Below are 115,343 nucleotides of genomic sequence, written 5' to 3'. Positions count from 1 at the left end.
GCAATCCGGCCGTCGCTGCGCAATACGCGGTGCCAGGGCAGCTGCGGGTCGTCGTTGCCGCTGAGCACGCGTGCCACCAGTCGCGCACGGCCCGGCAGGCCCGCGCGCCGGGCAACTTCCCCATAACCGGCGACCTCGCCCACGGGAATTGCGCCGATCGCCTGAAGAATCCGCAGCCGCGCCTGCTCGCCGGACAGTGACGCGCTCTTGGAGCCTGCGCGCGCAGGCGGGCTGGCGGTGCCGCGCGGTGTTGGATGGCGAGATGTGGGCATCGCACAAGCATGCCAGCTGATGAGCGTGCGTGTGCGGATCGCCCTGCACGCGAGGGGAAGGTTGCAAGCCCTCTGCTCCCGGGAGAGGGCTTGAGGTGCGGGCGCAGCAGAGCAAACCGCCGGGGACACGCAATCAGTCGTCGTTTGTTCGTGGATAAAGGTACAACCAACCTTGAACATCAGGTCGCGTTGGATCGATGCGTCGCTTGTACCAGACCCTCACCCCAACCCTCTCCCACAGGGACAGAAGCTCGGTCCATTCTTCCATCGAGACACTGGGGGACCAGGTGGCGCGCAGCGCCGGATGAGGCTACGGCTGCCACTGGCTATCCCAGTCTGGCATTGATCAAGGCATCGCCTCATGCGCCGCCACGCGGCAACCCACCGTCGATGGCGACAGCGCCCCCCTCAATGCATCAACACAATCTCTTCAGACGAAGTGGGATGAATCGCCACGGTCTCCTCGAAGTCCCGCTTGGTCGCGCCCATCTTCACCGCCACCGCAAAGCCTTGCAGCATTTCGTCGGCGCTCTCACCCAGCAGATGGACACCGACCACACGTTCCTCCTCGCCCACGCACACCAGCTTGAACAGACTGCGCTGCGGCGCGTCGGCCAGCGCGTGCAGCATCGGGCGGAAATTGCTGCGGTACACGCGCACCGCACCGTTGTACCGTGCACGCGCCTGTTCTTCGGTGAGCCCGACATTGCCAAGCGGCGGGTGCGAAAACACCACGCTGGGCACGTTTTCGTAGTCCATGCGCGCATCCGGTTGGTGACCGAACAGGCGATCCATCAGCTTGCGCCCTGCCGCAATCGCCACCGGCGTCAGTCCGACCTTGCCGCCCACATCGCCGATGGCGTGAATATTCGGCACGTTGGTGGTCTGCCCGTCGTCCACCACCACTTCGCCCTTGTCACCAAGCGCAACGCCCACTGTGTCCAGACCCAGCCCGGCGGTATTGGCGCGGCGACCCACCGCAAAAAACACCTTGTCGAAGACGTCGTTGCCCTGCTCGCGCGGATGCACGCAATGACCATGCACGCGCAACGCACCGTGCAGATCGCGCTCCAATGCGGTGGTGGTGAAACCGAAGTGCAGCCGCACACCCAGATGGCGCAGGTTGTCGGCCAACTGCAAGGTGAGCTCCGCATCGAAGCGCTCCAGCAAGCGCTCGTCCTGCACGAACAGATGCACGCGACTTCCCAGGGCCTGCAGCAGCCCGGCGATTTCCACCGCGATATAGCCACCGCCGACAATCGCGACCTGCTCGGGCGCATGGCAGAGATTGAAGAAATCGTCGGAGACTTCGCCATGTTCTGCGCCCTCCACGTCCGGGCGTAGCGGGTGTGCGCCGGTGGCGATCACGATGTGCTCGGCGGTCACCGGTACGCCGTCGCTGCCCATGACGGTATGGCGGTCCTGCAATACGCCGCGTTGCGGGATCAGGACCACGCCATCTTCGTTGAGGCGGCGTCGATAGCTGGCGTGGATGTTGGAAATGTACCCCTGCCGATGCGTGACCAGCTCCTGCCAGGCCAGCGTCGGGCGCGGCACATCGAATCCCAGCACGCTGGCCAACTCGATCTTGCCGGCCAGATCGGCTGCCAGCCACATCGCCTTCTTCGGCACGCAACCGAGATTGACGCAGGTGCCGCCCAGTTCGTCGGGCTCCATGATCGCCACGCGCGCGCCATGTTTTGCTGCGCGAAATCCAGCCGCGAGGCCGCCGGAGCCGCCCCCCAGAATCACCACGTCGTAGTCGTAACGCGCACTCATGCGAAACGCTCCGCCCGGTAAGGATGCGGGTCCAGCGCGGGTGCGCGGCCCGTGATCAGGTCGGCCATCAATTGTCCGCTTGCAGTGCTCATGCTGATGCCGAGCATGCCATGCCCGGCTGCGAGCCAGACGTGAGGATGGCCCGGCACCGCGCCCAGGACCGGCACGTCGTCCCAGGTCATCGGCCGCCATCCGTACCAGCGCTCGATCACCGCAGGCCCGCATGGCGCCTGCAGATATTCGGCCGCTGCACGCTCCAACGCAGCCAGGCGTGTGGCATTGAGCTGCGTATCGCGCCCGGAAAATTCCATCGTACTGCCGATGCGCAGGCGGTCGCGCCACGGCACCACGAACACCCAACGGTCCTTCAACACCACCGGGCGGCGCGGCATCAGATGCGGCGCACTGTAGGTAATCGAATAGCCCTTGCCGGCCTGCACCGGCAGGCGCAAACCGAGTTGCGCCGCCAGCACCGGCGACCATGGCCCGGTTGCGATCACCACTTCGCGCGCAGGGCGCTTGCCGTGCTCGGTCTGCACGCAGCTGCCAGCTCCGTCGGGCACGATCGCCTGCACGCGGCAGTGCGCATCAATCACCACGCCACGTGCGCGCAGCACCCTCGCAAGCTCTGCGGTGTACTGCTCCGGACGCAGATGGGCATCGCCCGGGAAGTGGATCGCACCGGCGATCCCATCGCGAAATGCGGGATCCTGGCGTATGTAGTCCGCACCATCGATGACCTCTGCCCGGATCCCCCACTGCGCCAGCAGCGCGCATTCGTCGCGGTATTGCGCAAAGCGGCGCGCATCGCCGAACACGTAATCCAGCCCGTCGTTACGAAACTCGCACTCCAACCCGTACCGCGCCACCCACGCGTCGAAGCGCTGCCGCGCGTCGTGCAACAACGCCGCGCGCGCCTGTGCACTGGCCTGCCAATCGCGTGGATTGCAGCGCCGCGCAAAGCGCAGCAGCCAGCGCCACAAGCCCGGATCCAGACGTGGCGGGATATACAGCGGCGCGTCCGGGGTGAACATCCATTTCAGTGCCTGCGCAATCATGCCGGGCGCCGCCAGCGGCGGTGCATGGCTTGGCGTGATGGTGCCGCAATTGCCGTAGGAGGTCGCCGCGCCGGGCGCACCGGCATCGAGCACGCGCACCTGCCTGCCCGCTTCGACCAGTGCCAGCGCTGTGGCCAGGCCAATCGCGCCCGCACCGATCACCACCACATCATCGCGGCTGCCGTGCATGCAGGCGCTACCCGGCGCGCCCAGCGCCACGCCACATCGGCGGCACCTGCAGATAGGTCGCGCTGCGCCATAGCCATTCCATCGGCCCGAAGCGGAACCAGTGCAGCCAGCACCGGCTCAGCTGCACCTGCAGCGCGAACAGTGCCAGCGCGAACGGCAGTTGCCACACCCGCGGCAGCTGTTCGAAATAGCCCAGCCCGTAGCCGTAGAAGATGCCGGTGCAAACCAGCGATTGCAGCAAGTAATTGCTCAATGCCATCCGCCCCGCCGGCGCAAGCCATGCCAGACGCGGTGCCAGGCGCACCACCCATGCGGAGTAGCCCAGGCACATCAACGGCCCTGCAATCAGCGACAGCGCGAAGGCGCCGGACAGGCGCAGGTCCAGCCGCGCCGGATCGATCCACGGCTCCAATGCATAACTTGCCAGCATCACGCCCAGCCCGAGCGGCAACACGCCATGGCGCAGCGTCGCAAACAAACGGGGGAAGCGCTCGGGCGCGGCGATCGCACCGCTGCGCACGAACCAGCTACCGAGCAGGAACATGCCGAGCATGGCCGGGCCATTGATGCTGAGCCCGGTCATCGCCTGCTGAAAGTCATGCCAGCGCTGCACCGTCGCCTGCAGGTAAGTGCCGCTGCCGAATGCGGCGCGCTGCGCCTGCACATTCGCCAGCGCCTGCTGCGCGGCGTCGGCCATCGCCGCTTTCCACTGCACCGTCGCGGCAGGATCGGCCTGCGCCAACTCGCCTGCCACCCCGTACAGCAGGGTCAGCCCGGGTGCGCACAGGTACACCAACGCAGCGAACCACGGCAGCGTCACGGTCGGCACGTTGCGCGCACTGAGCAGCAGCAACGCCAGCAGGGCATAGGTCACCAGGACATCGCCGGACCACACCAGCAGCGCGTGGGCAAGCCCGATCGCCAACAGCCCGAGGGTGCGGCGCAGATACAGGCCGAAGAACGCGCGCCCGGCCTGCGCGGCGCGCTGCGCCATCACCGCAAAGCCCATGCCGAACAACAGCGAAAACAGCGTGTAGAACTTGCCTTGCACGAACACGTAAACCAGCGCATCGGCAACCCGGTCGGCGCCATGCCAATGCGGCTCCACGCCGGTCATGGCCAGATCGAGCGGCCCGACAAAGGCTTCGATGTTCATCAGCAGGATGCCCAGCAGCGCCACGCCGCGCAGGACATCCAGCACGACGATGCGCTCGGTCGCAGCAATGGGAAGCAGCACGTCGCGGGATGTCATCACGGCTCAGGCAACCAGATACGGCGGCGCGCGCCGCAGAATGCAAACGGCCCGCCGATGGGGCGGGCCGTCAGGAACAGCAATCATGCACGCGCCGCGGCAAACCGCAGGGATGGGCCGACATGCGCGTGGAGTGCATGCGCCAGCGCAGCGCCGGATGACCGGCCTACGTCAGTGGCGCGCAGGCGTCGCACCCGTCCAACCGCCATGCGAGCGCGTGCCCCACCCTTAGTGGTGATGACCGCCGTCGCCGTGCACATGGCCGTGGTCGCGTTCTTCTGCGGTGGCTTCACGCACTTCGACGATCTCCACGTCGAAATGCAGATCCTTGCCGGCCATGGGGTGATTGAGGTCCACATCGACCACGCTCATGCCGACTTTCTGCACCGTCACTGCGCGCGGGCCGAAGTTGGTCTGCAGCACGACCTGGGTGCCGGGCACCAGCTTGGTGGCGCCGAAATGCTTCTTGGGCACGCGCTGGCTCAGGCCTTCGCGGTATTCGCCGTAGGCGTCGGCGGCCTTGACGTCCACGCCGAAGCTCTCGCCGGCCGCCTTCCCCATCATGGCCGCTTCCAGGCCCGGGATGATGTTGCCGTGGCCGATCATGATCGCCAACGGGTCACGCTCCTTGGAGCTCTCGATCGGCTCCTGGCCGATCTCCGAAACGGTGTAATGGAAGCGGACGACGCTGTCTTTTTCGATCTTCATGCCTGGCTCTGAATGGGCTGCCCGGTGGCAGACGGTTGAGGACGGCTTGTCGGCCGCCGGGTGCGCCGCCATCATGGCGACCTTTCGAACCGCCCATTATCCCGGCTCCATGCATATCACGCCAGTTTTCGCCGCCCGCGCCCGTTGCGCCGCGGCCAGCCTGTTGCTGGGCCTGCTGCTCCTGGGGGGCTGTTCGTCGCACACGCCGGTTCAGCGCCCGGCCGCGCCACCGCCGACAACGCGCGTGTGGCCGCAGGTAACGCCGGCCGACCCGGCCGCCGCCAACAACATCCTGATGCGCGCGCTGGGGTTGGTGGGCACCCCGTACCGGTTCGGCGGCAACACGCCAGAGACCGGGTTCGACTGCAGCGGGCTGGTCACCTATGTCTACAGGGATGTATTGGCCCTGGCGCTACCACGCACCTCCCGCGAACTGGCCGCAATTCAGGGCCCGCGCATCCCGCCCGAGCGACTTGCCACCGGCGATCTGGTGTTTTTCGGCTCCGGCGGCAACGTGACCCACGTCGGCATTTATGTCGGTGAAGGCCGCTTCGTGCATGCCCCTACCACGGGCGGTACGGTCCGCCTGGATTTCCTTGATGGAGCTTACTGGCGTGACCATTATTCAGGTTCGAAACGGGTTTTGCACTGAAATGTGACGCAGATCACAAGTCATAAAACGGAAAGTTAACTTTTTTTGAACGTAACGATTATTTCACCAGGGCATCATCTCGCATCGACAGCAGAACTGTGATTCCCGCGTGACGAACGACGAACAGATCAAAACTGGCGCCGCACCGCTTCCGCCCCGGAAACCGCTCCGCCTGCTATGCGCCACCGCTCTCTTGATTGCAGCACTTCCCGCATTCGCGCAGACCGCCAGCAGCACGCCATCCGCTTCGCAGACGACCACGCCTGACAGCGCCGTCGCCGCCGAGAAAGCCGCAACCCGCAGCCGCGCCGACGCCGCTGCCACTGCAACACTGGCCGCCCTGCTTCCGCATCTGGCTGCCAACGATGCCATTCCGCTGATGGACCGCTCGGCAATGTTCGCTGGCGATCTCAGCCGCCTGCTTGCCAACTACGACGTGTCGCAGAGCGCAGCCAATGCGGCCCAGAACGCCGTGGCCGACAGCCGCGTGCAGGTGATCCTGCAGCGCGCCATGGCCCTGCTCGGCACCCCGTATGTCTGGGGCGGCGAGTCCACCGAAGGGTTCGATTGCAGCGGCCTGGTCGGCTACGTGTTCAAGACTGCACTCGGCATCGACCTGCCGCGCGTCTCGCGCGACATCGCCCGCGACGAATCGGCCGAACTGATCAAGGACCCGAGCGCGCTGAAGGCTGGCGACCTGGTGTTCTTCGGCAAGCGCGGTCGTATCGACCATGTCGGCCTGGTGGTCGGCGACGGCAAGTTCCTGCACGCGCCCAGCCGCGGCAAGGACGTGCGCGTGGATTCGCTGGCGAGCGGCTACTGGAGCGAAAAGTTCATCCAGGCGCGTCGCGTGCTGTAACGCTCGGTTGCCCGGACTCAGTCAAGCAAGGCCGCGACGATCTCGCGGCCTTTTTGTTGTGGGGAACCCGGCCGCGACGTCCGTGTGCGACTGCGCAGGCTCTCGGCGCCTACCGGCCCGCGTGCCAGGCGCACCAGGAGCCACGCTGCCCGCACCGCAGCGCTGCATCGGGCCAGACGACCTACCCCGTACGCGGCTTACTGCGACGTGTCGGCCTTGTACCGTGCCATGGTGTCCTCGATGCCCTTGCTCAACTCCATCACCTTGAGCGCATATTCGGCCAGGCGTTGATCTTCCGGGGTGTCGGGCCGCCAGGACGGCACTTCGACCGGGGTGACCCCGTCCGGGTCCATCGCCACGAACACGATGATGCAATGCGTGCACAGGCGCGAGTCGCCTCCCATCGGACTGCGCGCGCGTACGTCGATGGCCAAATGCATGCTGCTGCGGCCGGTGTAGACCAGCTTGGCCGACACCGCCACCAGATCGCCGATGCGCACCGGCGCCACGAACCGGATGCCGCCCACCGCCACGGTGACGCAGTAATGCCCCCTCCAACCGCTGGCGGCGGCAAAGCCAACCTGGTCGATCCACTTCATCACCACGCCGCCATGCACCTTGCCGCCGAAGTTGACGTCGCTGGGCTCGGCCAGAAAACGAAATGTCAGATCACGCTGTTGGCCAATCACCGCCCGCCCTCGTCAATGGATGAGCTGGAAGTGTGCCATGTGGTTGAAGCTCGTCGTACCCGCGACGCGATGGCCGTACCGGTCGACGTGAGCGCCTACGAACATCGGCCGGCACACCCCTCGTTGCCATTGCTGTCCATCAGCGAGTGCCGGATGCCTTGAAATTCACATGCGAGCGTGAGCAGCGTCATCGCCAGATCGCCCGACGCACACTGCCCGGCGTCATCAGACAACACCCACAAGCACACTCAACCGCCAAGCACCCCAGGGTTGTCCCGCTTGCGCAGACACAGCCATGGGAAATGTGGCTGCGACACGCTGAGCGCCTTTCGCGCACAGGCACTCCAACAACGCGGGTCGAACAACCACTGCACCGCAAAGCGCTCGAACGTCGCGTAGGTATGCTGGTGGTAATGCGCGGCCAGCTCCGGGACGCCCAGCTCGGTGAAGTAGCGCAGGCTGCGTGCGGCACTCTCCTGGCCGCGTTGCGGCGTGGCGTAGAGCGGGCTATCGAGAATATGCAGCTCGCCATCCTCGCGCAGATGCGCGAGCAAACGCTCGATCAACGCGCCAGGATCAGCAAAATATTGCACGCAGGCGGGTAGCACGATGATGTCGAATACGTCGCGCGGTAGTGCCACGGTCTGGATGTCGCCAGCGATGAAACTCAGGCGCGCCGCATGGCCGAATACGCGTGCGGCCTGGGTGAGCTCGGTGCGATTGACGTCGATGCCGCAGACCTCGCGTTGCAGCGACTGCGCCAGCAAGTGCGATAGCCAGCCATTGCCGCAACCGAGTTCGAGGATGGCGCCCTCGCCGGCATGCGTGTCCAGGTGCTGCACCAGCAAACTGCTCGACAGCGCGCGCACGCGCCATTCCAGCGTTGCCGCCAGTTTTCCGCCCGGACGCGGCAGGCTGCGCACCTGCGCATCGGTGTACAGCCGGCCTTCCTTGCGCCGGATCTCCAGATAGCGCGTCTCGAAGGGGTCGTCGGCCAAGCCGCGCTGCACGAACACGCCATCCATGCGCTGCAGCTCGGGCAGCTGCTGCAGCCGTTCGCGCAGGAGTGGAGATCCGGCACGCATCAAGCCGCCTCAGCGCAGTGGTCTGGCGCTGTCGGCCGGCGGTTCTTCCAGCCCCACATTGGTGGAGGCGGAGTCGTAGATGCGCTTGTCGAGCAGTCCGGTCTCCTTGGCCACCAGCACCGGCACCAGCATCTGCCCGGTGACATTGGTCATGGTGCGCATCATGTCCAGGATGCGGTCGATCGCATACAGGTAGCCGATCACTTCCAGCGGCAGATTGGCCGCACTCAGCACCACCGTCGCCATGATGACGGCCGTGCCCGGTACGCCGGCCGTGCCGAAGCTGCCGAGCACCGAGGCGATCAGCACCACGAAATACTGGTTGGCGGTCAGCGGCACGCCGGTGTATTGCGCGATGAACACCGCGCATAACGCCGGAAAGATCGCGCCGCAGCCATCCATCTTGATGCTGGCGCCCAGCGGTACCGCGAATGCGGCGTAATCCTTGCTGACCCCCAGGTTATGCGTGATCGAACGCATTGCCACCGGCATTGCCGCAAAGCTCGACGAACTGACGAACGCCACCTGCATGCCAGGCGCGGCACCGCGGAAAAACTTCCACGGGTTCAGCCCATGTGCGAGCAACAGGCTGCTGTAGACCACCACAATGTGGATCGCGCAGGCCACATACAGCGCCAGGACGAAATTGCCGAACGGCAGCAGTTTCGAAAAGCCGTAGCTGCCGACCAGGCCAGCGATCAGGCCAAAGGTGCCGAGCGGAGTCATTTCCAGCACGAAGCGCGTCACCTGAATCATGATGTCGCTCATCTGCCCGGTGAGCTTGCGCGCCTCGGCCACCCGCTCGCCGAGCTTGACCATTGCAAAGCCCAGCAACGCGGCGAAGAAGATCACCGGCAGGATCGAGCCACGCCCCGCCGCCAGCACCGTTTCGCCGGCCGCGTTGGTCTTGGTGCCGATGCCGGTCAGTGCGTAGAACGGATTGGACGGCACCACATCCAGCAGCACCTGGACCGGGCTTGGCACATCGCGCGGCTTCCAGGCCGAATCCACGCTCAGACTGAAATGGCCGGCGCCCGGCTGCATGATCGTGCCGACCGCCAGGCCCACGCCCACCGCCAATGCTGCGGTGATGACAAACCATAAAAACGTGCGTCCACCGAGTGCGGCAACCGACTTTTGCCCGTGCAAGGACGAGATCGCATTGATCACCGCGAAGAACACCAGCGGGATGGCGATCATCTTGATCAACGTGACGTACAGGTCACCCAACGGACCGAACCACACATCGGCCGCCGGACCCATGGCCCAGCCGACCAGCGCGCCGAGGACGAAGCCGGCCACCACGCGTTGCCAGAACGGAATGCGCAACCACGCCGCAACCAGTTTCATGTCGTCGAATCTTCCGGGGGGAAAGTGCATGCACCATAGCCCAGGGCTGCCCTGCCCGCGAGACCACCGCTGGAACAGCGCTGTGTCATCGGTGTGACACCACCCAGCGCGGCATAATGGGGATTGATTCAGCCACGAGTTCGATGCCGATGCGTTACCGCCTGCCTACCCTCGCCGCCCTGACCACGCTGTGCGTCGCCGCCTGCGCCTCCACGACCGGCAGCAGCACCTCCGCACCCGCATCGGTCCGCGTGGAAGTACCGCCGGTGGCGCACCCGGCCGGCGAAACCCCGCAGTGGTGGTACCGCTCGGGCGCCGCCCGTGCCGCCGGCAACGGCGCCATGGCCGGCAAGGCGCGTAACGTGATCCTGTTCCTGGGCGATGGCATGAGCCTGACCACGGTCGCCGCCGCCCGCATCCTGGACGGCCAGCGCAAGGGCGGGCCGGGCGAAGAAAACCTGTTGTCGTGGGAACAATTCCCCGCCACCGCCTTCAGCAAGACCTACAACACCGACTCGCAGACGCCGGATTCGGCCGGCACCATGACCGCGATCACCACCGGGGTGAAGTCGCACATGGGCGCGATCGGGGTCAGCAGCGGCAACCGCAGCGACTGTGCCGACAGCTTGAACAAGGGCCTGCTGAGCTGGCTGCAGCTGGCCGACAGCGCCGGCATGGCCACCGGCATCGTCACCACCACGCGCCTGACCCACGCCACGCCGGCGGCAACCTATGCGCATTCGCCGGACCGCAACTGGGAAAACGACACCGACCTTCCCGAATCGGCGCGTGCTGCCGGCTGCCAGGACATCGCCCAGCAATTGCTCTCCACCGCCCGCTACGGCCGAGGCCCGCAAGTGGTGCTGGGCGGAGGACGCAGCCAGTTCCAGAGCGTGCAGGAGCGCGACCCGGAATACGACGACAAGGTGGGCCTGCGCCTGGACGGCCGCGATCTGGTGGCCGAATGGAAACAGGCGCACCCGCAGGGCGCCTATGTCTGGAACGAGCAGCAGTTGCAGGCAGCGTCCGGTGCACCGGCGCTGCTGGGCTTGTTCGAGCCGGACCACATGCAGTTCGACCACGACCGCAACCGCACCCCGCAGGGCGAGCCCAGCCTGACCGAGATGACCCGCACCGCGATCCAGTCGCTGTCGCGCGACCCGAATGGCTTCGTCCTGATGGTCGAAGGCGGCCGTATCGATCACGCCAACCACGCCGGCAACGCCTACCGCGCACTCGACGAAACCGTGTCGCTGTCCGATGCCGTGCGCGCTGCCGTGCAGACTGCGCCAGCGGACACGCTGATCATCGTGACTGCCGACCATTCGCACACGCTCAACTTCGTCGGCTACCCGGTGCGCGGCAACTTGATCTTGGGCAAGGTGCGCGGCACCGGCGGCGAAGAAGGCGACCGCAGCCAGCTGGCCACCGACCTGGCCGGCCAGCCATACACCACGCTCAGCTACGCCAACGGCCCCGGCTACACCGGTGCCAGCAATGCGCAGCCGGCCGGCCCCAAGAAATATCCGCACGAACCCAGCAGTAGTGAGCCGGCTGCCGGCCGCCCGGACCTGACCCACGTCGACACCGAGGCCCCCAGCTACATGCAGGAAGCGCTGGTGCCGACCAAATCCGAAAGCCACGGCGGCGAAGATGTCGGCATCTGGGCCACCGGCCCCGGCAGCGCGGCATTCCGCGGCACGCTGGAAGAGAACGTGATCTACCACGTCATCGTCCAGGCCACCCCGCGCCTGCGCGAGCGCCTGTGCAAGGCAGGCACCTGCGATGCCGCCGGCGTGCCGGTGGAATTGCCCAGGCCGGCCACCTTCGAGGCTGCGGTCAAGCGCTGATGCGCAGGCGGCGCTGCGGCGATGGCGGGCGAGCTGGCGCGTGATGCGGTTGACGCGTCGCCGCTCGACCTGCCCGCCTGGCGTCGCCACCGCCATGTGCAATCACGCCTGCGAACAGCCGCAGTCCCCAGCCGTTGGTGTGGTGCTCGGATGGGCCGTAGCGGGACGTTACGGTGACCGCGCACGGCAGCACGATGCAGCCCAGGCTGCAGCTGCGCACGGTTGTTCGCGCTGCGGGGCGCCGGGAACGATGGAATCGTCGATGGGTCCCAAGCAGAGAACACGCCGGGCAGGCGGCCAACACGCAATCACGCAGCAGGGATGGCATCTGCTCGCCGAGCGCGCAGGAGCCGTTGCGAGATTGCGCCTGTGCTGACCGGCACCCCGCTCCTGTTGCCAGCCACCCCGCCCGGCCCGGTGCTGCTGACCTATAGCGGCGGGATGGATTCCAGCGTGCTGCTGCATCTGCTGGCGGCGACGCCACGCTATCGGCACGCAGGATTGCGCGCGCTGCATGTGCATCATGGGCTGCATGCCGATGCCGATGCCTGGGCCGCGCATTGCCAACGCACCTGCGACACGCTGCAGGTGCCGTTGCAGATCGTCCGGGTGCAGGTGGCACGCGACAGCGGTCTTGGGCTGGAAGCGGCAGCACGCCACGCGCGACACGCGGCGTTCGCGCAGGCGCTCACTGCTGGCGAATGGCTGGCGCTGGCACACCATCGCGACGACCAGGCGGAAACCTTCCTGCTGCGTGCGCTGCGTGCGTCCGGCCCCGAAGGCCTGGCGGCGATGCGCCCGCAGCGCCCATTCGCCAGCGGCACGCTGTGGCGCCCGATGCTGGCGCACGCCCGCGCCGATCTGCACGCCTACGCGCATGCGCAAGGCGTGCGCTGGATCGAAGACCCCAGCAATGCCGACCCGCGCCATGACCGCAATTTCCTGCGCAGCCAGGTCGTGCCGTTGCTGCAGCAACGCTGGCCGCAAGCACCCGACGCGTTGGCGCGCAGTGCGCAACTGAGCGCCGATGCAAGCGCATTACTGCTGCAGCAGGACATGGCGTTGCTGCCGAGCGTGCAGACCGCAAGCGGCGCGCTGGATCTGCAGGCATTGCGCGCGCAACCCGTGGAACGAAGGGCACGGCTGTTGCGCGCCTGGGTGAGTGCTGCGCACGCCCCGCCGCTGCCTGCGCAAGGCGTGGCCGCACTGGAACGGGAAATCGACAATCACGCCGCAGATCGGCAGGCCTGCTTTGCGTGGCAAGGGGTAGAAGTACGCCGCTGGCGCCAGTGCCTGTTTCTGAACCGCCCCGCTGCGGCCTGGCCGTCGGACTGGCACGCGCAGTGGGACGGCGCAGCGCCCCTGCACCTGCCCGACGGTGCGCAGTTGCGGTTACTCGGCGCACCCGGGCTGCGCTTTGCGCAACCGCTGCTGGTGCGCGCACGCCGGGGCGGCGAGCGCATCGTGCTGCCGCAGCGCACGCATTCGCACCAACTCAAACACCTGCTGCAGGCGCTGGACCTACCGCCGTGGGAGCGCGGGCGCCTGCCGATCCTGTGGGACGGCACGCAGGTACTCGCCGCCGGCGACTGCATCATTTCCGCCACCTTGGACGCATGGTTGCAGACCAATGCCGCCGCGCTGCAATGGCGCGCGGCTGCCGACGCGAATTGACCCGCCTGCGCGCGCGCCGCACACTTTAGAGATGGCCAAGAAGTCTTTGAACGAAACGTCCCCGGTTGCCCGCTTCGAACAGTCGCTGGAAGAACTCGAGCAACTGGTGCAGAAGATGGAAGTCGGCGATCTGAGCCTGGAGCAATCGCTCACGGCCTACGAGCGCGGCATCGGGTTGTACCGTGATTGCCAGCAGACGCTGGAACAGGCCGAACTGCGCGTGCGCTTGTTGACCGACCCCGCCCGCCCCGAGCTTGCCGAAGCCTTCGAACCGCCGTCGCTGGACGGCTGAGGTGAGCTCGGCGCTGTTCGACCACTGGATCGCCCGCACCGAACGCAGCCTGGAGGCGGGCCTGCCGCGCGCCACGCATGCGCCGCAGCGCCTGCATGCAGCGATGCGCCATGCCGTGCTGGGCGGGGGCAAGCGCATGCGTCCGCTGCTGGTCTACGCAAGCGGCGCTTTGTTCGGCGCTGCTGAGGATCAGCTCGACACGCCCGCGGTGGCGGTAGAGCTGATTCACGCCTATTCGCTGGTGCACGACGACTTGCCGGCGATGGACGACGACGCGCTGCGGCGCGGCCAGCCCACCGTGCATATCGCCTTCGATGAGGCCACCGCGATTCTGGCCGGCGACGCCTTGCAGACGCGCGCGTTCGAATTACTCGCCACTGCCTCTGCCAGCGCCGAACTGCGCGTCAGCTGGATACAGAGCCTGGCCACTGCTGCGGGCGCGGCCGGCATGTGCGGCGGCCAGGCGCTGGATATCGATGCGACCGGGCAACTGCAGTCGCTGCAGGATCTGCAACGCATGCATGCGCTCAAGACCGGCGCGTTGATCCGTGCGGCGGTCCGGATGGGCGCACTCACCGGAGGCGCCGCGGCAGCCGACCAGCAGCGTCTGGACGAATTTGCCGACGCCTTGGGCCTGGCCTTCCAGGTACGCGACGACATCCTGGATGTGGAATCGAGCTCGGCGCAGCTGGGCAAGACCGCCGGCAAGGACGCGGCGCAAGCCAAATCCACCTACCCCGCCCTGCTGGGGATGGATGGCGCCAAGGCGAAGCTGGCCGAGCTGGCCGCGCGCATGCACGACGTCCTGCAGCCCTATGGGCAACCAGGCGAGACGTTGGCCACCTTGGGCCGGTTTGCGGTGAACCGCGCGCACTAGGCGCAGTTGCCAACGCCGCTACACCGCAGCGAGCGGGAGCGGCCGATGCCCGAATCGATCTGAAGTTTCCCGCGTGCCGCAATGGCGCGCTGGTGGCTCGCGCAGCCACATCTGGACGATTTGCGACATAGAGCGGACGCGCCGGACACGATTTGCGCACTCCGTGCGCCAGCGCACGGTCAACGTCTGCATCGGGGGCGTGCAAGCGGCGAACTGGGTCACACATTGCAACTTTTCTTGGCTGCGTTTGTGTCATGCGTTGACACATTCGGAGTTGCAGCACATGACCGATCGCACATTTTAAAGCTGAATTGTCGACATTCGTGCTATTTCAGCGGCGTTCATAAGTTCGCTACGAACAAAATATTCGCAATTGAATAACTTGTCGCGTCCGCTCGTCCTGCCTAGGTTTGGCTTGCCCGCATCCGCGGACATCCCCCGATCACACGGAGAGTCACTGGTGAAGAACGTTTTTCTCGCATCGTTTGCAGCAGGCACGCTGGCCGTTGTTGGCGTCCTCGGATCGGCCCAGGCGCAGTCCGTGCGCGGCCCGGTTCCGTTGACCATCGAACTGTCGCCAGTGGCCGACCAGGCTGGGCGTCATCAGGGCAAGATCGCCGTCACCGTCACCAATAACGGCAGCCAGACCGCACGCGTGCCGACGTACCAGCTGCCGCTGAAATCGCTGGATAACGGCATTCTGGAAGTGAGCCGCGACGGCAAGCCGGTGGACTACACCGGGCGCCTGGTCAAGCGCGGCCTGCCCAAGGCCGCCGACTTCACCATCCTGCAGCCAGGCCAGAGCGTGAAGGGCGAGGTCGATCTGGCCGGCGCCTACGATCTGTCCACCAGCGGCAACTACACCATCCAGGTGCGCTCGGCGCTGCAGTACGCTTCCTTTTCCGACGGCAGCCTGATGAAAGCCGCCAGCGGCGAGCCGGCCGTGGCTACCAGCACCCCGCTCACCGTGTGGCTGGACGGCGTCAACCGTGGCGTACAGCGCCAGCTCGCAGTCGGCCCGACCGCCGTGGTCAACGGCATCAATTACCTCAACTGCAGCACCACCCGCACCAGCCAGATCGCCAGTGCCGTCACTGCCGCGCGCAACTACTCGCAGAACGCGCGCAACTACCTCAATGCCGGCAGCACCGGCGCGCGCTACACCACCTGGTTTGGTGCCTATAACGCCTCGCGCTACAGCCGGGTCAGCTCGAACTTCGTCAACATCGACAATGCGCTGGACCAGAACAACGGCCAGATCACTATCAATTGCGGTTGCACCGACAGTGCCTTCGCGTACGTCTATGCCAACGCGCCTTACGAAATCTATGTCTGCAATGCGTTCTGGAGCGCATCGACCACCGGCACCGACTCCAAGGCCGGCACGCTGGTACACGAGATGAGTCACTTCACGGTCGTCGCCGGCACCCAGGACCGCGTCTATGGCCAGTCCGGCGCGCGCAGCCTGGCGATCAGCAACCCGGCGCAGGCCATCACCAACGCCGACAGCCATGAGTACTTCGCCGAAAACACCCCGGCGCAGAACTGATCGCTCCATCGCCTGATACGACAAAGGCCCGGCATCGCTGCCGGGCCTTTGTCGCTTCCACCGCGCCGGTTACTTGATCAGGCGCCGCGCGAACGGGTAACGGTAATGCTCGCCGTTGTTGGCCTTGACAGCGGCCAGGATGCACAGCACCAGGTTGGCAATCCACACCAGCGTCGGCAAGAAGAACAGGATGCCGAACGAGACAATGGTCAGAATGATCGCTGCCACGGTGGCAATGAGCACGGTGATCTGGAAATTCAGCGCTTCCTTGGCTTGATCGGTCGCGAACGGCTTGGACGGGCTGGCGTCCTTGCTGATCAACCAGATCACCAACGCACCGACGAACGAGGTCACGATGCCGAGCAGATGCGCGGCCAGCGCGAGCGTACGCTCCTCCGACGGACTGGTGCTGACCGGTGGCGGTGGCGGTGCGGCGTGCGATTCGAATTCGCTCATCATGTCTCCCCGTGCATGGTTGTGGTGCGGCGGACTATAGCAACGATTCAGCCAGCCACCAGTGCGGAAAGACATGGGTGCGCGGCCCGGCCATGGCTGCAATCGGCCGCGCCATGGCGAAAAAGACCACCCTGCCTTAGTGCGAGCGGGTGCCGCCCACAAGACGCAGAGGGCTTATTAACGCGCGTCGCAAGGTGCGTAGGTAGCGCTCGCACGTCGCGCGCGCCGCCGCAAGATCCATACCCCATTGCGCATATCGCATCGGAGACAGCGGCGGTGACCGTGACCTGCCCGCTTCGGCGTTACGCAGATGCATCGTCAGGTGCGAGCGGCGGCTCGTGAGGCGTGCGCCTACACGACAAGCCGCCCGGAAACCGGCGAAGCCGACACAGCGGTGCCGCTCAGCTGTCGCCTGCCACCGTCATGCGGTTGATCAGCACCGAGCCGATCTTGACGTGCGAGCGCGGGTCGACATCGCTGCCCACCGCTTCGATGCCGGCGAACATGTCGCGCAGATTGCCGGCGATGGTCAGGCCATCGACCGGGTAGGCAATCACGCCGTTTTCGATCCAGAAGCCGCCGGCCCCGCGCGAATAGTTGCCGGTGACGGGATTGACGCCGTTGCCCATCAGTTCGGTGACCAGCAGGCCGCGCGACATGCCGGCAATCATCGACGCCAGATCGCCCGCATTGGCGGTGACCTGCAGGTTGTGGACGCCACCGGCGTTGGCGGTGGTCTGCAGGCCCAGCTTGCGCGCCGAATAGCTGCCCAGCACATAGCGCTGCAGCACACCGTCGCTGATCAGCGCCGAACGCCGCGTCGCCACGCCTTCGCCGTCGAAGGCGGCCGAGCGCAAACCGCGGCGCAGGTGCGGCAGCTCTTCGATGTTGAACCAGTCCGGGAACAACGTGCTGCCGACGCTGTCGAGCAGGAAGCTGGCACGGCGATACAGCGCGCCGCCGGACACCGCGCCGAGCAGGTGGCCGACCAGCGAGCGCGCCACTTCCGGAGCGAACAGCACCGGCAACTGACCGGTGGGCAGCGAACGCGGCTGCAAGCGCGCCACGGTACGCGCGGCGGCATGGCGGCCGATGGCGTCGGGCGCTTCCAGGTCCTCGCGTGCCAGTGCACTGCTGTACCAGCCATCGCGCTGCATGCCGTCGCCCTGCCCGGCGATCAGCGCGCAGCTGATCGAATGATGGGTACCGCGCTCGCGGCCGATGAAGCCATGCGAATTGGCGTACACCGACAGGCTGAGCCCGGTGCTGGCCGAGGCGCCGTCGGAGTTGCTGATGCGCGCGTCGGCGTCGCGGCCGGCGGTTTCGCAGGCCAGCGCCAGATCCACGGCGGTATCGGCGTCCAGCGCCCACGGATGCCAGCTGTCCAGCTCGGGGAACTCGCGCGCCATCAACTCCGGGTCGGCCAGGCCGGCAGCCACGTCGTCTTCGGTGAAGCGGGCGATCGCGCAGGCCTGCGCCACGGTGGATTCCAGGCTGGAATCCTGCAGGTCGGCAGTGCTGGCACTGCCCTTGCGCTTGCCGAAGTAGACCGTGACCGCAATGCCACGATCGCGCGTGGATTCGACCGTCTCCACATCGCCCAGCCGCACATTGACGTCCAGGCCGCGCTCTTCGCTGCAGCTGACTTCGGCCTGCGTGGCGCCGGCGGCGCGCGCGCGCTCGAGCAGGCGCTGGGAGATGTCGGTGAGCGCATCCAGGCGCTGCAGGCTGTCGTCGGTGACGCGGATTTCGGAGGAGAGTGCGTTCAATGCTTTATCCTTGGAAACGCGGATCCGTCCGCGAAAGCCCGGCCATCCATGACCGGAATGTTTGAATTCGGTGCGGAGTTATTCCGCCGACGCCCGGCCGTTCGAGGCCGCAGATGTTTATCAACCAAGTTTCGGGATGTGGTGGCAATGCGCGGACGCGATGAAGAGACCGGTGAATTTCGTGGCGCCAGCCGCAGCCAGCAGCGGCGCGAGGCGCTGGAGATTTTCGACCTGGGCGAAAAGCTGGTGGCGCTGACCCCGGCGCAGCTGGCCAAGTTGCCGGTGCCCGAATCGCTGATCCCGCATATCGAAGAGAGCAAGCGCATCACCTCGCATATCGCGCACAAGCGGCAGCTGGCGTTTCTGGCCAAGCACATGCGCCGCGAGGACGAGCAGACCCTGGCCGCGATCCGCGATGCGCTGGACGCCAACAGCGATACCGCGCGCCGCGAAGTGGCGGCGATCCACCGGGTCGAACGCTGGCGCGAACGCCTGCTGGCCGAAGGCGACGTGGCGCTGGCCGAACTGCTGGAAGCCTACCCGGCCGCCGATCGCCAGCAACTGCGTCAACTGGTGCGCAACGCGATCCACGAACGTGCCAAGAACAAGCCCCCGCGCGCCTACCGCGAACTGTTCCAGGTGCTGCGGGAGCTGTCTCAAGAGCAGGGATTGGAGCGTGGGGATTCGGGATTGGAAGACGACGAGTCGGCGGCGGAAGGCGACGAGTAAGGATTCACGGAAGCGGCGGCGCAGTCGCCCGGCAGTGATCGCAGACCGGCCCGACTTCCACCGCCAATTCCTGCTGCGACGCATCGAGGTCGACGCGCCGTAAGCGCCAGACACACGGCAACGGACTGCCGCTGCGACGACCTCCAAATCCCGATGCCGCAAGCGCATCGGGACCAGTGCATCGCAAAGGCCTGACGCACTGCTTTGCGCTCCTGCCGCTACGATTCCCAAATCCCGATTCCCGATTCCCCGCATCTCAGGCCTGCGTTCCGCCAACCGTGATGCCGTCGATCAGCAGCGACGGCTGGCCGACGCCGACCGGCACGCTCTGCCCGTCCTTGCCGCACACGCCCACGCCTTCGTCCAGCGCCAGGTCGTTGCCGATCATGCGCACCTTCTGCATGGTTTCCGGGCCGTTGCCGATCAGGGTGGCGCCCTTGACCGGTGCGGTGACCTTGCCGTCTTCGATCAGGTAGGCCTCGGTGGCCGAAAATACGTATTTGCCGCTGGTGATGTCGACCTGGCCGCCACCGAAGTTCACCGCGTAGATGCCCTTCTTGACCGAGCGGATCATCTCTTCCGGGTCGTGCTGGCCGGCGCGCATGTAGGTGTTGGTCATGCGCGGCATGGTCAGGTGCGCGAACGATTCGCGGCGGCCGTTGCCGGTGGGCGCCACGCCCATCAGGCGCGCGTTGTGGCTGTCCTGCATGTAGCCCACCAGCACGCCGTCTTCGATCAGCGTGGTGCACTGGCTGGGCGTGCCTTCGTCGTCGATATTGAGCGAGCCGCGGCGCCCGTCCAGGGTGCCGTCATCGACAATGGTCACGCCCGGCGAGGCCACGCGCTCGCCGATGCGGCCGGCGTAGACGCTGGTGCCCTTGCGGTTGAAGTCGCCTTCCAGGCCATGCCCCACCGCCTCGTGCAACAGCACGCCGGGCCAGCCCGGACCGAGCACCACCGGCATCACCCCAGCCGGCGCCGGGATCGCGTCCAGATTCACCAGCGCCTGGCGCAGCGCTTCGCGCGCAAACCCTTCCGGGCGGCCGTCGGCGAACAGTTCGGCATAGCCATAGCGGCCGCCGCCGCCGGAATAACCGGATTCGCGCCGGCCGCCCTGTTCGACGATCACCTGCACGTTCAAGCGCACCAGCGGCCGCACGTCTGCTGCCAGCACGCCGTCGCTGCGGGCGATCAGCACCGTGTCCACGCCGCCGGACAGGCTCACCATCACCTGCTTGACGCGCGGGTCGGCAGCGCGCAGGAACTGGTCGATTCGGCGCAGCAGGTCCACCTTGGTGGCGCTGTCCATGTCGTCGATGGGATCGGTGGCCGGGTACAGCGCACGGCCATTGCCGCGTACCAGCGCGCGGGTGGATTGCGCCCCGCCCTCGCGCGAGATCGCGCGCGCGGACTGTGCCGCTTCCAGCAGCGCATCGCGGTGGATGTCGTCGGAATAGGCGAAGCCGGTTTTTTCGCCGGCGATTGCGCGCACGCCCACGCCTTGTTCGATGGAATGCGCGCCGTCCTTGACGATGCCGTCTTCCACGCTCCAGCTCTCGCGCCGCGAATGCTGGAAATACAGATCGCCGAAGTCGATGCCCGGGCCCAGCAGGGCGCCGAAGGTGCGGTCGAGATGGCCGGCGTCCAGGCCGGAAGGAAGCAGCAGCCGGGTTTCGGCCAGAGTGAGAGCGTTATCGGTCATGTGGTCAGGATGGGGCCCGCGCGCCGGGGAGACAAGTCGTTCGGCTGAACATGCGCACGGCTATCATCGCTGGCCAGTTCTTCACCGATCGCCCGCGCATGAAGCTCATCGCCTACGTCCTGGATGGCCATACGCTGGACATCCGCCCTGCCCCGCACGAGCGCGCGTGGATGGATGCCACCGACCAGCGCTACGCCTACCGCTGCCTGCCGCTGGCGATCGCCAATGCGCATGGCTGGGAGCTGCTGTGCCAGTCCGGTTTCGAGGCCAGTTGGGACGGCAGCGACGCACTGGCGGCGATCAGCATCAGCGCCGATGCCAACACGCAGGCACCGGCGATCAGCCACTTCGGCTATGGCGTGCTGACCTTCCACGTACCGTGCCTGTTCCGCACCGACACCGGCATCGACCTGTTCGTCACCGGTCCATTGAACCGGCCCAAGGACGGCATCGGCGCGCTGAGCGGGATGGTGGAAACCGACTGGAGCCCGCACACCTTCACCATGAACTGGCGCTTCACCCGGCCCGGGCGGGTGCGCTTCGAGGCGGGCGAACCGTTCTGTCATCTGTTCCCGCTGCAGCGGCAGTTGATCGAGCAGGTGCAGCCGCAGTGGAAGCCGCTTTCCGAAGCGCCGCAGCTGGCGCAGCAACACGCCGACTGGACATCCAGCCGCACGCGCTTTCTCGAGGACCTGCCCGATGCGCAATCGGCGGCGGCACGCGAAAAATGGCAGCGTGGCTATTTTCTTGGTGGGGCCGCACCTGGGCAGCCGCCAGTGCCGGGACATCGGTCGCGACTGCGCCTGCCGATGTTTACCCGTGCCGGCAGCGAGGACGCGCCCGCAGAGTGAGGCCGACGGAGTCCGTCAGCGCTGCGCCGGGTCTGGCTTGCCGGACCTGCCGGAGGGGGCGGCCGGTTTGCTCGGCGCCCGCTCGCGCGCCTCGCGCTCCACCACGTCCACCTGCGGGTCTTTCCATGGCCCGGTGACGTGATAGGTCTTGGCACCGATCGCACCCAGCGGTTTGCCGAGCACCGCGTTGGCCGCTGCGCCGACAGCGGCCCCCACCGGGCCGCCGGCCACTGCGCCGACCACGGTCAGCAGGTTGCCGGCCTTGGGGTTCACGTCCACGGTCTGGTCGAAGGTCTGCGCGCGCAGGTCGGTCTGGCCTCGGATCGCGATGTCGGCAGCCGGGCCTTCGATGCGGATGGCATCGGTCCGCGCGAAGCCCTCGCCGAAGCGCACCTCGCCGGCCAGCTTGTTGAAGGCCAGCCCCTTGGAGAAGAAATCGCGGAAGTCGAACATCAACCGGCGTGGCAGCTGCGCCACGCTCAGCAGGCCGAGCACGCGGCCGGCGCCCGGGTCCACTTCCAGCAATTGGCCATTGCGCACATCGACCTTGAGGTTGCCGTCCAGCGAGCCGAGCGCGAAACCGGTTGGTGAGCCCTGCCAGCCGGCATTGAGCTCCAGTTGCCCTTCGCCGCCGCGCAATTGGCCGCCCAGGGTGAGGTTTTGCAGCAGATTGCCCAGGTTGCGGCTGTCCACGCGCGCCGACAACCGCGTGCTGGCCGCCTCGCCCTTGCCGCGCCAGGCTCCGGTGAGGCCGATGTTCTGATCGTCCGAGCGCAGTTGCAGCTGATCCACCTGCATGCCATCGGTGAGCCGGCTACTGCGCAGGGTGGCCGCACCGAAGGTCATCTTGCCGATCTGCAGATCGTCGATATCCAGCGCCAGCGGCGGGATCGACACCGGGTCGAATTCGGCCACGGCACGACGCGCGGGCTCCGGCAACGCGCCTGCCAATGGGTCGCCGGGCTCGGGCGCGGCCGGCTCGGCAGGCGCCTCCACCGGCTGCCAGTGCACGGTCTTCAACGTGCCCTGCACCGTTGCGCCGTCGGCATTGGGCACGGTGAGCTGGCCGGCCAGCGAGGGGCCGTCCAGCGTCACCGCCACCGTATCGCGGGTGGGGCGCAGACGCAGACGCGTCTGCGGGAACACCCCACCGATCATCAGCAACCGGTCTGCCTGCACATCCACCTGCTGCAACGGCATCGGGTCTTTGACGGGCACGGCCGGCTGGCCGGGCAACGGTGGCATGTCGGCGTCGCCGCTGCTACCGCGCGCCAGGCTGATCCAGTCGATCGCATCCAGCGAGGCGGCGCGGCCGGTCACCACCAGCCCGTTGGCGGGTGGCCGTTCGGTGACGGTATCGGTGCCCATCACCACACGCACGCCGGTCTGCGCGCCATGGCTGCTGGCCTTGAGGGCCACCAGCTTGCCGAACCCCACATCGATGTCGCCATCGCCCAGCGGCAGCGCGACCCTGACCCGGGTGTCCAATGGCTCGCTGGCTGCCTTGTCCAACGGCGCGGGCAGATCCAGCGTGGTGCCGACCAGATTGGAGCGCAGCGTCAGCACCGCGTTCGCATCGGTCTGCCCCGGCGGCGGCAGCGGCACATCCACGCCCACCTGCCAGGGCGCACTGCCATGCACGTACGGGCGCAGCCATTCCATCTGGGGTGCACGGTCGAACAGTTCCCTGGCATCCAGGGTGGCGCCCAGACGTGCTTCGAAAGCTTGCCTGGGGTCCTGCACCAACCCGCCGGCGCGCAACGACAATTCGCCGCTGCGGCCTTCGTGCTGCACGCTCAGCCGCTCGGCGGCAAAGCCGGTGTCGCGATACTCGGCCTGCCCGCTGACCTGGTCGAAGGCCAGGTCCCAACGCGCGTCGGCCAGCTTGGCGCCCTGCAGGGCCACCGTGCCCTGCAGATGGCCGCCGGCACCGTGCGTCCGCAAGGGGCGCAGCAGGTCGAAGGTCACCGCGGCCGGCCCGGACACGGTGAGATTGCGCAAGGTGTCGCCATAGCGCCGCTCCAGCGGACTCTTGCGCAACATGCCGAGCAGTTGCGCCGCATCGGCCTGCGTGGCGGCGCGCACGTACAGTTCGGAGGTGGCAAAGCTGGGAATACCCGCTTCCAGCTGCGCGACCGGGGTACCGGCCAGATCACCCTGCCCCTGCAGCGAGAAGCCGTTGCCGATGAAGCTCAGGTTGGCCTGGACCTGCTCCATCGCCGGCCAGTCCGGCTGGAAGCGGATCACGCCATCGCGGATCTGCCCGAACGCTTCGAAGCGCCCGTCGTTGTTGTCGAACGGCCAATCGTCCAGATCGCCGCTGACCAGGCCAGTGCCGCCGGTGACGGTGCCGCCGGCCACGGCCATGTCGAGCCAGTCGATGGCGGCCTCGCTCATCTTGGAGCGGATCCAGAACTTGCGCGCCACCGGCAGCGCCACATCGTCCAGTTGGGCCGCCAGCTGCATGCGCGGGCGGCTGCCATCGCCCTGGAACCACAGCCCGCCACGCACGTTGGCGCCGTAATCCTTGCCCTGCACGCGCAACGCCGGCGTGGCGACCTGCCAGCCCGCGCCTTCGCGCCAACCGACGATCTTGCCGGCCAGCTGGATCTCGTGCACCACGCCGAAGCCGGTCGGCCAGTCGAAACGCAGCGTGGCGTCGGGCGCGGGGTCCAGCTCGACGCCCTGCGCATCGCCATCGAGGGTGCCGCGCAGGCCACTGATGCCGGGCGCATTGCCCACCGGCAGAAATCCCAACGCTTCGATCTGGCCCCGCGCGCGCAGCGCGCCGCCTGGCTCGCCGGCGACCTGCAGGTCGGCCACGCGCAGCTGCGGTTTGGACAGGCTCAGCCAACGCCGCAAGGCGGGCGACAACTGCTCGCTCAAGGCGGCAGCTGCAATCAGGCCCGAGACATCCACATGCTTGCCCACCACCGCATAGCGGCGCCCGCCGGCAATGCTCAGCCCGTCCAGGTGCTGCAGTTGCGCTGCCGGGCCCAGGCGCAGCAGCGGCGCGTCCACGCGCCATCCGCCATCGATGGTCTGCCAGCGCGCACGCGCCTGCAGCCGTTCCCAGGTGAGCGTGGGCCGCGCGGTCTCGTCCGGCAGCGCGGCCCCGGACAGGCGGAGCTGCTGCAGGTCGACATCCACGCTCACTGCAGCGATCCGGCGTGCGCGCAATTGCGCCCAGGCCTGCAAGCGCCCACCACCGCCCTCCACGCGCATGCCGCCGAACTGCAGCAACGACGCCCATGCGGACAGGTCGGCCGGATCGGCTTGCACATAAGCGCTGCCGTCGCCGCTGTCGCGATCGAATTCCAGCACCGCCGTCAGCGGCGCGCGCTTGAGATCGATCCAGCTACGGCTGCCCACCTTCACCGTCGAGCCGCTGACGCGCAGGCGCAGGTCGATGCGCGGCAGCGTGGTGTCCAGGCCGATCGAGGGCGCGGCCACGTGCAGTCGGGCTTCGGCCAGCTGGATCTCGCCCAGCCGGCGCAGCGCATCCAACGGATCGGAGTTTCCGCCGCCGGGCATGCCCTGGACCGACCACACACCGTCGTCGCTGCGCTGCAAGGTCAGCGCCAGGCCGCGCAGCCGTATTTCGGTCAGCGAATGGCCCGGCAGCAACCCGGCGTACATCGCCAACAGCACCTCGGCCTGGCCGACGCGCACCTCGCCGTGCGGACCGATACGCAGCCCATCCAGCCGCAGCAGCGGACCGCGCCGGGTCCATTCGGTCTGCAGCCGGTCGAACGCAATCGGCTGACCGGCACGCTGGCTCAGCCACTGCGCAATCTGCTGCGGGTGTTCCTCGGCCAACGGCAGCGCCTGGCTGGCCGCGCCCACCAACAACGCGACCGCCACCAGCGCAAGCGCGCAGGCAGTGATCGCATAGCGGCGAAACAGACGGAGACGGCGGCGCAGCGGGGTGGGCATCAGGAGCGGGGATTGGGTATTGGGGATTCGGGATTGGTTACAGCGTGTCCAAGCACGGTAACGTCAACGCTCCTGCTGGCCGCACATCATGACGGGGCCGGCTTTTACAAATCCCCAATCCCGATTCCCCATTCCCGGACTCACAGCAGCACCACATCGAACTGCTCCTGCAGGTACTGGTCGTCGGACTGGAAGCGGATGCTCTTGCCGAGGAACTCTTCCAGTTCGGCCACGGCGGCGGACTCTTCCTCGGTGATGCGGGCGACCACTTTCGACGAGGCGATCACCAACAGGCGCGCGGCATCGAACTGGCGCACGGCGCGGGTGATCTCGCGGAAAATTTCGTAGGTCACCGTTTCGGCGGTCTTGATGGTGCCGCGCCCGCCGCACTGGCCGCAGGTTTCCGAGAGCTGGCGCTCCAGGCTTTCGACGGTGCGCTTGCGGGTCATCTCCACCAGGCCCAACGGCGAGAACTCATACACGGTGGTCTTGGCATGATCGCGCGCCAGCGCTTTTTCCAGGGTGCGCAGCACCTGCCGGCGGTGCTCCGCATCGTCCATGTCGATGAAGTCGATGATGATGATGCCGCCCAGGTTGCGCAGGCGCAGTTGCCGCGCCACCGCCTGCGCGGCTTCCAGGTTGGTGCGGAAGACGGTTTCTTCGAGGTTGCGCTGACCGACGAACGAGCCGGTATTGACGTCGATGGTGGTCATCGCCTCGGTCTGGTCGATCACCAGATAGCCGCCGGATTTGAGCGGCACCTGCTTGTTCAGCGCGCGTCCGATCTCGTCTTCGACCCCGTACAGGTCGAAGATCGGGCGGTCGCCGGTGTACAGCTCCAGCCGCTCGGCCAGCACCGGCATGTACTTGGCCACGAACGCCTGCAGTTGCACGAAGGTCTCGTTGGAGTCGACCTTGACCTTTTCCACGTCGCGGCGGATCAGGTCGCGCACCGCGCGCAGCGGCAGGCTCAGGTCTTCGTAGATGATGCTGCACGGCGGCGCTTCGCGGCCGCGGCGCTCGACCACGTTCCAGACCCGCGACAGATAGGCGATGTCTTCGGCCAGCGCCTCGGCCGGCTGGCCTTCGGCATTGGTGCGGATGATGTAGCCGAAGCCGCCATGCTGGGCCGAGACCTCGCTGACGATGGTCTTCAGGCGCAGCCGCTCGGCCTCGTCTTCGATGCGCGCCGACACCCCAACCACCTTGGACTGCGGCAGCAGCACCAGATAGCGCGAAGGGATGCTGATCTGCGTGGTCAACCGCGCACCCTTGGTGCCGATCGGATCCTTGACCACCTGCACCACGATCTCCTGGCCGTCGCGCAGCAGCTCCACGATCGGCACCGAGGCCGGCGGCGGCGGCGGGATCGGGGTTTCTTCGGTATCGACCACGCTGGCTGGTGCCGGTGCCAGACGGACCACGTCGTTGGCGTGCAGGAACGCGGCACGCTCCAGCCCCACTTCGACGAAGGCAGCCTGCATGCCCGGCATCACCCGCTGCACCTTGCCCTTGTAGATATTGCCCACCACGCCCCGGCGCCAGCCGCGCTCGATGTGCAGTTCCTGCAGCATGCCGTTCTCGATCACCGCCACACGGGTCTCGCGCGGGGTGACGTTGACCAAAATCTCTTCCGACATCAATGCGCTCCGAAGGCTGTGAGCAACTGCGAGGTGTGGTACAGCGGCAATCCCATCACGCCGGAATAGCTTCCGGACAGATGGCGGATGAAGCGTTCGGCGCGGCCCTGGATCGCGTAGGCGCCAGCCTTGCCCATCGGCTCGCCGCAGGCGGCGTAGGCGGCGATCTGCGCATCATCGAGCGTGTCGAAGGTAACCTCCGACACCACCAATGCCTGAGCCGGCGCGCGCTGTGCGCAGACTAGAACCACCGCCGTGAGCACCTGGTGGGTGCGACCGGACAACGCGCGCAGCATGGCAACGGCATCGTCCACATCGACCGGTTTGCCGAACACCCGCTCGCCCAGCACCACCTCGGTATCGGAGCCCAGCACGATGGCGTCGGGGTCGGCGGCCTGTACCAGCGCCAGCCCGGCATGCGCCTTCTCCAACGCAACGCGCTGCACGTACTGGTCGGGCGATTCGTCGGCTGCGCGCAGCTCGGGCACATCCAGTTGCAGCGTCTGGAACGGCACATCCAGGCGTTGCAGGAGTTCTTGTCGGCGCGGCGAACGGGAAGCGAGATAGAGCATCCGTCCAGCATACCTGTTGCCCGCACTCGCCCGCTTGCCTGGTGAACGCACACACCGTTGCCGACGGCGCTGTCGTGCTCGACTCACAACATATTCATCGAGCTGCCAACACGCTCGCCACACAGACAAGGAGATCTCATGCGTACCCATCTCAAGCCGTTGTTGCTGGCCCTGTCCATCGCTGCCGGAACCGCCATGACTGCCCACGCCCAACCTGCGTCCAGCTACACCATTCCCAGCGACGGCACCCTGCTCAACGTCTCGGCCGAGGCCGAAGCCAAGCGTGTGCCGGACATCGCCACGCTGTCTGCCGGGGTGGTCACCCAGGCCGCCGACGGCAACGCCGCCATGCGCCAGAACGCCGAACAGATGAGCAAGGTCATGGCCGCGGTCAAAGCTGCCGGCATCGCCGACAAAGACGTACAGACCAGCGGCATCAATCTGAGCCCGCAGTACACCTACAAGGAAAACGAAGCGCCCAAGATCAACGGCTACCAGGCCAGCAACACGGTCAGCCTCAAGGTGCGCGACATCACCCGCCTGGGCAAGGTGCTCGACGCCCTGGTCGCGCAAGGCGCCAACGACATCAACGGCCCCAGCTTTTCGATCGACCAGCCCGAGCCGGTCTACGACGAAGCCCGCGTTGCCGCACTGAAGAAGGCCCAGGCGCGCGCCGAAACTTACGCCAAGTCGCTGGGGCTGAAGGTGCGCCGCATCGTCAGCATTTCCGAAGGCCGCAGCGGCGGCGCAGTCCGCCCGATGATGATGGCCGCCTCGATGCGCTCGGCAAAGGCCGAGATGGACACCCCGGTCGCCCCCGGCGAGAGCACCTTGTCGATCAACCTGGATGTGACGTTCGAGCTGGGGCGTTGACCTGACCGCAACCGCGTTCGGTTTGCTTTGCAGACTGCCCTCCTCGAGGGCAGTTTTTTTTATGGCCAAGCCAAAATTTTTGTTGCCTCCTCTTGCGATGGCAACGCCCCGTTTCCGGCACGAGTCAGGCGCGCCAAATGTGTGCGGATCGATGCGATCGGGGCGAATCGACCAGCCGACCTCCAGCGCTTCGAAATCGCTTGTGCCCGCGCAGAGGTCGCGGTAAACCTACGCCACCGGATGGTGATGTGCGTCCGGCTCGCGCTGGTCCTTTCCGCAGTTCCGTTCTGGAGGTGGATGATGGTTCGCACGCAATCGCAGGTTTTTTCCCGTCCCCTTGGCATCGACCCCTCGCGCGTTCTGGCGATGAGCACGGCCGTGGCATTGCACCTGCTGGCCGGCGGGTTGTTGCTGATTCCGCTCTCGCACCGGGCCATTCCGCAGCAGACCGCGCCAAAAGAGCGTTGGCTCATGCCGGTCAGCATCCCGACGCCGCCACCGCCGCTGGTGTTTCCAGTCGAAGTAAAGTTCACGCCGAAAACGCATTCACCGACCAAGACGCTGCCGGTGCCGGTACAGACCCCGGTGGTCAGTGAACCCTCCGTTGTCGACAGCGCACCGGCTGCCGTTGCCGCAACGGTCTCCGACGCTGTTGCAGACAGCGCTCCGACAACCACCGCACCCAGCGGCCCGGTCGAAGCAGGGCAATTGCAGTATCTGAGTTCGCCCGCGCCGAGCTATCCGGCGGCTGCACTGCGTGCAGGGCAGCAAGGCACGGTGGTACTGCGCGTACTGGTTGGCACCGATGGGCGTCCGGCCGAGGTGAGCGTGCAGACCAGCAGTGGTCATCGCGTGCTCGACCTGGCCGCGCGTAGCCAGGTGCTGCGCAGCTGGCGCTTCCAGCCGGCGATGCAGAACGGCCAGGCCGTGCAGGCCTATGGTCTGGTGCCGGTGAGCTTCTCGCTGAACTAAGTGGCGACTGGATGCGGCGGCCTGCAACCGCAGCCGCCGCATCGATATGGCTCTGCACACCAGTTCCGTTAGCCGCTCTTATGCGCGGTGATACGGATGGTTGGCCAGCATCGCCGCGGCGCGATACAGCTGCTCGGCGACGATCAGGCGCACCAGCATGTGCGGCAGGGTGAGCGGGCCGATCGACCAGCTTTCGCTGGCGCTCTTGAGCACCTCCGCCGCGTGGCCTTCCGGCCCGCCGATGAGAAACGCCAGGTCGCGGCCCTGTCCGCGCCAATGCTCCATGCGCTGGGCGAGCTGTTCGGAACTGAGCGGGCGCCCGGGGACATCAAGCGCCACCACGTAGGCATTCTTTGGCAGCGCCGCGAGCACGCGACGGCCTTCGTCGTCGGTCGCGCGCTGCGCATCGCGGCCCTTGCCGCGCAGGCCGGGCTCGATCTCGACCAGCTCCAGCGGCATCCAGTGCGAAAGACGTTTTTGATATTCGGCAAAACCTTGCGCCACCCAGCTTGGTGCGCACTCGCCGGTAGCGATGAGTCGGCATTTCATGGCCACATGATATCCGCGTCACAGCCCGGGCAGCCCGCGGCGATTTGTCACCGCGTGTCATGGTGTGGTTACAGCTGGCAATTAGTGTCGCTCGACCACCCAGCCACGCAGGAGTCGTTCGATGCCGATTTTCGATCCCGCCCGCCGCCAGGTTCTCAAGGGCAGTGCTGCCGTCATGGCCGCCGGCGCCCTTGGCAGCTTGAGCGCGCTGCAGTCGCGCCAGGCCCAGGCCGCCACCTCGCCTTCCACGCAGCTTGCACCGGTCCCGAGCCGGTACGGCCCACTGGCCCCGGTCGCCGACCAGAGCACCGGTTTGCCGCTGCTGCAGCTGCCACAGGGTTTCAGCTATCGCTCGTTCGGCTGGAGCGGCGACCGCATGGACGACGGCCAGCCCTGCCCCGACCGCCACGACGGCATGGCCGTGGTCGGCCTGCGCCGACCCGACTGGCGCCCCGGCAGCGACCCGCTACGCGGTCTGGAACATGTGCTGATACGCAACCACGAACGCGGCGCAGGCAACCCGTTCCGCGCCCCGGCGATGTACGACACCGGCATCGTCAGCGGCACCCAGCAGGCCGGCGGCGGAACCACCACGCTCAGTTACGGCCGGCGCGGCTGGGGCAGCCTGGAGCCGAGCCTGGGCGGCACACTGGTCAACTGCGCCGGCGGCCCCACGCCGTGGGGCACCTGGCTGAGCTGCGAAGAGATCAAGACCAATGCGGTCTCCAGCACCGGCCGCAAGCATGGCTATGTGTTCGAGGTGGACCCGGACAGCCACCGCACCACCGGCCGCCCGCTGGTGGGCCTGGGCCGTTTCAGCCATGAAGCGGTGGCGATCGATCCGCGCACCGGCATCGTCTATCTCACCGAAGACGACCGCAACAAGGCCGGCCTGTACCGCTTCATCCCCAACGACCGCCGCGGCCGCAATGGCTCGCTGGAAAACAGCGGGCGATTGCAAGCCGCGCGCGTGCGCGGGCGCCGCAATGCCGATCTCACCGTGGCCAGCATCGGCCAGCAATTCCAGCTGGAATGGGTGGATATCTCCGAGCCCGACCTGGACAGCATCGCTGCGCCGGCCGGCTTTGCCGATATCGGCGCCAACGACACCCTGAGCGGCCCGTTCGCGCAGGCCTGGGCCGATGGCGCGCTGCGCATGAGCCGCGGCGAAGGCATCTGGTACAGCTACGGCAAGATGTTCATCGTCGACACCAGCACCGGCGTGGATGCGCAGGGGCGCCGTGGTTACGGCAACGGTGCGGTGTGGGTGCTGGACCTGTTTACCCAACGCCTGAGCGCGCTGTTCGTCAGCGGCAATCAGCTGGCTGCGCACAACCCGGATAACGTGACGGTGAGTGCGCGCGGCGGCGTGGTGTTGTGCGAAGACGGCGGCGAAAGCCCGGACCAATACGGCCCCGGCGCGCGTCTGCTCGGGCTGACGCGCAACGGCGCCTCGTTCTATCTGGCCAAGAACAACGTGCAGCTGACCTCGCAGCAGATTGCCGATGCCGGCAAGACGATCGCCGAAGGCGACTACCGCGACACCGAGTTCTGCGGCGCGTGCTGGGACCCGTTGGCGCGCACCTTGTTCGTCAACATCCAGACGCCGGGCATTACCCTGGCCATCACCGGGCCGTGGGAACGCGGACCGCTGTAAGCGCGTGGCGCTGCGCACCTGCGGTATGCGTGTCCCGGACAGCGCGTGGCCAAGGAATGCGCGACGCCGACCGATTGCGCAGCGAACGCCCCAGACAACAACGGCGCCCAAGGGCGCCGTTGTTGTCTCTGCGCGCCTGCGGCGCACCTGCACAGACTCAGCGCAGTTCGTCGGACTCGTCTTCGTCGGACGGGCGTTGATCGCCTACGGTCCACAGACGCTCCAGTGCATAGAACTCGCGAACGCGCGGCAGCATCACATGCACCACCACATCGCCCAGGTCGACCAGCACCCATTCGGCTTCGCGCTCGCCTTCCACGCCCAGCGGCATCACGTCCAGACGCTTGGCGAACTTGACCACTTCGTCGGCGATCGATTTGACGTGGCGGGTCGAGGTGCCGGAGACCACCACCATGTAGTCGCAGACGCTGGACTTGCCGCGCACATCGATCTCGACCACGTCCTTGGCCTTGAGTTCTTCGACAGCCTCGCGCACGGTAGCCAACAGGGCCGGCACGGACGGCGGCGGGTTCGGAAGGGAGGTCTTGATGACTTGGGCTTGGCTGGTCAAAGCGGCAACTCGATGGAATTGGCGTGAATTATAGGCCGGTCCGGCAGCACGCGTGTTCAGGTAGCCGGGCGGACGCTGCGGTACAGGCCTTCACGCTGGATCATTGCGGCCACCGGGGGCGGCACCAGACGCTGCCATTGCGCGCCGGTGGCGATGCGTGACCGCACCGCACTGGCCGATTCGCCGCGCAGTGGCTGATGCAGCAGATACAGGCGGCCGGCCGGCGCACTGACCAGCTCGTCCGCGCGTGCGACCCAGCGGCCTCGCACCATCGCGGCCAGCTGCGGTGCGTCGGCCAGCGCCAAGGGTGTGCCCGGTCGGGCGGCAACCACGAAATGCGCCAGCCCGAACAACGCCTCCCACCGATGCCAATGGTGCAGCCCAACGAAGGCATCGGCGCCGAGCAACCAGGCGATCGGCGCCGCAGGGCCAAGTTCGGCACGCAGCTCGCGCAAGGTATCGACCGTATAGGACGGCGCATCGCACTGCGCGGCGCGCTGCAGTTCGCGGGTATCCAGTTGCAGGCCTGGAGAGTTGGCCAGCGCCAGTTGCAGCATCTGCGCACGCTGCGCAGCGGTGGCACCGGGTGCAGGGCGATGCGGCGGGTCGGCCGCCGGCACCAGTTGCACGCACGCGCCCAGTTCGTCGCGCGCCGCGCAGGCGATGGCCAGATGGCCCAGGTGGATCGGGTCGAAGGTGCCGCCGTAGTAAAGATGGAGCTGGGAATCGGGATTCGGGATTCGGGAACCGGAAGAGCCGGGGTCTGCAACGTGGTCGGGATGGGAGTGTTGCTGTTCCTGCGATCCGGAAGAGCTGCTTGCAGGGCTGGCCTGCGCAAGCTGGTCGGAATGGGCTCGCTGCCGGTCACCCTGCCCTTCCCGGCTCCCCGGTCCCGGGTCCCGGGTCCCGGCGTCACTGGCCTTCACGCCAACAATCTCACCGCGCGGGCTTCGGCCACGGCCACCAGCAGGCGTTCCAGACCAACCCAGGCATCGCCGTCGGCGCGGCCCTTGGCCATGCGATCGACCAGCCCGGCTTCGGCGACGAAGCGTTCCCAGCGGTGCGGTTCGGGGTGACGCTGCAGCGCGCGCTTGAAGGGCGCCTGGCGCGATTCCCACAGCCCTTGCGCCTTCATTTCGGCGGCCAGGTTGCCGCCGTTGGCCTGCACCTTCGCCAGCGACGCGGTGCGCAGCAGTTCCTTGATCAGGATCGGCATCAGCGCGGCGACCGCCTCGCCTTCGCCGCGCAGGCCGGCAAGCATGCGGATCACCGCGGCCGGCTGCCCGGACAACGTGGTTTCGGCCAGCCGGAACACGTCGTAGCGCGCGGCATCGGCAACCAGCGATTCCATCGCCTCCAGATCCAGCGTCTTGCCGTCGGCCAACAGGGCGAGCTTGTCGATTTCCTGCGCGGCGGCGAGCAGGTTGCCTTCCACCCGCTCGCTCAGGCGCTGCACGGCAGCGGCATCGGCGCGCAGGCCGTGCGCGCGCAGGCGGCGCTCGATCCAGTCGGACAGTTCGTGCGGTTTGATCGCCCAGGCCACCGCGATGGTGCCGATGCGACCGACCGCCTCCGCCCACTTGCCGTGATGCGCCTTGCTCCAGTCGTTGGCGGTGATCAGCAGCACCACGTCCGGCGGCGGGTTGGCGCAGAAGCGGGTGATGACCTCGGCCCCGTCCTTGCCGGGCTTGCCGCTGGGCAGGCGCACTTCGACCAGGCGGCGCGGACTGAACAGGCTGGGCGCATTGAAGCTGGCGTCAAGCTGGTTCCAGTCGAACTCGCGGCCATCGGCATCGAATACTTCGCGTTCGCCGATGCCTTCGGCGCGCGCGCGTGCGCGCACCGCATCGGCGGCCTCAAGCACACGCAAGGTCTCGGGGCCGGCGATCAGATACACCGGCTGCAAGGGCTGGCTGGACTGGCCGGCCAGCTGCTCTGGGCGAAGTTCCATCACCGAAAACGCGGGGCGCGGCTCAGTTGCCCGACGTGGGCGCGGGCGGCAACGAGGCCGGCACGCTGGATTCGGGTGTCGTGGTCGGCTGCGCTGGCGCCGTCGGGGCCGGCGGCAATGGCGCGGTCGGCGTGCTCTCCAGACCTTCGCCGCGCTGCAGGCGTGCCCGCACCACGCTGTCGATACGACGCAGGATCGAGGCCGACATGTCCTTGCGCAGTTCGTCGGCAAGGATTTCGCGCTCGGTTGCCGTACCGGTGGCATCCACCGGTGGCGACACGTAGTCGCGCGAGAGCTCGATCACCTGCTGCGGCACCAGCACCGAGCCATTGGCGGTGGTGACGGTGAAAATGGCCGCGTAGCGCAGGCTGTATTCCTGTGCACGGCCCTGGCTGTCGATGGCGATCGGCAGATCGCCCCAACGCTCGGACAACACCTGCAACTGCGCAAAGCCGGTCTTGGCATCCTCGTCAGCCAGAGTGGCGCCGGAGGCCTTGAGACCCCGCCGCAACAGCTTGGCCAGCTCGCTGTACTGCACGGCGGACTGCACCTTCACCGCTGGTGTGTCGGGCGGCAACGCCAGCGAATTGCGCAAATGGAAGCCGCAGGCGGTGAGGCTCGAGACGAGCACGAGGGACGCAGCGAAGGCAGTAGGAAATCGAATCATGGGCACAGTCTGGATGAGCGCCCCGGCGGCGGCAACAGGCGGCTAGCCTGCCCGAGACCGCGTGAACGGGGCTTGAGAGGACGCCGCGAAACACTGCGGCGCCCCAGGAATGAAAAAACGCGCGTCGCCACGCGCCAGTGAAACGCATCGTCGGCAACCACTGCCAAAACTCTACCCACGCGTCGTGCGCGCCAGTGAAATGCGGTGTCGAAAACGAAAGCAGTGCCCACGTAAGCCACGCCACGCGCCGACGCGGTGATTTGCCTGAAAACCCAGCAGCACGTCGTCACGCACCGATGGAATGGTCGCCCAAGACACCTGGCGCTTCTCGCCGATCGGCCTCGCCTTTTCGTGTTGCCGCGCGCCCATGCCATGCATCGCAAGATCCATCGCAGCACCACATCCGCACATCGCACGCCGGTGCAGTGAGCGGCAGCTGCAACGTTACCCGCGCGCCTGACCGCATTGGACGTCCCCGCCACCGTGCAAGCGCGTTGCCACGCCGATCCGGCGCACTGCCCGGACCGGCGAGGGCAACCCGCCGGACCAGCACGGCTTAGCCGGCGACGATGTTCACGATCTTGCCCGGCACGATGATGATCTTGCGCACGCTCAGGCCTTCGAGGAACTTGGCGGCGTTCGGCTCGGCCTGCGCCAGCGCTTCGATCTGTTCGCGGGTCGCATCGGCAGCGACGTCGATCGTGCCGCGCAACTTGCCGTTGATCTGCACTGCCAGTGTCAACGCATCGCGCACCAGCGCGCTGGCATCGGCCTGCGGGAACGCCACGTTTTCCAGCAGTGTCTCGCCCCGGCCCAGGACCTGCCACAACGCGTGGCTGGCGTGCGGGGTGATCGGATTGAGCAGCAGCACCATCGCCTCCAGCGCTTCCTGGCGCACCGCGCGGCCCTGTTCGCTGGCGTCGTCGAACTTGGCCAGCGCGTTGGACAGTTCCATCACTGCGGCAATGGCGGTGTTGAAGCTGTGGCGGCGGCCGTAGTCGTCGCTGACCTTGCCGATGGTTTCGTGGGTCTTGCGGCGGATCGCTTTCTGCTCGGCGCTCAACACGGCGACGTCCAGCGCGACGGCAGCACCCTCGCCCACATGCTTGTGCACCTGCACCCACAACCGGCGCATGAAGCGCGCCATGCCGTCGACGCCGGCCTCGTTCCACTCCAGCGACTGCTCCGGCGGCGCGGCAAACATCGAGAACAGCCGCACGGTGTCGGCGCCGTACTTGGCCACCATCGACTGCGGGTCCACGCCGTTGTTCTTGGACTTGGACATCTTCTCGGTGCCGCCGATGTGCACCGGCTGGCCGTCGGCGATCAGCACCGCACCGGTGACGCGGCCACGCTCGTCGCGCTGGATTTCCACGTCGGCCGGGTTGATCCAGTCCTTGCCGCCGTTGTCGGCATCGCGATAGAAGGTCTCGGCGATGACCATGCCCTGGGTGAGCAGGTTGGTCACCGGCTCATCGCTGTCCACCAGCCGCGCGTCGCGCATGAGCTTGTGATAGAAGCGGAAGTACATCAGGTGCAGGATCGCGTGCTCGATGCCGCCCACGTACAGGTCGGCCGGCATCCAGTAATTGGCGCGGCGGTCGACCATGTCGCGTGCGTTGGGGCTGGTATAGCGCGCCACGTACCAGCTTGATTCCATGAAGGTGTCGAAGGTGTCGGTCTCGCGCTCGGCCGGGCCGCCGCAGTCCGGGCAGGTGGTCTGGCGCCAGGTTGGGTCGGTCTTGATCGGCGAACCGGTGCCGGAAAATTCCACGTTCTCCGGCAGCACCACCGGCAGTTGGTCTTCCGGCACCGGCACCGCGCCGCACTTGGCGCAATAGATCACCGGAATCGGGCAGCCCCAATAACGCTGACGGCTCACGCCCCAGTCACGCAGGCGGTAATTGACCCGACGCTGGCCCTGGCCCTTGCGCTCGAAGCGCTCGGCCAGTGCTTCGAAGGCGCCGCCGAAATCCAGGCCATCGAACTCGGCCGAATTGATCAGCTCCAGCTCGCGGCTCTTGTCGGTGTACCAATCGCGCCAGTGGGTGGCGTCCCAGGTCTGCTCTTCTTCGTTGCGCGGCTCGCGCAGCTTGACCACCTGCACGATCGGCAGGCCGTACTTGTTGGCGAACTCGAAATCGCGCTGGTCGTGGCCCGGAACGGCCATCACCGCGCCGGTGCCGTAGCCCATCAGCACGAAGTTGGCCACCCACACCGGCACCTGCTCGCCGCTGATCGGGTGGACCGCGGTCAGGCCAGTGGCCATGCCGCGTTTTTCCTGGGTTTCCAGCTCGGCTTCGGAGACGCCGCCGTGCTTGAGCGTTTCCAGCAGCGCGGCCAGTTCCGGGTTGGACTTGGCGGCATGCAACGCCAGCGGATGCTCGGCGGCGATCGACACGAAGGTCACGCCCATCAGCGTGTCCGGGCGGGTGGTGAACACGCGCAGCGGGTCCAGCGGTGCGCCATCGATGTCGCGCACGTCGAACTGGATCTCCAGCCCTTCCGAGCGGCCGATCCAGTTGCGCTGCATGGTCTTGACCGAATCCGGCCAGCCGTCCAGTTGGTCCAGGCCGTCCAGCAGTTCCTGGGCGTAATCGGTGATGCGCAGGAACCACTGCGGGATCTCGCGCTTTTCCACCAGCGCGCCGGAGCGCCAGCCGCGGCCGTCGATGACCTGCTCGTTGGCCAGCACGGTCTGGTCGATCGGGTCCCAGTTCACCACCGCGTTGCGGCGGTAGGCCAGGCCCTTGCGCATCAACCGGGTGAACATGCGCTGCTCGTGCACGTAATAGTCCGGCGTGCAGGTGGCGAACTCGCGCGACCAGTCGATGGCATAGCCCAGCGATTTCAGCTGCGCGCGCATGTGCTCGATGTTGGCGTAGGTCCACTTGGCCGGCGCGGTCTTATTCTTGATGGCGGCATTTTCGGCCGGCAACCCGAACGCATCCCAGCCCATCGGCTGCAGCACGTTATGGCCGGTCATGCGCTTGTAGCGGCTGACCACGTCGGAGATGGTGTAGTTGCGCACATGGCCCATGTGCAGCGCCCCGGACGGGTACGGCAGCATCGACAGGCAATAGAACTTGGGTTTCTCCGAGTTCTCGTCGACCTGGAAGGCGCGGGTGGCATCCCAGAACTGCTGGGCGGAGGTTTCGACCTGCTGCGGGTCGTAGACGTTCGGTTCGACGGTGGACATTGGGAGCGGATGCTCGGGCGGTGCAAAGCGGTACAGGGTACCGCAGTGCAGCAGGTGGACCAAACCGTTACCGCAGCGCCGCCGGCTTCGGCGGCCAGATCCAGCCCGCCACCGCCAGCCAGCCGACCCAGGCCAGGAACGCCAGCCGTTGCGCAATGGCCTGGCGCACCAGCCCCGGCGGGCCGAACGCCAGCACTGCCACCAGCAATCCGGCCGCCAGGCTCAACCAGGCCAGCCTGCGGGTCGTGGCATCGTTGAACAGCGCGGCGGCAATCAACAACATGCCGGGCACGAACGCCACGGCCCACAACAACCAGGCGGTGGCATGGGCCTGGCTGGCACGGCCATCCAGATCGGTGGGATCCAGCGGCAGCATGCCCATGCCCAGGAAGGCCAGGCTGGCCAGCACGATCAACTGTCCGCCCACGCGCAGACTCCAGCTGGCCTTGGGCGGCATGCGCGCCAGCAGGCTGACCCCGGTGGCCATGCCCAGCGCGCCAACCAGCACGAAGGCGACCAGATTGAAGCCCAGCGCATGCGGCACGCCCTGCGCGCCCAACAGCGCCACCGGATGGCTGGCCTGCAGATAGCCCGGCAGCGTGACGCCGAAACCGGCCAGCGCCAGTACGAAAACCGTTGCCGCGATCAGGCCCATGTAGCGCTGCGCGCGCTCGGTGGTTGCCATTGGCTTGCTCCAACACGGGGCGCGACGCGCCGCCAGAACGCGGCATTGTCGTGCCGGTCGGGCGCGGCGTGAACCCCTGACGCTGCCACGGCCATGCGGAAGGCGCCCGACCCGGGCACGTGAGCGCCTCATTGCGGCTGGGCTTGTGTCAGCCGCGTTTGCCACCATTACCTCCCACTGTTGCCGCACTTAACTTCTGGAAGCCCATGTCCGACAAGCCGCATGTATTCGATGCCACCACCGACACCTTCGAGACCGAGGTCCTGCAGAAATCGTTGACGACACCGGTCCTGGTGGACTTCTGGGCCACCTGGTGCGGCCCCTGCAAGTCGCTGACGCCGATCCTGGAAAAGCTGGCCGGCGAGTACAACGGTGCGTTCGAGCTGGGCAAGGTCGACGTGGACAAGGAACAGCAGATCGCTGCGGCGTTCCAGATCCGCTCGGTGCCGACGGTCTTCCTGGTCAAGGGCGGGGAGATCGTCGACGGCTTCCCCGGCGCGATGCCGGAAGGCCAGGTGCGCGAATTCCTGACCCAGCACGGCGTGCTGCCGGCCGAGCCGCAAGTGGCAGAAGACGTGCCGCCGGCGCCGCTCGACCCACAGGCGCAGGCCGCGGCGCTGCGTGAAGCGGTCGCCGCCGAACCGGACAAGGACGAACTCAAGCTGGACCTGGCGCTGGCGCTGCTCAAGACCGGCGACACCGCCGAGGCCGAGCAGTTGATCGATGCCCTGCCCGCCAACCTGGCCACCGACGACCGCGCGGTGTGCGCCAAGGCGCGGCTGAGCTTTGCCAACGTTCTCAAGGATGCCCCGGACGCCGGCACCCCGCAGGCCGCCGTGGATGCCAACAGCGCCGACCTGCGCGCACGTCACCTGCTCGGCGTGCGCCATCTGCTCGACGGCAACGACGAAGCGGCGCTGGAGCAGTTCCTGGAAATGCTGCGGCAGGACCGCAGCTTCGACGACAACCTGCCGCGCCGTAGCCTGATCGATGCCTTCCGCGTGATCCAGGACGAAGATCTGGTCGGCCGCTATCGTCGGAAGATGTCGGCGCTGGTGTTTTAAGCACCAGCATTGACGTGCGACACCTGCGCTGAGTTGAGGCGGTCACCCGATCGCCCTGCTCACCGCAGGATGCGCGCCGGGCCTGTGCCCGGCGTGTTGCGTTCGGGGGGCTGCATGGCTTTTTGACCCGGGCCAACGACCATGACGACGCCAGCTCGCGGTCAGCAGCAACGGACGGACGCCGTGCCGACCACGCGCAGCCAGCCTACTCCATACGCATGCGAATGTTATGCTGCGCACTTCCCTTGCCAAGGAAACAGGCCCGCATGCGCGCATCGCTGTTCAAGTTAGGCATCAATCTGTGGCCGCCATTTTTGTTTGCCGGCATCCACGTCACCGTGCTCTCGGCCGACTACCGTTTTGCACGGGTGGAGCTGCGCCAGCGCCCGTGGAATCGCAACTATGTCGGCACCCATTTCGGCAGCAGCCTGTTTGCGATGACCGACCCGTTCTGGATGCTGCTGACCATGCACAACCTGGGCCGCGAATATTACGTGTGGGACAAGGCCGGCAGCATCGAATTCGTCAAGCCCGGGCGCGGCACGGTAACGGCGGATTTCGTCATCGACGACAGCGTGCTGGCGCAATTGCGCCAGGCCACTGCAAACGGCGAGAAACATCTGCGCTGGTTCGAGAACACGGTCTACAACCGCGACGGCGAAGTGGTCGCACATGTCCGCAAGCAGCTCTACGTCAAACGCAAGCCGGTACGCTGAGGATGACGGCAGTGACGCTGCCACGCCGGCCGATACGGCGATGCATGTTTCGCTCGACTCGCCGCCCACGCTACGGATGATGGCGGAGCGAAACAGCTGCACGCCCACCTGACCAGGTGCTAATGCCGCAGCAGCAAACGCGCAGGCGCTTTGCCATGGGCGCAACGCGAGTGTCGCCACCGCAGCCGCAAGCGTGCCGCCTGTTGCTGCAGTTGTCGCGCAACGCGCATCTGCTTTGTATCAGGCCATGGGCGGCATTGACTTGGAACCCGTTGCTCACTGACAAGCCTGCGTTCCGGCATGCAGGTAACGCCGGGCTGACGCAAGCGCTACGGGCCGCAGCCCTGGCTGCAACTCGTAGCGCGTGCGTTTGGTTATGGCCAGGCGCCGGCGCCCGGGCGGCGCTCAAGGCCTACCCTGTTGCCACTGCTGCAGCGCCTGCTTCTGACGCAAGGCCGCGCCAAGCGCGTGCAATTGCGCAGACAACTCTGCGATCACCGCGCGGCCTTCGCCGTCACCCGCGACGGGCAGATCAGCCAGCCGACCAAGCGCGTCGTCGATGGTCGCGATCGAGACCGCTTGCGCAGCCACCTGGTCCCTTAGCTGCTGCAACGCATTGCGCAATCGGTCGACGTCAGCGCTGAGCGGCACGGGCACGCCCGTGCCTTCTTCCATGGCACGCGGCACTTCGCCCTGGGCTGGCGGGGGAAGCAAGCCAAGCGCTGTGTCCAAGGGCTCGGCGAGCGTCTGCAAGGTGCGTGAAATCGTTCTATCCTGCTCGGCCGCTGCAATGGCGCGCTCGTGATCCAATCGCGTGGCCTGGGTGGTATTTGTGCCGTTCTTGGCTTTCAGCGCATTCCACCCCACATCGTTGAAGAACATCTGCGCTCCTTGCTGCAACACCCATGCTGGAGAATTGTCGGCCTCTCCGGGCAAGCTGCCGCCGCCATACCCTCCTCTCAGCGGGGAAGCGATCAATCTGGTGGCACCCAACGAAGCCATGTTGGCCAACACATTGCCGACCATATGGCGTCCCAGCACATCGCGCAGCGCCGTCGTTGCCGCGTTCGCCGTGCTGAACGCCTGTCTCGCTAATGCCATCGCTTCCTGACCGGTCTGCAACAGATAGCTGGGAAAATGCACCGCATCGGACCACGTGGCAGGAGGTCGTGTCTTGTCCGGCAATGCAAGAGCGAACAGATTCAAGCGCTGATGCCCACCGAGCAAATCGGGAACCGTCATCTGGCCAGTGCGCCCCATTGCCTTGCCGGTGTCCAGCAACGCCTTATGCAAAGCGCCTGCACCACCCACCGCCAGCCCGGCCAGGCCAACTTCGGCAACCGCCGTACGGGTGGAGGGGTCCCCTGAGGTGCGCCGCGCGGCGTTAAAGCCGCCGCTGATGGTCGGCCTGAGCAGCATGGTGTCCAGCGCCGTATCGTCCAGCACGGACTGACGCTGCGCGATTCCTGCCCGACGGTCATAGGCCTGTGCCGTGAGCTCGGCACGGGTCGGCGTACCGTTTTCTCCGGGACGCACGAAGCGCTTGCTTCCCTCAGGGGTGATTTCCAATAGGACCGGCGGCGGGTCCGGCACCAGGATCTTGGGATCGATCGCCTGGAAACGCGGCAGATTGGCGACGCGCGCGCGCCTGTCCATCGATGGAATCAACAGCGTGTCGCAGGCATGCGACCCCATTCCCGAGATCACCCCAGCCAGGGTCGCTGTACTCAATGGCTCGGAAGCGGGCGGGCGGTTGCTCTGGTAGGCAGTGGCTGCAGAAATGCCGAGCGGCGTCCGCAACGCGCCAACGAAAAACGATCTGAGACTTTCATACGCAATGGGCAGCGACGCTTTCCTGCCGACCGCCTTCATATCCCCGGCAACTTCGTAGGCAGCGTCCGGACCGAATGCCTCAATACGCTCCTGCAAGCGGGCATCGGCCCACTGCACGTATTCCGCCTGCAATGCGAGCTGCTCGTCCGACGGCTCCGCAAACGGGCGAGCCTTCAGACCTGCACGCAGTTGCGCCTTCAGGCGTTCGCAAGCGGCGACACAACGCTGCGCGTAAGCCCCCTGCGTCGCCGAAGAAGAAGCCGCCTGCTGGTTGCCTGGATGCCGCCCAGCGCGATGCTGGCGCTCCGCGCGCTCAGACGCAGCGCGGGAGGATTCACCCGCTTCCGGACGCCACTGCCTGGTCTTGGCGGGGGATAGTTCACCCGACGGCAGCGTTGTGGTCTTGCCTGCACGCGCGCGCAAGCGCGGGCTCGGCTCCGCCAGCCCCTTTAGCACCGTCGAACGCGGCGTCTGCGGCTCTGGCACGAATGGTTCGCTTGCGTGCGCGGCACCGGGATTTGCGGACGATCCACTTGGGATGGACGGTGGAGCGCTGTTCTGGCGTTGGAGCTTCATACGACAGCCTCCCTGGCGCTGCCCGCCTGCGTCACCAGCGCATCCAGCACGACACGTGCGACGATCTGCCCCCGCTCGAGAGTGGCTGCCACGTCTTCGGGCGTCTGCGCGAGCAGCAACGGGCAGATGCACAGCAGGCCCAGGTTGGACATCGTCAGCCGCCACCCGTACTCGGTCAGCAGTTGCTCTTGCAGCGCAAGCAGCGTGACGACCTCGTCGCCCTCGAGTTCGCGTGCGGCCAACGGCAGGATGACTTCCGGAAATCCCGACACACCATCGTTCCGGGGCTGTGCATGCACGCGACACAGCATGCCCGCAGGCCCGAGAACGGTCTCGCCTTCACGCAGGCGCTGCACCAGTGCATCGGTCAGGCCCAGGCGAATACCAAGACCGGAAAAGAACGAAGCCACCATGGAATCAACATTGATCTGATCGGATGTCATTTGAGGTATCTCACAATGAAAGTGCGAGCTGCATCGCTTGGCTCTGCCTGGGCAGTGTCACTGTCAGCGCCCGGTCACCGCAAAGAAAGCGCGAATCACCGGCGCAACGCACGAAGCGCAAAAGCCTCACGCAAATAGTTCGATCCGCACGCTTGCCTGTTTGCTCAAGTCAGCGATCAAGGCTGTGGTGGCCACAGATTTTTCGGCACCTCAGGCCATACCCGTCGCCAATGACCATCGCCTGGCGCGCCGTCCGGCGCGGCAGTCCTGACGCGCAGCACCATTGGCATGCACCCACGACGACCTGCTCGCCCTGGACGCGCATCTTTGGAAGGCTGCTGACGAGACAGAGACCGGCCGACTGCAGAGCGCCAGTGCATTTGAAAAGACTGCCCTCTGTCACGCTCCACATCCATTGCATACCAGGCGCCGCTTCGGAACCTGATTTGGTTCGCGTACGGCGATAGAAAATCTGCTGGACAGACAGCGGGCATACGCGTCTGGTAGTTCAATTTTCGCGCAGTGCATTCACCACTTCGCCTCCACCAATACCGGCAGGCTCAGGATTGCACCAGGAACTTCGCTACGGGAGGGAGGTTCCACGGCATCTGCGATGCAATCCCATGCGATGCGCACCAATCGTCCGGTACGCACGCAATCTATCTGCCGTATACACGTCAGGAGATGTCCCGATGAAGTCATCCGCATCCGTCGATTCGGCCAGCCGCAGTGCGGGGTCGCACTTGCCTGAGATCCAGGAAACAGAGCTCGCCACTGCCTCAACCTCTGCGGCCGTCACACACCAATCCGCGCCGGACCCCGCACTCAGCCCACTTGGGCGTGCGCCCGTCAGGCGCAGTGGCGCAAACACGCTAGGGGCGCTCCTAGCCAGGCCCGAGCAAGACGCCCAGGCCCTCGTCCCTCAACCGGTAACCTCATCGAATGCAACGAAGGCGACGCTGGCACGGCTTCGTCAGCAGTTGGCTTCGGACAATGCACGCGCAATCGCACCGGACTTGGCGGCCGATCTGATCAGCAGGCTCAGGCCGATGAAATCGCCCGGCACCACGGGTGCGCAGGCACGCGCGGCCACGCATGCGGATCTGGTCAGCCGCATCAGCGAACACGATGTGATCGATTGGTACAAGGCGCAGGGGCTGAACGAAAACGACGTAGCCACGCTGCGGCGCACCGCACTGCTTTCCGGCATGCCCAACCCGAGCGGCAGCTTCCTCACCAATGTCATGCAGTACATCGTCTCGCCGTGGATCAACTATGCGACACGCCAACCGTGGGCCGGCGCAGGGTTCGGCCTGGCCACCATGCTGGTCGCCGCACCTGTGAATGCCGGCCAACAATCGGCGGTTGTCAGCCTGTGCGAGTCGATTCGCGAACACGGCGCACACGTCATCGTGCCGGACAAGAAGCAGATCAACGACAAGCACTGGCTCCCCGAACTGGCACACGCCCTCAAGGAAAAGATCGAAACGTTCGCCAAAGCCTGCGACGTGTTTCGCGAGATTCAGAGCGATCCAAATTCCTCAAGTAAGGAACGCGCGGCGGCAGCCGACGTCTTGCTGGCAGCAGAGAAGGAGCTGCACCAGGCCCAGCATGATTTCGTCATGACCCAGGGCGCACACGATCGCCAGTGTCAGGGCAACCGCCGGCAGGCCGTTCCACGCATCATGCGTTCGCCGGTGGCCAGCACGCTGGGGCTGCTCAGCAAGACAGGCGCGATGCGTGCGCTGTCGCCGACGGCGCAGACGGTTGGCGCGATGTTGATGACGGCTGCGCAACATGTGGCCGCCGGCTTCGACGAGCAAGCCAAGCAGGAAGCCAACAACAAGCTCAACCTCTTGTACGCCGATGTACTGACCGACGCAGGCAAGCAGAAGCTGGCCAGCGGCGCGGCGGTCAGCGCAGAGGACATCAAGACCGACAAGCTACGCAGCCTGATCCAGTCGCCCACCCAAGCGCTGGTCAAGCGCGTCACCGCCGGGGTCGCCGAGTTGGAGAAGCTGCTGGCGGATGCAGTGACAGCAGAGGGTACGCAGCCAGGCGCAATCACGGCGGACGACCGCGACATCGAGGCCGGCGACGCCAGCAAGGCGATGCAGGAACTGCGCTTGGTGCGCAACGACCTTGAGGCATTGCGCGAAGGCAGGCTCGACGAAATCGACCCGAACGGCACCGCATCCAAGCTGCTTATCGGCGCCGAGAAGTCCGTGCTGTCGCAGCAGCTGTTCAACGATATCGCCAAGAAGTACAACTATCTCGAGTTCACCGCGCAAACCGCACAGCGCATCGGCCAGATGTTCCATCTGATCTTCCTGGGCAGCGCCGCATCGTCGGTAATCAGCAAACTCGTTTCGGCCTCCCAGGGCGGGACCCGCAATGTTCCGCTCCCGCAAAGCCTGGCGGTCTCGGCGATCTCCGGGGGCATGGCCGCCGTTGGCGCCCTGAACCAGCACACCGCCATCACCATCAAGAACAACCGTCGCGAGGGAAGCACCGACATCGGGCTGGGGAAGCAGCTAGGCCGCGGAGTCCTGGGCGCCATGTATGAAACGTTCTCCCAGCGACGTGGGACCAAGGCCAGCAAGGCCATCAACGCCTTGTTGGAGGGCAATGATGTTGAAGCGCTGCTGGCAACGGCAAGAGCGTTGTCTGTGCAGGAGGCAAGCACCTCTTCCAGCCAGCCACAGGATTTGCCATCGACATCCAGGGCGGCACCACCGCGCCGGGAACATGTTTCGGCCCCGAGTAGCCCGAACCGATCGAGGCTGGAACCGACCAACAACGAGATAACGCGGTCCAAGAGCGCTCGGAACTTGGGGACGGAACTGCACGAGTTCGCCCGCATGGCCGGCAAACACTCCAAGCACCTGGTGTGAGGTGATGATCCGGCATGTTGCAGGGCGTCGCTTCCCTGCAACATGGCCGCCGCACCGGACGCTGCCTTGTCCGTTACCGACGTCGATTGACGCGGGGTGTGTTGCTTCCTCGGCAGCCGCGCCGGCAGGCGGATGCCGAAGCGGACTCAGTGCCGGACCAGCGGCGGCATCAGGCCGAAGATGCACGCCGCTGCATCGTTCGCCTCGGCGGTGAACGAAGCGATATCGCTCCTATCCATGTCGGGTCGCCGCCTGTCTGCCAAGGCATTGGTCACCGGCCATCGCGCGGCTGGCGACCGCTGCCCAAGCGCACAGACACCACCCGCATGGCTGGCGGATGTGAGCGACATGTGTGCAAAGCGGGCCGCCAGCGGGCGACGCTCACGGCCTGCTCGCTGGGGCATGCGGAGTCTGGGGTTTCCCAACCCACATGGAATGCTTTCATGAAAGCGATCAACGTCATCACTCTGGTGCTTCTCATCGTCGGTGGATTGAACTGGGGGCTGGTCGGCCTGTTCCAGTTCGATCTGGTTGCCGCACTGTTCGGCGGACAGGACGCACTGCTGTCGCGTGTGGTTTACACGCTGGTGGGGTTCTCGGCGCTGTGGCAGCTGGTACCGCTGTTCCGCAACAACCATGGCACTGCCGAGCATCACACCAGCCCGCACGTGCGCAACAATCCGTAACCTCCTGCCCGCGGCAGGTCTAGCATCTGTGCATGACGCCGGCGCACTGCGTCGGCGTCATGCCATGCGATGCATGCTTTGCGTCTGGGCGCGTGGTCGGCAAGAATCGCAGACACCTCCCTGCTGGCTGCCTTCATGCTCCTGCGCACTGTTGCTGCTGCCTGCCTGCTCGCCCTGCTGTTACCCGTAGCCGCCAACGCGGCTTACCGTAGCCCGCAACAGATTCTGGACAGCTCGCCGGCCAGCGCGTGGCGCGTGCTCGATCCGGACCGCACGCTGTACCTGGAGCTGGATGCCGGACGGGTCATCATCGAGTTGGCGCCGCAATTTGCGCCGGAGCACGTCGCCAACATTCGCACGCTGGCGCATGAGCGCTTCTGGGACGGGCTGAGCATCTATCGCTCGCAGGACAATTTCGTGGTGCAGTTCGGCGACCCCGATGGCGAGACGCCGGCCAAGGCCAAATCGCTTGGCTCGGCCAAGACGCATCTGCCGGCCGAATTCGAACGCGCATCGCAGGGCCTGGATTTCCAGCGCCTGCCCGACAGCGATGGCTGGGCGCCGCAGGTGGGCTTTGTCGACGGCTTCCCGGTCGGCCGCGACACGGCCACCGGCAAGACCTGGCTGGCGCACTGCTACGGCACCCTGGGCGCAGGCCGCAACAACGACGAAGACAGCAGCATCGGCGCCGAACTGTACGTGGTCACCGGGCAATCGCCGCGCCAGTTGGATCGCAACATCACCGTGGTCGGGCGTGTGGTCAAGGGCATGGAATTGCTCAGCGTGACGCCGCGCGGCCCCGACCCGATGGGCTTCTACGAAGACCCCGCGCAACGCGCACCGATCCGCGCGATCCGGCTGGCCAGCGAAGTGCCTGCGCCAGAGCGCACGCCACTGCAATTGCTGCGTACCGACAGCCAGACCTTCCGCGATGTGGTCGAGGCGCGCCGCAACCGCAAGGACGATTTCTACAAGCGCCCGGCCGGGCACATCGACCTGTGCAATGTGCCGTTGCCGGTGCGTGTGCCGCCGGCCGGTTGAATCGGGAATCGCAAGAGCGAGTCGCGCCCCGTCAGCGGGCGCGCTGGCTGAAGGCGACGCTGCCGAGGATCAGCACCGCGGCCACCAGCATGGTCCAGGTGAGCGGTTCGCCCAGCAGCGACCATGCCAGCAGCGCGCCGAACACCGGCACCAGATAGGTCACCGTGGACGCACGCGCCGGGCCGATGCGCTGGATCAGCCGGTAGTACATCAAGAATGCCAGCCCGGTGCACACCACACCCAACGCGGTGGCGCAGGCCCACGCCACCGCCGGCACCGGCGTGGTCGGCCATTGCCACCAGGCCAAGGGCGCCAGCAAGAGCGCACTGCAACCCAGGGTGGACGCCGCCGACGCAGCAGGCGGCAAATCGCCCATATGGCGCTTCACCAGGTTGTAGCCGATGCCGTACAGCAGCGAGGCAGTTGCACCAGCCAGCGCTGCCGGCCCGACGCTCAAGCCGGCGGATTTGCCGGTGGCCAGCACCAGCACGCCGATAAACCCCACCAGCAAGGCCAGCGCGCGACGCGTGCCGATCCGTTCGCCGAAAAACAGGAAGGCGATCAGCGCGGTAAACAGCACCGTCATCGCATTGCAGATCGCCCCGACTGCCGCCGGTGCATGTTGCGCGCCCCAGGCGAACAGCAGGAACGGCAACGCAGAGTTGAGCACACCGATTGCCGCCAGCATCGGCCAGCGATGCAACGGGAAACGTTCGCGTGCCAGCCACAGGAATGGCAGCAGCACCAACGCACCCAGCGCCAGGCGAATTTCCACCAGCACCACGGTGCCGAACTTGGGCGCGGCCACGCGCATGAACAAAAACGAGCAGCCCCACACCACGCCCAGAAAACCAAGCTCAAGCGGCGTACGCCATTGACGTACCGCAAGCTCGGGCTGCACCGACGATTGGGCGCTCATGGCCGTGCTCCCGAACCGTGCCATGCGGGGATGAAACGGCAGAAGACGGCAGCAGGCAGACTAAGAGACATGGCACGATCGTCGCGAAGGGATGATGCAGCATCGGCTGCCACCAGGGGCGCGACAAGCGCGTAGTATCGGGGCGAGCCACAAATCTCACTCATGCCTCGATGAATCTGCGCCCTACCTTGTTACCTGCGCTGGGCGTGTTCGCCGCTGCCGCCCGCCACCAGAATTTCGCCCACGCCGCCGAAGAACTGCACCTCACCGCCAGCGCGGTCAGCCACCATGTGCGCAAGCTCGAAGCGCTGCTGGGTGCGACCTTGTTCCAGCGGCTACCGCGTGGCGTCAAACTCACCGCCGAAGGCCGCCAGCTGGCCGATGCGGCCACCGCTGCGCTGGCCGAGATCGCGGCGGTAGCCGGCAACCTGCATCCGCGCGAAGACGCCATTCCACTGCGCGTTACCACGTTGCGGTCGCTGTCGTATTGCTGGTTGTTGCCGCGGCTGCCGCGCTTTTGCCGCGCCTATCCGCATATCCGTATGGACCTGCAATCGGATACGGCCTTTTCGCGTTTCGAAGAAGGCGGCCCGGACCTGGGTATTCGTTATGGCCAAGGCGCCTGGCCCGGACTGACCTCGCATCACCTGATGGACGACGAACTGTTCCCGGTGGCCTCACCGTCGTTGCCGGAAGTGGCTGCCCTGCGCACGCCGGCGCAGATCGCGCAATTACCGCTACTGACCGACATGTCGCCGCAGGGGTGGCGCGACTGGTTCCGCGCAGCCCAGGTCCGCGGTACCACCGTGCCGCCGATGCACACCTTCAACGACAGCACCGACGCGATGCGCGCCGCCGTGTATGGCCTGGGCGCGGTGCTGGCGCGCAAGCACATCGCCCAGCCCTACCTGCAGCGTTACGAACTGGTACGCCTGCCCGGCCCCACGCTGAAGGCGCGTTACGCGTACTACATCGTGCACCCCAGCCACCGCGAACTTAGCCCGGCCGCGGCATTGTTCATCGACTGGCTCAAGCGCGAAGCACAGGACGAACGCACCCCGATGCCGGCACTGCCCGCCGAATTGGTGGCGTTGCCGCTGAGCGAAGGCGTGCAGGAGCCGCGTGCGAGGCGGCGTTTGCGTAGCGCATCGGCGGCGGAATGAAGTTGCGCGGGTATCTGGCTGTTTGCGTGAAACATTTCGCTGCCCTTTCACGCTACGAGAAAAGGTGCCCGGCAGGGGCCGATGAGGGTAAGAGCGAAGCCTAGTGGAGTCCGGTGCACTTGCGGCTTCGGCGCGTACCTTCACCTCAAACCCCCGTTCCGCGCGCTTGCGCACCATCGGTGCGCAAGCGGTAGATCGGCGCCCCGCAGGAAAGTGGCTACCAGCACGTCCTGAGCGACACTGCATAAATCGCTTGACAGCCATCCCTATCAAGATCATTAATTAGCTAATTCGTTAATTAGCTAACCCACCCATGTCCATCGATCGCATCTTCGAAGCCCTGGCTTCCCGGCCACGCCGGGAAATCCTGGCCTACCTGTCTGCGCAGGAACTGACTGCCGGGCAGATCGGCGAACGGTTTTCGATGAGCGCGCCGGCCATTTCGCGCCACCTCTCCGTGCTGTCTGCAGCCGGGTTGGTCAGCAGCGAGCGGCGCGGCCAATTCGTGGTGTATCGGCTGACGCCCGACAACATGGTCAATACGCTCAGCGGCTTCGCATTTGAGGTCTGCCCCAAGGCAGGCCCGCTGCAGCGCGAGTCACGCAAGCTGGCCAAAAAAACCCGCTAATCCTCCACTCGACTTCTGCTGCAAGGACATGCCATGGACCACCAACGGATCGTCGCAGACACAAGCTTTCCGCGCGTATCGCTGCCCTCGTACAGCGGCGGCCGCCCGGTCGAGGTGATGCTGATTGCGCAACTGGACCCAGGCGCAGGCGATAGCTTGATCGCGCAGACCGGCGAACGGCAGCGACACCACCCGGCACACCACGATGCCCTGGACGAACCGTCGGCGCAGCTGTCCGCACCCGACTTCGGCCATGACGATCGTGCCTCGCTATTTTCGTTTTCGGTCGGGCCGCAGGGGCATCCATTCCACTGCCATGCCGGCAATCGCGTGTTCACCGCAATCACCGGAAGCGGCGGTGCGCAACTGCGCTTTTCCACCGCCTCGGCGCAGCAATTGCGTCAGGACCCGCGGGCCTTCCTGCAGGCGCTGCGCTACGTGGATCTGCCCGGCGATAGCCTGTTTACGGTGCGCTTCGGCGGCGGAACGTGGCACCGGTTCGTGCCTGCGCAAGGGAACGCGGCACACTCGGCGTTCTTTGTGCTGTCCTGCCATCCGGACGAAGCCGGCGGCGACTTGAGCCCCGAGCAGCAAGCCTTGGTCACCCAGGGCACGGCGACCATTGCCAGCTTGACCGAACTGCTGCCGCCCCCTGTCGCGGCGCTGCTGCAGTCCGATGCCTTTCGTGCGGCGGATGTGCCTACCGTTTCGCTGTCGCTGCACGTCAAACCGCAGAGCTGGCAGCAGCGCGCCTGCAGCCGTGCGCGCCGTTGGAGCGGGCGCATCCGCCAGCTGCCGCCGCGCACCCGCCGCCCCGGATTTGTCGCCACCCGCGTGGCACCGCTACGGATCCGCTCGCTGCACGAATTGCCGGCCGATGCATTGCTGCGCGAGCAGTTGAGCGGACAGGTGCATTTTCAGGACACCCATCAGTTGCGCCTGGACACACGCCAACTGCGCAGCGACAGCCTGCAAGGCCTGATGTGCGACTTGCTGCAGGCATTCGTCGATCAACCGCCGGGCGGCGTGAGCGGTTTGATGCGCCTGCGCAACCTGATGGTCAAGCCATTGGGACTACGTACCTCGCACCTGGGTTGCCCGGTGTCTTCGTTGCTCGACCCGAGCGCAGCGCAACGTTTTGCCGGGCGCTTCCCGGTGCTGGCACAACGCAGCGACGCCGATGGGCAGCACGTGCAGATCGTGCTGGGCGCCGACGACAAACATCTGCGCTTCCGCTCGTCGGTGGCATTGCGCCGGGTCGGCACGCACGAGATCGAGCTGACCATGGCCACCCGGGTGAGCTGCCGCAACGGGTTTGGCCGTGTCTACATGGCCTGTATCCATCATGCGCATCACCACTACGTCGTGCCCACGATGCTGCGCGCCGCAGTAGGCCGCGTGATGCAGTCCGACCCCGTTACCAGCCAGGCATGGCCGGCACGGCCCGCGTGATGTGAGCAGCGCGCCATCACCTCGTTTTGTCCTGGCGATGCCTAGGCTTGATGTCCCCAATCCACAGGACACTCCCATGCCTACCCTCCGCATGCGCATCACCGGCACCGACGACGACGCGCGTGCCATTGCCAACCTGCTGCAAAGCATCGACGGCATCGAGCACGTGGAAGAAGTGGACGATCTGATGCCGCACCTGGACGACGAAGATTCCAGCTCGGCAGGCCTGTCGGACGACGAAGGTCCGGGCAGCCACGAGTTCGAAGTGGAAGCCGGCAACGAGGCCACCGCGCAGAAGGTCCGCGACGCGGTGCAAGAGCTGGCACTGCAGCTGGACGTGTTTGTGGAATACGAAGTGGACGAAGGTTGAGCCGGGCTCAGCCCTACCTGTGGCGACAGTGCTGCGTTGCTGGATCGCACGCGACGCCATGACGCGTCCTGCGTCGCTTGGGCATGCCGCTGCGCGCTCAAGCCGCGTGCGACCGAGCGCTGACAGCGCACGCCGCATGCACTGATCGGTCGGATGACCCCGCAGCTGCACGGCAGTCCCGCGCAGCTGCGGTACATCAGGACATCCGGCGCCGACGTACGCGCCAGCGCCACGCCTGCAACAACAACCAGCCGGCGATCAGTGCAACCGCAGCCACCGGCAGTAGCGCTGCCACTGCGCGGATGACGAACGCCACGCTGCTGGAAAATACCTCGCCGAACTCGGCAGCGGCTTGTGCGATCTCGCCCCTGCCCTGCTCGCCACCGGTACTGCGGAAATTGAGCGTCAGCAACTGCGTGCGCACCCGGCGCTGCTGCTGCGCGGCCTGCTGTTGGGTCTGCTGCGCCTCGGCTTCGATCTCGGCCAGCCGCTTGGACAAAGCCAGCAGATCGGTCACCGCCAGATCGCGGCGCTGCTGCAATTCCAGCAGGCGCGCATGCTCTTTTTGCAGCCGCGCCTGTGCCAGGCCGGTGTCGGCGATCTGCTGGGCCAGATCTTCGGCCCGCGTGCTACGCGCGGCGACATCGCCATGCTGGCCGGCCAACTGCACCATGGGTTCGATCCCTTCCGGTGCCAGCCGTACGCTGACGCGCCCACTGGGATCGCGCCCGCCTTCCTGCTCGACCGCCAGCAAGGCGCAGTCGCCGAACTGCGCGTCCTGGCAGGCAGTGCGTATCGCGGCGATGCGCTGGCCGATCTGGTCGGCAGGCAGCTCGATGCGCACATCGTGCTCGTAGGCCAGGGCATTGCCCTGCGCGGCAGGCGGTGCCGGCGCCGCAGCCCCGCCGTCGGCCGCGATCTCCGCGTGATGCTTCGCACACCCGCACAGCGCCCATCCCAGCAGCATGGCCGCGGCATACCGCTGCATGGCACGGCTCATCGGCTGGCTCCGTCGATTGCATGCACCTGCAGCCCGGCAAGATCCACTGCCGGCAGGCAACGCACATTGACCGCGACGCCCATTTCGCCGGTCTTGGGGTTGAGGCCCTCGCTGAAGGGCGCGATCCCGCACTGCGTGCAATAGTGGTGATCGATGTGCTGCTGATTGAAGCGGTAGCTGCCCACAGCTTCCGGTGCGGCCTGAAGCTGCAGCTGCGTGCGCGCGCCGAACCAGAGCAAACCGCCACGGCGGCGACACAGCGAACAGTTGCAGTCGTAGACCTCGGTGATGGGCGCTTCGGTCTGCAGATCGAACGCGATGCGTCCGCAATGACAGCTACCGGCATAGTGCATGTGATCCTCCTTGGAACAGGCCACCGTGCGGATGGCAAGCATGATGTTGCGTGTACGCGCCGCCTGGGTAGCGAGGCGGCGCCCGGGAACCGGAGTGTACGAGCGATCGCGCCCGCAACGTGCAGCCGTCGTGTGCCCCCGGGCGATTGCGCCGCTGCACGGCCGGCAGGATCGGGGCGCTCACCCACACGTGGTGCGCATCTGTCAGGGCACATGGAGGGCGCGCATGATCCGCAGGGTCAGGCGGCACACGCTGGTCCAAGCCTCGGCCGCGCCCGCCTGGCGGTGAGCGCCGTCGATTTATTGGCTGCCCTACACCAATGGCGGATGCGCACGTGGGCGCAGATGCCTATGCTGGCGGTTTGATTCCACCAGGACCTACGATGCGTCAACGCCTGCTTGTCCTCGCCCTGCTCACCGGCCTCAGCGCCTGCCAGCAACAGCCCGAATCACCGCGCGCCGATGCAGCCGCGCCTGCCGCCAGCCAGGCACAGACCCCGGATGCGCGCTTTGCCGCATTATCCAAACAGGCCCTGGACACCTGGATGCAGCTGTCGCCGGTGACCGCCACCCAGACCGGCGACCACCGCTTCGATGCGCAAATCGACGACCTGAGCGCCGGCGGCCGTCAGCGCAGCGTGGATGCGGGCAAGAAGCTGCTGGCCACCCTGGATGCGATCGACGTGGCCAAGCTTTCGCGCGAGAACCAGGTGGATGCGGCCATCCTGCGCAATCAGCTGCAATCGGAGATCTGGAATACCGAGGTGCTGCAAAGCTGGGCCTGGGACCCGCAGGTCTACAACGGGCTGGCCGGCAGCGCGCTGTACAGCCTGATGGCGCGCGAATTCGCGCCGCTGCCCGAGCGCCTGACCGCGGCCACCCAGCGCATGGAAAAGATCCCGAGCATCTTTGCACAGGCACGCGAGAACCTGGACCCGGCGCGCGTGCCGAAGATCCATGCCGAAACGGTGGCCAAGCAGAACAAGGGCATCCTGAGCATCGTCGACAGCTTCATCGCCCCCAACATCAGCCAGCTTGGCCCGATCGAGGCGGCGCGTGCGCAGGCGGCCATCGACAACCTGCGCAAGGCAGTGGCCGAGCAGCAGACCTGGCTGGACACCGTGCTGGTCCCCAATGCCAAGGGCGACTTCCGCATCGGTGCGGAAAAATACGATCAGAAGCTGAAATTCGCGCTGCTGTCGTCGCTGTCGCGTGCCGACATCAAACAGCGCGCCGAATCCGAGCTCAAGCGCGTGCGCAGCGACATGTACGGGATTGCACGCACGGTGCTCAAGGACAAGCCCGGCGCTCCCAAGTTGCCCGAATCGCCCACCGACGACCAGCAGCAAGCGGCGATCGAAGCGGCGCTGGAACTGGCGTATGCCGACAAGCCGGCGCGCGACAAGGTGGTGGACGCGGCCAAGGCAGCGCTGGCCCAATCCACCGAATTCGTGCGCCAGAAGGACTTGATGACGCTACCCGATTCGCCGGTGGACATCATCCTGATGCCGGAGTTCCAGCGTGGCGTGGCGGTCGCGTATTGCGATTCGCCCGGCCCGCTCGACAAGAATCTCAAGACGTTCTACGCGGTATCGCCGATTCCCGACGACTGGAACGACAAGCAGGTCGATTCGTTCCTGCGCGAATACAACACCCGCATGATCCAGCTGCTCAGCATCCATGAGGGCACGCCGGGTCACTACCTGGAAGGCTGGCATTCGGCCAAGTTCCCCTCCACGCTGCGCGCGGTGCTGCGCTCGGGCATGTTCGCCGAAGGCTGGGCGGTGTACACCGAGCGCATGATGCAGGAGCAGGGTTACCTGGATAACGACCCGCTGTTCCACCTGGTGCAGCTCAAGTTCTACCTGCGCACCATTGCCAATGCCATTCTCGACCAGGGTGTGCATGTGGACGGATGGGATCGCGACAAGGCGATGCGCCTGATGACCCACGACACCTTCCAGCAGGAAAGCGAAGCCTCGGGCAAGTGGGTGCGTGCGCAGCTCTCCTCCGCACAGCTCCCGACCTACTTCGTCGGCGTGCAGGAACATCTGGACACCCGCAAGGCGGTACAGGACAAGCTCGGCGAGACCTTCAACCTGAAGGCCTATCACGACAAGATGCTGTCCTACGGTGCACCGCCGGTACGCTTCGCCCGCGAGCTGATGCTGGATCAACCGATCGAGTGAGCATTTCCCTTCTCCCCGCGGGAGAAGGTGCCCCGCAGGGGCGGATGAGGGTACGGGCGAAGCCTCGCGTGCCTCATAGAGGACGCATTTTCTTGGTGCGAATTCAATCGACCATGAAGCCTTGTGTCATCCAAAACTAGCAAGTGGCTTCGCCCCGGACCCTCACCCCAACCCCTCTCCCGATGGGAGAGGGGCTTAGGTCGCCGCCAATGTCTATTGGCCAGTTTCCAACCCGCGTTACCCCAGTCGCGTGTCCTTACACGTAGCTTTCCGTCACGCATCCGCAGCAACAAACCCTCCGGTCTGCCGCGCCCAAAGCCGTGCATACAGGCCGCCATGCGCAATCAATTGCGCATGCGTGCCTGTCTCGACGATCTTGCCGGCATCCATCACCACCAGCCGGTCCATGCGTGCGATGGTCGAAAGGCGGTGAGCGATGGCGATCACCGTCTTGTTGCCCATCAGCGCGTCCAGGCTGTCCTGGATGGCGGCCTCCACTTCCGAATCCAGCGCCGAGGTCGCTTCGTCCAGGATCAGGATCGGCGCGTCCTTCAGCAGCACCCGCGCGATCGCGATGCGCTGGCGCTGACTGCCGGAGAGCTTGACCCCGCGCTCGCCCACATGCGCATCGAAACCGCGGCGGCCTTCGCCATTGATCAGCGTGTCGATGAAACTGTCGGCGCGTGCCTTGCGCACGGCATCGAGAATCTGCGCCTCGCTGGCCTGCGGCCGCCCATACAGCAGGTTATCGCGGATCGAGCGATGCAACAGCGAGGTGTCCTGGGTGACCAGGCCGATCTGCCCGCGCAGGCTTTCCTGCGTCACGGTTGCGATGTCCTGCCCGTCGATCAGGATGCGGCCCTGCTCCAGGTCGTACAGCCGCAGCAACACGTTGACCAGGGTGGATTTGCCGGCACCGGACGGCCCGACCAGGCCGATCTTCTCGCCGGCACGCACCTGCAGATCCAGCCCGGCGATCACCCCACCGCGCTTGCCGTAATGGAAATGGATGTGCTCGAACTGCACCTGCCCCTGCGTTACCTGCAGCGGCACCGCATCGGCTGCATCCTGCACCTGCACCGGTTGCGAGATGGTCTGCATGCCGTCCTGCACGGTGCCGATGTCCTCGAAGATGCCGTTGACCGTCCACATGATCCAGCCGGACATGTTGTGGATACGGATCACCAGACCGGTGGCCAGGGTGATCGCGCCCACGCTGATCTGGCCGCGGCTCCACAACCACAGCGCCAGCGCGCAGGTCCCCACGATCAAAAAGCCGTTGGCCACTGCGATGGCGGTGTCCATGGCGGTGGTCACCCGGGTCTGCCGGCGGTGTTTCACCGCCAGTTCGTCGATGGCATCGCGCACATACGCCTGTTCGCGGCCGGCATGGGCGAACAACTTGAGCGTGGAAATATTGGTATAGCCATCGACGATGCGGCCGGTCGCCTTGGAGCGCGCATCGGAGGCAACCCATGCGCGCGCCTTCATGCGCGGCACGAAAAACGCCATCAGCGCGACGTACACCACCAGCCAGAGCAGCAGCGGCGCCATCAGCCAGGGGTCTGCCTGCGCGAACAGCCACAGGGCACTGCCGGTGTAGACCACGATGTACCACAGCGCATCCACCATCTGCACGGCCGATTCGCGCAGCGAGGTGCCGGTCTGCATCACCCGATTGGCGATGCGCCCGGCAAAATCGTTGTTGAAGAAGCCCAGGCTCTGGCGCACCACGTAGTTGTGCATCAGCCAGCGCGAACGGTTGCTAAGACCCGGCACGATCGCCTGATTGACCAGCAGATTGTGCAGGCCGGTGAAGAACGGCCTTGCCACCAGCGTGATGACCGCCATCCAGATCAGTTCGCCCGCATGCTGCCGGAAGAAGTCCGGCCCAGGCTTGCCGGCAAGCATGTCGACGATGCGGCCGAGGAAGTCGAACATCGCCACTTCCACCAGCGCCAGCAGCAGCCCGGCGATCAAGGTGGCCAGCAGGATCGGCCACAACGGCCGCAGATAATGCAGATAAAAGCGCCACACGCTGCGTGGCGGCATCTCCCGCTCGATGGGCGGGAAGATATCGATCAGGGACTCGAACCAGCGGAACATTGCGCGGACTTCGGAAACACCGGGATCTCAGGCTAGCCGATCGGGCGTCAAGCCGCAGTGGCGCTGGTCGGCACGCGGCTTGATCAGCCCATGCACTGCGTCAACGCCGTCGCCAGGAGAACAAGAGACGAGGTTTGCAGCGCCTTCGCCCATGAAAGGCGCCACCGCTGTCACTCGCGCACGCGCGCGAGCAGGCGATTGACCTCTGCCAGATCGAAATGCCCAGGTTCCAAGCGCCCACCCAAGCTCGCCAATTCCTGCACATGCCGCGGGTGGTCCGGGTCGGCGATGATGTGCAACAGCGCCTGGTAATCGCCAATGCCGCCACTGCTATTCGGCGGACAGGCATTGGCACCGTCCACACAGCGCGCCACGCGCAGGCCGGCATCGGCCGGCAACAGCGCTTCCACTTGCAGCCGATGCTGCCAGCCAGGGCCGGCGCCGTAGAAATACTCGAAGCCTTCCAGTTCGCCCACCGCGCTTTCCAGCGTGACACGCCCGGCATGCTTGAGCCGGGGACGCTCGGGCACATCCAGCCCGGATTCGCCGTAACGCCCGCCGCCGAGGTCGAATTCGTAGGGATGGGCGCCATTCCAGCCCATCACCGGCTGCAATACGCGATGCAAGGTGGCCAGGCGTACTGCGCCCGACACCAGCAAGCGCCGCCAGATCAGCGGCGCACTGCCGGTCAATGCCACATGCAGTTGATACACCGGCGCAGGTGCCTGCAGCGCTTGCTGCGCGGATTTCTTTTTTGCCTTGGTCATCATGCGATGCGTGTGCCTGCCTGTTACCAGTATGGCGTGCCAGGCAGGCGAATGCAGACGCTGTCCAGATCGGCGATTGAATCACTGCGCAACCGCCAGGCGGGCGCGGCCGGTGCCCGGGTCGGGATGTAGCACTTGTCCATCCCGCCTCTGAGCGCCCCGTCCACGCCCATCCGACCGCCACGCGTCACGGCTTGGCGGCCACGCTCAAGCACTGCGGCGCAGGCGCAAACCGAACAGCAGGTCATACAGGATCGGAATCAGGCCCAGCGTCACCAGCGTGCCCAACGCCAGCCCACCGATCATGGTGATCGCCATCCCCGTCCACAGCGGGCCTGCAAACAGCATCAGCGGCACCAGGCCGACGATGCAGGTGAGCTTGGTCATGACGATCGGGCGCAGCCGCTTGACCGCGGCCGCCACCACCGCTTCGCGGCGCGGCAGGCCATCGGCAAGTTCGGCTTCGATGCGCTCCAGCAGCAACACCGCGTTGTTGACGATGATGCCGGCCAGCGCCAGCAGGCCGAAGGTCGCCATGAAGCCGAACGGATAGCCGGTCATCACCAGCGCCAGTGCCGCACCGATCAGCACGAACGGCACCGCCGACAGCACGATGAACAACTTGCGGAACGAGTTGAACTGCCACACGAACAGCAGCAGGATCGCGCCCAAGGCATGCGGCATGTAGTGCAGCAGGGCCTGATTGGCTTCGGCCGAATCTTCCAGCTCGCCGCCAATCTCCACGCGGTAGCCGGGCGGCAGCTTGAGCGCGGCAATTGGCGCGGACAGCCGCTCGACGATCTCGGTCGCGGTCAGTTGCGGGTTGCGCGCGGTCACGGTGATCGCACGGCTGAGGTTGCGCCGCTGGATCGCCGACGGCTCGCTGTCGCGCAGCACCGTGGCGACCGCCGCCAACGGTACCGGTGCGCCGCCTGCCTGCGGGTACACCAACGTATCGGCCGGGTTGCCGTTGGCGGCACGCTCGTCGGTGCTGCCGCGCACGACAACCGGCACATCGGTGCCATCGTCGCGGATCAACGTGGCATCCACGCCGCTGTAGCGCCCCTGCAATGCCTGCGCAATGTCCTCGCTGCTGACACCGGCGCGGCGGGCCTTGAGCTGGTCCACCTGCACCACATAGCGCGGAATGCGCGCCTGCCAGTCGTCCTGCACGTCCACGGTGCCCGGCACCGCCCGCAAGGCCCTGGCAATCGCAGCAGCGCTGCTGCGCAGGATCGCCTCGTCCGGACCCACCACGCGATACACCGCCATCCCGGCTTCGGTGGCGCCCAGCGAAAAACGCTTGGGCTCGGCGCGCAGCGCGGGGAAGTGGCTGCGCACATGCGAGCGCACCCGTGCGATCACCGCATCGATGTCGGTCCCCGGCCGCACGCTGACCGTGAAGTAGGCCTGGTTGGCCGCCGGCAGCGGCGGGTTCAGGCCCAGCACGATGCGCGGCCCGCCATCGGCAACATACCCGATGCTGTCCACCACCTCGGGGTTGGCGCGGCGGTCGCCCAACCAGCGGCTGAGTTCACTCACCGTGCGCAGCGTTTGGCGGGCATCGCTGCCCGCCTGCAAGGTCACCGGCATCTGGAACTGCAGGCGGTCGGACTTGGGCAGGAAGTCGTATGGAATGGACACCAGCACGGTGACCGCCACTGCCAGCATCGCCGTCATCGCGCCGATGAACAGCACCTTGTGCTGCAGCACGCGTTCGATCACACGGCGGTAGCCGCGATAGAACCGCGATTCGGCTGCATCGCTGGTCTTGGTGACATGCACCTTGGCGAAGTACATACACAGCAGCGGCGTCACCGTGATGCTCAGCAACCACGACCCCAGCAGCGTCACGCCAAGCACGGTGGCCAGCGAGCGCAGATATTCATTGGTGCTGGTCTGGCCGAAGAAGAACGGCGAGAACGCCAGCACGATGACCAACGACGAGGTCAGCAAGGGTGTCGCCAACGTCCGGCCCGCATCGATGCAGGCCTGGCGGCGTTCCTCGCCGGCCACCAGGCGGCGCTCGATGTCTTCGGCAATCACGATGCCGTTGTCCACCAACAAGCCCAGCGCAAGAATGATGGCGGCAATGGAGACCGTCTGCAGCTCCACGTTCAGCACACGCATGACGATCAGCGAGGCGAAGATGGTCAACGGCACGATCGCGCCGACGATCAACCCGGTACGCCAGCCCAGAAACAGCATCACCACCGCCATGACGATGACAATGGTCTCGCCCATGACGTGATGCATCTTGCCCATCTCGCGCTCGACCACATCGGCCTGGAAGCTCACCACGTGCTGGGTGAAGCCGACAGGCAGCTCGTGCGCGGTGTCGTCGAGCTTGGCGCGCAGCGCCTTGCCGAACTCGGCGATATTGGTGCCCGGCTGCATCGAGACCGAGACCACCACCGCCGGCTGGCCCTGGTAAACGGCCGCGCTTTGCGGCGGGTCGGCCGGCATCACCTGCACCTTTGCCAGCTCGCCCAGGGTCACCTCGCGGGCACCGCCCGCAGGTGCGCCCGGCACGCTCAGCAGAACAGCGCGCAACTGCTCTGGCGTGCGGATTTCGCCGGACGTGGCCACGGTCAGCGCCAGCCCCGACACCGCGACCTGCCCACCGGAACCCACCACATTCTGCGCGCGTAACTGCGCCATCACGCTGGACGGCGTCAAGCCGCTCGCCAGCAACCGTGCGCGATCAAACGACACATACACCGCCTCGTCCTGCAGGCCATACAACTTCACCTGCTCCACGCCGGGCAAGGCGTACAACTGCTCGCGCATGCGCCGCAACGGGCCGCGCATTTCGCTCATCGAAAAGCCCGGTGCGGTCACCGCGATCGACGCCACCGACACGCGCCCAAAGTCGTCGTCGACAAAGGGACCAAGCGTGCCCGCAGGCAATTGCGCGCCGGCCTCCGCGGCCTTGGCGCACACCCGCTGCCAGAGCGCCGGCAGATCCTGCACATCGTCATAGGCGGTCAGCTGCACGATCGCGCTGCCCGGATGCACCGTGGTGACGATGCGCTTGATGCCGGCCAGCTCGCGCAAGCGCTCCTCCACCGGACGCGCCAGCAGGTTTTCCACCTGCTCGCTGGGCATGCCGGGATAGGCCACCGACACCAGCGTGTCGCGTACGGTCACCGACGGTTCTTCCTGCGATGGGAAACCGAGAAACGCCACGATGCCGCCGATCAGGATCATCGCTGCGGCAAACAACGTCAGCCGGCTCGAGCGCATCGCCATCTGGGTCAGCTTCATGGCGTGCGACCTCCGCTCAGCTGCGTCTGCGCCTGCAGTGGCGTCACCGGCTGGCCGTTCACCAAGAAGCCCACACCGGCGCTCACCACCTGCTCGCCTGTCCGCAGCCCGCGCAGAATCTGGACGCGCTCGCCGACGATCGTTCCCAGGTCGACCGCGCGTTCGATCACGGCCCGCGTGGCCGGCTGGTAAACGAACACGCTGGCCTGTTGCCGGTTGAGTCGGGGCAATACCGCCGACAACGGCACGCTCGGCGTGGAAGCGGCAGCAGGCGGCAGCGTCAGCATCACGCTGTCGCCGCTGCGCAGCGAAGGCGCAGCGGCGAGCGGTTCCAGCAACGCCTGCACCGTCGTGGCATTGTCCAGGCGGCTGGAAAGACTGCGCAGACGCAGTTCGATCGGCGCGTCGCCCGCATCCACCACACGGGCATGCACGGTTTGCCCCGGCACCAGACCGGCACCGGCAGTTGCCGGCAGCGTGGCGACCAGTTGCACATGGCCCTGCCCCTCCACCTGCAGCACCGCCTGCCCCGCCGCCACATCGGCCTGCGGCTGTTGCAGGCGCGCCACCACGCTGCCATCGAAGGGCGCGCGGAGCTCTCCCAGACGCGTGCCGCGGCGCGCCATGGCCAGGTCGGCCCTGGCCACCTGCAGCTGCGCGGCGGCCGCATCTGCCGCCGCCCGCGCGGCAGTCAAGGTGGCGCTGGAACTGGCACCGTCATCGAACAGTGCCTGTTGCTGGCGCAATTGCAGTTGCCGTTCGCCCGATTGCGCCAGTGCCGCGCGCACGTTGGCATCGGCCTGCTGTTCGCGCAGGCGCAGCGGCTCATCGTCCAGCCGTGCCAGCAGTTGCCCGCGGGTCACCCGGTCGCCGACATCCACCAGCACCGCAGACAGACGGCCTGCCCCTTCGAACCCCAGCTCGGCGCGTTGTTCCTGGCGCACCAGCGCCGGCACCTGCAGTGGGTTATCGCTCCCGTTGCCGAAGCGCTCCAGCTTCACCGCGCGCGGCGTCTCGGTGGCCGGCGCCTCCGGCCCGCTGCATGCGGCCAGTCCCAGCAGCAACGTGCCGCACACCAGGCCGCGATAAAACATCGTCATCATTGGATCCCCCGGTGTATGCCGCTCAGCGGCTGTAGGTCAGTGCGAGGTTGCCGCTGACCACGCTGCGGCGTGCCACCAGCGGGCTGTCTTCGGCGTTGTCCAGGTAGCGCGTTCCGGTGACCCCCAACGTGGTGGCCCAGTGGTCGCCCAACGAGTGCGTCCAACTGCCACCTACCGCGGCGGCATACGCACCGGACCCGGCATTGAAGGCGGCAAAGCGGGTGCGCGCGGCTTGCGCATCGGTGACGCCGAAGTAAGCCTGATTGAAGCGGCGGTCGCCGCCATGCACGTCCAGGTCCAGGGTGACCGTGTCGTTGGCGCTATGCAGCAGGGTGAACTCCGTCCCGGCGCGATAGCGGTTGCGGCGCGCAGCATCCTTGAGCGTGAATTCGGCCTCCGCATTGACGTTCATGTAGGGCGTCATTTGCTGCATCACCAGCGTGCGTGCGGTCACCGAGCCAGGCACATCGCCCATGCCGGCCAGCAGGCGCGAGCCCGGCCGCCAGTTGCTGTCGCTTTGCAGCCGGCCCAGGTCGTAATACAACGATTGCGATATGTAGAAGCCGGACTTGCTCTGGAATTGCAGGCCGCCGCCGCGGGAGGTGTCGAAGAACAGCACGCCGCGCTGCACCACCAGCACCGGGTTGAATTGCACGCGCGCGCGCTCGGCGCCGGCATACTCCGGCGTGGCAACCGCTGCCGCGCCGGCCGTGATTTCAGTACGGTCTCCCAGCAGGCGCGAACTCCCGGTCAGATCGGTTTGTGCGTGCGAAATGCACGGAATGGCGCTCATGCAGGCAAGCACGCTGGCGCGAACGGCATGGTGGCCACGCAGGCGATTGAAGGACGATAGGTTCATCGAAAGTCTCCGTCGGAAGTCAGGAAGCGGTGGGCAGGCGCACGCCATAGAAGGCTTGAAACAGCGCAATACGGCTCAGCACGCGTTGGCGTGCGGTATCCAGGTAATCGAGTTCGGCCTGAGCGATGCGGGTCCGCTCGGCCAGCAGCGCGCTGCGGTCTTCCAGACCGGCATCCACGCGTTCATGCATTCGAGCAAGACGCAGTTGCTCGCGTTCGACCTGCTCGCGCGAGCGCGGCTCGGCCTGCGACAAGGTGGCGTGCGCGTCGAGCGCGTTGGCGACCTCGCGGAATGCAGACTCGATCGCCTGCTCGTAGGCGACGACATCGGCACGTTTGCGTATTTGCGCCAGGTCCAGGTTGGCGCGATTGCGGCCGCCATCGAACAACGGCAGGTTCAGTTGCGGCATGAAGCTCCATACGCCGTGGCCTGCAGAAAACAGGCCGTTCAATCCGTCGCTGGCCGTGCCCACGCTGCTGCTCAAGGTGATGGACGGAAAAAACGCCGCGCGCGCCGCGCCGATGTCGGCATTGGCCGCGCGCAATTCCAGCTCGGCCTGCTGGATGTCCGGGCGTTGCAGCAACAGCGACGAATCCAGGGCGCGCCACGCACTGGCAGGCGTATCAGCGGCGATCAGACCCTGCAGGTCGCCGGGTACCGGAGTGCTGTCGTAGCCGGCCAGCAACTGCAGCGCACGCAGCGCCGCAGCGTGGTTGTCGTTGCCCTGCAGGGCCGCCACATGGGCTTGGTCGGCCTGTCGCTGCTGCGCATCGCGCTCGTCGCGCGCAATCAGCCCTACCTGATATTGCCGCTCGGCGATGGCAAGCAGCGCAGCACTGTCGGCATCCAGCGATTGCAGCTGCTGCAGCGCCTGCGCGGTGGTGCGCTCGGCGGTGTAGGCACGCAGCACCTCTGCAATCAGGGCGCCACGCGCCGCGTCGCGGCCATAGGCGCTGGCCAGGTAGCGCTGGCGTGCGGCCTCGGACATCGCCTGCAGCTTGCCGAAAAAGTCCACTTCGAAATTGCCGATTCCCGCATTGGCAATCACCAGATCCTGCTGGTACCGCGCATCCAGCGTCGGGTTGTCGAAATGTTGCCGCAGCTGCTGCGCGCCGACGGCGAGCGTCGGCAGGCGCGACGCCTGCGCAATGCCGTACTGTGCACGTGCCTGTTCTACCTGCAACGCTGCACGGCGGAAATCGCCGTTGTGCGCCAAGGCACGTTCGACCAGGGGCCGCAGGTCGCGGTCTGGCGCGAAGGCCTGCAGAAACGCGCGCTCTTGCTCGTTCAGAGTGACAGCGGCGGTCGCATCGGCGTCGGGCTGGCCGGATGCCGGCGCCGATGCCGCCTGCGGGCTGCCGAACGTGGCCGGCACGCCGACCACCGGGCGCTGGTAGGCCGGCGTCAGCGAGCAGCCAACCGACAGCACCGCACTGGCGGCAACCAGGCACACGCAGGACCAACGATGCGGAATAATTTGTGGAATCATGATGTCGGAGCACAGAGCCAATCTCGACCGACATCCTCGACCCGCAGCGTCCAGGTTGTTTTCGGGAATTATCCAGATTTGATCGAGACGACAGGGCAACACGCCATGACAGGCAAAAAGGTTCTGCTGGTGGAAGACGACAGCGATAGCGCCAGCATTCTGGAGGCCTATCTACGCCGCGACGGCTTCGATGTGGCGGTGGCCGGCGATGGCGAACGCGCCATCCAGCTCCACCGGCAATGGGCACCGGATCTGGTGCTGCTGGACGTGATGCTGCCCAAGCTCAGCGGCATCGAGGTGCTGTCGACGATCCGCCGCGCCGGCGACACGCCGGTGATCATGGTCACCGCCATTGGCGACGAGCCGGAAAAGCTCGGCGCCCTGCGCTACGGCGCCGACGATTACGTGGTCAAGCCATACAGCCCCAAGGAGGTGGTGGCGCGCGTGCATGCGGTGCTACGCCGGAGCGTGGCGGTGCGCGCGCCGGGCGAGCCATTGCAGCACGGTCGGCTGAGCGTGGATCCGGCCGCCGTGGTCGCCAGCGTGCAACACGAAAACGGCGACAGCGTGGCGCTGGATCTGACGCCGACCGAATTCAACCTGCTCGCGCTGCTGCTCAAGACCCCATTCAAGGCCTTTACGCGCAGCGAACTGCTCGACGCCTGCCTGCCCGACAGCGATGCATTGGAACGGGTGGTGGATTCGCACATCCACAACCTGCGCCGCAAACTCGAAGTGCATGGCATCACCGGTGTGCTGGTCACCGTGCGTGCAGTGGGGTATCGCTTTCAATGAAGGTGCTGCGGCGGTTTCATGCCTGGCGCAACCAGGCGCCCCTGTGGTGGTGGGTGGGACTGCGCATGAGCGCGCTGGCGGTGGTGACCATGATGGTCATCGCGTTCGGCATGTGGTGCTATTTCAATCTGCGCTACAGCCTGATCCTGAGCAACGTGCCAGCCGAGCCGCGTGCCGAGATCTCCCAGCTGATCGAGCAGCCCCGGGCCAACCAGGCGCGCCTGTGGGAGCTGTTCCAGCGCTATTACGACATCGAAAATTTCCTGCCCGGGCTGGCCAATCCGGACTGGTGGATGCTGGGCGCCATGATGACCATTTCGGTCCCGGTCATCCTGTTCTGCGGCCTGCTCGCGTCGCGCCGCTGTCGCGGCAATTTTCGCAGGTGGCTTTCGCCGCGCACCGGGTCAGCGATGGCGATTTCGGCGCACGCGCGCAAGTGGTGCGCGGCGCGCCGGACGAGCTCACCGCCCTGGCCGACGACTTCAATACGATGAGCGGCAGGCTGCAGCAATACGAGCGCGAATTACGCGACTCCAGCGCGATGCTGGCGCATGAACTGCGCACCCCGCTCAATGCCGCGATGGGACGCGTGCAAGGCATGCTGGATGACGTCTTCCCGCGCGAACCGGAGCAACTGCGGCTGGTGCATCGCCAGCTGGAGCAGATCAATCGGCTGATCGGCGACCTGCACCTGGTGTCGCTGGCGCGTGCCGGCCAGCTGGTGCTGGAGCCGGAAAGCGTCGAGCTGCGGGAGCTCGTCGCCGAGCGCATCGAGTGGGCAGGCCCGGCGCTGCGCGAGGCGCACATGACCATTCACTACCCCACGGCTCCGGCGCTGCGCCTGCATGCCGACCGGCACCGGCTGGGCCAGGTGCTGTCGATCCTGATCGATAACGCGTTGCGCTACGCCGCAGCCGGCAAGTTGCTGGAAATCGAGGTGCGCCGCGACGGCAACAGCGTGCAGCTCACCGTCGGCGACCGCGGTCCCGGCGTGGCGCCTGCGCAACTGCCGCACTTGCTGGACCGCTTCTGGCGCGCCGACAGCTCGCGCGCGCGGCATTCCGGCGGCAGCGGCCTGGGCCTGGCGATCGCCTCGGCCATCTGCCAGGCGCACGATGGCCAACTGGTCGTCAGCAACCGCCCCGGCGGTGGCCTGCTGGCCAGCGTGCAGTTGCCGCTGGGGCGTTGACGCAACGCCCGGCCGCACACGCCGCCAGTGCACTGCCCGCACCTGCGGGCAGTCGCGCGCCGATCACCGCGACTGCAGGCTCGGCACCGCGTCGCTCACATGGGCGTGGCGACGCATGATCCAGTTGAACAACGGCGTGGCCATCAGCGTGGACAGGATCGCCATCAGCACCAGCACCGAGAACAAGCCCTGTTCGATCACACCCGCCTGCAAGCCGATATTGATGATGATCAGCTCCATCAGCCCGCGTGCATTCATCAGCGAACCGATCGCCATCGCGTCGCGGTTGTTCTCGCCGGTCGCACGCGCCGCGGCCCAGCAGGCCACGCCCTTGCCGATGAACGACGCGGCCAGGATCGCCACGCCCGCCAGCATGATCTGCGGCTGCAGCAATACGCTGAGCTGGGTTTTCAAGCCCGAATAGGTGAAGAACATCGGCAGCAGCAACACCACGACGAACGGCCGCATCATCTCGCGCAGCTTCTCGGTCAGTGCGCCCCTGGGCAGGCAGACACCGAGCAGGAAACCGCCGAACACCGCATGGATGCCGATCGCATCCATCGCCCAGGCGCTGATGCAGAACAGGATCAGCACCACCGCCAGGACACTGTTGCTCAGCGGCTGGCCGGGCACCACATGATCGGCCAGCCGCTTGAGCAGATGCCGGCCGACGAAAATCATGAAGACCGCATAGCCGATGCCGCCGCCGATGGCCAGGTAGGCACTGCCCCAACTGCCGCCGAAACTGGCCAGCACCACGGCCAAAATGCACCACGCTGCGGCATCGTCGAACGCGCCAGCGGTCAGCGCCAAGGTGCCCAAGGGGCTATTGGTCAGACCGCGTTCGTGGATGATGCGCGCCAGCATCGGGAAGGCGGTGATCGCAATGGCCGCGCCCAGGAACAGCGACGCTTCGGCCAGCTTGGCCTTTTCCGAAAACAGGCCCTGCACGTTGATCAACCATGGGCACATGGCAAATGCCAGCAGGAACGGCACCGCGATGCCCGCCATCGACACGCTCATGGCACTGCGATAGCGCGCGCGAAAGTGGTCGCCGCGGAAATCGGTTCCGACCAGGAACATGTACAGGCCCACGCCGAACTGCGCGAACACATACAGCACGTCCATGGTCTGCTTGGGGAACAGGGCCGCCTGCGCGCCCGGCGCCAGCAAGCCGAACAACGAGGGCCCCAGCATCACGCCGGCAATCATTTCGCCCACCACCTGCGGTTGCCCGAGGCGCTTGGCCAGCATGCCGACCAGCCGGCACACCAACAAAATCGCGGCAGCCTGCAAAAAGAAATACACCGACATCTGCGGAGTGGTCATGCGTGCGGCGACATCCCTGAAAAGTGCGCAGATCGTAACCGGACCTGCCGCACTTCGGTAGCGTGCGGCGGCCGATGGCGATCTGAGCCACCTGCGCGCTTGGGCCCGCCAGGCGCAGCGCGCAGGTCATCCGCGCGTGCCTGCATCATTTGCCCACAGCGGTCTGCGTCGGCACCGGGGTCAGCACCAGGTCCTGGAAATCGAAGCTGAAATCGGTCAGCGGCGAAATCGGCTCCATGCGCATCTCGCGCACCGCGCCGTCCGGGGTCAGTGCAAAATTGACGAAGGCATCGGCATTCAAGGAGCGGTCGTCCCAGCGCACGATGAAGCTGTCGTGCTGCCAATGCTCCAGCGTGCCCACCAACTGGGCAGTCCTGGCGAACTGCAGGCGCAGCCGCTTGCCGTCCTGGACGATCACCACATCGCCGTACCAGGGGTCGCGATAGGTGGCCGCGTAACTGCGCAGCGGCAACGACGGCGTGGACCGCGCCGCGCGCGCGTCCTGGTGCTTCTTCCAACTTGCGTCCGCCTCGCTGTCGGCCTTCTCCACCAGCTTGGCGTAAGCGGCGGTCCAATCGGTGGACGGCACCTGCAAGAAGGCATCCAGCACCTGGAAGGTCACGGCGTTGAACGCAGCGCCCACCTCCTGATTGGTCAACACCACCACGCCCAGCTTCTGATCCGGCAGCAGCGTCAGGCGCGACACCATGCCGGGCCAGCCGCCGGTGTGCCAGACCAGGCGATGGCCGCGGTAATCGCTCAGGCTCCAGCCCTCACCGTAGCTGGCGAAGTTCGGCCGCGCCGCGGCAAGCTCGGGCACCTGCACCTCGCCGATCGGGATCGGGATCGGCGTGATCATCGACCACATTTCCTGCTGGCGCTTGGCGCTGAACAGGGGTTTGCCATCGGGCAGGATGCCGCCGGCCAGTTGCACGTTCATCCACAGCGCCATGTCGTGCACGCTGGAATAGATGCCGCCGGCACCGGAGTTGTTGGACCAGGTCAGCGGCGCCACCGTACGCAGCTCGGTGAAGTCGTACTTGGCATGCCCGACTGCCGCGTGATCGCCGGGCTGCAGATGGTCGGCGTTGAAGCGCGTGCCGCGCATGCCCACCGGGTCGAAGATACGTTGCTGCAGAAATGCCGCATAACTCTGCCCGGAGACCTGCTCGATCACCTTCTGGGCGACTGCGTACAGGATGTTGTCGTACGCATAGCGGTCGCGAAAACCGCCCTTCAGCGGCACCTTGGCCAGGCGCTGCACGACCTCTTCGGTGGTGTAGCTGGTGCTGGGCCAGAACAATAAATCGCCTGCACCCAGGCTCAGGCCGCTGCGGTGCGCCAGCAGATCGCGGATGCGCATTTGCCCGCTCACATACGGATCGGACATGCGGAACCACGGCAGATGGTCGATGACCTTGTCATCGAGCGAGAGCTTGCCTTCATCGGCCAGGATCGACAGCGACGCGGCAGTGAACGCCTTGGTATTGGAGGCAATCGCAAACAACGTGTCGGCCTGCACGGGCGCAGGCTTGCCGGTCTCGCGCACGCCGTAGCCGCGCTCCAGCACCACCTGGCCGTCCTTGACGATGGCCACCGCAATACCGGGCACGTCGAACTGTTTGCGCACACGTTCCATCTGCGCATCGAACTGCTGCATGCCGGCGGGAAGTTCGGCCGCGTGCGTTGTCGTCACCAAGCTTGCCACCATCAGCACGCCCCCACTCAGCCATCGGTTCAAGGTCACTGCATCACCTTCAGGTTGTTGGTCAGATCGATCCGCCGGCGCCATCCAGCGCCAACGGTTGCGGCGCCACCAGCACGCCATTGGCATCGGCGTACAGCCAGTGGCCCGGAACGAAGGGCACGCCGGCAAAATTCACCGCCACATCCACATCGCCCAGATCGCGTCGCTCGGTGCGGCGCGGGCAAGCCGCCAGCGCCAGCACCCCCAGCGGCAACGTGGCAAGAATCTCGACATCGCGCACGCAGCCGTGGATCAGCACGCCGGCCCAGCCGTTCGCCACCGCATTGGCCGCGATCTGGTCGCCCAGCAGCGCATGCTTGAGCGAGCCCTGCCCGTCCACCACCAGCACGCGGCCGTCGCCCGGCATGGCGGACAGCTCGCGCACCCGCGAGTTGTCTTCGAAACAGCGCACCGTGACCATCGGTCCGGCGAATGCCGTGCGCCCGCCGAAGTGGCGGAACAGCGGTTCGGCGATCGTCACGTCGGGGTAGCGGTCACACAGATCAGGCGTGGTCCAGGTCATAGGGGCGATCTCGCGCGGCAGAGTTGGCATGGTAGCCGGCTGTGGCCGCGCGCGGGCGATGGGTGACGGATGCCCGATACCCGATGACCGACACCCGATTACGCGCCATGCAGGCACGCACGCGCAGCGAAGGTGCGCGCACGCGGACAACGCTGCGTTCGCCGCGTCGTGATGGTCGCTGCAAGGCAGTCGCCATGCGGCGGTTGCCGCGTATGGTCTCCGCCGAGGCGCGCAGCGCAGAAGGCGTGGGTTTCCGGCAGCTACGCCGTCTGCGGCTTGCGCAGCCCATCTCCAGCAGCGTGCAACGCCAGCGCGGCAGGCCAGTGCAGGCACAACCCACCTTCGGCACGACCGCCAGCCTGCCATGCAACGTTGCGTCGTACGGGCTCAACCATTGCACTGCCCTGCGGCGCCCATTGGCAACCCATCTTCTCATCGCGCCACCTGCGCCACGGCTATGATCGGCCGGCGCGCGCTGCACCCATCGACGCATCCGCAATGACGCACGACCTCGCCAGCGAGTCTCCATGCAATGACCGACCTGTTCGCTTCCGCCCCGCCCGCCCTCGAAGGTATCCACATCGGCATTGGTGGCTGGGTGTATGCGCCGTGGCGCGCAGGCATGTTCTACCCGGAAGGCCTGGTGCAGCGCCGCGAGCTGGAATACGCAAGCCGCCACGTCACCGCCATCGAAATCAACGGAACCTATTACGGCACGCAGAAGCCGGCCACTTACGCGAAGTGGCGCGATGAAGTGCCGCCCGGCTTCGTGTTCTCGGCCAAGGCGCCGCGCCGCATTACCCAGTCGCGCAAGCTGGCTGGCACCAGGGCGCAGGTGGAAGATTTCATCGGCGGCATTGTCGAGCTAGGCGATACGCTTGGGCCGCTGGTGTGGCAATTCGAACAAGGGCACCGGTTGCAGGCCGACGATCTGGACGCGTTTTTGTCGTTGCTGCCCAAGCGTGCAGGTCCGCGTGCGCTGCGCCATGTGCTGGAGATCCGCGACCACGATGCGGTAGATGCCTCGCTGCTCGCATTGGTCCGCGGCCATGGCGTGGCCACGGTGTTCACCGATTCGGATGAGCACCCCTCGTTCGCCGATCTCTCCACGGATTTCGTCTATGCGCGTCTGATGCGCAGCCAGGCGCGCCTGCATGCAGGGTATCCGGCGCCGGCACTGGCGCGTTGGGCAGAGCGCATCCAGGCCTGGCGCCGCGGCGAAGACCCGGCCGATCTGCCGCACGTGGACGCTTCGGCAGCGCCGGCACGGCAGCCGCGCGAGGTCTTCGTGTTTTTCATCAGTGCGGCGAAGGAACGCAACCCGGCAGCGGCGATGGCGTTGTTGAAAGAAGTGTCGGCGCGTCAGGGCAGCTAGCAACACGACAGCGCCGCCGCTTCGGATCGGCAGGTTCCATGCGTACGTTCGATTCTGCGTGCGGCGTCGGCAGCCCATCTGACGACGGCTTGCCGTTTTATCAGCCGCCCTTGGTCCGCACATGAGGGCAATCCGCGATGGTTGACGCGGCCGTCTCTTGCGCACAGCGCTGAGCGCTGAGGTGCCACGATCGATCGCGGCGTGGGCTGGTGCATCGCTCCTCGGCCATCCTGCCGTGATCCAGGTCGGCCGATGGCTGGCGGGTCGCACGATTGCTGCGCGACAGCCTGGCCAGCCATCCCTCCACCCCGCCGCTGCACGCCGGCGCCGCGTCCCTTGCAGCGCAACATCACGCAGTTTTCGGCGACAATGGCGCATGCCCACGACCGACCTGCGCAAGGCGCAACTGCAAATCCACTTCTGCGTCCTGCTTTGGGGCATCACCGCGATCCTGGGCAAGCTGATCACGCTGCAGGCACTGCCGCTGGTGTGGTGGCGCATGTTGATCGTGGTGGTGGCACTGGCCTTGTGGCCACGCGTGTGGCGTGGGTTGCGTGGCTTGTCCGGGCGTGTGGTGCTGGGCTATTGCGGCATCGGCGCGCTGGTTGCCTTGCACTGGCTTACCTTCTACGGCGCGATCAAGCTGGCCAATGCATCGGTGGCGGCGACCTGTATCGCACTGGCGCCGGTTTTCACGGCGGTCATCGAGCCATTGGTCACGCATCGCCCGTTCCGTCCGCGCGAGCTGCTGTTCGGGCTGGCCGTGTTGCCCGGCGTGGCGCTGGTCGTCGGCGGGGTGCCGGACGGCATGCGGGCCGGCGTGGTGGTGGGCGCGATTTCGGCGGTGTTCGTCGGGCTATTCGGCTCGCTCAACAAGCGCATGGTGGCGCATGCCGACGCGCTCACCGTCACCGCGCTGGAACTGGGCGCCGGCACGCTGACCCTGACCCTGCTTGCACCGGCGATGCCGCTGCTGCTGCCGGCGTTGCATGGCGATCTGCTGGTGGTGCCCAGCCTGCACGATGGCGTGTTGCTGCTGGCGTTATCGCTGGCCTGCACCTTGCTGCCATTTGCGCTGGCGCTGGTCGCCTTGCGGCATCTGAGCGCCTATTCGGTGCAATTGGTGACCAATCTCGAACCGGTGTACGCCATCGTGCTGGCGATCGCGCTGCTGGGCGAACAACGCGAACTGACCCTGCAGTTCTATCTCGGCGTGGCGATCATTCTCGGCGCGGTGTTCCTGCATCCGGTCCTGGAGCGTCGGCGCACGGTGGCGCACCCGGAATTGCTCGGCACTGCCGAGGCGAAAAATATCGTCGACTGATTGCACAGCGCTGCAAGATCGCGCTTGTCCACAGCGACCGCCGCGTTGAAGCACACCGGCGTTCACGCTGCATCGCGCGGCGTCCGCGCCGCCCGGCATACGGCAATCGACGTCCCATGCGCTGGCCAGGCGATCTGCATCGGCAGGCGCGCAACCACGCGCCCCTACTCCAGTGCGACCACCTGATCGCGCCCACCGCGCTTGGCCGCATACAGGGCCTGGTCGGCGCGCTTGATCACTGCCTCCACGCTTTCCTGCGGGTACAAGGTCGCCACACCGATACTCACCGTCACCGGCAGCGCGATCGTCATCGCCGCCACGCTCTGGCGCAGGTATTCGCATTGCACGCGTGCCTGCAGCAGATCCGTATTGGGGAGCAGCAATACGAATTCTTCGCCGCCATACCGGGCGATGGTGCCGGCACCGGCCATATGCGCACGCAACAATGCGGACAATTCGCGCAGCACTGCATCGCCCTGATCGTGCCCATGCACGTCGTTGACGGTCTTGAAGTGGTCCACGTCCAGCAGCGCGACCGACAGCGGCTGGCCCACCGCACGCGTCTGTTCGGTGGCCGCCGCCAACGCCACCGCGAACGCGCGCCGGTTGGGCAGGCCGGTCAACGGATCGGTGCGGGTCTGTTCGACCAGGTCAGCGTTCAACGCATCCATCTGCGCGTAATAGCCAGCCATCTGCTGTTCGTACCACTCGCGCTCGTGCAACTGCTGGCGCAACTGCCTGCCGGCCAGCCGCAACTCAAGCAGCTGCGAGGCCTGCCGCGACAATGCCTGCAAGGCCTCGCGCTGGTCTTCGCGCAGATGCGCCGGGGTCTGGTCGAACACGCACAGCGAGCCCAGCGCCAGGCCCTGGCTGGTCACCAGCGGCGCGCCGGCATAGAAGCGCACCCCGCCGCTACCGACCACCATCGGGTTATCGTGGAAGCGTGGGTCCAGCAAGGTGTCGTCCACCATCAGCACTTCGTCCGGGCGCAGGATCGCGTGCGCGCAGAACGAGATATCGCGTGGTGCTTCGCTGCGTGGCGCACCGTGCGCAGACTTGAACCACTGCCGGTCTTCGTCCACCAGCACCACCGCCGCCATCTGCGTCTCGCACAGCGTGGAGGCAATCATGGTCAGGTCGTCGAATGCACGTTCGGCTGGCGTATCCAGCACGTCGTACTGGCGCAGCGCGGCCAGCCGCTCGGCCTCGTTGCTCGGCAATTCCGGTTTGATCACTGCCGCCCCCTGGCTGTTATCTGTGAAAGTATGCCGGAGCCCGGCAAGTGCCACCATCGGGCGCACCCTACGCTGCAGCGCCGCCCTGGACGGCATCGGATATTTCGAAGCGTGATCCATACAGCGGGCGCAAGCACCCGGCACGACGTTGCACATTTGGCGCGGCAGCACGGCACTACAGCGCGGGCATATGCCGTGTCCGAAACGCCGGCTGCGCTGACCTGACTGCGATGCAGCCGGCCCGGCACAGGCGCTTACCAGTCGGTGCGTTGCGGCAGCAGCCCGCGCAATTCCGCATCGCTGAGGTTGCGCCACTGCCCCGGCTTGAGCGCAGCCAGTTTGATGTTGTCGATGCGCACCCGGCGCAGTTGCGTCACCCGGTAGCCGAACTCGGCAGCCATCAGGCGAATCTGCCGATTCAGGCCCTGCTCTAGCACGATGCGGAAGCCGAATTTGGCAATGCGTGCGGTGCGGCACGGCAATGTGGTTTCGTTGTGGATGCGCACCCCGCGTGCCATGCCGCGCAGGAATTCATCGGTGACCGGTTTGTTGACCGCGACCAGATATTCCTTCTGGTGGCGATTTTCCGCGCGCAGGATCTCGTTGACGATGTTGCCGTTGCTGGTCATCAGGATCAGCCCTTCGGAGTCCTTGTCGAGCCGGCCGATCGGGAAGATGCGCTGCTCGTGACCGACGAATTTGACGATATTGCCCTTGACCGAACTCTCGGTGGTGCAGGTGATGCCCACCGGTTTGTTGAGCGCGATGTAGACGTGCTTGCGACCACCGAGCTTCTTGGCCTCGCGTATGCGTAGCGGCTGGCCATCCACCAGCACGGTATCTTCCGCGCCGACCACCGCGCCGGTGCCGGCGGGTACGCCATTGACGGTGACCCTTCGTTCGCCGATCAGGCGATCGGCCTCGCGGCGTGAGCAGAAGCCGGATTCGGCGATGTATTTGTTGAGTCGGATCGTCATCTGCCAATTATCGGCGATTTGGAGCAGGCCGTGCGCCATGCCGGCTGACCGGGCCAGCAATCGGCAGCAGGCAGTCGCCAGCCGCGTTGTACACGCAGCACCGGCCTGACGCTGCCCGACATCGCCCGGGTCAAGCGCGCTACCCGGAGACGGCCACCAGCTGCGGTGTGTGCAACAGTTCTTCCAGCGGGCATGGACGATGCAGGCTGAAACCCTGCACCTGGCCCACGCCGGCCTCACGCAGCCCGGGGATGTCGGCCTCCGATTCCACGCCTTCGGCGACCACCTCGATGCCCAGCGCCAGCCCGACCTGGGCGATCGAATGCACCGCCGCGCGATCCACTGCATCGTGCGCATAGTTGCGGACGAAGCCGCAATCGATCTTCAACACGTCCACGGTGAATTGCTTGAGATAGCCGAACGAGGCCAGGCCGCTGCCGAAATCGTCCAGCGCCACGTGACACCCGCGTGCGCGCACGCTCTGCACGAAACGCTGCGCGTGTTCCAGATCGCCGATGACCGCGGTCTCGGTGATCTCCATGCACAGCTTCGGCACCAGTGCCGGGTAGCGCTCGAACAGGGTGCAGACGACGTCGAGAAAATCCGGCTGCGCGATCGATTGCGCAGACAGATTGACGTGGCACAGGTCCAGCATCGCCACATGCATCGGATTGGCCGCCAACTGCGCGCACAGCGCTTCCAGCACATAAGTATCGACCATGCGCCCCAGGCCGTAACGCTCCACTGCCGGCAAGAATTCACCCGGGCTCAGCACCCGCCCGTCGCTGGCGCGCATGCGCACCAGCACCTCGTACTGCAGGCGCCCCGGGTCGTTCAGCACCTGGATTTTCTGCGCGTACAGCAGCAAACGCTCTTCGGCGATCGCCTGTTGCACCGCACTGATCCAGCCACCATCGTGGCGGCGCTGCGCCAGTGCCAGATCGTTCTCGTTGAAGCAGCGAACGCGGTTGCGCCCTTCTTCCTTGGCCGCATGACAAGCCAGATCGGCGGCGGTCATCAAGGTAGTGAGGTCGCTGACGCCGTGGCGAATCTCCACCACGCCAAAACTGCAACTGGGCGTCAGCGGTCGCCCGCCTTGATGGCTCCACGGTTGACCGAGCACGCCGTGCATGCGTTCCAGCACGGCCTGCGCCTGCGCCAGGTCGGTATTGGCCAGCAGGATGGCGAACTCATCGCCGCCCAGACGCCCCAACCAATCGCCAGAACGCAGCTGCATGGTGATCACGTCGGCGAAGTGGCACAGGAACTTGTCGCCGACCGCATGCCCGAAGGTGTCGTTGACCAGCTTGAAATGATCCAGGTCGACAAAGCACAGCGCGTGGCACATCTGCGGCGATTGCGGCAGCTCGATCAGGCGCAGCAGCCGGCGTTCGATTTCATGCCGGTTGATCAGCCCGGTCATCGCGTCGTGGCGCGCATGGAAGGCCACTTCGTCGGCCAGCTCATGCGCGTGCGAGACATCTTCGATCACCGCCAGCACCAGGGTCGGCTCTTCCGGCCCCGGCTCGACCAACGACGCGCTCCAGCGGCCCCACATCACCCCGCCGTCGGCACGCACGAAGCGCAATTCGCCGGACTGCAGCAGCTTGGGCCAATCGAGCATGCCGCGGCTGTCCAGCTTGATGTCTTCCGGATGCATCACCTCGGCCAAGGTGCAGGCCTGCAATTCTTCGGGCCGGTAGAGCAGCACGTTGGCCATCGACGCATTGGCATCCAGCACGTTGCCGCGCAGATCGAACTTGACCATGCCCAGCGCCGCCTGCTGAAACGCGGTACGGAAGCGGCCTTCATGCGACAGCAGATAATCGCGAATGCGCCGCATCGCCAGTACGCAGGTGATCAACACCAGCAGCAAGGTGGCCAGGCTGCAGACCACCATCACATCGTGCAGCAGCCGCGCGCAGCGGGTCAGGTAGGCCAGGAATTCGGACGCGTCGTGACGCATGCGGCCGTCCAGCAGATGCAGTTCATCGCGCAGTGCCTGCAGCGCGCGCGGGTCGGGCCGGTTGGCGGCCTGCACCGAAGCGGCGCGGTCGGCCAGATCGCTCAGTTGCAGGATGCCGGCGTCGGTGCGCTTCCACAGCGCGATGGCGTCGCCGAGATACGGAAATTGGTGCCCGTAGCGATACAGCCGCACCATTTGCGGCATGTCTTCATGGGCATTACGCCCAGCGGTCAGACCGGCGTAGACCGCGTCCCAATCGATCACCGGCTGTTCGATCGCCAAGCGTGCGGCGCGGTCGCCCAGCGGCACTTCCAGCGCGCGGCAGGCGGCCTGCAGATCGGCCGTATCCCCGCTGCCCAGATAGCGCTCCATCCAGTACACCGATTCCTGCTGGGCGTTGGACCAATGGCTTTGGCCGACGATCCAGGCGGTCGCGCCGGACTGCACTTCGATCACCAGCGCCGACACCACCGTCATACAGACGGCGATACCGATCAACAGCGCCAGAGGAAGCGTCAGCCAGCCACGCACCAGGTGCATGGTCTGCCCACCGCCCTTGCCGCGTACTGCTTGCGCCATCGCCGTCCGTCCTTCGCCGCCCCAATGCGATTCAGGCGCCCACTGGGCGCCTGAAGGCAGTAACGGCCGCAACGGCCGAGTCTGTATGGCTATGCCCGCTTGACGTGATGCGACCGGGGGTTAGCGACGCTGACTAGATCAGCCTGATCGCCGCCGCCTTGAGGCGCCGTAACGCCTTACCCGCTCGCTATGCTCTTGGATGCATAGCGATACTGGGCAACCCGACCGTCTGCAGGATCCCTGCGAGCAGCGCCGGGCAGCCTTACTCGCCGCGCGGCTTCGGCGGACCCTTGCGGTGCGGCGCGCCGGCGCGGTCCATCGGACGACCCGGGCCGTTCGGGCGACCGGACGGCTTGCCGCCACGCGGGAAGCGCGGCTTGGACGCCGCTGCGGCCGCTTCGCCGTCTTCCAGCTTGCGCATGTTGAGCTGCTGGCCAGACACCCAGACCTTCTTGAGGTGCTGCAGCAGTTCGCGCGGCATGTCGGCCGGCAGATCCAGGATCGAATAATCGTCCTGGATATCGATACGACCGATATACCGGCTTTCCAGCCCGGCTTCGTTGGCGATCGCGCCAACGATGTTGGCCGGCTTCACGCCGTGGCTGTGGCCCACTTCGATGCGGTAGCTCTCCATGCCGAACTCCGGCTCGCCACGTGGGGCCGGCTCGCGGCGTGGACGCTCGCCGGCATCGTCACCGCGCGGCGGGCGTGCAGCGCGCTCGCCGTCGGCACGCGGGCCACGTTCGAACTTCGGCTCGAAGCGGGGGCGATCGCCGCGGTCGGCACGCTCATGACGTTCGCGCGGCGCAGTGTCCTCGCGCGCACCGCGCACCGGCGGGGTCAGCAGGAACGGGGCATCGCCCTGCAGCAGCTTGGCCAGCGCGGCGGCGATATCGATCGCCGGCACGTTGTTTTCGGCTTCGTAGCGCTGCAGCAGGTCGCGGTACATGTCGATCTGGCCACCGGCCAGGGTCTCGGTGATGCGGCTCATGAAACGCGCGACGCGGGTGTCGTTGACCGCGTCCACGCTCGGCAGCTGCATCTCTTCGATCGGCTGACGGGTGGCGCGTTCGATGGAGCGCAGCATGCCCTTCTCGCGCGGCGTCACGAACAGGATCGCGTCGCCGTTACGCCCGGCACGGCCGGTGCGACCGATGCGGTGCACGTAGCTTTCGGTGTCGTAGGGAATGTCGTAGTTCAGCACGTGGCTGATGCGCTCCACGTCCAGACCGCGTGCGGCCACGTCGGTGGCCACCAGGATGTCCAGCTTGCCGTCCTTGAGCTGGGCGATGGTCTTCTCGCGTGCGGCCTGCTGCATGTCGCCGTTGATGGCCGCTGCCGCCATGCCGCGCGCCTGCAGCTTCTGCGCCAGCTCTTCGGTGGCCGCCTTGGTGCGCGCGAAGATGATCATGCCGTCGAACGGCTCGACCTCGAGAATGCGGGTCAACGCGTCCAGCTTGTGCAGCCCGCTCACCCACCAGTAGCGCTGGCGGATGTTGGCCGAGGTGGTGGTCTTGGCCGCGATGGTGACTTCGGCCGGGTCCTTCAGATAGGTCTGCGCGATACGGCGGATGGCCGGCGGCATGGTGGCCGAGAACAAGGCCACCTGGCGCTGCGCCGGCAACTTCTTCAGCACCGCTTCGACGTCGTCGATGAAGCCCATGCGCAGCATTTCGTCGGCTTCGTCCAGCACCAGCGTCTTGAGCTGCGACAGATCCAGGGTACCGCGGTCCAGGTGATCGATCACCCGGCCCGGGGTACCGACCACCACGTGCACGCCGCGCTTGAGCGCGCTCAGCTGCTGGGCATACGGCTGGCCGCCGTAGACCGGCAGCACGCGGAAGCCGGGAATGGCTTCGGCATATTTCTGGAACGCCTCGGCGACCTGGATGGCCAGTTCGCGGGTCGGGGCCAGCACCAATGCCTGCGGCTTGACCTGGTGGAGATCGGCGTTGGACAGCACCGGCAGCGCGAACGCGGCGGTCTTGCCGGTACCGGTCTGGGCCTGGCCGAGTACGTCGCGACCGGCCAGCAACGCGGGGATGGTGGCAGCCTGGATCGGCGACGGCGACTCGTAGCCGACATTGGCAACGGCCTTCATCACAGCGTCCGAGAGGCCGAGATCTGCAAACAGCAGCGGCGCGGAAGATTCTTGGGTCATGGGTAACTCCGGAGGCGCCGCACGGAGCCGGCAGGCGCAAAGCAGCATAGTGTGCCTCTTCAGCCCCCTTGCTGTCGAAATTTTCGTGACAGTCCATTCAGGTTGTGAGGAATTGCGCTGCTGCGCGAATCATCCCCCGTGTCGTCCCTTGACCTGCCCGACCGGAGCCACGCCCCTGGACACAGACCTGCACACCCGCTTCAGCGCCCTGCTGCAGCAGCATCGCGGCATCGTGCTGAAGGTGGCGGCCAGCTATTGCCGCGGACGCGACGACCGCGACGAACTGGCGCAGGAAATCGCCACGCAACTGTGGCGGGCATTTCCCGGCTACGACCCGGGTCGGCGCTTTTCCACCTGGATGTACCGCATCGCCCTGAACGTGGCGATCAGCGATCTGCGCGGCCGCCGCGCGGCCGGCGAGCCGATCGCGCTGGATGCGGTGATGGAGCGCATCGCCGATCCACAGGCGCACGACCCTGTACGCGCGCAACAGGTGGCCGCGCTGTATGCCTTCATCGCACAGCAACCGCCGCTGGAACGCGCGCTGCTGTTGCTCTATCTGGACGAGCACAGCTATCGCGAAATCGGCGAAGTGCTCGGCATCAGCGAAACCAATGTCGCCACCAAACTCAGCCGACTGAAAACGCGCATTCGCGCCGAGCTGTGAACCCCACCGATCCGCAACCGGAGCAAGACATGGAACTGGACGACATCGCCCTGGCCTGGCGTTCCCTGGAACAACGGCTGGACCAACACGCTGCACTCACCGACCAGGTGCTCGGCGACCTGCGCAGCCACGCAGCGCGCGCGCATCTGCGCCCGTTGTGGCTGAGCCAGTCGGCGCAACTGCTGTGCGCCATCGCAGTGAGTGGCATCGTTGCCCACAGTTGGCTCAGTTTCGCCGAACAGGCCGCTGCCGTCGTCGGCGGCGTGTTGCTGCAGGCGTGGTGCGTTGCGCTGTCAGCGTCTGCGGCCCGTCAACTGTGGCTGTTGTCGCAGTTGGATTTCGCCAGGCCACTGCTGCAGACACAGCGCGCGCTTGCACAGCTGCGGCGCTGGCGCACGCGCGTGGCGCCGTGGCTGGGCGTGGCGTTCTGGGTGCTGTGGGTGGCAGTGGCAGACGCTGCGTGGCGGACCTTCACGGGCGTTTCGTTACCGTACGCCTGGCTGTTATGCAACCTGCTGGTGGGCGTCCTCGGCGGCATCGGCACCTGGCTGGGCTATCGACGGCTGCAGCGCAGCGGTCACCCCTGGCTGGAACGCCTGGACGCCGCGCATGCCCGCCGCAGCGTCGCCCGCACCGAAACCCTGCTGGAACAGATCGCGCGCTTCCAGCGCGAGTAGGCGGATAATCGCGGCCTCCCTGCCACCGAGCACACCATGCAATACCTGGAATTCGACCTGGACGGCGACTACATCGAACTCAACCAGTTGCTCAAGCTGGCCGGCATTGCCGACAGCGGCGGCCAGGGCAAGGCGATCGTCGCCAGCGGCGCGGTCAGCGTCGACGGCGTGCAGGAGCTGCGCAAGACCGCCAAGATCCGTCCCGGTCAGCTGGTGCAGCTGGACGATGTGGAAATTCGCGTATTGGCATGGAACCCGGACGCCGAGCCTGACGCATGAAGGTGGTGGAGATCGGCCGGCGCAACAACGCACCTTCGGCCGACGATCCAACCCACGACGTCTGTGTTTTTTCGATCGCCATCGACTCGGACCAGCCGTTCTGGCTGGAGCAGTCCATCCGCGGCGGCCATGCCGAGCGAGGCGGCTGCAGCATGCTGGCCTTGCACGAACTGGATGCCTGCGCGGCGACTGGCGTGCAGAGGTGACCAGGGCCGGTTGCGCCTGGGTGATTCCACTGCTGGAGCAAGCCCTGCATACCGGCGATACGCAGGCGGCCATCGATGCAATCCTGGCGCGGGTGCAAGCGACTGATTGAAGCTCACACCCGCCGGCGACGCTGCATCAAATGCCCAGCAGTGCGCGCACCAGTTTGATGATGCCCCATAACGACACCACCCAGATGGCGCTGCGCAGGTACGGAATACCCGCGGCATACACCGGCACATACGCCACGCGCGCCCACAGGTAGAGCTGCACGGCGAGTGCTGTTTCTGCGCTGGTGCGCCCGGCCACGCTCACCGCCAGCACGGCGGCCGCGAAGATCGGAAAGGTCTCGAGATAATTGCGAAACGCACGGTCCAACCGCGCCGCCACGCCGGTGAGCGGCTTGGCCTCGCCATCGCGTGCGCTGGCATTCCACTTGGTGCCGCGCTGGGCGGTCATGCTGGCCGAGGCGGCCAGCAATTGCACCAGCCCGAGCACCATCGCCCAGCCCAGCATCTGCAGCTCGATCGTCAGTGGCATACGTTTCTCCCGGCCGATGGAAACATCACTTCACCGCCGTGCGCAGGCTGTAACCGGCCAACCGCCAGGTCTTGTCTTCGTCCAGACGGAACGAGACCAGCTCGCGGACCGGCTGCTGCGCCTTGGCGAAACGGGTCGGGAAGCTGACGTTGACATACAGGCCTTCGGGCACCTGCGCGCCGGGACCGTACTTGACCCGCGTGACCGAGCCCTGCCCGCGCCCCACCACCGCACCCAGCCGCGCGCGTTCGGTGCCGATCTGGCTGACGAAGACGTCGCGCTTGACCGCGGTCTTGGCCACCTTGGACGCGCCATCCCACAAGGACGCGACCTGGTTGCCGTCCACCATCTGCGCCACGCGCAGGGCGGCCTGGGTCATCTCGGTGTTCTGCTTGGTCAGCTGCGCCTGCTGCGCCGGGCTGAGCGCCGGCTGCCCTGCGGGCGCTGCAGCGGCCGGTTGCGCCGCCGCCGGGCTGGCAGGGCGACCGGCCGCCTGCGGTTGTTGAGCGAACGCCAGCGCTGGAGCCAGTGCCAACACGATAACCAGACGAGAACGAAGCATGGGACGGGGACCTTGTACGGATCGGGTGGAAAGGGAGAGGCGCCGCCCACCTTTTGGCGGGTAGCGCAGTCTAGGGCGCGTCATGCGCAACACAAGTCTGCGGGTGCAGGTCCGGGGAGGGCGCTGAAGGCGACAAGGCAAGCGCTGACGCGGGCCTTTTGGAAAACACACTTCTCGAGCGCGCAAGCGGCGAGCAGGGACCTCCGGCCACGGATGCGCGCATTGGAAGTCATCAGGTCTGGCAGCGGCGTTTCATCCTTCTGTCTGGAGTGGCAGGCATGCTGCAGATGTCGGGCTCGGCTGGGTGCGGACGCGCGCCGCAATCACGTGAAGTGACCAGGCACGCATTCCGCACAGGCGCGCACCAACCTTGAATTCCCATTGCCGTTGTCAACGCGATCTAGACCTCGCTCCCCGGAGCCGGCGGCACTGCCGCCACGCCACGCGGCCGCCACAGACGCCAACTGACCCAGAAGGCACGCGCGATTGCGGCAATCAGCGCCGCCAGACTCAGCCAGGTGGCCAGCGTCGCCGGCCATTGTTCGTGCATGGCCGCAGCGGCCAGACGCAGCAGCTCGGCCACACCGAAGCCAACCAGCACCAACAGGGCTGAAGGTAGGTAGGCCAGTAACACACCCTTGGTCTTGCCTCGCATACGCCCCCCGGCTCGGTTGTGATGCAGCGACGATAGGCAGCGCGCAGTGCGATACGCGTGAAGCCCATCACTGCGCTCAACCGTCGGGGTGCGTCGCGGGCGACGGGCCGGCCTGGGCCGCGTCCTGCGTTGGCGCGGAGTCTGGTTCGGCTGCAGGTGTCGCCGCACCTGCGGCATCGCGCTGGGCTTGGTCGTTTTGCGTCTGGCCGGCCTGCGCCTCACCGGTCTGCGTCTCGGACGTCGGGGTGGCCGGCAGCGCCGCGGCATCGGTTTCGGCCAGCGGACTTTCTTCCGGGCAGGCCGCATCCGGAAAGCCGAAGCGCTGCTTCAAGGCCAGACCGCAGGCATTGACCGCGTCCAGGTCTGCGCCCTCGCCCTTGCACTTCTGGTCGAAGGCGACCAGAAACGCGTCCTTGCGGCGTACGAAGGCATCGCCGCACTTGCGCATCTGGCGGATGCGTTCCAGATCGTCCTGCACGGCGTTGGTGCCGTCCAGCCCGTATTCGCGCAACTCTTCCACGCTGAGCAGGCGCAGGCTGCGGTTGGGCACGGTCATCATCAAGTCGGCCACCGCCACCGCCACGCCGTTGCGCTCCAGGTAATCCTTGACGTTGCCGTAGACCTCGCGCAGTTCGCGATTGAGCTCGGCGCGCGAGGTCGCCTTGGAGCTGATCCGCATCATGCGGTGAATGCCGACCTTGCCGGCGACCAGGCGGTTGTCGCCGGCCGCCAGCACGAACACGCAGGCGCTGTGGCAGATCGAGCCTTCGCGCACCCAGATGGTCCAGTTGGATTCGCCGATGGTATCGCCGGCGCGGATCGCCGCCTCCACCTGCCCGCCACTGGAATCCAGGTCCAGGATGCGATGCGGCAACTTCCACTGCTCCGCGACCGAGGCCAGCCGCCACACCAGCGCCGCAAAACCCGCATTGATCTTGCCGGCGTAGCGCACCCGCACCAGCCCGGTCTCGCGGCACGGCGCCAGCGCCGCTTCCACGCTGGCCCGGTCCAGTGCCGGCAACAACGTGCCGTCGCCGGCCTCGCGGCTGTAATCGGTCGCGCAGCTGATCCAGGCCTGGCCCGATTCCAGTTCCGCCTGCGGCCAGCCGGCCTCGCCCGCCTGCGTGCGCGGGCGCGGTGGCGGGACCGGGTCGGGCGTATCCACCGACACCATGTGATCGCCATCGCTTGCCTGCCCTGCACCACTCTGCTGCGCAACCGCTGCATCGGCGGAGGTCGCCGACCGATCGCAGGCGGCCAGCAGGAGCAAGCAGGCAAGGGACAGACAAACCGATTTCAGCATGATGTGGGGCACGGAGCGCGACGGAGATCACCCGCAGTCTATGGCTGAATGGGTCGATGGGTTGACCCGGCCATGAACGCGCGGGCTCGCCGCAACCCTGTCCGAAAACGGCCAGCCGGCGCCAGGGCGAGCGCATAGACTGGCGCCATGCAGACCGCAACGCCCGACCGAACCCAATGCGACCGCGCGCGCCTGGCACGCGATGCACGCTTCGACGGGCTGTTTTTCACCGCCGTGCGCAGCACCGGCATCTATTGCCGCCCGGTGTGTCCGGCGCCGCCGCCGAAGCCGGCCAATGTCAGTTACTACCCCACTGCCGCGGCAGCCAGCGCCGCCGGCTACCGGCCGTGCCTGCGCTGCCGGCCGGAGCTGTCGCCGCAGGCGCAGCAACATCTGGGCGAAGAAAGCGTGCAGCGTGCGCTGGCGATGATTGCCGACGGCGCGCTGCAGGAGCAGCCGGTGCAGACGCTGGCCGATGCGGTGGGCTTGAGCGCGCGCCAACTGCAGCGGCAATTCGTGCAGCAGCTGGGCGCCACGCCGATCCAGGTGCACGGCACGCATCGGCTGCTGCTGGCCAAGCAATTGCTGACCGAAACCGCCCTGCCGGTCACCGAGGTCGCGCTTGCGGCCGGCTTCAACAGCCTGCGCCGCTTCAATGCGGCCTTCCTGCACGGCTGCGGCATGCCGCCCTCTGCATTGCGCAAGCAGCGTACCGAGGTCCCCGGCGGCGAACTGACATTGCGCCTGGGCTATCGCCCGCCACTGGATCTGCCGGCGATGCTGGCCTTCTTGCAGCGCCGCGCGATCCCGGGCATCGAGCAGGTCGATGCCAACGGCTACCGGCGCGTCATCGGCCCGCCGGGCAAGGCCAGCGTGATCGAGGTCAGCGCAGCACCGCAGCGCGCGGAACTGCTGCTGCGCATCGGCGCCACCGACCCGCGCCAGATTCCGCAGATCGTGCGGCGCGTGCGCCGGCTATTCGATCTGGATGCAGACCTGCAGGCCGTGCACGCCACGCTCGCGCCGGAACCACTGCTGGCCGAGGCGCTCGCGCGCCGCCCCGGGCTGCGCGTGCCCGGCGGCTGGGACGGTTTCGAAGTGGCGGTGCGTGCGGTGCTGGGCCAGCAGATCAGCGTGGTCGGCGCGGCAACGCTGGCAGCGCGGCTGGTGAACCGTCATGGCGGTCATCATGCCGACATGCCACCCGGACTGGATCGCAGTCTCCCCACGCCCGAACAGCTGGCCGACGCGCCGCTGGAACAACTCGGCCTGCCGCGTGCGCGCGCCGCCACGCTGCGTGCGCTGGCATCGGCCTGCGCGCAAGGCCAGCTGCACTTCGGTGCCGGGCAGCGCCTGCCTGATTTCATCGCCGCCTGCACCGCGCTGCCCGGAATCGGGCCGTGGACCGCGCATTACGTGGCCATGCGTGCGTTGTCGCATCCGGACGCGTTTCCGGCCGGCGACCTGATCCTGCAGCAGGTGCTCGGCGCTCCCGGGCGCCTGAGCGAACGCGCCACCGACGCCCGTTCGCAGGCGTGGCGACCGTGGCGCGCCTACGCCGTGCTGCACCTGTGGCATCTGGCCAACGACCGCAAGGACACCCGCGCATGAGCACACTGCACTACGACACCTTTCCCTCGCCGATCGGCGCACTGAGCGTGGCCGCCGACGCCACCGGCGTGCACCACATCCTGTTCGCGCAGAACCGCTACGACGCCATCGGCCGTGCGCGCTGGTTGCACGACCCCGATGCGCCGCTGGTGCGCGAAGCACGCGAACAGTTGCTCGATTACCTGCATGGCGGGCGACGCAGTTTCGATCTGCCGCTGGCGCCGGTCGGCACACCGTTTCAGCTGACGGTCTGGCGCACGCTGGCGCAGATTCCGTTCGGGCAGACTTGGAGCTACGCGCAACTTGCGCAGGCGGTCGGCAAGCCGGCCGCGAGCCGCGCGGTGGGCGCTGCCAACGGACGCAATCCGCTGCCGATCGTGCTGCCCTGCCATCGCGTGATCGGCGCCAATGGCACGTTGACCGGCTTCGGCGGCGGCCTGCCGACCAAGCAGGCCTTGTTGCAGTTGGAAGGCTGGTCCCCGCGTGGCGCCGCACGCGCCGACGATCTGTTTGCACCTGCCTCGGCAGTGCGCACTGGCTGACTTCGCGGCGTCATCGCTGCGCCGTAAACTGACGCCATGATCGACCGACGTTTTGGAGTTGCCGCAGCGGCGCTTGCCTTGCTTGCGGCCTGTAGCAGCCAGCCATCTGCGCGCAGCGCGCCCACGCAGGCGCCGACTGCAGCGCCCAATACCGCATCGGCCAGCACCCCGCACACACTGCTGCTCATCTCCATCGACGGCCTGCGCGCGGACATGCTCGATCGCGGCATCACGCCGAACCTGTCGCAACTGGCACGCGAAGGCGTACGTGCGCGCTGGATGACGCCCTCGTATCCGTCGCTGACGTTTCCCAATCACTACACCCTGGTCACCGGGCTGCGCCCGGACCACCACGGCATCGTGCACAACAGCATGCGCGACCCGACACTTGGGGGTTTCTGGTTGAGCAAGTCCGAGGCGGTGGGCGATGCGCGCTGGTGGGGCGGCGAACCGGTGTGGGTGGGCGTGGAAAACAGCGGCCAGCATGCGGCCACCTGGTCGTGGCCAGGCAGCGAGGCGGCAATCAAGGGCGTACGCCCGTCGCAGTGGCGCCATTATCAAAAAGGCGTGCGCCTGGACACGCGCGTGGACGCAGTGCGGGGCTGGCTGAAAACCGACGGCGCCCGGCGCAATCGCCTCGTCACGCTGTACTTCGAAAATGTGGACGAAGCCGGCCACGACCACGGCCCGGAATCGCGCGAATACGCCGACGCCGTGCGCGCGGTGGATGCGGCCATCGGCCAGCTGCTGACAGGCATGCAACGCGATGGCACGCGTGCGCGCACCAACATCATCGTGGTCTCCGACCATGGCATGGCCGAGGTTGCGCCGGGGCATGCGATCAGCGTGGAAGACATCGCGCCGCCGCGGATCGCCACCGCAATCACCGATGGCCAGGTGATCGGCTTGCAGCCATTGCCTGGGCAACAGGACGCTGCCGAGGCCAGCGTGCTCGGTGCGCACGACCACTACGACTGCTGGCGCAAGGCGGAGCTGCCGGCACGCTGGCAGTACGGCAGCCACCCGCGCATTCCGTCGATCGTGTGCCAGATGCACGAAGGTTGGGATGCACTCTTCCCGGACAAGCTTGCCAAACGCGCGCAGCGGGGCACACGTGGCTCGCATGGCTTCGATCCGGCATTGCCATCGATGCGGGCGGTGTTTCTGGCGCAAGGCCCGGATCTGGCGCAGGGCAAGACACTGCCAGGCTTCGACAACGTGGATGTCTATGCGCTGATGACCCGGCTGCTGGGTATTCCGGCCGCACCCAACGATGGCAACCCGGCAACCTTGCTGCCGGCCTTGCGCGTGCCGCCGGCAGCCGACGCCAAATAGACGCGACCGGCACCCGCAGCAACGCCGCCATGCGCGCGCGCAGCATCCACGCCGAAAACGCGCACGCAGGCAAGACGCCGCGCCACGTCGTGGCCGCGCGGCTCATGTCGGCGACAGGGCAGGAATGTGGCTCGCTGTAGACACCGCTGCGGCCCAGCAGTGCGACAATGACGCAATGTCTGGTTCCAATCCCCCGCCGCGTCGCTTGCGGCCGCTGTTGTCCAGCGAAGGCTGGCGTCGTCGCGCTGCACTGTGGGGCGGCGCCATTGCGGTGGCGCTGGTGGCGATCGTATTCGCCAAGGCCAGCGACGCGGCCTTTCATCTATTTCAACGCATCACCGCACACTCGATCTGGTGGGCACTGCTGCTGACGCCGGGCATCTTCGCGCTGCTCGCCTGGCTCACCTCCGGTGCGCTGCGGCCTACGCGCGGCAGCGGCATCCCGCAGGTGATAGCCGCGCTGGAGCACCCGGAGCCGGCGTATCGCGACAGCAACCTCTCGTTGCGCGTGTCGGTTGGCAAGCTCGCGTTGACCACCTTGTCGCTGCTCGGCGGCGCATCGGTGGGACGCGAAGGACCCACCGTGCATGTCGGCGCCAGCCTGATGCATGTGTTCGGGCGCTGGTTCGGTTTTCGCGACCCACGCGAGCTCTCGCATTTCCTGCTCGCCGGCGGCGCCGCCGGTATCGCGGCCGCGTTCAACACCCCGCTCGCGGGCGTGGTCTTTGCGATTGAAGAACTGAGCGGGCGTTTCGAGCACCGCTTTTCCGGCACCCTGCTCACCGCGGTGATCGTCGGTGGGGTGGTGTCGCTGGGCCTGCTGGGCAACTACACCTATTTCGGCAAGGTGGCCGTGGCCTTGCCCTTGGGCCAGGCCTGGCTGGCGATCGCCTTGTGCGGCAGCGTGGCCGGGTTACTCGGCGGCATCTTCGCGCGGATGGTGCTGGCCAGCGTCAGCGGCAAACCGCGCTGGTTGGGCGCGCTGCGCCAACGGCATCCGGTGCTGCTGGCCGCATTGTGCGGCGTTGCACTGGTCGGGCTGGCGCTGGTGTTCGGGCAAGGCGCCTTCGGCACCGGCTACGAACAGGCGCGCAGCCTGGTGCAGGGGCATGCGGTGGTCGGCCACGAGTTCGGCATGATGAAACTCATCGCCAACCTGGTCTCGTATCTGGCCGGCATTCCAGGTGGCCTGTTTTCGCCGGCGCTGGCAGTGGGTGCCGGCATCGGCCACAACCTCTCGGTACTGATGCCCAGCGTGGATCCGCGCACCTTCGTGCTGCTGGGCATGTGCGCCTATCTCACCGGCGTGACCCAGGCGCCGCTGACCTCGGCGGTGATTTCGCTGGAACTCACCGACACCAGCCAGATGCTGCTGCCGATCCTGGCCACCGTGCTGATCGCGCGCGCAGTCTCCGGGCTGGTCTGCAAGACGCCGATCTATCGTGGCCTGGCCGAGCAGTTGCTGGCACCGGGTGGCGCTACCGTGGCACCGACGACTTCCGCGCCTGGTCACTGACGCTGGATGCGGCCGGCCAGCAGTGCGCAGCGCGGCCGGCTGCGACAGCAACGATTCAGTGCCGGGTCGCCTGGTGATCGACCACATGTCCCGGCGTTGATCGGGTGGCGCCAGGCGTAAGCCAGCGCGCACACGTACGCCAGGTCCATGAACGTGCCGGGGAAAAGACGTTGCCGCGACCTGATCGGGCATCGCCTGGCCAGCCGGCGCCTTCACGATGCCGGCCGGGCAATGCCGGACAGCGGACATAAAAAACGCGGCGCAAGCGCCGCGTTCTGGTGTCGCGAAGCTGGCCGGGATCAGCCGGCCTTGGCGACGGTCTTCTTGGCGACGGCCTTCTTGGCCGGGGCCTTGACCACACCCTTCTTGGCAACCGGGGCAGCTGCACCCACGACAACCTTGCTCACCGCGTGCGAACGCGAATTGCCGTAGCTGGCGTTGTAGCGCTTGCCCTTGGCGGTCTTACGGTCACCCTTACCCATTTCGTCGACTCCTGAATGTGAATACAAATTCCCGTGCTGGCACAGGTCTGGCGAGGTTTCACCGGCGGCGCCCTCGCGCAAGGCCGACAAGCCTACCACGGCGGCCCCGGCGCGCGTAGCTGGGCAGCGCCCGACCGCCTTGCCGCACTGATCGATCCAAGAACGATGCATGCAGTCGTGGACTGTGCTCGGCCGCGGTTGGAGCAGCAGAGCAGCCAGAAAATGCGGCGGGCAGACGTGGAGGAACTCCGCTGTCCGCACCGGCCTGGCGGCGACGCAACCGCACGACGACAAAGGCTTAGTGCGGCTAACAAAACGTAGCGAGCAGCTATCAGGTGGGCACTAACGGCACGCTCAGAACCTTAGCGTACGCGTGGTACATGCCGATTCCGAGCACCGGCCGCGACCGCCTGGCGGCTGCGCAGTCGTTTTGTTAGCCGCCCTTAGTGCGCGCAGCTGGCGTCGTGCACATGCCCATGCCCGTGATTCAGACGCAGATTGACCAGGTGGGCGATACCGACCAGGGCGCCGCCCAGCGTCATCACCACCGCATGCGGCACCACCGAATGATGAAGCGGGTCGTACAGCAGGCCCAGCCACAGCAACCCCAGGCCGGGCAGCAGCAACGCCAGTGCATGCAGCGCTTTATGCCGGCGATACCCGAGCACAAGGCTGAAAAGGCCCAGCAGCGTCACGAACACCACGATGGCCCGTTCCACCCCGTCGCCCAGCCAGAACGACAGGCCCAGCGAAGGCGCCAGCGCCAGCACCAGTGGCAATACCGCACAGTGCACCGCGCACAGCAGCGAGCCGGTTGCGCCGAAGCGGTCAAGAAGATGGCGAAGGGTTGGTAGAGGCATGACGTCCAGCAGGGTACTCGCGGCGACGTGGAATAATATAACATCTTACTGTTCCAGCCCCGCATCAGTGCATCGCGCAGTCATGCGGGCTCGCCGCCGGCGCAGCAGGAAAGCTGCGCCTTACCACTGATACACAGTAACAATTACAGAGTCCGGTCCACCATGCCCTCTTTTGCTCCCTCTTTCCGCCGTTCTGCGCTCTCGCTGGCCCTGACCAGCCTGCTGACCCCTGCCCTGGCCATGGCCGAGGACGCTCCGGTCGCTGCCGATGGGCAGACCCCGCCCAGTTCGGACACGCGCCACGATGCCAGCCCCTCCAGTGGGCGTCATATCAAGGATCTGGACAAGGTGGTGGTCACCGCCAGCCCGCTGCGCGATGCGGCCGGTGAGTTGAGCCGCCCGGTGGAAGTGCTGGCCGGCGAGCGTCTGGACGAGGTGCGCAGTTCCAGCCTGGGCGAAACCGTGGCCAGCCTGCCCGGCGTGCAGAGTTCCAACTTCGGACCCGGCGTGGGCCGGCCGATCATCCGCGGCCTGGACGGCCCGCGCGTGGCAGTGCTGCGCGACGGCCTGTCCACCCAGGACGTATCCACCGTCAGCCAGGACCATTCCCCGGCGATCGAGCCGTTCCTGGCCAATCAGATCGAAGTGCTGAAGGGTCCTTCGACCTTGCTGTATGGCTCCGGCGCCATCGGCGGCGTGGTCAACGTGGTCGACGGGCGCATCGCCGAGACCCCGGTGGACGGCTTCAGCGGGCGCGCCGAAGTGCGCATGGACGGCGGCGACAAGGACGGCAACACCGACATGTTCCGCGTCGATGCCGGTAATGGCAGCGGGCTGTCGATCCACGCCGATGGCGTGTATCGCAACCAGAACGACTACGACACGCCGAAAGGTCGCCAGCTCAACAGCTGGATCGATTCCAAGGTGGGCTCGATCGGTGCATCGCTGTCCGGCGACTGGGGGTTTGTCGGCCTGTCGGCATCGCGTTTCCGCGACAACTACGGCAACCCGGGCGAGCCGGGCGACCCGTCCATCGGCGAGCGCGGCGTGTCGCTGAAACTGCAGCAGGACCGCTACGACCTCAAGGGCGGGCTGACCGATCCGTGGGGCGAAGGCAGCGCGTTGCGTTACAGCTTCGGCCATACCGATTACGCACATACCGAATTCGAAGGCGCCGAAGTCGGCACCGTGTTCACCAAGCGGGCCAACGAAGGCCGCGTGGAAGCCTCGTTCACGTTTGGCGGCGGCTGGCAGACTGCATTCGGTCTGCAAGGCAGCGACAGCACCTTCCAGGCGATCGGCGAAGAATCCTTCGTGCCCAAGACCGATACACGCTCGCTCGGCGCATTTGCCGTTGCGCGCAACAGTTGGGAGCGGGTCACCGCCGAAGTCGGCGCGCGCGTGGACAAGGTCAAGTACAAGACCGATGTCGGCGTGGATCGCGATTTCACGCCGACCAGCTTCTCGGCCAGCGGCGGGTTCCGCTTCAACGAACAATGGCGTCTGACCGCCAACCTGGACCACGCCGAGCGCGCGCCGGCCGAAGAAGAACTGTTCGCCAACGGCCCGCACATCGCCACCCTCGCCTTCGAAATCGGCGACGCCAACCTGAAGACCGAGAAGGCCAACCAGGCCGAGCTGGGATTGAATTTCCAGAATGACTGGGTGGATGCCAAGGTGGCGGCTTACTACAACCGCTACAACGACTTCGTCTACATCGTCGACACCGGCGGCCAGTGGTTCAACGAAGAAGACAACGACTTCCTGCCGATTCGCCAGTGGACGCAGGCCGATGCGATCTTCCAAGGTTTCGAAGGCGAGGCCACCGTCCACCTGGCCAACAACGAGAACGGTGCGTGGGACCTGCGCGTGTTCGGGGATACCGTGCGGGCGCGCCTGAACGATGGCGGCAACCTGCCGCGGATCGCACCGGGCCGCTTCGGTGCGCAGCTGCGCTGGGATGCGCAGCAGTGGCGCGCATCGCTCGGTGCCACCCGCACCATGAAGCAGGACAAGGTGGCAGTGAACGAAACGCCGACCAACGGCTACACCTTCGTCGATGCACATCTGGCGTATCACGTGGACCACGGCAGCACGGCGTGGGAAGTGTTCCTGGACGGCAACAACCTGACCAACCAGGACGCACGCGTGCACACCTCCTTCCTCAAGGACGATGTTATGCTTCCTGGCCGCAGCGCCTCGTTCGGCGTGCGCCTGTTCTTCTGACGGCAGACTCTCTCCCCTGCTGACTGGAAGGAAGGCCGCCTTCGGGCGGCCTTTTTTATGTGCATTGCCGAGCTATCGGCGCCGGCTTGCGCGCACTGCACTGCGCCTGCAGTCGCGTTCGCCAGCGCGTGGATTTGCACGGCACTCAGGACGGGAGCACCGACGCGCGACACGCCAGCACGACCTTCTTCCCAACGTGGAAGCGCAGCCCACGGCTGCTGCGTCGCACAACACGCTGCGGCGCATCTAGGGTTAAAACTTCATTAGCACTGCGCTGACAGGGGGCGCAAGCGACGCGATAGCGCGGGCGCGCGCGTGCACTGGCTGCCGATGCCTGCACACGCGGCGTGGCTCGGCAGCGTTCTTGCACTTTAAGACAAGGAGCCTTGCGCATGCGTTTTTCATCGCCCCGCTACACCCTTTCGCTTGCCGTCGCTGCCGCGCTGCTGGCACCGGATGGCCGCACGCAGACCGCCACGCCTGCATCAGGCAATCAGGAGGCCACGACGCTGGATGCGGTCATCGTCAGCGGCACCGCGCGCTTCAAGGGCCTGGCCAAGCGCGACGCCAGTTTTTCGATCACCACGGCCAGCCCGGAGCAGATCCAGCAGGCGGTGCCGCAAAGCACCGCCGACCTGCTCAAGATCGTGCCCGGCGTGTGGGCCGAGCCCAGCGGCGGCGGCACCGGCGCCAACATCTTCGTGCGCGGCATGCCATCGGAAGGCGATGCGCCGTTCGTGACCATGCAACTGGATGGTTCGCCGCTGTTTCCGCCGCCGACCCTGTCGTTCCTGGAGAATTCCACGCTGTTCCGTGTCGATGACACCGTCGAACGCATGGAAGTGCTGCGCGGCGGCTCCAGCCCGATCTTCTCCAACGGCCAGCCCGGATTGACCGTCAATTTCATCCAGAAAAAAGGCCAGGACGAACCCGAAGGCAGCGTGCGCCTGACCGGCGGCAACAACGCCTTGCGCCGCATCGATGTGTTCAACAGCGGACCGATGGGTAATGGCTGGTACTACAGCGTAGGCGGTTTTTTTCGCGAAACCGACGGCGTGCGCGACCCGCAGTTCTCCGCCGACAAGGGCGGCCAGTTCAGCGCCACCTTGAGCAAGCGCTGGGACAACGGCGAGCTGTCGTTCTACGCGCGCCACACCGACGATAACAACGCGTTCTACACCGCGATCCCGTTGCTCTCGCGCAACAACGGCAACGATCTTTCCAGTTTCCCCGGCTTGAACGCGCAGACCGGCACCCTGCTCGGCCGCGATTTCCGCAATGTGGATCTGTTGGTCGGACCCGATGGCCAGACGCTGCGGCGCGACCTGGCCGACGGGCGCGGCGTCAACATCGACGTGTTCGGCGGCGAATGGAACTGGGAGAGCGGCGGCTGGACCGTTGCAGACCGCTTCAATGTGATCAGCGGCAGCGCACCGACCTACGCGCTGTTTACCGGCGATGCGCCACAACGCCTGGGCGATTTCATCGCCAGCTACGGCAGCAGTGGTAGCGCCAGCTACACCAATGGGGGCGGCGTGGTGGATGCGAATCAGCAGGTGCTCGAAGCCGGATGGTGGTCGGTGGACAAACGCCTGAATTCCTTTACCAACGACCTGCGTCTGAGCCGCGAGCTGTTTGCCGGCAACACGCTGACGGTGGGCGCGTATTACGCCAAGTATTCCTCTGCCGACACCTGGTACCTGGGCAATACCATGTTGCTCACCGCGCAAAACAACGCGCGCCGCATCGATGTGGCGTTGGACGATGGCCGCCAGGCCACGCGCCAGGGGTTCACCAGTACCGCGTTCTTGAACCTGCGCGCCAAGTACGACGGCGAAAACATCGCCGCCTTCGTTGCCGACGAGTGGGAGCTGAGCGAACGCCTGCGCCTGGACCTGGGCGCACGCTACGAGCGCCAGAGCGTCACCGGCGATGTGCACGACACTACGACCGTGGATCTGGATGGCAACCCGGCCACGTTGCACGACAACGCCACCTCGCTGGCGCTGGCGACCACCCGGCGCATCGATCAGAACGATGAAGCGCTGTCATGGACAGCCGGTCTGAACTTCACGCTGGACCAGCACAACAGCCTGTTTGCGCGGGTCAACTCCGGGGTGAAGTTTCCCGGCTTCGACAACCTGCGCGATGGACAGACCCGCGTGCAGGACGTGGATCAATACGAGCTGGGTTTGAAGTCCGGCACAAGCGTCTACGACCTGTATCTCACCGCGTTCTACAACACCTTCAAGAACTCGCCGTTCCAGGCATTTTTGGCCAATGGCGAGAACTTCACCGCCGTGGGCGATTCGCGCGCACGTGGCCTGGAGGTGGAGGGTGCGATCCGGCCGTTCGGCGGGTTCGAGCTGGCTGGCACCGGGGTGTGGCTGGACGCCAAGTACCGCAATTATCGCGAGTTCACCGGCAACCAGGTGATGCGCCAACCCAAGCGCCAGTTCCGCATCACGCCCAGCTATTACTGGATGCTGCCGTTCGGCGACCTCAAGGTGTTTGCTACCTATTCGTACATCGGCGAGCGCTTTGCGGACCTGGCCAACAGCCAGCGCCTGCCTTCGTACGACATGCTGGATATCGGCGCCAACCTGCATGTGGGCGAACATTGGGAAGTGACGGCCAGCGGCAGCAACGTCACCGACATGCTGGGCCTGACCGAAGGCAACGTGCGCGTGCCTGGCGCAGCCACCGGTGGTGTCTTCATGGGCCGCCCCATCGCCGGGCGGCAGTACCAGATGTCGGTGGCGTACCGCTGGTAGTTCGCCGCCACACGCTGAGCCGCGCAGCAGCGCAGACTGCTGCGCGGCACCTCGCTACCGCATGTCTCGATGCGCAGCCTGGTGGCACTGGCATGCCCGGGCCATGGCCGACGTTGCCAGACGCTGCGGGCCGCATGCGTTTTCCCATGCGCGGCAGACCGTGTAACACGGTGATGACAGGACGGAGCCGAACAGCGCCGCATGCGAAGCACGACGACGCATCGTGATCACTTATTTCGATCGAAGTGACTGCCACTGCCAAATTTTTCTGCAATTTTCGTCGGCAGAACTTCGCATGCAACGCATCACCCGACACGCCAGCCGTAAATTGCGCGATGTGTCACGAAGATGTCGTCGCTGGCATGCCTTGCAGACAATGCTGCCCCCATTTGTAATCCAGGCGTTCTTGATGCACACGCATCGACAACATCGGCTGCGTCGACACGCACAGGGAAGCCGACGCCGGACCTGACCGCAGCGTCCATCGGCAGACATGCGCTTGGTAACTCAACTGGGATAAACGCACATGGCTCTTGTTGCAGCCTCCTTTGCATCGATGTCGCACACCCCGGGCATCGACACGCGGCATCTGACTGCCTGCGGTGCAGCTCGGCTTTCGGATCGCACTGCCTGACGGGCTTTCCGGACCCGGCTGGCACCTGTTGGGTCCTTCACTCGCATTCCTCTTTCCGGCTCCACCAACACCGGCTTCACAGGCGCGAGCTTCGTGGAGTGGAGCAGTTGCAAAGGCCGATCGCGCGGTTGGCCTGACGGAGGAGTGTGTCACTCGACGGCGCCCCCCATTTGACTGGAATCAAACGGAATGAACTCTCTTCGCAGGCGACCTCTCGCGCTGTTGATCGTTGTCCTCCTGAGCGGCAGTACGCCGCTGTCGGTACTTGCTGCCACCCAGGCAACGGCGGCCGCCACCCCGGCCACTACCAGCGCCAGCAATCGCGCCACAGCGAAAGCCACTGGCAACGACCCATTGCTGCGGTACCAGTGGCATATCTCCAATCAGGGGCAGGCCGTGATCGGCGACAGCCGTCCGGTCGCCGGCGTGGACATGGATGTCGACATCCTGCATGCCCTGGGCATTCGCGGAGCCGGAGTCAAGGTGGCGGTCATCGATGGCGGGCTTGAGATTGCGCATGAGGATCTCGTCGACAACATCGTTGCCGGCGGCTCGCATAACTTCTTGAATGGTTCCAACGATCCGACGCCGCCTGCGGATGAAATCGACAATGACCACGGCACCGCGGTCGCCGGCATCATCGCGGCACGCGGATGGAACGGTCTGGGTGGACGTGGTGTTGCGCCGGAGGCGAGTGTGGCTGGCTTCAATGCACTTTCCATAGTCGATGGCAGCAAGCAGTACGTCGATATCCGTTACTCCTGGGGTGATGGCCCGGAAGCCCGTGCGATGGACGTGTTCAACAACAGCTTCGGCATCTCGACAGCGGTCTATCCATTCAGCGATCTCGACGAGCAGCGCTCTCTGGAAAAAATGATGCGTGCCCAGCGTGGCGGCAAGGGCGGCATCTACGTCAAGGCAGCCGGCAATGATTTCAATACGCTGCTTGATGTGGATGCACAGGGCAAGCTGATTGATCGCTGCAGCGACCAGACCCGGCAGCTTGGCGTCGCCTGCAGTAGCGCCAATATCGACAACCTCAACAGCCTGACCACCATGATTGTGGTCGGTGCGGTCAACGCCGACGGTGTGCGTGCGAGTTATTCATCGCCCGGATCCGCAGTGTGGGTGTCCGGTCTCTCCGGCGAATTTGGGTTCCAGCGTCGCTTCGACCCGCATCCTGAGACTTACAGTCCGTTCTATACACTGCTCGCTGCGCAGGGACCGCAGCCATTCTTCTCACCGGCGATCGTGACGACCGATCTGAGCGGATGCGCGGCAGGCAATAACCGCGATCGCACGCGTGCGCCGCAGAACGCGCTGGATACCAGCCACTCAAAGATCGATGCCTCGTGCAACTACAGCGCACGCATGAACGGCACCTCTGCCGCCACACCGACGGTTGCAGGCGTCGCAGCGCTGATGCTGGGCGCCAACCCGCAACTGACGCTGCGCGATGTCAAATACATCCTGGCGACGACGGCGGTGCAGGTCGATCCCCATCAGGCCAAGGCGTTCTACAAGGACGCCGTGATCGAGCCCGCCTGGATCACCAACGCGGCCGGCCACCGTTTCAGCAACTGGTATGGCTTCGGCTTGGTGGATGCAGCCGCGGCGGTGGAGCGTGCGATGCATTTCACTCCGCTGCCTGCAATGCAAGACACCGAGTGGACCGTCTATGACGGTAAGAGCAGCACCATCGGCGGCATCGGTTCGCCAGCGCGATTGGCGATCGACATCAAGCAGTCCTTCAAGGTGGAAGGCGTACAGCTGTACTTCGCGGGGACGCACAAGAATCCTCGTCAACTGCGCGCCGTGCTGGTCTCGCCCAGCGGCACCCGCAGCACCGTGATGACGCCGTTTTCCACGCTCGATCCGGGCGATGGCTTCGTGGTCTTCCTGACCTCCAGCAATGCCTTCCTGGATGAGGCGGCCGCCGGCCGCTGGACATTGGAGGTGGACGACATGCTCGCCGACAACGGCAAGGAACAACTGCAGCAATTCGAAATGCGCGTGGTGGGCCACTGACATGAAAACTTCTCTGATCACATTGCTGTGCGTCGTTGCCGCCAGCATGTCTGCACCCGCCTCGGCACAGGTATTCGATCGCCCCCGCCTGCGGGCTGCCGCAACCGGGCAAACCGTGGTGGTGGACCGTGCCAGTTTCCGGCTGATTCCAGCAGCAGTGGTACAGCTGGCCGACACCACGCGCGGTACGGCCGCCACGCAAACGCTAGCAAACACACAGGCTAGCGCGAACGCACCGGTTGCCCGCGTCGATCGCTACGCGATCTACCTGGACACCAGCGGCGCGGCGGACGCGGTCGCGCGCACCGCGCGCAGCGAACCACCGGCGACCGTCGTTGCCGCGCTGGAAATGCGGAGCGGCCAGCCGGCATTGCTCGGCGCTTCGATCAAATTGTTCGAGACCACGCCAGCCATCGCGCGCGCACTGGCCAGGCGTACGGGCGGCAGGCTGATCTATGCTTCCGCCACCGACGGCAGCGCGATGATCGGCTATGCCTCGGCGATGACCGCATTGGACAATTGCCGCCAGCTGCAAGGCAGCAACGGCGTGGGCGCGATCAAGCCGGAAGTGATCGTTCCGGCGGCACGGCCGTTGTGACGCCACTGCGCGGGAACCGCGGCAGTCACGCGTGCCACGCTGCTGCAGTGTGTTGCAGCGTGGCGCGTCGGCGCAGCCCGCCTTACAGCGGCAGCGGGCTGCGCTCTGCGAACTGCCCGCGCCAATAGGGGTAGTACGGGTACGGCGGCTCCACCGCGCTGGCCTGATCCAGGCGGGCACGCTGGTCCTCGGTCAACGACCACCCCACCGCACCGAGGTTTTCGCGCAGCTGCGCCTCGCTGCGTGCGCCAATCAGCACCGTGCTCACGGTCGGCCGCTGCAGCAGCCAGTTGATGGCGATCTGCGGCACGCTGCGGCCGGTCTCTGCGGCGATGACGTCGAGCGCATCGACGATGTCGAACAAGCGCGTATCGTCGATCGCCGGGCCGGCCGCGGCGGTGGCGTGCAGACGGCTGTGTTGTGGCAATGGCTGCCCACGCCGCAGCTTGCCGGTCAGCCGCCCCCAACCGAGCGGGCTCCACACCACCGCACTGATACCTTGGTCGATACCCAGCGGCATCAGCTCCCATTCGTAGTCGCGCCCGGCCAGCGAGTAATACGTCTGGTTGGCGACAAAGCGGCTCCAGCCGTGCGCATCGGCGACCGCCTGCGACTTCATCAGCTGCCACCCGGAATAATTGGACGCGCCCAGATAGCGCACCTTTCCCGCGCGCACCAAGCCATCCAGCGTGGACAGGGTCTCTTCCATCGGCGTCATCGCATCGAAGGCGTGCAGCTGCAGCAGATCGATGTAGTCGGTGCGCAAACGCCGCAAGGAGGCCTCCACCGCACGCAGCAAACGGAAACGCGAGGCGCCGGCATCGTTGGGGCCATCGCCCAGGCGCAGGCCGGTCTTGGTCGAGAGAATCACCTGATCGCGGCGGCCCTGCAGGGCCTGGCCAAGGATGTCTTCGGATGCGCCATCGGAGTACACATCGGCGGTATCGAACAGGTTGAGCCCTGCATCCAGGCACACATCGATCATGCGCCGCGCCTGCGCCACATCGGTATCGCCCCATGCAGAAAACAGCGGCCCCTTGCCGCCGAACGTGCCGGCCCCCAGGCCAAGCACGGGCACCTTGAAACCGGAACGGCCCAGTAGACGGGTTTCCATTGAGAATTCCTTGGTAACGTTGAATGAGAGATGCGTTGGGTGACCGCTGGCCGCTCGCGCTTGTGGAATGCTGGGCGCGAAACCAGTGTTTATGCGCCTCGAATGCCGCCTGAGGCGCACTGCGCCAACCCGGCGAATGACCAGCGCGCGATCACCTCACCCCATCTGCGTACAGGCCAGTGGCGCAGTCGCGCGGCGGCGTTGCAACTGCACGCTCCATAGCGCCATGCCCAGCCCGATGGCACTCAACAGCGCGGCCACCCAGGGCGTTGCGGCCAGGCCCGCCTGCGTGGCGATCACCACGCCACCCAGCCATGCGCCCAGCGCATTGCCCAGGTTGAAGGCGGCGATGTTGAGGCTGGAGGCCAGGTTCTGGCCGGCGCCACGCGCGTGTTCCAGCACGCGCAACTGCAGTGGCGCCACGGTGGCAAAGGCGGCCACGCCCAATAGCCCGACAAAGGCCACCATGGCGGCCTTGCTGTGCAGGACACACCCCAGCGCGCCGAGCACCACCACCAGGGCGGCCAGGCTACCCAGCAGGGCCGCGGTGGGGCGACGATCTGCCAGCCGGCCACCGAGCAGATTGCCGACGATCATGCCCACGCCGAACACCAGCAGCACCGGCGACACTGCCGATTGCGCAAGGCCGGTGACCTGCAGCAGCAGCGGCTGGATGTAGGTGAACACCGCGAACACGCCGGCGTAGCCCACCACCGTGATCGCCAGCGCCAGCAGCACCTGCCCCCGCTGCAACACCGCCACTTCCTGCCGCCACGACACCGGCGTGGCAGCACCTGCCGTGGCCGGTACCCACACCGCGACCGCGGCAGTGGCCAGCACGCCGATCGCTGCCACCGCCCAGAAGGTCGCGCGCCAGCCCAGTTGCAGGCCCAGCCAAGCACCGGCCGGCACCCCGAGCAAGGTGGCCACGGTCAGCCCGGCGAACATCAGCGAGATGGCCGATGCACGGCGTTCGGCCGGCACCAGCGACGTCGCCACCACGGCGCCGACGCCGAAAAACGTGCCGTGGGCCAGCGACGTCAGCACCCGCGCGAGCATCAGGCTGGTGTAGTCCGGCGCCAGCGCGCAGGCCACGTTGCCGACGGTGAAGATCAGCATCAGCCCGATCAGCACCGCCTTGCGCGGCAGGCGTGCGCTGGCCAGGGTCAGCACCGGCGCACCGACGAACACGCCCAGCGCATAACCGCTGATCAACAGGCCTGCCGCGCTGAGCGAAACGCCCAGATCGGCGGCCACCTGCTGCAGCAGCCCCATGATCACGAATTCGGTCGTGCCAATGCCGAAGGCACCGATGGTCAATGCCAGCAATGCCGGCGGAAAGCGCGACGCACGCGCAGAGGTGAGATTGGACATGGGCATGGCCAGGGAGGACTGCGCACAGCCTGCGCCCTGCGTTTACTTACAGAAAGCCCTGCTATCCTGATTCACTTTCAAGCAATCATTGACAATCGCATGGACCGTCTTGGCGATATTGCCCTGTTCTTGCGCGTGCTCGACCTGGGCTCGATCACCGCAGGCGCGCGTAGCCTGGATCTGTCGGTGGCGGTGGCCAGCCAGCGTCTCAAGCGCCTGGAACGCGAATTGGGCGTGCGCCTGCTGCACCGGACCACGCGCCGCCTGCATCCCACTGCCGAAGGGCAGCGGCTGGCCGAACGTGGCCGCGTGCTGGTGGAAGATCTGGACGCGCTGGCCGAGGATCTGCGCGAAAGCGCGCACGACGTGGGTGGCGTGCTGCGCATGACCATGTCCGCCTCATTCGGGCGGCAATACGTGTCGCCGCTGCTGCCGGAATTCCAGGCCCGCCATCCGCGCCTGCGCATCAGCGCGCACCTGAGCGACGACCTGGTGGACCTGGTCAAACAGGGCTTCGATCTGGCGATCCGGATCGGACCGCTGGAAGACTCCGGGCTGGTGGCCCGGCGCATTGCCGACAACCGCCGTACCCTGGCGGCCTCGCCCGCCTATCTGCAGCGTCACGGCACACCGCGCACGCCGGACGAACTTGCACAGCACGCCGGCGTGTTGCTGATGGGCCGTGACGGCCGCCAGGACGTGTGGACATTGCAAACGCCCGACGGTGGGCTGGTGCGCGTGCGCATGCAGAGCCGCTTCGAAAGCAACTTCGGCGAGCTGGTGCGCGACGCCGTGGTCGCCGGCCAGGGCATCGCGGTGCATTCGTACTGGCACATCGCCGACGAATTGCGCAGCGGCCGCCTGGTCGAAGTGATGCGCGACTACCCCCCGCCCACCTCGCACATCAGCGCAGTGACGCCGGCGCGCCAGCTGCAACCGCCGCGCGTGCGTGCGTTCGTGGATTTCCTGCTGGAGCGGCTGGGCGAGCAGCCGCCTTGGGACCTGGCGACATAACGCCGCCGCGCGCATGGGACCGGCCGGCACCGGCGGTTGCCGTGCGGAAGGCGCTGCAGCGAAACGCGCCTGCCGCGACTGCGAGCAGGTGTAGGGCGCCGTTTGCGGCATGCCAGTCACCATCGGAAACGGCGGCATCGATGCATGGTCGCTGCGTCTCACGCGCCCCGACTGCGCGACTGGCTGGCGGCCCGAACGCGCAGCCTTCGGTCGCATGAGGTGACTGGCGAGCTGCTGCATCGTGCTATCGGCATGACCGTGCACGACCACAAGCTGAGGCCGGCAGCGTGCGCAACCGCCGAGGCAATCGCTCCCGCAGATCAACGCCCGCCGCGCAGCAGGCGTTTGTGCAGGCTACGCCGCTGCGCATCGCTCAATAGATGTCCATGCGTCCGCAACAGCCCCAGGATCTGCAGATGCGCCTGTGCGGTGCGCCGCGCCAATTCGGTGGCGGCAGCGGCTTGGAGCCGCTTCCACTCTGCCGGGCTGGTCGGCGTTGGAAAGCTGGAACGTTTTGCGGGCATGGCAGCAAGTGAATGCGAGAGACCTCGCCATGATACGGCCGGCCTGTGATCGCCCTATCAGGGCCGACGCAGTTCACGCGCAGGCGGCCACGACTGCTGCCGCGCTGTCCATCGGGCGCAAGCCCACCGCCCGCGCGATGGACCTTGCCGCCCACACCACCTGCACTCTTGTACGATCGGTGCCCTCGCGGCCGGGCCGCATCGCATCGTCGACGGGTTTTCGCATGTCTTCGCTGACCGAATTGAGCACGATCTTGCTGCGTCATGCGCCTGGCGACGGCATGCATCCCACGCAGATCGCCCGATTGCAGATCATGCGTAGCGCAGCGCCGACAGTGGCCATGCCCACTGTCTATACACCCATGCTGTGTCTGGTGGCGCAAGGCCGCAAGCAGGCAATGCTGGGCGCGCAGGCGTATGTCTATCACCCGCAGATGTACCTGGTGGCGTCGGTGGATCTGCCCATCGTCGGCTCGGTGATCCAAGCCAGCAGCGCGCAACCGTATCTGTGTTTCTGCCTGGACCTGGACACCGCGGTGCTCAGCGAGCTGGCGATCAATCATCCGGAACTGGTGGACACGCAGCGCGATGCGGCATCGGCCGGGCTGCTGCTCAATCGCAGCACGCCGCAGTTGCAGGACGCAGCGTTACGGCTGGCGCGCCTGCTCGATCGACCGCATGAAATTGCCGCGCTCGCTCCCCTGATCGTGCGCGAACTGTTGTACCGCCTGATGGCCGACCCGGCCAATGCGGCAGTGCGCCAGATGGCCATCGCCGACAGCCGGCTCAACCAGATTTCCAGGGCCATCGTGTGGTTGCGCGAGCACTATGCGCAGCGCTTCAGCATCGAGCAGATCGCCGATCTCTCGGCGATGAGCCGCTCCACCTTCCATGCGCATTTCAAGGCGGTGACCACGATGACGCCACTGGAATACCGCTCGCAGCTGCGCGTGCACGAAGCGCGCCGCCTGATGGTCGCCGAGGCGCTGACCGCTGCCGACGCCGGCTTCCGGGTTGGCTATGAGAGCGCATCGCAGTTCAGTCGCGACTACGCACGCATCCTCGGCATCTCGCCCGCGCGCGATGCGCAACGGCTGCGTGCCAACGCGCAGGACGCCACCGAAGCGGCGTGAGGTCTGCCGGGCGCAGCGCGGGCGGCGCAGCGGCCCCGGCAATCCGCCGCAGCGTCCACTCACGCCGAGGCGGCATCATCACCGCGCCAGCATCGGCATCACCGCTGTCTACTCGGCCGCATATTGCGCCTCGCTCACCTGCTCCAGCCAGCTGACGGGCGTGCCGTCCTGCGATTCGGCAATGGCGATATGCGTCATCGCCACGTTGGCATTGGCACCGTGCCAATGCTTGACGCCGGGCGGAATCCACACGATATCGCCCGGGCGGATCTGCTGCGCCGGCTTGCCCCACTCCTGCACGCGCCCGGCGCCGGCGGTCACGATCAACGTCTGGCCCAGCGGATGGGTATGCCATGCGGTGCGCGCGCCCGGCTCGAAGGTGACGGTGGCGCCGCCGACGCGTGCCGGTGCTTCGGCCTGGAACGGTGCATCGATGCGCACCTTGCTGGTGAAATACTCGGCCGACCCCACTGCCGACGGCGCCCCACCCGCCTTGCTCACCCTGATCGGTCTCGCGGCCTCATCAGGAACCACGGCGGCCATCATCGACAACGACATTGCAGTCGCGAACAGATTCATTGCAGTGCTCCTTGATTCGAGTGTTCGAACTGTAGCGCGCTTGTCCGAGGCCACTAACCGGCTAACCGCGCATGCTCCTAGAAACACGGCGCATCAATCCCGCGGCGCCGCGGAGTGCCTGCTGCAGCATTGAAGCCATCACGCACATTCGCGCATGATGCAGCCGCATGAATGGCATGCCTGACGCGGGCATTGGTGGCAATGGCACGGGAAAATCTCAATGACCTGCAGGTGTTCGTCACGGTAGCGCGCGAAGGCAGCTTCACCCGTGCCGCCGCGCAACTGGGCCTCTCGCAGTCGGCACTCAGCCACACCGTGCGCGCACTGGAGACGCGGCTGGGCATTCGCCTGTTGACCCGCACCACGCGCAGCGTGGCGATGACCGAAGCCGGGTCTCGCCTGTTCGAAACCGTGGCACCGCGCCTGGAAGAGATCGACGCGCAGTTGTCCGCGCTCACCGACTTCCGCGATAAGCCGGCCGGCACCATCCGCATCACCACCGCCGGCCATGCCGCCGATGCCTACATCTGGCCGGCATTGTCGAAGGTGCTGCCAGACTACCCGGACCTCAAGGTCGAACTGACCGTCGACTACGGCCTGTCCGACATCGTTGCCGAACGCTACGACATCGGCATCCGGCTCGGCGATCAGGTCGCCAAGGACATGATCGCGGTACCGATCAGCCCGATGCAGCGCATGGCTGTGGTGGCAGTGCCGGGGTATTTCGTGCACCACACCATCCCGGCAGTACCGGCCGATCTGGCGCAGCACAACTGCATCGGTTTACGCCTGCCCACCCACGGCGGTTTGCTGCCGTGGGATTTCGATAAGGACGGGCGCGAGGTGAAAGTGCGCGTGGACGGGCAATGGACCTTCAATGGCAGCAGCGCCATCCTGCGCGCCGCACTGGCAGGCGGCGGCCTCGCGTTTCTGCCGGAAACCATGGTGCTGGAACACGTGGCCGCCGGGCGGCTGCGCCGCGTGCTGGAAGACTGGTGCGAGCCGTTTGCAGGCTATTACGCCTACTACCCCAGCCGCCGCCAATCCTCCAGCGCACTAAAGGTCGTGATCGATGCATTGCGGCACGATCTGGTGCGTTGACCACGCTCGTACAGAGCCTGCCAGGGCGCGATGACGCGTGCGGCAGGCATGACCGCTGACGTTATTTGCCGACCAGTTTCTGCCGCTCCGGGCTGTAACGCGCACCGACAATCGCCACCGCATCCAGCGCCTGCTGGAGACGCGCAAGGTCCTCGTCGCTCAAGGTCAAGCCCTCACTAAAAACCACTCGGTACTTCGCGCCTGCCTTGCGTTGTCGGAGCCGTCGGGTTCGCACGATACGCCCGCAGGAACAATGCCACCGCGCCGCTGACATACGCATCCAGCTGCACCGATTGCGCCTCTGGCGCATCGCCGCGCGCGGCAGCGGTGGCCGGCCGCCCGGTCATCAATCCGAAAAAATGCACCGATGCATCGGGCAGGTTGTCGATCACCAATGCGCCGCGTTGCACCTCGCGCGCCAATAGCGTGCGCATCATGGTGTCGTAGCGCTCGAAGCACAGCGTCCACATTTCCTCGCGCACCTGGCCAGGCAGCAGTGGCGGGCGTACCAGGCCATACGCGGCATCATCCCGCATGCTGCTGGCAGACACGCGCAGCACTGCATCGGCTACCGCAGTCAGGCGTTGCTCCAGCGGCCCCTGCAGCTCCAGCAAGGCCGTCCAGCGATTGGGCGAGGCCTGCGCCAGCGCTTCCAGGGTGGTGCGGAACAGCACCTCCTTGGACGCGAAATGCGCATATACCGTGGCCTTGGACACCATCGCGCGCTCGGCGATGGTGTCCATGCTGGTCCTGTCGAAGCCGTGCTGCTGAAACAGCACGCGTGCCGCCGCCAGGATGGCGCCACGCTTGTCGTGCGGCGCACGCCTGGGCGCAACCGACGGTGCGTCGTCATCCACGCGGCGGCTCCGTTGCCGGGGCCGCGGCGGCAGTGGGCGCTGCGCTTTGCAGCCAGCCCCCGCCCATGGCCTTGTAGAACGTCACCAGGTTGGTGAAGCGCGACAGCTGGGTGTTGATCAAGGTCTGCTGCGCGCTGTACAGCGAACGCTGCGCATCCAGCGCCTGCAGATAGCTGTCGATGCCGCGTTCGAAACGCGCCTGCGACAATCGGTAGCTATCGGCAGTGGCATCCACCAGCGCTTGCTGGGCCTGCAGTTGCCTGCCCAGCGTGTCGCGCTGCGCCAACGCGTCGGAGACCTCGCGGAACGCGCTTTGGATCGACTTTTCGTAGCGCGCCACCTCGATATCGCGGTTGGCCTTGGCCATGTCCAGATTGGCGCGATTGCGCCCGGCATTGAAGATCGGCAAGGTCAGCGTGGGCACGAAGCTCCAGGCACGCGTCCCGGCATCGAATAGCCTGGACAGGCTACTGCTGGACGAACCGGTCGATGCGGTCAGGCTGATGCTGGGGAAGAACGCTGCCCGCGCCGCACCGATATTGGCGTTGGCCGCACGCAAGTTGCGCTCGGCTTCCAGAATGTCGGGGCGACGTTGCAGCAACTGAGACGGCAAGCCGGCCGGCACGCTGGCCAACACATTGCCTTCCACGCTCGCGTTGTCGGGCAGTGCATGCGGCAGCAATTCCACCGGCACTTGCGTGCCGACCAGCAGCACCAGGGCATTGCGATCCTGCGCCACCTGCGCGATGTAGCGCTCCACATCCACGCGTGCGGTTTCCACCGTGGTCTGCGCCTGACGCAAGGTCAGTTGCGAGGCCGCACCCAGTTCGAAGCTGCGCTGCTGCAGGCGATAACTGTCGCTCTGGCTGGCCAGGGTGGATTGCGCCAGCTGCAGCAACTGCTGGTCGGCCGCCAAGGTCAGATAGGCGGTGGCCACTTCTGCCACCAGGCTGATATGCGTACTGCGGCGTGCCTCGGCGGTGGACAGGAATTGCTGCAACGCCTGTTCCTTCAGGCTGCGCACGCGGCCGAACAGGTCCAGCTCATAGGCACTGACGCCGATATTGGCGCTGAAGGTGCGGAACACCTGCGGCTGGCCGGGAATGGCAAGCTCCGAGGGCGTGCGCGCATTGTTGGCGGTGCCGGTGCCCTCGATGGCGGGCAGCAGCGCGGCGCGGTCCACCCGATATTGCGCGCGTGCCACCTCGATATTGAGCGCGGCCACGCGCAGGTCGCGGTTATTGTCCAAGGCTAGCGCAATCACCTGCTGCAGCGCCGGGTCGGTGAAGACCTGGCGCCAGCCGATATCGGCAATGTACGCGGCGTCGGCGGTGCCGGCGGTATCGGCAGTGGCAGCCGGAGGGGCTGCCGACACGTCGGTGCCGGCAAATTGCGCTGGCACCGGTGCGTCGGGCCGTGTGTAGCGCGGCATCAGCGTGCAACCGGACAGCACGCTGGCCACGCCAAGCGCGCAGAGTGTCGTGCGAATCGTGATCATGTCAGTGTCCTGTCGGTTGCGGTGCGGGCGAGGCAGGCTGTGGACGGCGCTGGAACAGGCCGCACACCAGCACGAAGAACAGCGGCACGAAGAAGATCGCCAGCACCGTGCCGGAGAGCATGCCGCCGATCACGGCCGTGCCCAGCGCGTGCTGCGCGCCGGCGCCGGCGCCACTGGTCAACACCAGCGGCACCACGCCGAGGATGAAGGCCAGCGAGGTCATGAGGATCGGCCGCAAGCGCATGCGCGCCGCTTCCAATGCCGCAGCCACCAGGCTCTTGCCGCCCTCGTGCAATTCCCTTGCGAACTCCACGATCAAGATCGCGTTCTTCGATGCCAGGCCAATGGTGGTGAGCAAGCCCACCTGGAAGTACACATCGTTCATTTTCCAGGTCAGCATCGCTGCCAGCAGCGTGCCGAACACGCCCAGCGGTACTACCAGAATCACCGAGAACGGAATCGCCCAGCTTTCGTACAACGCGGCCAGGCACAGGAACACGATCAGGATCGAGACGCTGTACAACAGCCCGGTCTGACCGGACGAGGCTTTTTCCTGCCGCGACAACCCGGTCCACTCGAAACCGATGCCCGGAGGCAGCTTGGCGGCTGCGGCTTCGACGATCTGCATCGCCTCGCCGCTGGAAGCCGCACCCGGCAACGCCATGCCCAGGATCTCCATCGACGGCACGCTGTTGTAGCGCTCCAGACGCGGCGAGCCGGATTGCCAGCTCGCGGTGGCGAAGGCGTTGAACGGCACCATGGTGCCGGCGCTGTTGCGCACGAACCAATGGTCGATGTCCTGCGGGTTCATGCGGTAAGGCGCATCGGCCTGCAGCATCACCTTCTTGACCCGGCCCTTGTCGATGAAGTCGTTGACGTAGGTGCTGCCCCATGCGCTGGAAAAGGTATCGTTGATGTCGGAGATCGACACGCCCATCGCCTGCGCTTTATGCGGGTCGATTTCCAGCTTGAACTCCGGCGTGTCTTCCTGGCCATTCGGGCGCACCGCCACCAGGCGCTTGTCTTGCGACAGTTCGGCCAGCAATTGATTGCGCGCCTGCATCAGCGCTGCGTGACCCAGGTTGGCGCGGTCCTGCAGCATTAGATCGAAGCCGGTGGCATTGCCCAACTCCGACACCGCAGGCGGCGCGAACGCAAACACCTTGGCATCGCGGATACCGGCAAAAAATGCCCCGGCCCTGGCCGCCACGTCGGTGACGCTCTGGCCCTTGCCGGTGCGCTCGTCCCACGGCCGCAACTTGACGAAGGCAAAGCCCACGTTCTGGCCGCTACCGGCAAAACTGAAACCGGTCACGGCGAAGACACCGGCAACAGACTCCTTCTGGTCGACCAGGAAATGATGCTCCACCTGCTTGAGCACCTCGCTGGTGCGCGCGTTGGTGGCACCGGGCGGCAACTGCACCAGCACGAACAAGGTGCCCTGGTCTTCGTCCGGCAGGAATCCCACCGGCAATTTCATGAACCCGAACACCACCAAGGCCAGCAACGCCGCGTAGGCGAGCATGTAGCGCCAGCCCTTGCCAAGCATGTGCCGTACCACGCCCTGGTAGCCGGTGTTGCCGCGATCAAACAGGCGGTTGAACCAACCGAAGAACCCGGTGGTCGCCAGGCCGTGTCCCTTGTGCACCGGTTTGAGCAAGGTGGCGCACAAGGCCGGGGTCAGGATCATCGCTACGAGCACCGACAAGGTCATCGCCGAGACGATCGTGATCGAGAACTGCCGGTAGATCACACCGGTGGATCCGCTGAAAAACGCCATCGGGACGAACACCGCCGCCAGCACCAGCGCCACGCCGATCAACGCGCCGGAAATCTGGTCCATCGATTTCCGCGTGGCGTCCTTGGGCGACAACTGCTCCTCGCTCATCACGCGTTCGACGTTTTCCACCACCACGATGGCATCGTCCACCAGCAAACCGATCGCCAGCACCATCGCGAACATGGTCAGGGTATTGATGGTGAAACCGAACGCCGCAAGCACGCCGAAGGTGCCCAGCAGCACCACCGGCACCGCAATGGTCGGGATCAGGGTGGCGCGGAAGTTCTGCAGGAACAGGTACATCACCAGGAACACCAGCACCACCGCTTCCACCAGCGTGTGCACCACCTGTTCGATGGAGATGCGCACGAACGGCGTGGTGTCGTACGGCTTTTGCACCTTCATGCCGGGCGGGAAGAACTTTTCCTGCTCTTCCAGGCTCTTGTCGATCGCGCGCACCGTGTCCAGCGCATTGGCGCCGGTCGCCAGCTTGATCGCCAGACCGGCCGCCGGCTTGCCGTTGTAGCGGCCCACCGTGTTGTAGCTTTCGCTGCCCAGCTCGATGCGCGCCACATCGCCCAAGCGCACCTGCGAGCCATCGGACTGCGTGCGCAGCAGGATGTTTTCGAATTGCTCGGCGGTCTTCAGCCGGGTCTGTGCAGTGATGGTGGCGTTGAGCTGCTGGTTGGCCACCGCCGGCAACGCGCCCAACTGGCCGGCGGAAATCTGCGCGTTCTGCGCCTGGATCGCGTTGCGCACATCCACGGGCGTGAGGCTGAAATTGCTCAGCTTGTTGGGGTCCATCCACACCCGCATCGCGTACTGCGAACCGAACAAGGTGGTGTCGCCCACGCCTTCGACGCGGCTGATGGTTTCCTGCACGTTGGCAGCCACGTAATCGGACAGGTCCGAATCGCTCATGCTGCCGTCTTCGGACGTAAAGGCCAGCACGTTGAGGAAGTTGGTAGCCGACTTGGTCACTGTCACGCCCTGCTGCTGCACTTCCTGCGGCAACAACGGCGTGGCCAGCGACAACTTGTTCTGCACCTGCACCTGCGCGGTGTCCGGATCGGTGCCGTTTTCGAAGGTCAGGGTGATGGTCACCGCCCCGCTGGATTCGCTGGTGGACGCCATGTAGCTGAGGTGGTCCAGCCCCTTCATCTTCTGCTCGATGACCTGGGTGACGGTGTCTTCCAGCGTCTGCGCCGAGGCGCCCGGGTAGTTGGCGGCGATGGCGACTGCCGGCGGTGCGATGCTGGGGTATTGTGCGATCGGCAAGGTGGCGATGGACAGGATGCCGGCCAGCATCACGATGATGGCCAACACCCAGGCGAAGATCGGACGATCGATGAAGAAACGTGCCATGACGTGTGATCCCGCCTTAGTTGGCCGCACGCGGTGCGGTCGGGGCGGCAGGACCGGCAACATTGCCGGCGGCGGGTGTGGCCTTGGGCTGCCACGGCACGGTCTTGACCACGATGCCATCGCGTGCGCGCGATGCGCCTTCGACGACCACCTGCTCGCCGGGCTTCAGGCCGCTGCGCACCAACCACTGGTCGCCGACCGCGCGATCGGTTTCCAGCACGCGCAACTGCAGCTTGTGGTCGGCGGCGACGACAAAGGCCGTGGGTTTGCCCGCGCCGTTGCGCGAGACCGCCTGTTGCGGCACCAGCATGCCCTGCTCCTTGACGCCTTCCTGCAGCACCGCGCGCACGTACATGCCTGGCAACAGCTCGGCGTTCGGGTTGGGGAAGACCGCGCGCAGGGTGATCGAGCCGGTGTTCTGGTCGACGGTCACGTCGGAGAACGCCAGGTGCCCCTGCAACGGGTAGGTGCTGCCGTCTTCCAGCAACAGCGACACCTTGGCCGCACCGTCGCCGGCTTGTTCCAGATCGCCGCGCGCCATCGCCTGCCGCAGGCGCAACACCGCACTGCTGGGCTGGGTGACGTCGATGTAGATCGGGTCCAGCTGCTGGATGGTGGTCAGCGCCGTGGCCTGGTTGGCGGTCACCAGGGCACCCGGGGTCACGCTGGAGCGGCCGATGCGTCCGGAGATGGGTGCGTCGAGCCGCGCAAACGCCAGGTTGATGCGCGCGGTTTCCACGCTCGCCTTGCCGGCTGCCACGTCGGCCTTGGCCTGGCCTAGCGCGGCATCGGTGTCGTCGCCTTCCTGCTGGCTGATCGCCTTGATCTGCGCCAGTTCCTTGTAGCGCTCGGCCTTGAGCTGCGCGGTGCGCAGGGTCGCCTCGGCCTTGGCCAGGGACGCCTGCGCGCTGGCATAGCTGGCGCGGTACTGGGCCGGATCGATCTGGTACAGGGTCTGGCCAGCCTTGACGTCGCCGCCTTCGGTGAACTGGCGCGACTGGATGATGCCGCCCACCTGCGGACGAATTTCGGAGATCAGGTACGGAACAGTGCGCCCCGGTAATTCGGTGGTGAGCGTCACCGGTTGCTGCTTGACGGTCAGCACGCCCATTTCCGGAGTGCCTTCCTGCGGCGGCGGACCTCCCGGTGGGCTGCCGCAGGCACTGAGCAGGGCGGTGGCGGCAACGGCAACAGCAACAGCAAGCAACGACAGGCGAAACGAGGCATGAGCACGCACGGGCAGTCTCCGCAGGAGGTGTGATGATTGAATCTAAACGGTACGGTTCGGTATCCTAATAAGCACATGCGTGGCCGTCAAGCATTTCTGCCCAGTCGGTATACTTATGAATTATTGGGAGAACCTGATGCGGGTCAGAACCGAAGAAAAACGCGAGGCCATCGTCCAGGCAGCCAGCGAGGTCTTCCTCGAGCTGGGCTTCGAGGGCGCGTCGATGTCGCAGATCGCCGCCCGCGTAGGCGGCTCCAAGCGCACGCTGTATGGCTACTTTCCGTCAAAGGAAGAGCTGTTCGTGGCCGTTGCCAAGGACATGTCCGACCGCTATTTCGACCCATTGCTGCATGCGCTTTCGCAAAGCAGCGGCCCGGTCGATGAGGCTCTGCAGCGCTTCGGCGAGGATGTGCTGACCTTCCTGTGCGCCCCGCCCAACATCACCAGCTGGCAGACCATCATCGGGGTATCCGGCAGATCGGCGGTCGGCGCACTGTATTTCAGCGCCGGCCAGGAAGAAGGCATACAGCGCTTCGCCGAATACCTGCAGGCACAGGTGGATTGCGGCCTGCTCCATTGCCAAGACACCCTGCTTGCCGCCCACCAGTACGCGGCCTTGCTGGAATCGGAAACCTTGATGCCCTGCCTGTTTGGCGCACTCAAAGACCCCACGCCCGAGTTTCTGCGCGACGCGACGCGACGTGCGGTGCAGACGTTTCTGGCCGCGTATGGCGGCAAGGCAGGCAAGGCGGCGTGACGCCCTTTGCGACTTCACTGCATTGCACTGCGCCACGAGGCGCAGTGCGCGCATACGGACGCCAGGCCTGCAGTCCACTCAGGCGCCTAACTGCCCTGCCGCGCCGCTGGCTTGAGCGCAGCAGCATCATCACCGCATGACGCAACCGGGCAGCGAGGCTGCGCTGTACGGCCGGCACAGGAATGCTGCTGCAGCGATTGAACGGTGTTGCGCTTGCGCTTGAACACGTTGCCATCGCACGCATGTTGCCGCCCGGGCATTGCGCAACCAGCACCTTGGAACAGGCCGCGTCGAGGCACGACCTAGCGGCTGGTTACTCCGCCACTGCGCATTTCGCGCACAGGCCATGCACTTCCAGCGTCTGTGCCTGCGGCTGGAAACCCAGCGCCTTGGCGCGGGCTTCCAGTTGCGACACCACGTCGCGATCTTCCAGCTCCACCGCGCTGTGGCAGCGGTCGCAGATCAGGAACGGCACCGAATGCTGGGCGCTGTTG

The 115,343-nt window shown here is 66.2% G+C and carries 93 protein-coding genes, 1 other RNA gene and 4 pseudogenes (1 of these 98 running past the window's edge); 42 read left to right on the top strand and 56 right to left on the bottom strand.

What is annotated here, in order from left to right; translation table 11 throughout:
* From LN450_RS03810 to LN450_RS03790, 5 genes are all read right to left on the bottom strand, one after another.
* A protein-coding gene (locus LN450_RS03810; protein WP_011347973.1) for an MGMT family protein crosses the window boundary here: on the bottom strand, positions 1-272 show its 5' portion. The gene continues 136 nt to the left of window position 1, outside the view; only the first 272 of its 408 coding nucleotides appear in the window; the start codon lies at positions 270-272; the stop codon falls past the left edge of the window.
* A gap of 408 nt (positions 273-680) precedes the next feature.
* Positions 681-2,051 carry a glutathione-disulfide reductase gene (gorA, locus tag LN450_RS03805; protein ID WP_011347974.1) on the bottom strand — a complete coding sequence of 457 codons (1,371 nt, stop codon included), beginning with the start codon at positions 2,049-2,051 and terminating at the stop codon, positions 681-683.
* Positions 2,048-3,328, bottom strand: a complete 1,281-nt coding sequence (locus LN450_RS03800) for an NAD(P)/FAD-dependent oxidoreductase (protein WP_372499207.1) — start codon at positions 3,326-3,328, stop codon at positions 2,048-2,050. The genes gorA and LN450_RS03800 overlap by 4 nt, the downstream gene beginning before the upstream one ends.
* Positions 3,306-4,550 carry a DUF418 domain-containing protein gene (locus tag LN450_RS03795; protein ID WP_011347976.1) on the bottom strand — a complete coding sequence of 415 codons (1,245 nt, stop codon included), beginning with the start codon at positions 4,548-4,550 and terminating at the stop codon, positions 3,306-3,308. Before LN450_RS03795 ends, LN450_RS03800 begins: the two co-directional genes overlap by 23 nt.
* Positions 4,551-4,778: 228 nt before the next feature.
* On the bottom strand, positions 4,779-5,258 hold the full coding sequence (locus LN450_RS03790; RefSeq protein ID WP_011347977.1) for an FKBP-type peptidyl-prolyl cis-trans isomerase: 480 nt from the start codon (positions 5,256-5,258) through the stop codon (positions 4,779-4,781).
* Positions 5,259-5,367: 109 nt separating this feature from the next.
* Here LN450_RS03790 and LN450_RS03785 point away from each other — a divergent pair, with 109 nt between their 5' ends.
* Together LN450_RS03785 and LN450_RS03780 are read left to right on the top strand one after the other, a co-directional pair.
* The gene (locus tag LN450_RS03785) at positions 5,368-5,910 is read left to right on the top strand and encodes a C40 family peptidase (RefSeq protein ID WP_011347978.1); all 543 of its coding nucleotides are present in this window, start codon (positions 5,368-5,370) and stop codon (positions 5,908-5,910) included.
* Between the two features lie 109 nt (positions 5,911-6,019).
* On the top strand, positions 6,020-6,769 hold the full coding sequence (locus LN450_RS03780) for a C40 family peptidase (RefSeq protein ID WP_011347979.1): 750 nt from the start codon (positions 6,020-6,022) through the stop codon (positions 6,767-6,769).
* Between the two features lie 197 nt (positions 6,770-6,966).
* Here the strand turns inward: LN450_RS03780 and LN450_RS03775 are convergent, their stop codons facing one another.
* The 3 genes from LN450_RS03775 to LN450_RS03765 form a co-directional block, all read right to left on the bottom strand.
* Positions 6,967-7,458 carry an acyl-CoA thioesterase gene (locus tag LN450_RS03775; protein WP_011347980.1) on the bottom strand — a complete coding sequence of 164 codons (492 nt, stop codon included), beginning with the start codon at positions 7,456-7,458 and terminating at the stop codon, positions 6,967-6,969.
* Between the two features lie 248 nt (positions 7,459-7,706).
* The gene (locus LN450_RS03770) at positions 7,707-8,543 is read right to left on the bottom strand and encodes a class I SAM-dependent methyltransferase (RefSeq protein ID WP_011347982.1); all 837 of its coding nucleotides are present in this window, start codon (positions 8,541-8,543) and stop codon (positions 7,707-7,709) included.
* 9 nt (positions 8,544-8,552) lie between these two features.
* Positions 8,553-9,893 (bottom strand): dicarboxylate/amino acid:cation symporter, encoded by a 1,341-nt coding sequence (locus tag LN450_RS03765; protein ID WP_014090560.1) that lies wholly within the window; start codon positions 9,891-9,893, stop codon positions 8,553-8,555.
* Between the two features lie 143 nt (positions 9,894-10,036).
* Between LN450_RS03765 and LN450_RS03760 the strand changes: the two genes are divergently transcribed.
* The 5 genes from LN450_RS03760 to LN450_RS03740 all read left to right on the top strand — a co-directional run bounded on the left by LN450_RS03760 (position 10,037) and on the right by LN450_RS03740 (position 16,135).
* Complete coding sequence (locus LN450_RS03760; RefSeq protein WP_039418353.1) at positions 10,037-11,743, top strand: alkaline phosphatase family protein; 1,707 nt, start codon at positions 10,037-10,039, stop codon at positions 11,741-11,743.
* Positions 11,744-12,112: 369 nt separating this feature from the next.
* Positions 12,113-13,417: a tRNA lysidine(34) synthetase TilS gene (gene tilS / locus LN450_RS03755; protein WP_039418355.1), complete on the top strand. Its 1,305-nt coding sequence runs from the start codon at positions 12,113-12,115 to the stop codon at positions 13,415-13,417.
* A gap of 31 nt (positions 13,418-13,448) precedes the next feature.
* Positions 13,449-13,709: an exodeoxyribonuclease VII small subunit gene (locus LN450_RS03750; RefSeq protein ID WP_011347986.1), complete on the top strand. Its 261-nt coding sequence runs from the start codon at positions 13,449-13,451 to the stop codon at positions 13,707-13,709.
* A 1-nt stretch (position 13,710) separates the two neighbouring features.
* Positions 13,711-14,586, top strand: coding sequence for a polyprenyl synthetase family protein (locus LN450_RS03745; protein ID WP_011347987.1), 876 nt, complete (start codon positions 13,711-13,713; stop codon positions 14,584-14,586).
* Between the two features lie 460 nt (positions 14,587-15,046).
* A complete protein-coding gene (locus LN450_RS03740) occupies positions 15,047-16,135 on the top strand; it encodes a M35 family metalloendopeptidase (RefSeq protein WP_011347989.1) in 1,089 nt (362 codons plus the stop codon).
* 69 nt (positions 16,136-16,204) lie between these two features.
* On the opposite strand, the gene LN450_RS03735 is transcribed toward LN450_RS03740, so the two are convergent.
* Both LN450_RS03735 and pmbA read right to left on the bottom strand, forming a co-directional pair.
* Entirely contained in the window at positions 16,205-16,666 is a 462-nt protein-coding gene (locus LN450_RS03735; protein WP_039418359.1) for a DUF4870 domain-containing protein, read from the bottom strand.
* 326 nt (positions 16,667-16,992) lie between these two features.
* The gene (gene pmbA / locus LN450_RS03730) at positions 16,993-18,360 is read right to left on the bottom strand and encodes a metalloprotease PmbA (RefSeq protein ID WP_011347991.1); all 1,368 of its coding nucleotides are present in this window, start codon (positions 18,358-18,360) and stop codon (positions 16,993-16,995) included.
* Positions 18,361-18,507: 147 nt separating this feature from the next.
* Here pmbA and yjgA point away from each other — a divergent pair, with 147 nt between their 5' ends.
* Positions 18,508-19,089, top strand: coding sequence for a ribosome biogenesis factor YjgA (gene yjgA / locus LN450_RS03725; RefSeq protein ID WP_008573162.1), 582 nt, complete (start codon positions 18,508-18,510; stop codon positions 19,087-19,089).
* Between the two features lie 256 nt (positions 19,090-19,345).
* On the opposite strand, the gene tldD is transcribed toward yjgA, so the two are convergent.
* The gene (gene tldD / locus LN450_RS03720; RefSeq protein WP_011347993.1) at positions 19,346-20,791 is read right to left on the bottom strand and encodes a metalloprotease TldD; all 1,446 of its coding nucleotides are present in this window, start codon (positions 20,789-20,791) and stop codon (positions 19,346-19,348) included.
* 98 nt (positions 20,792-20,889) lie between these two features.
* Between tldD and LN450_RS03715 the strand changes: the two genes are divergently transcribed.
* Complete coding sequence (locus tag LN450_RS03715; protein ID WP_039418657.1) at positions 20,890-21,642, top strand: DUF6065 family protein; 753 nt, start codon at positions 20,890-20,892, stop codon at positions 21,640-21,642.
* A gap of 15 nt (positions 21,643-21,657) precedes the next feature.
* Here LN450_RS03715 and LN450_RS03710 read toward each other — a convergent pair whose 3' ends face one another.
* From LN450_RS03710 to LN450_RS03700, 3 genes are all read right to left on the bottom strand, one after another.
* Positions 21,658-25,578: a YhdP family protein gene (locus tag LN450_RS03710; RefSeq protein WP_039418647.1), complete on the bottom strand. Its 3,921-nt coding sequence runs from the start codon at positions 25,576-25,578 to the stop codon at positions 21,658-21,660.
* 140 nt (positions 25,579-25,718) lie between these two features.
* A complete protein-coding gene (gene rng, locus LN450_RS03705) occupies positions 25,719-27,218 on the bottom strand; it encodes a ribonuclease G (RefSeq protein WP_011347997.1) in 1,500 nt (499 codons plus the stop codon).
* Complete coding sequence (locus LN450_RS03700) at positions 27,218-27,790, bottom strand: Maf-like protein (protein ID WP_011347998.1); 573 nt, start codon at positions 27,788-27,790, stop codon at positions 27,218-27,220. Before LN450_RS03700 ends, rng begins: the two co-directional genes overlap by 1 nt.
* Before the next feature lie 138 nt (positions 27,791-27,928).
* On the opposite strand from LN450_RS03700, the gene LN450_RS03695 reads away from it, so the two are divergent.
* Together LN450_RS03695 and LN450_RS03690 are read left to right on the top strand one after the other, a co-directional pair.
* Positions 27,929-28,663: an SIMPL domain-containing protein gene (locus LN450_RS03695; RefSeq protein ID WP_008573166.1), complete on the top strand. Its 735-nt coding sequence runs from the start codon at positions 27,929-27,931 to the stop codon at positions 28,661-28,663.
* A gap of 297 nt (positions 28,664-28,960) precedes the next feature.
* A complete protein-coding gene (locus tag LN450_RS03690; RefSeq protein WP_039418649.1) occupies positions 28,961-29,635 on the top strand; it encodes an energy transducer TonB in 675 nt (224 codons plus the stop codon).
* Between the two features lie 78 nt (positions 29,636-29,713).
* On the opposite strand, the gene rlmH is transcribed toward LN450_RS03690, so the two are convergent.
* The gene (gene rlmH / locus LN450_RS03685; RefSeq protein ID WP_011348000.1) at positions 29,714-30,184 is read right to left on the bottom strand and encodes a 23S rRNA (pseudouridine(1915)-N(3))-methyltransferase RlmH; all 471 of its coding nucleotides are present in this window, start codon (positions 30,182-30,184) and stop codon (positions 29,714-29,716) included.
* A gap of 121 nt (positions 30,185-30,305) precedes the next feature.
* Here rlmH and LN450_RS03680 point away from each other — a divergent pair, with 121 nt between their 5' ends.
* Positions 30,306-31,841, top strand: coding sequence for an alkaline phosphatase PhoX (locus tag LN450_RS03680; RefSeq protein WP_011348001.1), 1,536 nt, complete (start codon positions 30,306-30,308; stop codon positions 31,839-31,841).
* A 157-nt stretch (positions 31,842-31,998) separates the two neighbouring features.
* Here the strand turns inward: LN450_RS03680 and rsfS are convergent, their stop codons facing one another.
* From rsfS to LN450_RS03650, 6 genes are all read right to left on the bottom strand, one after another.
* Entirely contained in the window at positions 31,999-32,412 is a 414-nt protein-coding gene (gene rsfS / locus LN450_RS03675) for a ribosome silencing factor (RefSeq protein ID WP_005912943.1), read from the bottom strand.
* Between the two features lie 56 nt (positions 32,413-32,468).
* Positions 32,469-33,338, bottom strand: a complete 870-nt coding sequence (gene nadD / locus LN450_RS03670) for a nicotinate-nucleotide adenylyltransferase (protein ID WP_011348002.1) — start codon at positions 33,336-33,338, stop codon at positions 32,469-32,471.
* Positions 33,335-34,363 (bottom strand): DNA polymerase III subunit delta, encoded by a 1,029-nt coding sequence (gene holA, locus LN450_RS03665; protein ID WP_014090574.1) that lies wholly within the window; start codon positions 34,361-34,363, stop codon positions 33,335-33,337. The genes nadD and holA overlap by 4 nt, the downstream gene beginning before the upstream one ends.
* A 22-nt stretch (positions 34,364-34,385) precedes the next feature.
* Complete coding sequence (locus tag LN450_RS03660) at positions 34,386-35,030, bottom strand: LPS-assembly lipoprotein LptE (RefSeq protein WP_008573172.1); 645 nt, start codon at positions 35,028-35,030, stop codon at positions 34,386-34,388.
* Positions 35,031-35,586: 556 nt separating this feature from the next.
* Entirely contained in the window at positions 35,587-38,229 is a 2,643-nt protein-coding gene (leuS, locus tag LN450_RS03655) for a leucine--tRNA ligase (RefSeq protein ID WP_041855068.1), read from the bottom strand.
* 67 nt (positions 38,230-38,296) lie between these two features.
* Entirely contained in the window at positions 38,297-38,914 is a 618-nt protein-coding gene (locus tag LN450_RS03650; RefSeq protein WP_011348005.1) for a DUF998 domain-containing protein, read from the bottom strand.
* Positions 38,915-39,120: 206 nt separating this feature from the next.
* Here LN450_RS03650 and trxA point away from each other — a divergent pair, with 206 nt between their 5' ends.
* Both trxA and LN450_RS03640 read left to right on the top strand, forming a co-directional pair.
* Positions 39,121-39,978 carry a thioredoxin gene (gene trxA / locus LN450_RS03645; RefSeq protein ID WP_011348006.1) on the top strand — a complete coding sequence of 286 codons (858 nt, stop codon included), beginning with the start codon at positions 39,121-39,123 and terminating at the stop codon, positions 39,976-39,978.
* A 266-nt stretch (positions 39,979-40,244) separates the two neighbouring features.
* Positions 40,245-40,694, top strand: a complete 450-nt coding sequence (locus tag LN450_RS03640; protein WP_011348007.1) for a DUF4442 domain-containing protein — start codon at positions 40,245-40,247, stop codon at positions 40,692-40,694.
* A gap of 405 nt (positions 40,695-41,099) precedes the next feature.
* Here LN450_RS03640 and xopF1 read toward each other — a convergent pair whose 3' ends face one another.
* The gene (gene xopF1, locus LN450_RS03635; RefSeq protein WP_011348008.1) at positions 41,100-43,103 is read right to left on the bottom strand and encodes a type III secretion system effector XopF1; all 2,004 of its coding nucleotides are present in this window, start codon (positions 43,101-43,103) and stop codon (positions 41,100-41,102) included.
* Positions 43,100-43,546 carry an Hpa3 family type III secretion system protein gene (hap3, locus tag LN450_RS03630; protein ID WP_011348009.1) on the bottom strand — a complete coding sequence of 149 codons (447 nt, stop codon included), beginning with the start codon at positions 43,544-43,546 and terminating at the stop codon, positions 43,100-43,102. Before hap3 ends, xopF1 begins: the two co-directional genes overlap by 4 nt.
* A gap of 692 nt (positions 43,547-44,238) precedes the next feature.
* Between hap3 and xopN the strand changes: the two genes are divergently transcribed.
* The 3 genes from xopN to LN450_RS03615 all read left to right on the top strand — a co-directional run bounded on the left by xopN (position 44,239) and on the right by LN450_RS03615 (position 48,167).
* On the top strand, positions 44,239-46,440 hold the full coding sequence (gene xopN, locus LN450_RS03625; protein ID WP_011348010.1) for a type III secretion system effector XopN: 2,202 nt from the start codon (positions 44,239-44,241) through the stop codon (positions 46,438-46,440).
* Between the two features lie 443 nt (positions 46,441-46,883).
* Complete coding sequence (locus LN450_RS03620; RefSeq protein ID WP_011348011.1) at positions 46,884-47,126, top strand: DUF378 domain-containing protein; 243 nt, start codon at positions 46,884-46,886, stop codon at positions 47,124-47,126.
* Positions 47,127-47,195: 69 nt separating this feature from the next.
* Entirely contained in the window at positions 47,196-48,167 is a 972-nt protein-coding gene (locus LN450_RS03615; protein WP_011348012.1) for a peptidylprolyl isomerase, read from the top strand.
* A gap of 31 nt (positions 48,168-48,198) precedes the next feature.
* Here LN450_RS03615 and LN450_RS03610 read toward each other — a convergent pair whose 3' ends face one another.
* Entirely contained in the window at positions 48,199-49,086 is an 888-nt protein-coding gene (locus LN450_RS03610) for a DMT family transporter (RefSeq protein ID WP_005919389.1), read from the bottom strand.
* Between the two features lie 170 nt (positions 49,087-49,256).
* Between LN450_RS03610 and LN450_RS03605 the strand changes: the two genes are divergently transcribed.
* The 4 genes from LN450_RS03605 (at position 49,257) to LN450_RS03590 (ending at position 52,699) form a co-directional block, all read left to right on the top strand.
* Entirely contained in the window at positions 49,257-50,249 is a 993-nt protein-coding gene (locus tag LN450_RS03605) for a LysR substrate-binding domain-containing protein (protein ID WP_011348013.1), read from the top strand.
* A gap of 313 nt (positions 50,250-50,562) precedes the next feature.
* Positions 50,563-50,877 (top strand): metalloregulator ArsR/SmtB family transcription factor, encoded by a 315-nt coding sequence (locus LN450_RS03600; protein ID WP_011348014.1) that lies wholly within the window; start codon positions 50,563-50,565, stop codon positions 50,875-50,877.
* 117 nt (positions 50,878-50,994) lie between these two features.
* Positions 50,995-52,329, top strand: a complete 1,335-nt coding sequence (locus LN450_RS03595; RefSeq protein WP_228884942.1) for a DUF2867 domain-containing protein — start codon at positions 50,995-50,997, stop codon at positions 52,327-52,329.
* A 76-nt stretch (positions 52,330-52,405) separates the two neighbouring features.
* Positions 52,406-52,699: a hypothetical protein gene (locus LN450_RS03590; protein ID WP_005912915.1), complete on the top strand. Its 294-nt coding sequence runs from the start codon at positions 52,406-52,408 to the stop codon at positions 52,697-52,699.
* A gap of 196 nt (positions 52,700-52,895) precedes the next feature.
* Here LN450_RS03590 and LN450_RS03585 read toward each other — a convergent pair whose 3' ends face one another.
* Both LN450_RS03585 and LN450_RS03580 read right to left on the bottom strand, forming a co-directional pair.
* Positions 52,896-53,699, bottom strand: a complete 804-nt coding sequence (locus LN450_RS03585) for a DUF4349 domain-containing protein (RefSeq protein WP_011348016.1) — start codon at positions 53,697-53,699, stop codon at positions 52,896-52,898.
* The gene (locus LN450_RS03580; RefSeq protein ID WP_080505891.1) at positions 53,696-54,094 is read right to left on the bottom strand and encodes a GFA family protein; all 399 of its coding nucleotides are present in this window, start codon (positions 54,092-54,094) and stop codon (positions 53,696-53,698) included. Before LN450_RS03580 ends, LN450_RS03585 begins: the two co-directional genes overlap by 4 nt.
* Positions 54,095-54,435: 341 nt before the next feature.
* Here LN450_RS03580 and LN450_RS03575 point away from each other — a divergent pair, with 341 nt between their 5' ends.
* A complete protein-coding gene (locus LN450_RS03575; RefSeq protein ID WP_011348019.1) occupies positions 54,436-56,241 on the top strand; it encodes a DUF885 domain-containing protein in 1,806 nt (601 codons plus the stop codon).
* Between the two features lie 273 nt (positions 56,242-56,514).
* Here LN450_RS03575 and LN450_RS03570 read toward each other — a convergent pair whose 3' ends face one another.
* From LN450_RS03570 to LN450_RS03545, 6 genes are all read right to left on the bottom strand, one after another.
* Entirely contained in the window at positions 56,515-58,347 is a 1,833-nt protein-coding gene (locus tag LN450_RS03570) for an ABC transporter ATP-binding protein (protein ID WP_011348020.1), read from the bottom strand.
* A gap of 170 nt (positions 58,348-58,517) precedes the next feature.
* Positions 58,518-59,117, bottom strand: a complete 600-nt coding sequence (locus LN450_RS03565) for a plasmid pRiA4b ORF-3 family protein (RefSeq protein ID WP_011348022.1) — start codon at positions 59,115-59,117, stop codon at positions 58,518-58,520.
* A gap of 204 nt (positions 59,118-59,321) precedes the next feature.
* Positions 59,322-62,381, bottom strand: a complete 3,060-nt coding sequence (locus LN450_RS03560) for an efflux RND transporter permease subunit (RefSeq protein WP_011348024.1) — start codon at positions 62,379-62,381, stop codon at positions 59,322-59,324.
* Entirely contained in the window at positions 62,378-63,484 is a 1,107-nt protein-coding gene (locus tag LN450_RS03555) for an efflux RND transporter periplasmic adaptor subunit (protein WP_011348025.1), read from the bottom strand. Before LN450_RS03555 ends, LN450_RS03560 begins: the two co-directional genes overlap by 4 nt.
* A 22-nt stretch (positions 63,485-63,506) precedes the next feature.
* Entirely contained in the window at positions 63,507-64,343 is an 837-nt protein-coding gene (locus tag LN450_RS03550) for a MipA/OmpV family protein (protein WP_011348026.1), read from the bottom strand.
* A 19-nt stretch (positions 64,344-64,362) separates the two neighbouring features.
* Positions 64,363-65,832, bottom strand: a complete 1,470-nt coding sequence (locus tag LN450_RS03545; RefSeq protein WP_011348027.1) for an efflux transporter outer membrane subunit — start codon at positions 65,830-65,832, stop codon at positions 64,363-64,365.
* A 105-nt stretch (positions 65,833-65,937) separates the two neighbouring features.
* Here LN450_RS03545 and LN450_RS03540 point away from each other — a divergent pair, with 105 nt between their 5' ends.
* Positions 65,938-66,627 carry a response regulator gene (locus tag LN450_RS03540; protein ID WP_005912893.1) on the top strand — a complete coding sequence of 230 codons (690 nt, stop codon included), beginning with the start codon at positions 65,938-65,940 and terminating at the stop codon, positions 66,625-66,627.
* Positions 66,624-67,816: pseudogene (locus LN450_RS03535) on the top strand (sensor histidine kinase). The gene LN450_RS03540 and the pseudogene LN450_RS03535 overlap by 4 nt, the downstream one beginning before the upstream one ends.
* A gap of 63 nt (positions 67,817-67,879) precedes the next feature.
* Here the strand turns inward: LN450_RS03535 and LN450_RS03530 are convergent.
* The 3 genes from LN450_RS03530 to rraA form a co-directional block, all read right to left on the bottom strand.
* Complete coding sequence (locus tag LN450_RS03530; RefSeq protein WP_011348029.1) at positions 67,880-69,145, bottom strand: cation:proton antiporter; 1,266 nt, start codon at positions 69,143-69,145, stop codon at positions 67,880-67,882.
* A gap of 145 nt (positions 69,146-69,290) precedes the next feature.
* The gene (locus LN450_RS03525; protein ID WP_011348030.1) at positions 69,291-70,892 is read right to left on the bottom strand and encodes a serine hydrolase; all 1,602 of its coding nucleotides are present in this window, start codon (positions 70,890-70,892) and stop codon (positions 69,291-69,293) included.
* A 22-nt stretch (positions 70,893-70,914) separates the two neighbouring features.
* Positions 70,915-71,415 (bottom strand): ribonuclease E activity regulator RraA, encoded by a 501-nt coding sequence (rraA, locus tag LN450_RS03520; RefSeq protein WP_011348031.1) that lies wholly within the window; start codon positions 71,413-71,415, stop codon positions 70,915-70,917.
* Positions 71,416-71,947: 532 nt separating this feature from the next.
* On the opposite strand from rraA, the gene LN450_RS03515 reads away from it, so the two are divergent.
* Positions 71,948-72,790, top strand: coding sequence for a DUF72 domain-containing protein (locus LN450_RS03515; protein ID WP_008573497.1), 843 nt, complete (start codon positions 71,948-71,950; stop codon positions 72,788-72,790).
* 376 nt (positions 72,791-73,166) lie between these two features.
* Positions 73,167-74,114, top strand: coding sequence for a DMT family transporter (locus LN450_RS03510; protein ID WP_011348032.1), 948 nt, complete (start codon positions 73,167-73,169; stop codon positions 74,112-74,114).
* Between the two features lie 164 nt (positions 74,115-74,278).
* On the opposite strand, the gene LN450_RS03505 is transcribed toward LN450_RS03510, so the two are convergent.
* From LN450_RS03505 to LN450_RS03490, 4 genes are all read right to left on the bottom strand, one after another.
* Positions 74,279-75,406, bottom strand: a complete 1,128-nt coding sequence (locus tag LN450_RS03505) for a GGDEF domain-containing protein (protein WP_011348033.1) — start codon at positions 75,404-75,406, stop codon at positions 74,279-74,281.
* Between the two features lie 197 nt (positions 75,407-75,603).
* The gene (locus tag LN450_RS03500) at positions 75,604-76,326 is read right to left on the bottom strand and encodes a pseudouridine synthase (RefSeq protein ID WP_041855141.1); all 723 of its coding nucleotides are present in this window, start codon (positions 76,324-76,326) and stop codon (positions 75,604-75,606) included.
* Between the two features lie 139 nt (positions 76,327-76,465).
* The gene (locus tag LN450_RS03495; protein ID WP_011348035.1) at positions 76,466-78,871 is read right to left on the bottom strand and encodes a putative bifunctional diguanylate cyclase/phosphodiesterase; all 2,406 of its coding nucleotides are present in this window, start codon (positions 78,869-78,871) and stop codon (positions 76,466-76,468) included.
* Positions 78,872-79,133: 262 nt separating this feature from the next.
* Entirely contained in the window at positions 79,134-81,032 is a 1,899-nt protein-coding gene (locus LN450_RS03490; protein WP_041855071.1) for a DEAD/DEAH box helicase, read from the bottom strand.
* A 148-nt stretch (positions 81,033-81,180) separates the two neighbouring features.
* On the opposite strand from LN450_RS03490, the gene LN450_RS03485 reads away from it, so the two are divergent.
* The 4 genes and pseudogenes from LN450_RS03485 (at position 81,181) to LN450_RS03470 (ending at position 82,971) form a co-directional block, all read left to right on the top strand.
* The gene (locus LN450_RS03485; RefSeq protein ID WP_008576880.1) at positions 81,181-81,699 is read left to right on the top strand and encodes a sigma-70 family RNA polymerase sigma factor; all 519 of its coding nucleotides are present in this window, start codon (positions 81,181-81,183) and stop codon (positions 81,697-81,699) included.
* A 29-nt stretch (positions 81,700-81,728) separates the two neighbouring features.
* The gene (locus LN450_RS03480; RefSeq protein WP_011348038.1) at positions 81,729-82,376 is read left to right on the top strand and encodes a hypothetical protein; all 648 of its coding nucleotides are present in this window, start codon (positions 81,729-81,731) and stop codon (positions 82,374-82,376) included.
* Positions 82,377-82,412: 36 nt separating this feature from the next.
* Positions 82,413-82,655 (top strand): RNA-binding S4 domain-containing protein, encoded by a 243-nt coding sequence (locus LN450_RS03475; protein ID WP_005912879.1) that lies wholly within the window; start codon positions 82,413-82,415, stop codon positions 82,653-82,655.
* Positions 82,652-82,971 (top strand): annotated as a pseudogene (locus LN450_RS03470) (hypothetical protein). The gene LN450_RS03475 and the pseudogene LN450_RS03470 overlap by 4 nt, the downstream one beginning before the upstream one ends.
* Positions 82,972-82,997: 26 nt before the next feature.
* Here the strand turns inward: LN450_RS03470 and LN450_RS03465 are convergent.
* From LN450_RS03465 to LN450_RS03450, 4 genes are all read right to left on the bottom strand, one after another.
* Positions 82,998-83,399, bottom strand: a complete 402-nt coding sequence (locus LN450_RS03465) for an MAPEG family protein (RefSeq protein ID WP_011348039.1) — start codon at positions 83,397-83,399, stop codon at positions 82,998-83,000.
* Positions 83,400-83,424: 25 nt separating this feature from the next.
* A complete protein-coding gene (locus LN450_RS03460) occupies positions 83,425-83,961 on the bottom strand; it encodes a DUF4019 domain-containing protein (RefSeq protein ID WP_011348040.1) in 537 nt (178 codons plus the stop codon).
* A gap of 400 nt (positions 83,962-84,361) precedes the next feature.
* Positions 84,362-84,616, bottom strand: a complete 255-nt coding sequence (locus tag LN450_RS03455) for a hypothetical protein (protein WP_005912872.1) — start codon at positions 84,614-84,616, stop codon at positions 84,362-84,364.
* 76 nt (positions 84,617-84,692) lie between these two features.
* Entirely contained in the window at positions 84,693-85,919 is a 1,227-nt protein-coding gene (locus LN450_RS03450; protein WP_011348041.1) for a COG3904 family protein, read from the bottom strand.
* 147 nt (positions 85,920-86,066) lie between these two features.
* Here LN450_RS03450 and LN450_RS03445 point away from each other — a divergent pair, with 147 nt between their 5' ends.
* The 4 genes from LN450_RS03445 (at position 86,067) to LN450_RS03430 (ending at position 90,923) form a co-directional block, all read left to right on the top strand.
* A complete protein-coding gene (locus tag LN450_RS03445) occupies positions 86,067-87,530 on the top strand; it encodes an AlkA N-terminal domain-containing protein (RefSeq protein ID WP_011348042.1) in 1,464 nt (487 codons plus the stop codon).
* Entirely contained in the window at positions 87,527-88,072 is a 546-nt protein-coding gene (locus LN450_RS03440; protein ID WP_011348043.1) for a methylated-DNA--[protein]-cysteine S-methyltransferase, read from the top strand. The genes LN450_RS03445 and LN450_RS03440 overlap by 4 nt, the downstream gene beginning before the upstream one ends.
* Positions 88,073-88,108: 36 nt before the next feature.
* Positions 88,109-89,407 (top strand): alkaline phosphatase family protein, encoded by a 1,299-nt coding sequence (locus tag LN450_RS03435; RefSeq protein WP_011348044.1) that lies wholly within the window; start codon positions 88,109-88,111, stop codon positions 89,405-89,407.
* A 124-nt stretch (positions 89,408-89,531) separates the two neighbouring features.
* Positions 89,532-90,923, top strand: a complete 1,392-nt coding sequence (locus LN450_RS03430; RefSeq protein ID WP_011348045.1) for a chloride channel protein — start codon at positions 89,532-89,534, stop codon at positions 90,921-90,923.
* A gap of 299 nt (positions 90,924-91,222) precedes the next feature.
* Here the strand turns inward: LN450_RS03430 and LN450_RS03425 are convergent, their stop codons facing one another.
* The 3 genes from LN450_RS03425 to LN450_RS03415 all read right to left on the bottom strand — a co-directional run bounded on the left by LN450_RS03425 (position 91,223) and on the right by LN450_RS03415 (position 92,265).
* Positions 91,223-91,405 carry a 30S ribosomal protein THX gene (locus LN450_RS03425; RefSeq protein WP_008571876.1) on the bottom strand — a complete coding sequence of 61 codons (183 nt, stop codon included), beginning with the start codon at positions 91,403-91,405 and terminating at the stop codon, positions 91,223-91,225.
* Between the two features lie 305 nt (positions 91,406-91,710).
* A non-coding RNA gene (locus LN450_RS03420) (sX9 sRNA) lies at positions 91,711-91,787 on the bottom strand.
* A gap of 61 nt (positions 91,788-91,848) precedes the next feature.
* Positions 91,849-92,265, bottom strand: coding sequence for a MerC domain-containing protein (locus LN450_RS03415; RefSeq protein WP_008571877.1), 417 nt, complete (start codon positions 92,263-92,265; stop codon positions 91,849-91,851).
* A gap of 162 nt (positions 92,266-92,427) precedes the next feature.
* Here LN450_RS03415 and LN450_RS03410 point away from each other — a divergent pair, with 162 nt between their 5' ends.
* The 4 genes from LN450_RS03410 (at position 92,428) to LN450_RS03395 (ending at position 100,525) form a co-directional block, all read left to right on the top strand.
* A complete protein-coding gene (locus LN450_RS03410) occupies positions 92,428-94,491 on the top strand; it encodes a TonB-dependent receptor (protein ID WP_011348046.1) in 2,064 nt (687 codons plus the stop codon).
* 392 nt (positions 94,492-94,883) lie between these two features.
* Positions 94,884-97,265, top strand: coding sequence for a TonB-dependent receptor (locus tag LN450_RS03405; RefSeq protein ID WP_011348048.1), 2,382 nt, complete (start codon positions 94,884-94,886; stop codon positions 97,263-97,265).
* An 823-nt stretch (positions 97,266-98,088) separates the two neighbouring features.
* On the top strand, positions 98,089-99,927 hold the full coding sequence (locus LN450_RS03400; RefSeq protein ID WP_011348050.1) for a S8 family serine peptidase: 1,839 nt from the start codon (positions 98,089-98,091) through the stop codon (positions 99,925-99,927).
* Position 99,928: 1 nt separating this feature from the next.
* Positions 99,929-100,525 (top strand): hypothetical protein, encoded by a 597-nt coding sequence (locus LN450_RS03395; protein WP_011348051.1) that lies wholly within the window; start codon positions 99,929-99,931, stop codon positions 100,523-100,525.
* Positions 100,526-100,607: 82 nt separating this feature from the next.
* On the opposite strand, the gene LN450_RS03390 is transcribed toward LN450_RS03395, so the two are convergent.
* Positions 100,608-101,639 carry an aldo/keto reductase gene (locus LN450_RS03390; RefSeq protein WP_011348052.1) on the bottom strand — a complete coding sequence of 344 codons (1,032 nt, stop codon included), beginning with the start codon at positions 101,637-101,639 and terminating at the stop codon, positions 100,608-100,610.
* Positions 101,640-101,795: 156 nt separating this feature from the next.
* A complete protein-coding gene (locus tag LN450_RS03385) occupies positions 101,796-103,013 on the bottom strand; it encodes an MFS transporter (RefSeq protein ID WP_014090618.1) in 1,218 nt (405 codons plus the stop codon).
* A gap of 99 nt (positions 103,014-103,112) precedes the next feature.
* Between LN450_RS03385 and LN450_RS03380 the strand changes: the two genes are divergently transcribed.
* Positions 103,113-104,027, top strand: coding sequence for a LysR family transcriptional regulator (locus LN450_RS03380; RefSeq protein ID WP_008571887.1), 915 nt, complete (start codon positions 103,113-103,115; stop codon positions 104,025-104,027).
* A 320-nt stretch (positions 104,028-104,347) separates the two neighbouring features.
* Here LN450_RS03380 and LN450_RS03375 read toward each other — a convergent pair whose 3' ends face one another.
* On the bottom strand, positions 104,348-104,551 hold the full coding sequence (locus LN450_RS03375; RefSeq protein ID WP_014090619.1) for a hypothetical protein: 204 nt from the start codon (positions 104,549-104,551) through the stop codon (positions 104,348-104,350).
* Positions 104,552-104,775: 224 nt separating this feature from the next.
* Here LN450_RS03375 and LN450_RS03370 point away from each other — a divergent pair, with 224 nt between their 5' ends.
* On the top strand, positions 104,776-105,684 hold the full coding sequence (locus tag LN450_RS03370) for an AraC family transcriptional regulator (RefSeq protein ID WP_011348053.1): 909 nt from the start codon (positions 104,776-104,778) through the stop codon (positions 105,682-105,684).
* A 108-nt stretch (positions 105,685-105,792) separates the two neighbouring features.
* Here LN450_RS03370 and LN450_RS03365 read toward each other — a convergent pair whose 3' ends face one another.
* Positions 105,793-106,263: a (R)-mandelonitrile lyase gene (locus LN450_RS03365; RefSeq protein WP_011348054.1), complete on the bottom strand. Its 471-nt coding sequence runs from the start codon at positions 106,261-106,263 to the stop codon at positions 105,793-105,795.
* 201 nt (positions 106,264-106,464) lie between these two features.
* On the opposite strand from LN450_RS03365, the gene LN450_RS03360 reads away from it, so the two are divergent.
* Positions 106,465-107,364 carry a LysR family transcriptional regulator gene (locus tag LN450_RS03360; protein ID WP_041855142.1) on the top strand — a complete coding sequence of 300 codons (900 nt, stop codon included), beginning with the start codon at positions 106,465-106,467 and terminating at the stop codon, positions 107,362-107,364.
* Between the two features lie 61 nt (positions 107,365-107,425).
* On the opposite strand, the pseudogene LN450_RS23225 reads toward LN450_RS03360, so the two are convergent.
* The 5 genes and pseudogenes from LN450_RS23225 to LN450_RS03340 form a co-directional block, all read right to left on the bottom strand.
* Positions 107,426-107,536: pseudogene (locus LN450_RS23225) on the bottom strand (aldo/keto reductase); the annotation flags it as partial.
* Between the two features lie 4 nt (positions 107,537-107,540).
* A complete protein-coding gene (locus LN450_RS03355) occupies positions 107,541-108,221 on the bottom strand; it encodes a TetR/AcrR family transcriptional regulator (protein ID WP_011348056.1) in 681 nt (226 codons plus the stop codon).
* Positions 108,214-109,719: an efflux transporter outer membrane subunit gene (locus tag LN450_RS03350; protein WP_011348057.1), complete on the bottom strand. Its 1,506-nt coding sequence runs from the start codon at positions 109,717-109,719 to the stop codon at positions 108,214-108,216. Before LN450_RS03350 ends, LN450_RS03355 begins: the two co-directional genes overlap by 8 nt.
* Before the next feature lies 1 nt (position 109,720).
* Positions 109,721-112,864: an efflux RND transporter permease subunit gene (locus tag LN450_RS03345; RefSeq protein WP_011348058.1), complete on the bottom strand. Its 3,144-nt coding sequence runs from the start codon at positions 112,862-112,864 to the stop codon at positions 109,721-109,723.
* 16 nt (positions 112,865-112,880) lie between these two features.
* Positions 112,881-114,101 carry an efflux RND transporter periplasmic adaptor subunit gene (locus tag LN450_RS03340; RefSeq protein WP_011348059.1) on the bottom strand — a complete coding sequence of 407 codons (1,221 nt, stop codon included), beginning with the start codon at positions 114,099-114,101 and terminating at the stop codon, positions 112,881-112,883.
* Positions 114,102-114,207: 106 nt separating this feature from the next.
* On the opposite strand from LN450_RS03340, the gene LN450_RS03335 reads away from it, so the two are divergent.
* Positions 114,208-114,849 carry a TetR/AcrR family transcriptional regulator gene (locus tag LN450_RS03335; RefSeq protein ID WP_008576090.1) on the top strand — a complete coding sequence of 214 codons (642 nt, stop codon included), beginning with the start codon at positions 114,208-114,210 and terminating at the stop codon, positions 114,847-114,849.
* 313 nt (positions 114,850-115,162) lie between these two features.
* On the opposite strand, the pseudogene LN450_RS03330 reads toward LN450_RS03335, so the two are convergent.
* A pseudogene (locus tag LN450_RS03330) lies at positions 115,163-115,343 on the bottom strand (transcriptional repressor); the annotation flags it as partial.

It is taken from the genome of Xanthomonas euvesicatoria pv. euvesicatoria (assembly GCF_020880415.1).
Taxonomy (GTDB): Bacteria; Pseudomonadota; Gammaproteobacteria; order Xanthomonadales; family Xanthomonadaceae; genus Xanthomonas; species Xanthomonas euvesicatoria.
This window is presented reverse-complemented; position numbering and strand designations above follow the sequence as displayed.

Coding starts and splice junctions, on each gene's coding strand:
- LN450_RS03455 (WP_005912872.1), bottom strand. CDS start 84,616: ATGCGAGGCAAGACCAAGGGTGTGTTACTGGCCTACCTACCTTCAGCC.
- LN450_RS03715 (WP_039418657.1), top strand. CDS start 20,890: ATGAAGCTCATCGCCTACGTCCTGGATGGCCATACGCTGGACATCCGC.
- LN450_RS03410 (WP_011348046.1), top strand. CDS start 92,428: ATGCCCTCTTTTGCTCCCTCTTTCCGCCGTTCTGCGCTCTCGCTGGCC.
- LN450_RS03425 (WP_008571876.1), bottom strand. CDS start 91,405: ATGGGTAAGGGTGACCGTAAGACCGCCAAGGGCAAGCGCTACAACGCC.
- LN450_RS03590 (WP_005912915.1), top strand. CDS start 52,406: ATGCCTACCCTCCGCATGCGCATCACCGGCACCGACGACGACGCGCGT.
- LN450_RS03380 (WP_008571887.1), top strand. CDS start 103,113: ATGGACCGTCTTGGCGATATTGCCCTGTTCTTGCGCGTGCTCGACCTG.
- LN450_RS03515 (WP_008573497.1), top strand. CDS start 71,948: ATGACCGACCTGTTCGCTTCCGCCCCGCCCGCCCTCGAAGGTATCCAC.
- LN450_RS03555 (WP_011348025.1), bottom strand. CDS start 63,484: ATGATGACGATGTTTTATCGCGGCCTGGTGTGCGGCACGTTGCTGCTG.
- LN450_RS03460 (WP_011348040.1), bottom strand. CDS start 83,961: ATGCTTCGTTCTCGTCTGGTTATCGTGTTGGCACTGGCTCCAGCGCTG.
- hap3 (WP_011348009.1), bottom strand. CDS start 43,546: ATGACATCCGATCAGATCAATGTTGATTCCATGGTGGCTTCGTTCTTT.
- LN450_RS03735 (WP_039418359.1), bottom strand. CDS start 16,666: ATGTCTTTCCGCACTGGTGGCTGGCTGAATCGTTGCTATAGTCCGCCG.
- LN450_RS03445 (WP_011348042.1), top strand. CDS start 86,067: ATGCAGACCGCAACGCCCGACCGAACCCAATGCGACCGCGCGCGCCTG.
- rraA (WP_011348031.1), bottom strand. CDS start 71,415: ATGACCTGGACCACGCCTGATCTGTGTGACCGCTACCCCGACGTGACG.
- LN450_RS03435 (WP_011348044.1), top strand. CDS start 88,109: ATGATCGACCGACGTTTTGGAGTTGCCGCAGCGGCGCTTGCCTTGCTT.
- LN450_RS03790 (WP_011347977.1), bottom strand. CDS start 5,258: ATGAAGATCGAAAAAGACAGCGTCGTCCGCTTCCATTACACCGTTTCG.
- LN450_RS03560 (WP_011348024.1), bottom strand. CDS start 62,381: ATGAAGCTGACCCAGATGGCGATGCGCTCGAGCCGGCTGACGTTGTTT.
- LN450_RS03500 (WP_041855141.1), bottom strand. CDS start 76,326: ATGACGATCCGACTCAACAAATACATCGCCGAATCCGGCTTCTGCTCA.
- LN450_RS03365 (WP_011348054.1), bottom strand. CDS start 106,263: ATGAATCTGTTCGCGACTGCAATGTCGTTGTCGATGATGGCCGCCGTG.
- LN450_RS03795 (WP_011347976.1), bottom strand. CDS start 4,550: ATGACATCCCGCGACGTGCTGCTTCCCATTGCTGCGACCGAGCGCATC.
- LN450_RS03475 (WP_005912879.1), top strand. CDS start 82,413: ATGCAATACCTGGAATTCGACCTGGACGGCGACTACATCGAACTCAAC.
- LN450_RS03405 (WP_011348048.1), top strand. CDS start 94,884: ATGCGTTTTTCATCGCCCCGCTACACCCTTTCGCTTGCCGTCGCTGCC.
- LN450_RS03595 (WP_228884942.1), top strand. CDS start 50,995: ATGCTGATTGCGCAACTGGACCCAGGCGCAGGCGATAGCTTGATCGCG.
- LN450_RS03580 (WP_080505891.1), bottom strand. CDS start 54,094: ATGCTTGCCATCCGCACGGTGGCCTGTTCCAAGGAGGATCACATGCAC.
- LN450_RS03350 (WP_011348057.1), bottom strand. CDS start 109,719: ATGATCACGATTCGCACGACACTCTGCGCGCTTGGCGTGGCCAGCGTG.
- LN450_RS03480 (WP_011348038.1), top strand. CDS start 81,729: ATGGAACTGGACGACATCGCCCTGGCCTGGCGTTCCCTGGAACAACGG.
- LN450_RS03335 (WP_008576090.1), top strand. CDS start 114,208: ATGAATTATTGGGAGAACCTGATGCGGGTCAGAACCGAAGAAAAACGC.
- LN450_RS03700 (WP_011347998.1), bottom strand. CDS start 27,790: ATGCTCTATCTCGCTTCCCGTTCGCCGCGCCGACAAGAACTCCTGCAA.
- gorA (WP_011347974.1), bottom strand. CDS start 2,051: ATGAGTGCGCGTTACGACTACGACGTGGTGATTCTGGGGGGCGGCTCC.
- xopF1 (WP_011348008.1), bottom strand. CDS start 43,103: ATGAAGCTCCAACGCCAGAACAGCGCTCCACCGTCCATCCCAAGTGGA.
- leuS (WP_041855068.1), bottom strand. CDS start 38,229: ATGTCCACCGTCGAACCGAACGTCTACGACCCGCAGCAGGTCGAAACC.
- LN450_RS03530 (WP_011348029.1), bottom strand. CDS start 69,145: ATGACCACTCCGCAGATGTCGGTGTATTTCTTTTTGCAGGCTGCCGCG.
- LN450_RS03430 (WP_011348045.1), top strand. CDS start 89,532: ATGTGGCTCGCTGTAGACACCGCTGCGGCCCAGCAGTGCGACAATGAC.
- LN450_RS03620 (WP_011348011.1), top strand. CDS start 46,884: ATGAAAGCGATCAACGTCATCACTCTGGTGCTTCTCATCGTCGGTGGA.
- LN450_RS03465 (WP_011348039.1), bottom strand. CDS start 83,399: ATGCCACTGACGATCGAGCTGCAGATGCTGGGCTGGGCGATGGTGCTC.
- xopN (WP_011348010.1), top strand. CDS start 44,239: ATGAAGTCATCCGCATCCGTCGATTCGGCCAGCCGCAGTGCGGGGTCG.
- LN450_RS03565 (WP_011348022.1), bottom strand. CDS start 59,117: ATGATGACCAAGGCAAAAAAGAAATCCGCGCAGCAAGCGCTGCAGGCA.
- LN450_RS03750 (WP_011347986.1), top strand. CDS start 13,449: ATGGCCAAGAAGTCTTTGAACGAAACGTCCCCGGTTGCCCGCTTCGAA.
- LN450_RS03615 (WP_011348012.1), top strand. CDS start 47,196: ATGCATGCTTTGCGTCTGGGCGCGTGGTCGGCAAGAATCGCAGACACC.
- LN450_RS03765 (WP_014090560.1), bottom strand. CDS start 9,893: ATGAAACTGGTTGCGGCGTGGTTGCGCATTCCGTTCTGGCAACGCGTG.
- LN450_RS03545 (WP_011348027.1), bottom strand. CDS start 65,832: ATGATTCCACAAATTATTCCGCATCGTTGGTCCTGCGTGTGCCTGGTT.
- LN450_RS03510 (WP_011348032.1), top strand. CDS start 73,167: ATGCCCACGACCGACCTGCGCAAGGCGCAACTGCAAATCCACTTCTGC.
- yjgA (WP_008573162.1), top strand. CDS start 18,508: ATGCGCGGACGCGATGAAGAGACCGGTGAATTTCGTGGCGCCAGCCGC.
- LN450_RS03570 (WP_011348020.1), bottom strand. CDS start 58,347: ATGTTCCGCTGGTTCGAGTCCCTGATCGATATCTTCCCGCCCATCGAG.
- LN450_RS03495 (WP_011348035.1), bottom strand. CDS start 78,871: ATGGCGCAAGCAGTACGCGGCAAGGGCGGTGGGCAGACCATGCACCTG.
- trxA (WP_011348006.1), top strand. CDS start 39,121: ATGTCCGACAAGCCGCATGTATTCGATGCCACCACCGACACCTTCGAG.
- LN450_RS03415 (WP_008571877.1), bottom strand. CDS start 92,265: ATGCCTCTACCAACCCTTCGCCATCTTCTTGACCGCTTCGGCGCAACC.
- LN450_RS03490 (WP_041855071.1), bottom strand. CDS start 81,032: ATGACCCAAGAATCTTCCGCGCCGCTGCTGTTTGCAGATCTCGGCCTC.
- rng (WP_011347997.1), bottom strand. CDS start 27,218: ATGTCGGAAGAGATTTTGGTCAACGTCACCCCGCGCGAGACCCGTGTG.
- LN450_RS03360 (WP_041855142.1), top strand. CDS start 106,465: ATGGCACGGGAAAATCTCAATGACCTGCAGGTGTTCGTCACGGTAGCG.
- LN450_RS03785 (WP_011347978.1), top strand. CDS start 5,368: ATGCATATCACGCCAGTTTTCGCCGCCCGCGCCCGTTGCGCCGCGGCC.
- LN450_RS03585 (WP_011348016.1), bottom strand. CDS start 53,699: ATGAGCCGTGCCATGCAGCGGTATGCCGCGGCCATGCTGCTGGGATGG.
- LN450_RS03690 (WP_039418649.1), top strand. CDS start 28,961: ATGATGGTTCGCACGCAATCGCAGGTTTTTTCCCGTCCCCTTGGCATC.
- LN450_RS03550 (WP_011348026.1), bottom strand. CDS start 64,343: ATGAACCTATCGTCCTTCAATCGCCTGCGTGGCCACCATGCCGTTCGC.
- LN450_RS03400 (WP_011348050.1), top strand. CDS start 98,089: ATGAACTCTCTTCGCAGGCGACCTCTCGCGCTGTTGATCGTTGTCCTC.
- LN450_RS03660 (WP_008573172.1), bottom strand. CDS start 35,030: ATGATTCGATTTCCTACTGCCTTCGCTGCGTCCCTCGTGCTCGTCTCG.
- LN450_RS03650 (WP_011348005.1), bottom strand. CDS start 38,914: ATGGCAACCACCGAGCGCGCGCAGCGCTACATGGGCCTGATCGCGGCA.
- LN450_RS03370 (WP_011348053.1), top strand. CDS start 104,776: ATGTCTTCGCTGACCGAATTGAGCACGATCTTGCTGCGTCATGCGCCT.
- LN450_RS03600 (WP_011348014.1), top strand. CDS start 50,563: ATGTCCATCGATCGCATCTTCGAAGCCCTGGCTTCCCGGCCACGCCGG.
- LN450_RS03695 (WP_008573166.1), top strand. CDS start 27,929: ATGCGTACCCATCTCAAGCCGTTGTTGCTGGCCCTGTCCATCGCTGCC.
- LN450_RS03575 (WP_011348019.1), top strand. CDS start 54,436: ATGCGTCAACGCCTGCTTGTCCTCGCCCTGCTCACCGGCCTCAGCGCC.
- LN450_RS03680 (WP_011348001.1), top strand. CDS start 30,306: ATGCCGATTTTCGATCCCGCCCGCCGCCAGGTTCTCAAGGGCAGTGCT.
- holA (WP_014090574.1), bottom strand. CDS start 34,363: ATGGAACTTCGCCCAGAGCAGCTGGCCGGCCAGTCCAGCCAGCCCTTG.
- rlmH (WP_011348000.1), bottom strand. CDS start 30,184: ATGAAATGCCGACTCATCGCTACCGGCGAGTGCGCACCAAGCTGGGTG.
- LN450_RS03390 (WP_011348052.1), bottom strand. CDS start 101,639: ATGGAAACCCGTCTACTGGGCCGTTCCGGTTTCAAGGTGCCCGTGCTT.
- LN450_RS03540 (WP_005912893.1), top strand. CDS start 65,938: ATGACAGGCAAAAAGGTTCTGCTGGTGGAAGACGACAGCGATAGCGCC.
- LN450_RS03770 (WP_011347982.1), bottom strand. CDS start 8,543: ATGCGTGCCGGATCTCCACTCCTGCGCGAACGGCTGCAGCAGCTGCCC.
- LN450_RS03385 (WP_014090618.1), bottom strand. CDS start 103,013: ATGTCCAATCTCACCTCTGCGCGTGCGTCGCGCTTTCCGCCGGCATTG.
- LN450_RS03760 (WP_039418353.1), top strand. CDS start 10,037: ATGCCGATGCGTTACCGCCTGCCTACCCTCGCCGCCCTGACCACGCTG.
- LN450_RS03395 (WP_011348051.1), top strand. CDS start 99,929: ATGAAAACTTCTCTGATCACATTGCTGTGCGTCGTTGCCGCCAGCATG.
- LN450_RS03375 (WP_014090619.1), bottom strand. CDS start 104,551: ATGCCCGCAAAACGTTCCAGCTTTCCAACGCCGACCAGCCCGGCAGAG.
- LN450_RS03605 (WP_011348013.1), top strand. CDS start 49,257: ATGAATCTGCGCCCTACCTTGTTACCTGCGCTGGGCGTGTTCGCCGCT.
- LN450_RS03450 (WP_011348041.1), bottom strand. CDS start 85,919: ATGCTGAAATCGGTTTGTCTGTCCCTTGCCTGCTTGCTCCTGCTGGCC.
- LN450_RS03640 (WP_011348007.1), top strand. CDS start 40,245: ATGCGCGCATCGCTGTTCAAGTTAGGCATCAATCTGTGGCCGCCATTT.
- LN450_RS03345 (WP_011348058.1), bottom strand. CDS start 112,864: ATGGCACGTTTCTTCATCGATCGTCCGATCTTCGCCTGGGTGTTGGCC.
- tldD (WP_011347993.1), bottom strand. CDS start 20,791: ATGACCGATAACGCTCTCACTCTGGCCGAAACCCGGCTGCTGCTTCCT.
- LN450_RS03710 (WP_039418647.1), bottom strand. CDS start 25,578: ATGCCCACCCCGCTGCGCCGCCGTCTCCGTCTGTTTCGCCGCTATGCG.
- LN450_RS03505 (WP_011348033.1), bottom strand. CDS start 75,406: ATGGTGGCACTTGCCGGGCTCCGGCATACTTTCACAGATAACAGCCAG.
- LN450_RS03610 (WP_005919389.1), bottom strand. CDS start 49,086: ATGAGCGCCCAATCGTCGGTGCAGCCCGAGCTTGCGGTACGTCAATGG.
- LN450_RS03440 (WP_011348043.1), top strand. CDS start 87,527: ATGAGCACACTGCACTACGACACCTTTCCCTCGCCGATCGGCGCACTG.